We start from the raw sequence: 115,343 nt of genomic DNA on the forward strand, positions 1-115,343 counted from the left end.
TGCTTTATCAACCTGTCCAGCATGAGCTTTAGTAGCTATAGATAGGCTCAGTTCGACTTGTGATTGCATGGCTGGTCCTCTCGCTTTGCCATATACGCAAGATTATTAAGCAAGATCAAGGATAGACACCCAAATATACTCTCGCTGTAATAAGAGCAGGCACTACGTATAGGAGCTTCTCATTTTAGGTAATGCCAAGAGAGATGCCGTACTTTGAGGCAAACTCATCCTTAATTTCATCAGGCGATACCTGCAGGGCAGCTGCAAGCTCAAAGAGACAACGAGAGCTTGCCAATTTAAAAATACGCTGATGGTAGATGGAGGGCCGCTTATTTTGCGACCGTGCTTGAGAAATGCGTGACCTGAAAGTCTTTGCAATGCGTAGCACATCTTCACATGAGCCTTCACGAATTGCCTGCTTATAATACGACTCTTCAAGCGAGGCATTCTTTTGTTCACAGACAGTGAGCTTGACATTGGGATATTCTTCAATCAACGAGCGAGCGTCCTCTTGAGAAATAACAGACCTCAAACGACCTTCTTGTGCCAAAGGAAACGTAATCTGAGTGTTGTGTTTTTTACTCAAGGGGACAAGACAATACGAATCGGATTGCTGATGCGAGACATCGATTACTTGACAAACTCCTTGACCGGGATGAACGACAAAGTCACCAACGCTATACATAACTTAACCCCCTTCGGATTAAGATAATTATAGCAAAATTTGTAAAAATAGGCACATTAACTGCACAAATATTAATTACTGAATAAAAATATGAAGCATTCTTATTTACAAAATATAAAAAATGTGCGCAAAAATATTCTTTTTTGAGAGATGTAGGAGCTTATTTGTCTGGAACTCAATCGCAGGTGCTAAACAGTTTTAGTCTGATGCGCCCTGCGCTTCGGTTTGAGCGGCTTGGGCGGCAGGCACGTTTGCGTTGGGCTGATTTACAGGCTTGTTGGCAAGGTATAGGGCAACAAGAATGCCAAAAATAATAAGCCCAACAAGTCCTATGGTGCCGGTCTTTTTATACGTACTTACTGGTACCGGTCTTTCCGAACAACGGGACATGACATACCCCCTTACAAGGCAAAATGCTGCAGAGGCACAAGCAGTAAAACACTTCTATATACATCATAGACATTTGCAGCCAGCATTAAAACAACAGCTTAGAACGTATAGAGCGCCTCAGTTTTTGGGCATAAAGGTGTAACAAAGCTTATATTTATCGGAGATGATTGCTATGTCTTTAGCGCCCACAACCAATAGTATGGAGCTTATCCGTCAGAGGCATGCGGTTCGTTCGTATACCGCCCAGCCTCTGCCACAAAGCATAGTTCAAGCACTGCAGTATGAGGTAGATCAGGTAAATGCAGAGTCTGGTCTATCCTTCAAGCTTATGGTCAATGAACCTACTGCCTTTGCTGGTTTCTTGGCCCATTATGGTAAGTTTTCCGGTGTGTCTAACTACCTTGTCATTGCAGGACCTCAAGACAAACATCTTGATGAGCTCTGTGGTTACTATGGCGAGAAGGTCGAGCTTAAAGCAGTAGAGCTAGGCCTTAATTCATGCTGGGTGGCGCTGACGTTCTCTAAAGCAAAAGTAAAACAACTAGTAGCTTCTGGGCATAGACTTTTGTGCGTCATAGCACTGGGTTTTGGCACTACTCAGGGCGTACAGCATGCCTTTAAGTCAGCAGCATCGCGTTTTGTGGGACTTCCCTCTACTGCGGCTTCCTCTAATAAGAAGGAGCGTACGTGGTTTGAGGCTGGTTGTGAAGCTGCAAAATACGCACCAACCGTGCTTAATCAGCAGGCCTATTGCATTACTCAAACGTCAGAAACTACCGCCCGGATAGAAAACAAAGGCGGCCCTAGTTCTGGCATTGATTTAGGAATTGTGCGCTATCATTTTGAGCTGGGTGCAGCACATGGAGCAGGTCAAACCACTTTTGTGTGGGACAATCCACTTCCTCGGCTGATAATAAAATAAAAAAGATAGAGTTTCCAGAAGCTAACTTTGATACTATACATATTTACCACGGCTAACTTTTTATAACATATGCCCGTACGCGCAGATGTTTGCTGCGTTTGTCGGTGACAAAAATAAAGTAGCCATATCTATAGGTCTCATGTTAGACGATTGGAGAATCATGCCGCCAAGTTCACTTGGGAGCTCAAGGCAGCTTATGCGTAAGATCTGCGTAGCTGCTGCGAGCTTTTTGTTTGCTCTTATACTTTGTGCCCTTCCTTCAACTGGGGCATATGCTGCCGTACCAAGTACGGTTGTTCAAAAGCAAGACACGCAACAGCCAGCGTTGCCAGAAGGGATGGCAACCTATGTTGTAACGCTTAAAGATGCTTCGCCAGATATTGCTGCTGGTCAAACACCCGATCAATATATTGCGTCCTTGCAACAGCATGCGCAAACTACACAAGCAGACCTCATAGCGTTTCTCGATAGTAAACAAGCTACTCAAGAGGTACACTCCTATAAATCGTTTTATATTATCAACAGCCTCAGTGTGGTAACTACCGCCGATGTAGCAGAGCAGCTGCGTGCTCGTCAGGATGTTGCGCAGGTTGTTGTGAGCGGAGAAGTGCATACGCAAAAGCCGGTAGAGGGCAAGACCGCAAAGCCGAGTTTGCGTTCTGATTTCTCGCTTTTTGATATGTTCAGTGCCAAGGCATACGTTCCTTGGAACCTTAAAACCATCATGGCAGATAAGGCGCAGGCAGAAGGTATGAATGGTGCCGGTGTTGTCGTTGGAATTATTGACTCCGGCGTAGATGCAACACATCCTGCTATCAAGAATGCATGGCGTGGTAACACTCCGGGTATGGAAGCTACCAGCTGGTTTGATGCGAACAATCCCTCTGATCGCACATCGCTTCCAACCGATGCTACGGGTCATGGCACCCATGTTGCAGGTACCATTTTAGGAACTGATCCCCAGAACAAGTCGCTGTTAGGCGTAGCTCCAAAAGCCCAGTGGATTGCCGCCAAGGTTTTTGACTCAGAAGGTGAAACCTCACTTGACAGGCTTATTGCAGCCGGTGAGTGGATGATGGCACCCACAGACGAGAAGGGCATTGCGCACCCAGAACTCCGTCCTCAGGTTATCAACAGCTCCTGGGGTGGCAAGTCAGAAAATGAGTTCTATAGGGACATCCTTAAAAAGTGGCGCGCCGTTGGTATTTTGCCGGTTTTCTCGGCAGGTAACGTAAGCAGTTCAAATGCCGGTGGTGAGGGTTCTATTGGAACGCCTGCAAGCTACCCCGAGGCCTTTGCAGTTGGCGCGCTTCGTAAAGACGACAAGATTGCTAAGTTCTCTTTGCGCGGGCCTTCCGACTATGAAGGGGACATCAAGCCTGATATCAGTGCTCCGGGCGTTAACATTTTGTCGTCTGTTCCCAACAATCTGTACGCCTTGCGCTCTGGTACCTCTATGGCAAGCCCCCATGTTGCTGGCGTTGCTGCTTTGGTATATCAAGCAAATCCTCAGCTGACGCCAGACCAGGTAGAGCAAATCATCACATCTACCGCAACACCCTTGTCCGATGAGGAAAATGTATCTAAGCCTAACCATGCGTACGGCTATGGCAAGATCAATGCGTACAATGCCGTTAAAGCAGCTCAAAAAGCTAAGGAGAGCGGTTCGGCAGACGTAAACAACAACGGTCTTGCTACGCTTAGCGGTAAAATCTTGGCTCCCGGTCAGGACGAGGGAGCAGCCACCATCAAGCATTCTACGCTCAAGACCATGTTTAACTCTGCCAACTTTGACGTGCAGGCACAGGTGTCTGACGACAATGGCGTTAAGAGTGTGGTGTTGTATCTTGCCAAGGACGGCTCTGACAATTATACCGAGCACCCCATGACCCTCATAAAGGGCAGCAAGAAGGATGGCGTGTATTCGGCAACGCTCAAGCCCTCTGATCTTGCGGCTACGGGTGGTAGCGTAACCTACTATATTGCCGCGGTAGATGTAACCGATAAGACCAGCAAAACTACTACAGCTACCTGTGCCGTTAAAGATGGTATTGGAATTGGTTACAAGAATGACTTTGAGGAAGAAGTAGACGGCTTTGAGTTTGGTGGTAAGACACCTATGTGGGAGTGGGGCACGCCACACTCCGGTCCTAACTCTGCAGCTTCTGGCTCCAAACTGGTAGCAACTAAGCTCGATGGTACCTATAAAGGTCTTAAAGACACCCTGCTCATCACTCCTGTTATTGACTTGAGTAAGGAATCTCGCTCTGCGGTGCTGCGGTTTAAGCATTGGTATGAGCTTGGTGTTGGAGATAATGCCTTTAACGACACCGCTGAGGTGTGGGTAGGCGAGCTCCAAAATGAGGGTACGGATAGCGAGAAGTACAGCTATAAAAACGTACAGCTTTACAAGTACTCTTCTCATAATGAGTGGAAAGACGAGTATATAGACCTTTCTGCCTATAAGGGTAAGAAGGTAGTTGTGATGTTTGCTCTTCGTCATGGTGGCGGCTTTAGTGAGCGCACAGAAGCCGGTTGGTACATTGACGACCTGGCTATTGAAGAGGCATCAAATGAAATGCCCGCAACGCCTTCTGGTAATGTGGACCTTAGGGTGAGGAATAACTACCGCGTATCCTATGAGTTTGATCCTTTGGACAATCCTAAGATTACGCAGTACAACCTCTATCGTTCCACCTCTCCAACAGGTGATTTTGTAAAGGTTAGCTCTATTGATAAGCGCACTGCAGGCAGCTATACGGCCAGGCTTGTTGATGAGCCCACGCCACAAGAAGGCACGTACTACTACTGTGCTACTGCACAAATTGGTGAGCGCGAAAGCGCAAAGTCTGAGGTTAAATCTGTAACGTTTACCCAGGGCACTAAAGTTTTGAGCTACAACTTTGAGAAGGACGACGACGGATGGACATCTCCCGCGGATGCCAAGGGCACTGCTTGGACACGCGGTACGGTGGACAGCCCCAATCCCTTCCCAGATTCCAAGGTTGGTTCCATGCCTTCTCCCGATCAGGCAAAGGGTAAAAATCCCGATAGTCCTACGGTGTGGGGAACAGAGCTCAACACCTTCCGTAAGGCAAATGCAACCTACACGCTTGTCTCGCCAACCATGGACTTGTCCAAACTGACGAGTGCGCGCGTGTATATGCAAATGTGGTACAACACTACGGGTCGCAAGGGCGCTGATGAGTGGAGCGTCTATGATGATGACCGCGGCAAGATCTTAATCAGTGCCGATAACGGCAAGACGTGGGAAGAGCTCTTTAACCTTGACGATAAAACGGTTGAAGAGAAGAACATCAATGGTCGTAATCGACTCAAGAACTACTGGTTCCTCGATGGTTTTGATATTCCTCAGAAGTATCTGACCAACAGCTTTAAGATGAAGTTTGAGCTGTCTACAGGCTCTGAAGTGGACGGCGCAACCGCTGGCGGTTGGTATATTGATGATGTTTCTATCTTTGATACCGCGCCAAAGAATGAGATTGTTCCTCATGCAGCTGGCGCACAACAGGATGCGGGTGATGACGCATCCACTGCTTTGGCAGTTCCTGAGACCGCTCATGAAAGTCACACCGCTTTGGCCCTTAGTTCAACTTCCGGGACCTTTGCTCCCACGCAAAAGCCTCTTATTCCTGTAGAGGGCACTGTTACGCTCAAGGAATTGGGTACCAAGGTGTCCAGTGAGCCTGGCAGCGGCAACTATAGCCTACAAGCTCCTGCTGGAACCTATACGGCAGTGGTAGAGGCAGAAGGTTATAGCACCAAGGAAGTTCCTGTTACGCTTACAGAAAAAACAACGACGGTACAAGATGTCATATTGTCTGATATCAAGTTGGGTTCTGTGAGCCTTACGGTAACCGATGGTTCCAACAAGTCCATTCCTGAAGCACAGGTCAAGTTGTATCGTGACAATGTTGGAGACCCATCGTATGCAACCTCTGCAGCTTTTCCTGCGACGATAGAAAAGGTATATCCCGGCAGCTATACCATGGTGGTTTCTGCTCGTGGTTATCAGAGCGTTACACAAACTATTACTGTGGCAGAAGATCAAAAGCTGCAGCTTGAGCCTATCAAACTGGCTCAGTTTGATACCTCTGGAGATAACGGCAAGACCAGCACCCTGTCACACGATGATGGCAGTGCAGAGTCCTATCTCACCGACGTAAAGGACGGCAGGAGCCTTGGCGTGCTTGTCTCTAACGATAAGCCCGTGGAGATCAAATCTGTTCTTATGTATCTTGCGCCTCAAGATGGTGCTGCGCCGTCAACGCAAAAGTTCAAGGTGAGCATTTACGATAAGAATCAGCCCGACGGCTATCCTGGTAAGGTTTTGTTTGGACCGTATGAGGTAGAGGTACAGCCAAAGCAGGGTTGGAATGAGGTTGTGTTACCGGAATCGGTGCAGGTAAATGGCGATTTTGTCATTGCTTACACCCAAGTAGGGGATGAGAAGCAAGGGCCTCGCATGTGTGTTGATGAGAGCACGGCCGGTCTTGGCCATTCTTATCGCATGGTAAATGGTGCGTGGAATGATCCAGATGATAAGGGTTCGTATATGATGCGCGCAGTGGTGGCGCCGGTGGTAGCTTTGCCGCTGCCAGATGATCCGTCTACACCGGATGACCCCTCTACACCCGACACGCCCGACACTCCGGATAATCCTGACAATCCGAGCAACCCATCCACGCCGGATACGCCCGACAATCCCTCTACGCCGGATGTACCTTCTACACCCGACACTCCATCCACTCCTGACACCCCTCAGGATCCGGGCACCAGCCAGCCTTCTGGAAAGACGGCTGCTAATCAAACAGCTCAGTCTCGTGCTGGCAGCATGAAGACAAAGTCTTCCTCAGTGTTGCCAAACACTGCAGACAGCTCTTCCAAACAGGCATCACTTGTTGTAATGAGTGCAGCACTGCTAGCACTTGGAAGCGCTTATTTGCTACATAAAAAGCTGTATGAGCAGGAGTAATGCCAATACAGTACTGAGTTAGTAGGAAGCTCTCGAGGAGGTTGAACTTCTCGAGAGCTTTCGTTTTTAGATAGGCTCGATGATCCGGACAATATCGATAAGCTAGATGACTTCGTTTCGTAAAACCTCAACGACGCTAGTAGCGCGTGTCTTGCGCAGTGCATATACCACACTGAGGATCAGAACCACAATGACACAAACCGACGCATCCAAAAGTAAAGAAACTGGCACTTTGAAGGTTGCAAAATTGCTGCTCAGTGCTGACATATGGACTTCTGCAATTACTGACTTCCAAAAAATCCAACAGGCACCAAGAGAAATCACTGCTCCTATCGCCAGTCCACGCAAGGCATAGCTGAGACACTCACACACTATCATGCGTTTAAACTGTTTCTCGTCCATACCAATAGAATGGAGCACTGCAAATTCACGCGTGCGCAGCAGTATGGAGTTGCACAAGGTGTTAAACACGTTTGCAATGGCGATAAGAACCATGATGGCAGTAAAGAGAACAAGAAAGAGGAGCAAAGTTTGGGTGACGAGCTGGGCATTACGACGGTTGGTGCTCAGATCGGCAAGCTCATACGCATTGCTTTTAAGGCCAGCATCACGCAGGGCATCACGGAGTTTTTCTGCTGCCTCAGCGGAGTTTTGTGCCGTGTAAAACAGGTGCATCATAGTGTTGTCATTGGCGGGCATGAGCTTTTTGCCAAGCTCTGGTGCGAGATACATCACCAGGTCGCTGCCGGACCCTTGCGGTAGGTAAGGAGCTTCGGTTTTAATGTTTTGTACCTTTGCAATGCTGGTTAGCTTGGTGACGGAGATCTCGTTGCTCAACGTGTCAAGTGTCACATAGCTGGGTTGATCAGTGGTCTTAGAGGTATGGGAACTTGTGTTCACGCCAGAGCCGGTATTGGTATCAGAACCGTTTGCGCTTGCTTGTTGTTCATCAGGATAGATGGGCGTAACCATGCGACCAGCGGAATCGAGCAACAAAGGAAGGCTGCGTTCACGTGACCAGCTATAGAGCTCCATAGTAGTAGGTGAGTCAAACGGTTCAATCATCTGCTGATTCTCGTCTATAAACGCGACAAGGGAGTTCTGTACCAGTGCGCCATTTGTTTTGTCTACCTTATATTTTTCTGCAAGCTTGTTCCAGCTTGCTTGACTCGGAACACGTATCGAAAGAGGAGCTACAAACACATTGCTCTGTTTGTCGTAGTTTGTGTAGCCCTGTGGCGTTGATCTAAAGTTTTCAGGAGAATCGCTGAGGTATGAGCGCATACTCTGTGTGAGTGAACTGCCATCTATTGCAGCTGATGCTTGAAAATCAATTTCGCTTTCCTGGCGGGTCAGTCCTGCAATGCCACTCTCAACACGCTCAACAATCTTGGCGGATTCCAGCGCAGTATAGTCCTTGCTGGAATACAGAGAAAGACTCAGATCTGCATCAGAATAGCTATTTTGTACATTGATGAGGGGCACTATAGTCCGAATAAAATTACCGGTAATAACGATAAGTGCCACGCTTATTGCTAGAGAGACCACAATGGTAGTTCCACGAGAGCTTTTGCGTGAGAGATTGCGTGAACTCAGCATGCCTGCAACACCAGCAAAATGCGCATACCATCCGTGTGCCTTTGAGCTCAGCTTGCGGACGCGCCGCTTGCTCATCTTGATGTCGGCTGTTTGGCGAATAGCGCTTATGGGAGATTGCCTGCTGGCCCGTGCTGCAGGAACAGCGGCTCCAATGAGAAGTACCAGCAGTTCAAAGATAGCGGCGAGGGCTAAAGCAAAACCATTTACATGTAAGCTGACCGTTTGGTTAGTACCGTAATTGAGCAATGCCGTAAAGCCTTGCTTAGTAAGCTGTAAGGTAAGAGCAACGCCGCAAATTCCAAACACAATACCAAGAGGAATGCCAATGATGCCAATCAGCAGAGACTCCAAGTAAACGCAACGCCACATCTGTTTTTTGGAAGCGCCCAATGAGGACAATAAACCAAATTGACGGGTGCGCTCTGCAACGGAAATAGCAAAGAAGTTATAGATCAATACGATTGATGCGATACTAATAAGTACGGCAAGGAACAGGCCAAAGTTCCACAGGGCATCCCAGTTTGAGGATTGCCCGCGCAAACCCTGGTACTTCATTAAGTTGGTATGAAAAATCGTTCGTGTGACGTCGTTAGGATCCTCTAAGGAAGTGGAGGACTCGTTGTTAGATGCACCATTAGTATTGGTACCGGTGCTTGGGCCAAGAATGTTTTGCACAAAGTCTGTTACTTCATCCTGTGTTGAGAAGTCCGTCATCTCAAACCAGACCATGCCTTTACCCTGAGTGGCATAATTGGCAGACTGAGAAGAGGCAAGGGCTACCAGTATGTTATCTCCGGCAACCAATGAGTCCCCATAAAACGCGGTTGAGGTTTCGTAAAAGCCACTTACGGTGTAACTTTGGGTTTGTGTGCTATTGGTGTCGCTGTCGGAGTCGTCGTTGGCATGACTGCTATCAGCGCCTGTGCTGTTAGTTGGTTTGACATAGATGGTGCTACCAACGCCGATCTTCTCGTCAGACCACAGGTTGGGATCTGTAAATTTGACATCCTTATAGCGTTCGGGGAGGACTACTTCATTGGTTTGCGAGGGATAGGAGCCTTCTGTAATGGTAGGCGTAATGGTCAAGCCGCGCGCAGCATCCGCTGTTCCTTTGAGCTGTTGTGGGAGGGTGCGGATTTGAAACGTACCATTGTCAGATCTGGTATAGGTATCACCAGAAAGGCGCGTGCTACTGAGCACCGTGGAGCTTGCTGCAGTTTTGGTGTGTTGGCTTGCCACCAGCTCATCAACTTTTTTGGGATCCACATTTTGTGACATAGCACTCCATGATCCCTCATAAGCAATGGTGCGCTTGAGCATGGCTGCATGGAGGCTCGTTACTGTGGTAAATACTCCACAGATAAGTGCGGTGGACAATACCACGCCCACAATAGAAACAGCGGTGCGAGTTTTATTAGCGCTGAGTGAGCGCTTGGTAAAATTAAACAAAATGGAGTTCTTCATGGCTGTCACCGCCTATAAAGAACGCGAGGAACTATGACGCTCATCAGAAACAATGCGTCCATCTTCTATGGCAATAACGCGCGATGCCATGAGCGCCACATCCTCGTCGTGTGTAATTATGACTAAGGTCTGATTCAGATTTTTGTTACTCGAACGAAGGAGCTGCATAATCTCGGCAGAGTTTTTACTGTCCAAATTGCCCGTAGGCTCATCGGCTAAAACAATAGCTGGCTCATTCATCAGGGCGCGCCCAATTGCCACGCGCTGCTGCTGTCCGCCAGAAAGTTGATTGGGCAGGTAGTTCTCATAGCCGTTGAGGTTGAGTGCATACAACAGCGTCTTGAGTCGCTCATCGTTTACCTTACGACCGTCTAAACGCATGGGCAAGGTCATGTTTTCCGTGGCGGTAAGCACCGGAATCAGATTATAAAACTGATACACCAGGCCCACTTCACGACGGCGGAAAATAGCGAGCTGTTCATCATTGCGTGCATAGACATCTTCACCATTAAGGCGCACTGTGCCTGAAGTGGGACGATCAACACCGCCCAAAAGGTGCATCAGAGTTGATTTTCCTGAGCCTGAGCTGCCGATAATAGCAACAAACTCGCCGCGTTCAATCTCAAAGCTCACATCGTTTAAGGCGGTGGTCTGTGCTTGGCCACTGCCGTATACCTTACTTAAATGTTCAACCGTAAGAAAGCTCATCGTTCCTCCCTTAACAGATGGATGGTTAGGTTCCATCCTGCCAAACCAGTCTGTCAATTGCGTGACAAGCAGATGACAGTTTTGTCATTGTGAGCGTGTGCTTGGTTGGATGCGTAGTTTTATCTGGCGGTTTCAGCGGCTCCAGCGACTCTAGCGGCGTAGGCTTGCTCAGTTACCGTATGTTCTTAGCTGCGCGACCTTGTTTAGACAACGGCTTTATAAAACGCAATCTCAAAGCAGGCACCCGTAACCTGCCCGTTAGCATCCTTGTTATTAAAGGCACGGATGCGCCCATCTTGCGCAAAAATTATTGCCTGTGTTAAGGAAAGGCCAATGCCTACCCCTGCCGGGTTAACGGCAGAGCTCGTCTCATCCACAGGAGTTGTGCCCCGATAAAAGCGCTCAAAAATATGGGGGAGTTCTTGTTCATCAAAGCCACTACCAGTATCGGTAATACTAATGCGACAGGCCAAAGTATCTTCCGTGGCAGTTACGGTAATGCTGCCACCTGCAGGGGTGTGCTCAAGACAATTTTTAAAGATGTTTTGCAGCGCCTCGCTAGACCAGGCGGGATCGCCCTTAAAGCTGATGTCTTTATCGATAGACTGCACAACGGTAATATCGGCCAAATCTAGTGCTACTTCTAAGGGGCGTAGAGCGTTGCGTACTAAGCCGCGTACCTCGACATCCTTTTGCTCCAAGTGAATGGTTCCGGCGTCAATGCGCGCTAGGCGCAAGAGGGTTTCTATGAGCCAACACATGCGGTCAATCAGGCGCTCACCATGACGCAAACGACGTGCAATCTCGGGGTCTGACGTGTGCTTGCGGATAAGTTCCAGTTCAAGACCTAGACTGGTCATGGGCGTGCGCAGTTGATGACTAATGTCTGCTAATGAGTCTGCCAAAGATTGGCGCTCGGCTTCTAGCTGGGTATTTAAGCGCACGAGCTTGCCAAAGGTTTTATCAATTTGGCTACCCAACAAAGCTAGCTGCCCTTCACGCATATCTGCAAAGGAGAGCGGCTTGTCCGTGTGCAAAGCATCATCAATGCGCTGGGTTAGCTTGGCGATCTGTTTGGTATGCCACAGCATACAGCCCAAGTGCACGCAGCTCAGAAGCAGTGCCATGATGCCTACGATAAGCGCGCTCTTCTCGCCAGCTAACAGAGCAGCAACAAGTGTACACAGCAATCCCACAGCCAACAGACAGCCAAGCTCTATGCGCAAATGTTTGTTATGCAGCATTAGTTCCATGCTTCAGCCGCCTTATAGCCACGCCCGCGCACCGTTAGAATAATGCGAGGCTCTACTGGGTCGTCTTCCAACTTTTGGCGCAAGCGCTTTATATATACAGAAATGGTGTTGTCTCCTACGTAGGCACCCGCATCATCCCAAAGCGCTTCTCGCAAGGCATCGCGTGTTATGAGGGTTCCGGGATGCGCAGCAAGTACAAGCAGTAGGCGATACTCAATAGCGGAAAGATCAATTTCTGCACCGGCCTTGCTTACACGGGCTCGGGCTGTATCAATGATCACGTCACCCGTTTTAAGTAAGGATTCTGCTGCGGGGCGCTGTCGGCGCAAAATTGCAGCAATACGCGCCAGAAGCTCGCGAGACCTAAACGGCTTGGCAATGTAGTCATCGGCTCCCATGGACAGTCCCGTTACGGTGTTAAATTCATCACCTGATGCCGTCAAAAAGACCACGGGCAGATTGGGCTGAGCAGCTTTGATGGCTGAGCAGGCGGCAAAACCGTTGCCTTGCGTCAGACTAATATCCATAAGAACAATATCAAATGCCGCAGCCGTGGGTTTCTCGTGAGCAGTCGTAAGCTGCATCCTATTGCCACGCTGTATCTCACTACCAGGCTGTGCGCCGGTGGCGTAGGCAATGGCCGCGTCTTGCGTGTCACAGCACACTACCTGTGCGCCCTCGCTTATCAAGAGTTCAGAAAGCGTACGCACAATATCTCGGTCATCTTCTACCAACAAAATTCGGGCTTTCATGATGTGTCCTTATCTCTTTTCCTTATGCATACTTTATCTGAATTTGGAAATAAGCTTGTAGACGGATCCATGTACAAGCTGGTATAGAGCGTTTATATCCAAAGTATTAAGTAAATCCCACTTAACTTTAGGAAATTATCGAAAAAATAACTCACTCTATGCAGAATTTTCTTTTTTGGAACTGCTGTGCATGGAGTATTATTGAAGGGCATGGGCGTACCTTTAAGAAGGAAGGGTCGGCCATGTGCTTTATGAATGCTTTATTGATGCCGCTTGCATACGAGTGGTTCGCTATGTTCTAAGGAGAGGAAATGGCGAGAAAATTCAAATCCATGGACGGCAATGAGGCCGCCGCATGGGTGTCGTACGCTTTTACGGAAGTCGCAGGTATTTATCCCATTACGCCTTCTAGCCCCATGGCAGATCATGTAGATCAGTGGTCGGCGCGCGGGCTTAAAAACATCTTTGGAACCCCTGTCAATGTTGTAGAGATGGAGTCCGAGGGCGGTGCTGCTGGTACGATTCACGGATCTTTGGGTGCTGGTGCTCTTACCACCACCTATACCGCTTCCCAGGGCTTGCTCCTTATGATTCCTAATATGTACAAGATTGCTGCAGAGGGTCTTCCTGCGGTATTTCATGTGAGCGCCCGTACCATAGCTACGCATGCTCTTAATATCTTTGGTGATCATTCCGATGTTATGGCTGCTCGCCAAACCGGTTTTGCCATGCTTGCAGAAGGCAACGTGCAAGAAGTTATGGATCTTTCTCCTGTTGCACACCTTTCTGCCATCTCTGGCAAGGTGCCTTTTGTAAACTTCTTTGACGGTTTCCGCACGTCTCATGAGATCCAAAAGGTTGCTACCTGGGATTTTGATGATTTAGCAACCATGCTTGACCGTGATGCTGTCCAGGAATTCCGTGATCATGCTCTCAATCCAGAGCATCCAGCAGCTCGTGGTTCTCATGAAAATGGTGATATCTTCTTCCAGCATCGTGAGGCCTGCAACACTACCTATACTGAGCTTCCTGCCATTGTTCAGGGCTATATGGACAAGATCAATGGGAAGCTTGGCACCAGCTATCACCTGTTTGATTACTATGGCGCTGCCGATGCAGATCGCGTTGTCGTGTGTATGGGTTCTTTCTGTGACACTCTGGAAGAGGTTATCGACTACCTCAATGCTCATGGCGAGAAGGTCGGTCTGGTAAAGGTACGTCTATATCGTCCTTGGTCGGTCAAAGATTTTGTTGCCGCGCTTCCTGCAAGCGTTAAAAAGGTTGCGGTTTTGGATCGTACCAAAGAGCCTGGTTCCATTGGTGAGCCTCTGTATCAGGATGTAGTCTCTGCCTTGTATGAGGCTGGCAAGACTGAACTTGTTGTTGTGGGTGGCCGCTATGGTTTGGGTTCCAAGGATGAGCCCCCTGCGGCAGCCTTCTCCGTCTATGAAGAGCTTAAAAAAGACGCACCTCAGCGTGAGTTTACGATTGGCATTGTGGATGACGTTACCAACCTGTCCCTGCCCATGGATCCTGATGCTCCTAATACGGCCGCACAGGGTACTATTGAGTGCAAGTTCTGGGGTCTTGGTGGCGACGGTACCGTTGGCGCAAACAAGAACTCCATCAAGATCATTGGTGACCATACCGACAAGTACGTACAGGCCTACTTCCAGTATGACTCCAAAAAGACGGGTGGCGTAACCATTTCTCACCTGCGCTTTGGTGATGCACCTATTCGCTCTCCGTACTATGTAACCAAGGCAGACTTTGTTGCTTGTCATAACCCCAGCTACGTCATTAAGGGCTTCAAGATGGTCCGTGACGTTAAGCCTGGCGGCGCCTTCCTGCTTAACTGCCAGTGGAGTGATGAGGAGTTTAACAAGCACTTCCCAGCAAATGCTAAGCGCTATGTTGCCAAGAACAACATTTCTATCTACCTCATTGATGCAACTGATCTTGCTGCCAAGGTTGGCATGGGCAAGCGCACCAACACCGTATTGCAATCCGCATTCTTTGCGCTGGCAAACATTTTGCCTGCTGCCGATGCTTTGCAGTACATGAAGGATGCTGCCGAGAAGAGCTATGCTAAGAAGGGCCAGGCTATCGTCGAAGCTAACTGGAAGGCTATTGATGCTGGCGCTACCGCATTCCACAAGTTTGATGTTCCTGCGGATTGGGCAGACGCAAGTGATGAGCCCAGCCACCTGAGCCTTAAGGGCCGTGAGGCCATTGTAAAGCAGGTAAAGGAACTGCTTACCCCCATCAACCTTATGGATGGCGATTCCTTGCCCGTATCTGCCTTTGCTCACAACGCAGATGGTCAGTGGGAGCTTGGTGCGTCCCAGTACGAGAAGCGCGGCACTGCCGTATTGGTTCCTCATTGGGATGAAACCAAGTGCATCCAGTGCAACCAGTGCGCTTATGTGTGCCCTCACGCAACCATTCGTCCCTTTGCCATGACTGAGCAAGAGGCTGCAGCTGCTCCTGAAGCTACCCGTATGGTTGATCTCAAGATGCCTAAGAATACCGGCTATAAGTTTGGTATCACGGTCAGTCCTTTGGACTGCATGGGTTGCCACAACTGTGCAAACATCTGCCCTGCAGGAGCTCTGAGCATGGTTGCCCAGGAAGATGAGCTTGAACAGCAGCCCGTTTGGGATTACATCTATAGTGAGGTAAAGCAAAAGGACGAGCTGTTCTCCTCAAAGAACGTAAAGTCCTCTCAGTTCCACAAGCCTCTGCTTGAGTTCTCTGGCTCCTGTGCTGGCTGCGCAGAAACCAGCTATGCTCGTTTGGTAACGCAGTTGTTTGGCGATCGTATGTACATCTCCAACGCTACTGGCTGCTCTTCTATTTGGGGTAATCCTGCAGCTACATCGCCCTTTACGGTTACCGCTTGCGGTCATGGTCCTGCATGGAATAACTCTTTGTTTGAAGACAATGCAGAGCATGGCATGGGCTTTGAGCTTGGCTATGAGTCCCAGCAAAATCGTCTGGTTGCGGCAACACAGGCGTTGCTTGAGTCCGGTACGGTATCTGATGAGTTTGTAGAGGCTGCTACTGCTTGGATAGAGAACCGCAATGACAACGGTCGTTCACAGGATGTATCTGCGGCCTACATTGCTGCTCTTGAGGATAATGGTTCTGAGGCAGCTCAGGCAATTCTGGCAGACAAGTCCTTCCTCTCCAAGAAGTCCTTCTGGATCTTTGGTGGCGACGGCTGGGCCTACGACATTGGCTTTGGCGGCTTAGACCATGTTTTGGCATCTGGTCGTAACGTTAACGTCTTTGTCTTTGATACTGAGGTTTACTCCAACACCGGTGGCCAGGCTTCCAAGGCATCTAACTTTGGCCAGGTGGCACAGTTTGCTGCCGCCGGTAAGGACGTAAAGAAGAAGTCTCTTACAGAGATTGCCATGAGCTATGGCTATGTATACGTTGCTCAGGTAGCAATGGGTGCAAATCAGTCTCAGACGCTCAAGGCAATTGCCGAGGCAGAGGCATACGATGGTCCTTCTCTGATTGTTGGTTACAGCCCCTGCGAGATGCACTCCATCAAGAAGGGTGGCATGCAGCACGCACAGGAAGAGATGAAGAAGGCAGTCGAGTGCGGCTACTGGAACCTCTTCCGCTTTAACCCAGAGGCCGAGAAGGGCAAGAAGTTTAGCTTGGACTCCAAGGCTCCTAAGGAAGGCTACCGTGACTTCCTCATGAATGAGGCTCGTTATGCTCGCCTTACTACCGAGTTCCCCGAGCGTGCAGAAGAGCTCTTTGCTCGCAACGAGCAGGCAGCTATGGAGCGCTATGAGCACTTGCTCAAACTTAAGGAACTGTATGCCGAGCTGTAAGGTGTCTAAGTTCTAGTCTGCACATATAGGTGTTTCTTAAGAGCCGGAGGACAGATGTCTTCCGGCTTTTTTGCAAAAGGGGAACATCAGTAACGCGCAATGTCTTATATAACAATGTTCCTTTTTGCTATACTTATGCTATAGCTCTTAATGAATGGGGGTTGAGCAGCATGAAGACCTGGACCCTAAGAATATCCCTTGCCCTCCTTGGCTTGCTCGCCATAGTGGGAATCATTTTTTCATTTGGAGCGGTTCAAGAACTAACGTTCTTGAAAGAGGGATCTGTTAATGGGTTTAAGATTGATGACTCATATAGCGATCATAAAAGCGGTTTAGGCGATCCTTCCTTCCATACAGAAGATACCAGTAGCCGTTGGCAGCTGGTTGATACAAAGCAAAACATTACCAACGGAACGTTTGAGGCAACAGAAGACCCCAATATATTTCTGCTCAAAGATACAGAGGGAAATGAGTATGGTGTTGCGCACCTAGCCTATGCCTCAGGTAAAGGAGATCAGGGCTGTTTGTATCTCAAAAATAAGTCTGGTACAGCACTGTTCGATAAAGTAAGTAAGCATTCCAAGTTTTATGAAATCCGTGGTAAAGACGTCGTAACAGTGTATTCATAGTGTTTTGAACCATACCTTCTGACATAACCACTCGCTTTGCGGGTGGCTATGTCGTTTAAGATGCCTTTGTATCATATTTTTTGCCAGGTTTGGTGAGCAGTTCATAGAGTGAGAAAATAGAACTATCGATCATATACCTTCATAAGGAGTTTTGTATGAATCAGTTGGTTTCTCGCCGTGAAGCGCTTGGTTTGTTTGGTGCTGGCTGCCTCTTAACACTATCGGCGTGTTCCTCCACGTCTAAAAATAAAGACTCAGCTCCAAAAACCGAACAAGCTGCTAGCACGGTAACGGTACGCGTTGCCGCGCTTAAAGGCCCTACTGCTATTGGCCTTTTGCCCATGATGAAAGACACCTCCGGTATTCCTACAGCGGATAGTGCCACCACGCCACAAAAAGCTGAAGGCATTACCTATTCCTATACCATTTCTGGTGCGCCCGATCAGGTACTACCTCTTGTTATCAAAGGGGATACCGATATTGCTTTGGTACCCTCCAATGTTGCGTCGGTGCTTTATAACAAGACTAAGGGTGCTGTACAGGTTATAGACATCAATACCTTAGGTGTGCTGTCCATTGTTAGTGCCGACACATCCATCTCTACATTTGCAGACTTAGCAGGTCGTACCGTATACCTTGCTGGTCAGGGTGCAAGTCCTGAGTATACCTTCCGCTACCTGCTCAACCAAGCTGGTCTTGCCGATAAGGTTACGCTTGAGTTTAAGAGTGAGCATACCGAGTGCGTAGCACTTCTTTCGTCTGATCCCCAAGCTGTGGCCATTCTTCCTCAGCCTTTTACCACTGCCGCTATGGCAAAAAATACCAGTCTCAAGGCTCCCATCGCACTGGCTGATGTTTGGAGTGAATATGCAAAGGATACGGGCAGCCAATTTGTTACGGGTGTAACGGTGGTCCGTAAGGAATTTGCCCAGCAATATCCCGATGCTATCACAGATTTTCTCGCTCGCCATACACGTTCGGTTGATGCCGTCAACAATGATCCTGCTTCTGCTGCAGCCCTAGTGGTGGAGGCCGGCATTGTTGCTAACGAGAAGATTGCCGAGGCTGCAATTCCAAACTGCAACATCGTGAGTGTGACGGGAGAAGCCATGAAGAAGGCACTTTCTGGCTATCTGAGTGTGCTTAATGAGTTTGATCCCACTTCCGTGGGCGGCAAACTTCCCGATGATGATTTTTATTACAGTGTTTAGAACGGCATCATGAGGAATTTGAAACTATTCACTATATCTGACAGTGCCTGTAACAAGGTGCTATCACGTATTGGCGCCATTATGCTGTGGCTTATAGTTTGGTTGCTCATTGCGCTGGCAGTTGATAATGATTTGATTTTAGTAAGTCCCTTTGTTGCCCTTGCACGTTTAGGGCGCATCGTTTGTTCTGCCGCCTTTGCAAGCGCCGTGGGCTTCTCGTTTGTGCGCATTGTGCTTGGTTTTAGCGTTGGGTTTGCTGCTGCATTTGCTCTAGGCATTGGAGCTGCGCACTCACGGCTTCTTAAAACCGTGCTTGAACCTGCTGTCTTAGCGCTTAAAAGCACACCCATTGTGTGCATCATTGTGTTGTTGCTTATGTGGGTGGGATCCAAAGGCGTTTCTGCCCTTGCCGTGTTTCTTGTTGTATTTCCTGCAATCTACCTTGCAACACTACAGGGCATGGAAAGTTCTTCGGATGATCTGCAGCGCCTGTTGGAAGTATTTGGCGTTGCTTCTGCTCGCCAGTTTTTAGCCGATGGCTACCAACAAGTGCTCCCATACCTGATTGCTGCCAGTAAACATGCCTGTGGCATGGCTTGGAAAGCCGGAGTGGCGGCAGAGCTAATTGGCACACCCACAGGCTCTATGGGGTATTTCATATACCAGGCAAAAGTTTTGTTTGAAGTAGGCGATGTATTTGCTTGGACCATTGCCGTGGTAGCTTTATCGTGGTTAGGCGAGAAGTGCTTTGTGTGGTTGCTTGCGCAATCTGGCGGCTGGGCTCTAAAACTGTCTTTGCTAGGGCTTACGCCGTCTCGTGCCACTGCTGGGCAGCCTACTGCTGGTGGTCGGTTTGTTGTTAAGACAAGCGCCACTGGTAATCGACCTACTGCTGGGGGAGTAGAGCTTGTGCGTTTGTGTGATGCCGTACTGGGATACGACTGCAGCTATGCAACAGATGCTTTTAATTTTGTCCTACACCAAGCTGAATGCCTTGTGATCTGTGATCCTTCTGGTGCAGGAAAAACCACGTTCATTAATAGCATTGCAGGACTTCTTCCTGTTTTAGAAGGCCAAAGACATGTTGCTCCTTGGCTAAGGTTCTCTCTCATGAGCCAGCAAACCTTATTGGTAGAAGCACTGTCTGCCGTGCAAAATGTTCAGTTGGTATGCGGAGCATATGTATCAGAGCACAAGATTCGTACCGTGTTGGGCGAGCTACTGATGCATGATGAGTCTGAAGCTGTGTTAGATAAGCCTGTTTGTCAGTTATCTGGCGGTCAGCGCCGTCGTGTGGAGCTTGTCCGTGCGCTGTTGCATGATTCAAATGTGGTGCTGCTGGATGAGCCATTTTCATCATTGGATTATAAGACGCATGAACACGCAGCACAGTTTGTGAAGGACTATTTAAAGGGCCGTGCTTTGTTGGTGGCTTCTCATGCTTCAAATGAAGCGCGGCTGCTTGATGCAACCGCGCTGGAACTATTTTGTAAGAATAGCTCTGATTTGTAAGGGTGGCTCTGATCGAGCATTACAAGTTTGAACTATACCGTAAGGTGGCAGTAATCCCGTAAGGCAGCATTAAACAGCACTGTCAACAGCACTGTCCGCAAGTGCTTCCTGTAATGCGGGACTGAGCGTTCCCTGAGATAAGATGGTTACCTGGTGCATAGCTCGACTGATGGCAGTGTACAGGCGGCGGCGAGATAGATCTGAGTTGTCATACTCCGTTGCCTGAGCATCGGGGATGATGACCTCGTCAAATTCTAAGCCTTTAGCCAGCGCAAGATCAATAAGAATAACGCCCTCTTTAGGAAGTGGCTCATTATCGCGTACGCGCACCACGGTATCACCGAGCTGCTTGGCCAGCCAAAAGACGCGATCCTTGTGGGCACAAAGTACTGCTGTTAGACCTTCACGTTCATGGGCTTGCGCTACTGCTTGGCGTATGCACGCCAGATATTCATCGGTATTCTCGATAGCCATAACTTGGGGTTTAACACCGGGACGATGAATGGAGCGTAGGGTACGTCGTTCGCTGGGATCCAACAAGTGGCCAAAGAGTTGCGTAATCTCTGGAGAAGAACGGTAGCTGGTGGTGAGCTTGATGGCCTCGATAGCACCATGGCTTTGCACAAAGATGTCTTTGATCTCCTCAAAGCTAGCAGTGCCCTCAAAGATTGCCTGATGTTTGTCACCAAGCAGCATAAAATGAGCGCGTTTAAAGTAACGCGAAAGCACAATGAGCTGCGTGGCGGTGTAGTCCTGCACCTCATCAATAAGAACAAAGCGAGCATCACGAGCGTTTATGCCAGTAATGAGCATCTTAAGGTAGAGCCACTCCGCTGCAGTCAGGTGATCTGTTTTGAGCATACGCATACCAATGCGATCAAAGCGCAGCCAGTTTACCTTCTCGATCTCTTCGTGGGCATCCGAGAAACGCAGGTCAACATAGCGTTTGGCATAGGCTTGCGTTTCCTCGTCATTGACGGGATTGAGGGATTCTCCAAACAGCTCTACCTGCTCTTCGAGACTAAGAGAAAGCATTTCCTCTTGAAGGTCTTCGTTTTTAGCAAGCTGGCCTAGGCGGCGATTCAGCCGCTCATGCAGCTCATCCTTGGTAAGGGCAATGAGCTTAGGACTGGGTGGGAACTGAGAAAACTTTGCAAGGGCTGAGGCGATTTGTTGGGACTTAAGGAGCACCGTGTCATGCATGCGGATTTCTTTGAAGTCTTCATCTTGGAAGCTCAGACCAGATAGGGCTGCTTGTAGAGCAACAAGACTTTCTGGAGAATCATCAGCACCGGAATTGCGCTCGGATAAGCCAAGCTGGGACATGAAGCTCTTCCAAGTAAAGACCTGTGGATTAGACTCGCCAAGGGAGGGGAGTACTTGGTCAATGTAAGACTCAAAGACACTGTTGGGTGTAAAGAGATACACCTGGTCAGGGCGTAGTGTTTCTCGCTCTTGATAGAACAAATAGGCAATGCGCTGCAACAAAACGGAGGTCTTGCCAGAGCCTGCAATACCATCAACGAGCAGAGCTGGGACATCGGCATGCCGAACAATTTGGTTTTGTTCACGCTGAATGGTTGCGGTGATTGCTTGGAGCTTCTCGGAGTGATGCCGCTTGAGGGTATTGAGCAGCATGGAGTCTTGGATGGCAACCGTGGTATCAAAGTAGTTATGCAGCGTGTTACGAAAGATGTCATACTGCCGACGCAGCTCCAGCGTAACCCTGCGCTCTTTCCCGTCCACCAGATAGGACGTTTTACCCATTTGCTGGTTGTAGTAGGTTTCCGCCACGGGGGAGCGCCAGTCCACAATGAGAGGGCGACGTGCATTATCGGTCACTCCTGCAGCGCCAATGTAGATGTCACGCGCAGGTTGGTTGGGGCGCATCTGCAGACGTACCATGGCAAAGTAGGGGCGCTGGAGCGCAAGAAGGATACGCCGTAGTTTGTCTACCGAGAAATCATGGTATTGGTTATAGGCATCAATGACCGCATTAAGCGTTTCTATTGCTGCCAAGGTTTCCATGGTTTCATCCGCGCCACCAAAGTCTATGCGGATCTCATCCGAAAGGTCTCGCAGGTCTTGAGCAGCACCTTTGTGAGCGGTTTCTAGCTCTGAGTTAAGGGCATCGCGCAGCTCGACCAGCGTGTTATAGGTTTGCGTTAGGTGCTCTTGCTCGGCAACAAATATGGGATCTTGTTGCGTGAGCTGATCAGCGGCATGAGCGGTGTTGGAGGCATCAGCGGTATGAGCGGCATGAGCGGCGTCGGCGTGTGGACTGCCCTCGCTGGGATCAAATGTATCTTGAGACATATAACCTTTTTCTATTAGTCTTCTTCTACGGCGTTGGCAATAAAGCGCTTGAGTTCATCCAAACCTTGTCCCGTTTCCGAAGAGGTAATGACCATAGCCATACGGTCCAAGCCAAACTGTTTGGCAAGGGCGTTTGCCTGGGCATTTTGTTTATTCTTACTCAGTTTGTCTGCCTTGGTGAGGGCAACAATAAAGGGAATTTGATTTGCTGTTAAGAAATGCAACATCTGTACATCCAGCTTTTGAGCATCGTGGCGAATATCCACCAAAGCAATAACCAGGTTAAAGCTGCGATTATCGCTAAAGTAACCATCGATAAGATCTGCCCAGCGCTGACGTTCACCCTTGTTGACCTTTGCAAAACCGTAGCCGGGAAGGTCTACAAAACGAATCCCATCCGCCTCAAAAAAGTTGATAGTTGCGGTCTTGCCAGGCTGAGAAGAAACTCGAGCCAGTGCTTTGCGACTAAACAGCTTATTGAGCAGCGAAGATTTGCCTACATTGGAGCGGCCAGCAAACGCAATCTCTGGAGTTGTGGACTCTGGAAGCTGCGCGGCAGTGCCAAAAGAGGCTTCGTAGCGCGCATTTTGGTAGTTGATAGCCATGAGGTCCTCTCAAAAGCAAACATACTAGGAGATAGATAATTCTACCAGCCAAAATATTAGCGGGACTGAACATCCTCAAAAAAGCCCACACGATAGTTGGTAAAGATGGTTGAGCCTTCCTGTTGTGTGGCATCCAAGTCTACATCTGCCCAAATGCCAAAATCATGATCGCCTTCGGGATCACTAAAGATTTGGTGAACATGCCAAACATGTGCGCTTTTCTCGTCAGATTCATCAATGGAGAGATAAGCGGTGCTGCGTGCGTCTGCGTCCAGCAGGATTTCTGTGTGCACCTCAAAATACGCATCAAGTGCCTGTTGCCACACCAGTTGGCGCCAGCCCCAATCGGAGTCAAGATCGCCGAGTTTATCGGTACGACCAAAGGCGGCAAGGCGCACGCGCGCAAACAGGGAGTTGCGCACCAAAAGGGTAGTGCCATGACGATCAACCACAACGGCATCGGGGGCATGAGGAGCGGCATACTGTGCCCCCTGGTCCTGTGAGCTATCCTGAGACCATTCATCAATAAGGCTGGAGTCCGTGGTGCGCACCACAATAGAAAGCCAGCTAATGATGTCGGCCAGACGCTCATCTATGAAGTGCTCGGGAATGGTGTGTGCGAGCGTACGATACGCATCGGATAGATAGCGCAAAAGCGTTCCCTCGGAGCGGGAAAGCTTGTAACAGCTGCTATAGGTTTTAAAGTCAGAAGCGGACTCAACCATTTGGCGCAGTATGCTCTTGGGGGCTAGGGCATAGTCTGCTGCCCAGGGCACCTGCTCACAATAGCTGGCAAAAGCCTGTGTAAGCAGCTCTTCTAGAGGTTTGGGATAGGTGATTTCCTGTACCTGTTGCATGCGCTCGTCATATTCCACACCTTGTGCTTTGAGCGTTGCCAGTGCTTTGCTGCGCAGCTCTTTTTCTTGAGCGCGCAAAATCTGGCTGGGATTGTCCAGCGTTGCCTCCACCATGGAAATAAGGTCGAGGGCATAGTTGGTATCTTGGGGATCGAGCAACTCAAGGGCAGCCAACATAAAGGGCGAGAGAGGCTGGGTAAGCAGGAAGTTTTGTGGCAGATCGGTCTCAAGGGCGTAGTTGGCAGGACCAAGGGGTGTGTCTGCAGGAACGTCTCGAGAGATCACTTGTGTGTCTAACAGTGTTGCCAGCACCTCATCTATATGCTGAGAAAGCTCCGCTTTTTGAGCATCTGTCTGCGCAGATTCATCCACGAGCGCATGAAGGCGACTCCACGCATCAGCGCCTTGTTCCACCCCTGCAAGCACTATGGAGTTGGTAATTTTGAGGTGTGGGCGAAGAGGCTCTGGTGTAGCTGCAATGAGCCGTTCAAAGGTTTTGTTGTTCCAGCTGACAAAGTCGTGCGGTGGTGTTTTAGGTTTAATCTTGCGGATCTTCTTGGGATCTCCAGCTGCCTTAAGAAGCGCACGTGCACGCTCAATGTCATATTCATTTGCCTGAGCAATAACGCGACCCTCTGTATCAAAGCCAGACCGCCCTGCACGTCCAGCAATCTGATGGAATTCTCGTGCGTTAAGCCGTCGCATACGATGGCCATCAAATTTGGTGAGTTGTGTGAGCAGCACGGTGTGTATGGGCACGTTAATCCCCACGCCCAAGGTATCGGTTCCGCAAATAACGGGGATAAGTCCTTGCTGTGCAAGCCGTTCTACCAGTAGGCGATAGCGTGGCAGCATGCCTGCATGGTGTACTCCAACGCCGGTAAGTAAGAGCCGTTTAAGGGTTTTGCCAAAGGCCGTGTTAAAACGAGCACCTTTAAGCGCGTCTTTAATCTGATCACGCTGTTCTTTGGTGGATACGCCATAACTGGCTAAGGCTTGGGCACTTTTAACTGCAGCTTCTTGCGAGAAATGCACAATGTAGAGTGGGGCATCCCCGTCGCGCAGCGCGAGCTCTACCGTGGCCTCCAGGGGTGTCTCGACAAACTCATACGATAAGGGCACGGGACGCGGTGCCGTAAGTACCAGATCAACGGCACGACCTGTATGTTTCTCCAGAGCTTGTGTGATGGCATTCACGTCACCCAAGGTGGCGCTCATCAGTAAGAATTGTGTATGCGGTAGCGTGAGCAGTGGAACCTGCCAGGCCCAACCACGATCAGAGTCGCCATAGTAGTGGAACTCATCCATAACCACGCAGCCTATGTCTGCTTGCATACCAAAGCGTAGAGCATCCTGTGCAAGGATTTCTGCGGTACAACAAATAATGGGTGCCTGTGCGTTTATGACCACATCACCGGTAATCATGCCCACATTGTCTTTGCCAAGCACGTCACACAGGGCAAAGAACTTCTCGGAAACCAACGCCTTAATAGGGGCAGTGTAATAGGCGCGACGATCGGTGCACACCGCAAGAAAGCATAGACCCAACGCCACCAGAGATTTTCCTGAGCCGGTAGGCGTGCCCAAGATTACATGGTTGCCTGCCGCAAGATCGAGAAGCGCTTCTAGCTGGTGATCCCAGGGTTCAATAGCTTGGTCTGCAACCCAGTCAAGGTACAGATCCAGCGCTTCATCTGCGGGGATATTTGCATAGCTCTCATCATCGGGCCAAGGAATGCGCTCACCTAGTGTTACTTGGGCGGGGCAGTCGGTCATAGTAAGCCTTTCTTGCTTGAAGGTGTCGGTTTAATCCTACTCCACCACCCAGACATATAAGGCCACAAGCGCATATACTTATACAGGCGTACTGTTCTGCAGACGTACTATAGACGTATTGTTGTGCTGTACCTTGTTTAGCTAAGCTCAAAGGAGCATTCATGGATAAAATTGCAAGTTTTACGGTTAATCACTTGGTCTTAGAACCAGGACTGTATGTATCGCGTAAGGATCAAGATAGTACAACCGGGTCGGTTATTACCACCTTTGATCTGCGCATGACCGCTCCTAATAGGGAGCCTGTTATGAATACGGCAGAGCTGCATACCATTGAGCATCTAGGTGCTACGTTTTTGCGTAATGATGAGCAGTGGTCTAGCAAAGTGGTGTACTTTGGACCAATGGGGTGCCGTACTGGTTGTTACTTGGTGGTGTTTGGTGACTATAGCTCGCGCGAGGTACTTGATCTGGTAATACGTATGTTTGAGTTTATACGAGACTTTACCGGAGACATTCCTGGCGCGGCGCCTGAAGAATGTGGCAACTACCTTGATCAAAACCTTGGGATGGCTCGGTGGCTTGCACGGCGGTATTTGGATAACACACTGTATGTCATTGACGATAAACACCTTGTCTACCAGGACTAGTCCAGGACTAGTAAGAGCAACCGTACAATGCTGTATACGCAACAGGAGCACGGGTTTCTCGTCCGTGTTATGTGCGGTATTTTGCGGTATAGTAGTCCGGTTCGAGTAAGCAACCGTGAGGATGTATATGGTCATTCCAGATTTACAGCTGTACTATCGCCCTACCTGTCCGTTTTGCGTTAAGGTTCTGCGCTTTATGGAGCGTCACAACATCACTATAGGCTTGCATAATGTGAGTGAAAGCCCTGATGACCTTGCCTTTCTTGTGACAAAAGGTGGCAAGCAGCAAGTGCCCTGTTTGTTCATAGATGGGGCGGCTCTGTACGAGTCTGATGCCATTATTGAATATCTTGATCGTGTTTTTGCGTAGCAACTACGATTGATAAGCGGCTTTCGGGTCGCTTTTTTTGTGCTACTTGGTATAGTCTGACTAAGGATGAAAGGCGTGCATCGTGAGTAATCAATCAACTGGTCAGTCATGGCATGTGGCTTCTAAAAAACCTGCTACAACGGCAAACAAAGCACTTGAACAACTGGTGCAAACAGCTCAAGAAGCGCTTGTTTCTGGCAAAGCGGTACCAGAGGCCTTGGATGCGCTACAAGCAAACGCTGCATTGCTTGATGCAGTAAGCTGCGTGGATTTGTTGGAACGTGCGGCATGTTTAGGCAATCTGGCCATACTGCAACGTTTGTGGAGCATGCTGGCACCGTTTGCCTATTCATCATGGGCGCTTGCTTTGGCATTGCGCTGCGGACATGAGGATTGTGCGCGCTGGCTGCTTATGCAGGGCGTGGATCTTTTGGCCGATCCTAACCCGCAGGTGCGTCGTGATATTGCCATGTCCGTGCACGATGGTGTGTATACGCGCTTTGATCTGGTCCGTTCTAGTCCTACGCTGTTTTTAAACCTGATGGATCAGACGGTTGCGACCGAGATCTTTGAGGACTTTAGTGCTCATGAGGCCTTGACGGGCGCCGCCTACACGTTTCCCACCAATCTACAAACCACCTGTGACGTTGTGTACACCTTAGCCTCTGAGGGGCTGTTTGATGCAACGGTTTTTGATGACGTCTACCGAGCCTGTGTGGTGCGTGCGTGGCATAGCATTAGGCACGCCTCCGAGCGCGATGACGTTACAGCAGATATATGTTTTGATTTGGCGCGCAAACTGCTTGTTTTGTATAACAGCCATGAGATGGGTTCTCCTGTTATAAAGCAGGTCATGGGTGCGCTGGTGGTGCCGCGTGCGGATAGCCGTGTGGTGCGCTTTGTGTGTCAACAGATGCCCTCTGTTTTTCTAGGGCGCCTCACTGCACTTACGTGGCTGCAGGCAGATATTGATCTTGTGGTAGAGATGGTTGGCTACCTACGTCCCAGCAAGCGCATTGACGCCAATACCACACTTTTGTGTGTGCTCGCAAAAAATGGCAAAATTGCCCAGCTCAAACAGGTTGGCAATTGGCCTGACGCCTTTGATGAGAAAAGCTTTGATAAAGCCATAGATGCCGCATCCCAAGCGGGCTATGCAGAGGCAGCAACGTGGCTTCTCAGCCGCAAGCACCAGCTTTTCTCGCCCGTTGTGTCGGATGATTTTCTCGATGAGTTCTTGTTGTAGTACGTTTGTGGGCTACAGCCTGTAAAAGGAGGTAGACGTGGATTCGCAAGAGTCTGCTTTGGCGCAGCGCATTATGCAGCTTACGCAAGGCATGCTGGTGGCAAACAACCATTTTCTGGCGGGTTCTTTGGGGCTCTTGCAGCTGGAGCTACGTGAGCAAAAGCAGAGCTTTTCTACGAATGGCTCAGTATTGTTTGTAGATACTCACCGTGTCATTACTACCTATTTGGAGGAGCAGCAACCTCCTTTGCACGATTACGTTCATGTTTTGGCACACTGTTTGTTTTTGCATCCCTTTGTGGGCAGTCATGTGCACAGCGCTGCATGGAGTTTGGCGTGTGACATCATTGCAGAGATGATCGTGGCAGATATTGTGGGTGCACGTCCCGGAGAGCGTGGCGATAAGATCGAGGCTGTTCTTGAGGCTCTCTATGATGATTTTGCTGGAAAGTTAACTGCTGAGCGCCTCTATCACAGCTTTAGTACGGGCGGCTATGCCAATATGCGCTCCATATGGCAGCCCTTGTTCTTTGTAGATGACCATGAGGCATGGTTTGCTTCTCATGCGCAGTCGCTGCCACAGCAACAATCGGGTTCTCGTAGTGAGTCCAGCAATCAAGGCCCTGGTGGCACAAAAGCTGGTCAACAGGATTTTAGTGCTCTACCACAGGACTCAGGCACCTCTGACTCAAAAAGCCAAAGCTCAGAAGCTGCAAAAGACGGTTCTGACTCGTATAGGGATTCGGGTGAGGAGCTGGATAGGGAGCTGGATGAGCCTGCTAATCTTGAGCAAGCATCCCAGCTTGACCAGGCACGTGAGCAAGAGAATGCTGCACTGTCCGAGCCGGACCATACCCAGCAGCAAAGCGCCACGATCAAAGAAAAAGAGGCCCAGCTTTCGCTTACGCCAGAGCAAATGAAGCGTGCAGAGGAGAGTTGGTCAAAAGCTGCGCGTTCTATGCGCGTGGACTTGGAGACGCTTTCGCGTGAACGCGGCTCTAAGCTGCGCGGACTTATGCACCAGCTTACTGTAAGTCAACATGAAGAGATAGACTACCGGGAGTTTTTGCGGCAGTTTGCAACCTATCAAGAGGATATGCGCTTATCGGAAGATGAGTTTGACTACATTTTTTACACCTACGGGCTGTCACTCTATAAGGATATGCCGCTGATAGAGCCGCTGGAGTACAGCAATAAAAACCGTATTCGGGACTTTGTCATTGTGCTGGATACCTCCAGTTCGGTCACAGGCAAAATCGTGCAGCAATTTGTGGACACCACCTATGACGTGCTGTGCAGTACAGAGTCTTTCTTTGAGAAGATAAACGTACACATCATCCAGTGCGATCTACAGGTGCGCAGCGATACCAAAATCACGAGCGTGCAGGAAATGAACCAGTGGCGACAAAAAATTGATCTGCATGGCTTTAGTGGTACCGATTTTAGGCCGGCATTTCGCTATATTCAGGAGTTGCGTCAAAAAGGTGAATTTGATGATCTTGCGGGCGTCATTTATTTTACCGATGGCTGGGGCATATATCCAGAAACTATGCCACCATTTAAGGCAGCTTTCATCTTTTATGATGAAGACCATCGTCCTGATTTGGTTCCCGCATGGGCCATTCAGCTCACTATAAATTCTGGTCAGTTTGAGTCTCTGTCCGTTTATTAAGCTCACACAAGGAGCCGTGTATGAACATCAGCGAAGCAACATCCCAGGTAGAAGGTGCAATTAAAGCATACTTGTCCAAAGATGAGTTTGGTGCGTATCGCATTCCGTTTATGATGCAGCGTCCGCTTATTCTTATGGGACCTCCAGGTATTGGTAAAACGGCTGTTGTTGCTCAGATTGCTCAGCGCATGCACATCAATTTTGTGAGTTATTCCATCACGCACCATACGCGTCAGTCTGCGTTAGGCTTGCCCTATATTGATACATCCGAATTTGCCGGCCAGCAGTATCGCGTTTCTCGCTATACCATGAGCGAGATCATTGCGGCGGTTCATGATGCCATTCAAAAAACGGGCATTTCCGAGGGCATCCTCTTTTTGGATGAGATTAACTGTGCAAGTGAAACGCTCATGCCGGCGATGTTGCAATTTTTGCAGTATAAGACTTTTGGCCAGCATCAGCTTCCAGCGGGTTGGGTTATTGTGTGTGCTGGTAATCCGCCCGAGTATAATCGCGCGGCGCGTGAGTTTGACCCCGCTATGATGGACCGTATGAAGCGTATAGACATTGAGGCAAACCTAGATGTTTGGCAAAAGTATGCGGTTACTTCTGGCGTTCATCCAGCTATTACTACCTTCCTATCCAATAAACCCGAGGCGTTTTACAAGGTTCGTGCCGCAGCAACAGGTGCACGCATTGTTACGGCTCGTGGTTGGGAAGACCTCTCACGCATGATCTATGCCTACGATGCCGAGAAAATCAAGGTTGACCTCAATCTTATTTCTCAGTACATCCAAGACGGGCGCATTGCAGAAGACTTCTCCTTGTACCTTGATCTGTTTCGCAAGTATGAAGATGACTACAAGGTGGCTGATATCTTAGATGGTTCGGTAGACAGCAGCATTGTGTCTCGTGCTGCGGACGCACCGTTTGATGAGCGCATTGCCGTAGTCAACTTGCTCATAAGCGTCATTCTTAACGAAGTGCATGCGCAGCAGATATACGAGCAGTCCTGTCGAGCACTTAAAAACCAGCTTGTGGCTTTAGCACCTACGGCCACCAGCAGCTCTGACATGCCCGTGCTTACCAAGATAGACGAGTGTGCTTCTCAGGCTACAACCAAGCTGGTGGATGCACAAAATGAAGGCAAGGTATCTTCCGAGCAGCTATCCAAGCTCACGAGTAGCGCCTCGCTTTGGGAGCAAATTCGCATGCAAGCACATCGTGCGGCGATGGAGCCTGCCGTCCAAAGCGCTTCTGTTCAAGATGCTAACGCCATGGTTTTCTCGGCAGCAAAGGAAGCATTCAATGATGCCTGTCGCGTGATGGCACAAGACGTCCATACCATTACAACGCATGTGAACAATGGACTGGCATTTTTGGAGGCTTCTTTTGGGAGTGCTCAAGAAATGCTGGTTTTGGTGAGTCGTCTGTCCTGTGACCATGTCTTTATGGCCTTTGTTTGCGCACATCCCATTGAGGCATTTGTACAACAAAGCAAAGCCCTCATGTTCCATGAACGTGGTCTGGATCTGTTAGAAGAGGCTCAAGCGCTTGTTCAAGATCAGGAGATTATTCTGTAGCGACATGTTTTAAAGCCGTAGATTATATTGGTTATATACTAGGTGCTATCTATCATATAAAAACCTTTGTAGAAAGGACAAGATAATGGCTTGTACAACTATTTTGGTAGGTAAGAAGGCCTCACTTGATGGCTCTACCATCATTGCACGCAATGAGGATTCTGGTTCCACTGAGTTTAACCCCAAAAAGTTTAAGGTGATTCAGCCATCAGATCAGCCTACTACGTATACCAGCGTTTTGAGCCACGTATCCATTCCTCTGCCCAACAATCCCATGCGGTACACCTCGGTACCAGAGGCTGTGGATGGCCATGGCATCTGGGCTGCTGCCGGTGTAAACGAGAAGAACATTGGCATGACAGCAACAGAGACCATCACCTCTAATGAGCGCGTTTTGGGTGCCGATCCTTTGGTTGAGTATCGTCCTGCCAAGGGCAAGCCTGGTGATGCGGACTGTCAGCCTGAAGTTGTGGGCGGCATTGGTGAGGAAGACATGGTTACCCTGGTGCTTCCTTACATTAATTCTGCTCGTGAGGGCGTGACGCGCCTGGGTGCTTTGCTGGAGCAGTACGGTACCTATGAGATGAACGGCATTGCTTTTTCTGATACCGATGAGATTTGGTGGCTTGAAACCATTGGTGGCCATCACTGGATTGCTCGTCGTGTCCCGGATGAGATGTATGTAACAATGCCCAACCAGCTGGGCATTGACGCCTTTGATTTGGACGACGCAGAGGGTGAGCAGCGCATTTGTATGGCAAGCGCCGATCTTCGTGAGTTTATCAAAAAGTATCGTCTGGATAAGTTGGATGGTACCAATGAGCTGAGCCTTGGTTGGATTGATGTAGATCCTGAGGCGGGCCATACCGTCTTTAATCCTCGTCTTGCGTTTGGCAGCAAGTCCGATGCGGATCACGTATACAACACGCCTCGCGCTTGGAATATGCACCGCGTGCTTAACCCTCATATGGAGTGGGATCAGAAGGGTACGGGTTGGCTGCCTGAGGAGGATGACATTCCTTGGTGCCTTGAGCCCGAGAACCCCATTAGCATTGAGGACGTCAAGTATGTGCTGTCCCTGCACTACCAGGGAACACCCTACGATCCCTACAGCCACTATGGTGATGACTCACAGCGTGGTAAGTATCGCCCCATTGGCATTAACCGCAACGGAGAGCTTTTGGTTATCCAGTTGCGCCCCTACATGCCTCAGGCAATTCAGGCGGTCGAATGGCTGGCCTATGGCTCCAACGTGTTTAACGTTTTGGTACCGTTGTATGCCAATACTAACGAGAACCCCGAGTATCTTTCTAACACTACAGCACGCGTAACCAGTGAGAGCTTCTACTGGGCCAACCGTCTGGTGGCTGCTTTGGCAGATGCCCACTATCGTGAGTGCGCATCCCATATTGAGCGTTACCAGGAAGCCTTTGGTGCTGCTGCTCGTGCTTCGCTCAATCGCTGTGATGACGCAATTATCGAGAAGGACCTTTCCTATGAAGCTGCTGCTTCTGAGCTTGCTCTTGCCAACCAAAAACTGGTAGACGAACTCAAAGTACAGACCGACGACTTGCTGGACAAGGTTTTGTTTGACGCAAGTCTTGGAATGCGCAATGGGTATTCTCGCTCTGATGCCTAGCGATAAGGAATAGTGTGCGCTATCCGCATCCGCTTGGACCCTCTCAAACAATCGGTGTAGTAGCTCCTTCCTTTGGAGCTACTACTGAGCCGTATATATCTGCTACAGCCTCTGCATACAAGCAGTTTGCGCAGCGTGGATACGCGGTACATGAGTGGAGCTGTGTTCGTGCTAGTGATGGCATAGGCATTTCTTCTACACCTTTGCGATGTGCACAAGAACTCATGGATGCCTATTGCGGCTCTGAGGATGATGTCCTGATTTCTGCAGGGGGCGGCGAGCTTATGAATGAGGTTATCTCTCATCTTGATTTTGAGAGACTTAACGTCGCCCAGCCTAAGTGGTTTATGGGGTATTCGGATAACACCAACTTTGGGTTTTTGCTCCCAACGCTTTGTGATATTGCTAGTCTGTATGCTCCCTGTGTTTCAAGTTTTGGGATGCAGCCTTGGCATGGTGCTCTAGAAGATGCGTGGGAGGTGTTTACCACAGCTCAGGCAGGTAAAACCCTTCGGGTTCATTCATATGAGTGCTGGGAGCTTGACTCACACAAGGATGAACAGCATCCGCTTGTACCGTATAACACGACTGAGCCATCAGATATTCTCGGCTTTGTACAGGGGGTTCCTGAACCTACGATAGCTGCTCAAGGTCGCTTGTTGGGTGGGTGTTTGGATATCCTTATCAATCTGTGTGGTACGCGTTTTGACAGTGTCGCTCGCTTTAATGAGCGTTATGCTTCCGATGGCGTGATATGGTTTTTGGAAGCCTGTGATCTTGGCCCTCTCCAAGTGCGCCGGGCGCTTTGGCAACTGGCAGAGGCGGGATGGTTTGCTTGTGCACGGGCGCTTGTGTTTGGTCGTCCCTTGCGTAAGTTTGACCAGGCATTTGGGCTTACACAGGAACAAGCGGTTCTTGGTGCCTGTGCTGAGTTGGGCATTACGGTTCCCGTTATTCTTAATGCAGATATTGGGCACCTCCCTCCTATGATGCCTTTGGTTTGCGGGAGCGTCGGGGATCTTAGGTTTGAAGATACTTCTTTACACGTCACGATGACGTTGATATAAGCAGCTTGTGAGGTTTGTTATATGAGTAAGGTTCTTGTGGCAATGAGCGGTGGCGTGGATTCTTCCGTTGCTGCCCAGTTATTGCTTGAACAAGGACATGAGTGTATTGGTGCCACTATGATGTTGGCGCGCAATAGCACCTGCTGTCGTTTGGAAGATGCTATTGATGCAAAGTCCGTGTGTATAAAATTAGGAATTCCTCATCTTACCTTTGATCTCACTCGCGAGTTTGACCAAGAAGTCATTAGGCGTTTTGTAGAGGGATATGCTGCCGGTGCTACTCCCAATCCTTGTATTCAATGTAATCGCTGGCTTAAGTTTGGTTTGTTTTGGCAGCGTGCCCAGGCATTGGGCTGTGAATACATTGCAACGGGCCATTACGCACGTGCACAACGAGACGAACAAGGTATCATGCAGCTGTATACTGCTGCAGACACGCTTAAAGACCAAAGCTATGTGCTGTATCCTTCGGTGCCTGAGGTGCTGGAACATTTGCTTTTGCCTTTGGGAGATATCGCATCAAAAGATGAGGTACGCGCTATTGCCCAGCGCTGTGGATTTGACAATGCCCACAAGCACGATAGCCAAGACATATGTTTTGTGCCCGATGGAGATTACGCCGCCTTTCTCGAGCGCCAAGATGGATTTGATTCGAGTGAGGGTGACATTGTCGATATGAACGGTAAGGTGCTTGGTCGTCATAAGGGTATTGGTCACTACACCATTGGTCAGCGCAAGGGCCTTAACGTTTCTCTGGGGAAGCGCATGTATGTAGTGGATATTGATCCTGTATCCAATACGGTTGTGATGGGGGACACCAGCGCCTTAATGAGTCAAGATTTTGATGCAATTCAAGCGCTCTGGCCTTCCGGTGTTGCCCAGGATGTTATTCATGCGGATGCAGTGGTGTCCTATCATGGCTATCGGCATCCCGCTACCATTACAAGAACGGGACAAGAAAGTTTTCATGTGCACACAGATGAGCCAATCCGTGCTATTGCGCCTGGTCAATCTGCTGTGATTTACGATGGCGACCGCGTTGTTTGCGGCGGCATTATCATAAAGGGGAACCATGTACGCGCTTAAAACAGAAGCTGCTTTTGATTCAGCACACTTCCTCACAGACTATTACGGCAAATGCGAAAATCTCCATGGACATCGCTGGCGTGTTGTTGTGTATATCCAGCAAGAAAGTCTGCAACAAGAAGGAACGATGAAAGATATGGTTGTGGACTTTGGTGTGTTTAAAAAGGAGGTTCGTGCTTTAGCGGACAGCCTTGACCATACATTCTTGATTGAAGAGGGTTCCCTTAAGCAAAAGACCCTCGATTGTTTGGTAGACGAGGGCTTCTCGCTTACCCTGCTGCCTTTCCGTACCACGGCAGAAAATCTTGCACGCTACTTTGCTCAACAGCTCCAGCAAAAGGGCTTGCCCGTCTCGCAGGTGGATATGTATGAAACTCCTCTTAATTGTGCGAGCTATTACAGCGCATAGCCATATTGCTATGAAACTGTAGTAAGGTAGGACTACTACTCAGGTAAAGGAGGCATCAATGGCGCACAAAGCACTGCAAGGCGTAAATCTTGACGGCTGGCTTATGCTTGAGTCATGGGTAACCCCCGAGCTCTTTGCAAAGACCTCAACCCTTGATCCTATTGCTTTGGCAAACAAACTGGGTAGTGAGGCGTATGCCAAGCTCATGCATGACCATGAAGAGAGCTTTATTACAGAGTTTGACTTTAAGCAGATGGCAGCTCGTGGCTACAATGCGGTGCGCTTGCCCGTGCCTTGGTATGTGTTTGGCAAAGATGGTCCGCTGCCCGGGTTTCATACAGGCTCCATTGCGTATGTCGATAAAGCCTTTGAGTGGGCAGAACAGTCGGGCATCAAGATTTTGATCAATATTGTTTTGGCGCCAGGTGCCGATAAAACCGGCAATGCGCTCAGGATGAAAACAGACTTTACCCCTGCTCGTCGTAAGGCCCTATTGGAAATTGTGGGTATGCTTGCTGCACGTTATGTGGGACGCAGCTCATTTTTGGGCATTGAGCCCTTGGATGAGGTTGTTACCATGTGTCGTCGGGGTCTTAACGTGGAGCCGGGCATGCCTTTATCGCACTTGCGCAATCTGTATCGTGATGCCTATGCGGAAATCCGTAGATGTGCTGGTAACGGTCCTGTTATTGTCTTTTCCGATGCTGGTCGTCATGGTAACTGGAAGCATTTTATGGCATCGAGCCGTTATGAGAATGTGTGGCTGGATACGCATCTGTATCGTCCAACCTCGCTGCCACTCTCAACAGCGGGGGCAAATGCCCAACAGCTCTTGAGCGCCAGCAGAGAAGCGCTTGCTCAAGCACGTACCAGCGGGCTGCCCGTTATGGTGGGCGAGTGGTCTGCTGCGCTTTCTGTACCAGGAAAAACTACCACGCTTGAAGGACGCATTGCGCAAGAGCGCCTCTTTGTTGCACAGCAAATGAGCTTGCTGTCCGTTTGTCCTGCGTGGTTTTTCCAAACGTGGAAGACTTCGAATAGGCTGCCTGGCTGGGACGCGCGTGTTGCACTATCAAACTTTGAGCGTGATATGCTTCGCTAGGATTCTGTAGTATGTCAAAACACGCAGGTCAAACAACAGAGCAGCATACGCAAACGATAGGTTCTGCACATACAGGTATCCTGTCCATTGTGGGCACGCCCATTGGCAATTTGTCAGATACATCACCGCGGGTCATGCAAACCCTAAAGGATGCCGATGTGGTGTTGTGTGAGGATACGCGCGTTACTGCTAAGCTTATGAACCACTTTGACATTCATGTGCCGTTGGAGCGCTGCGATGATAACGTTATTGCTTCTCGTACGCCGGTGGTGCTCGAGCGTTTGCATGCGGGGCAACGCATTGCTTTTGTTTCTGATGCAGGCATGCCCGGCGTATCTGATCCAGGTCAGTATTTGGTGGATGCTGCCTTGGACGCGCAGCTGCGCGTTGAGGTTATCCCTGGTCCTTCTGCGGTCATTTGTGCATTGGTGGCTTCAGGCTTTGCCATGGATCACTTCTTCTTTGAGGGTTTTCTTCCTCGCAAAGCATCGGAGCAGCGTAAGCGTCTTGCTTGCTTATCAACCATTCCTGCTGCATTGGTATTGTATGAATCTCCACATCGTGTAGTGGCCACGCTTGCATGTATTGCACAAGTATTTCCTCAGCGGCAGGTGGCGTTGGTGCGCGAGCTTACCAAGGTGCATGAGGAGGTAGTGCGCGCGTCTGCTCCTCAACTTGCGCACATGATTGCACAAAGGCAGACCTTGCGCGGGGAGTGCGTTATTGTCATTGCGCAGCCCTCAGAGCAAGAGCTTTCTTTGGCGCAGGTAGATGCTGCCAAGGCTCTAGCCCATCCCGCTACGATACAGGAGGCTATCGAGCAAGGCGTGCAGGAGGGCGAGTCAAAATCAGCGCTTGCAAAGCGTATTTCAAAACAATTTGAACTCTCACGTTCTGAAGTATACGACCGTATCGTGCAGTACAATCAGAACTTGCAATAAGCATGTTGTATCATCCATGCCAAGTCCGTCATTAGGAGATTTACGTTATGGCAGATAAAAAGCCTTTTTACATCACAACACCCATCTATTATGTAAACGCAGCGCCCCATCTGGGAACCGCGTACTGTACCATCTTGGCAGATGTTCAGGCACGGTATCGCCGGGCAATGGGCTATGACGTTAAGTTTTTAACGGGCATGGATGAGCATGGTCAGAAGGTGGCAGAGGCCGCAGCTAACCATGGTATGTCCCCCCAAGAGTGGTGTGACAGACAGGTTCCTTTATTTAAGGATTTGTGGACACAGCTTGAGGTTTCTAATGATGACTTTATCCGTACCACGGATAAGCGTCAGTTTAAGGCGGTCCAGCATCTTTGGAACAAGATGCAGGAATCCGGATACCTCTATAAGGGCAGTTATGACGGCTGGTACTGTGTTCCAGAAGAGACCTATTTTACGGAAAATCAGGTCCGTAAGTCCGATGAAGAGCACCAAACAATAGGCGAGCATCTCTGCCCCGATTGCGGTCGTCCTTTGGAGCGCGTGCAGGAAGAGTCCTATTTCTTCAAGCTTTCCGCATTTCAGGAGCCACTGCTCAAATTGTTTGAAGAGCACCCCGATTTTATACAGCCTTCGTTTCGTATGAACGAGGTTCGCAGTTTTGTAGAAGGCGGCTTGCAGGATCTTTCCGTTTCTCGTACGAGTTTTGATTGGGGCATTCCTGTTCCCTTTGATACCAAACATGTTACCTACGTTTGGTTTGATGCCCTTCTCAACTACATGACTGCAGTTGGCTATGGCGCGGATACGCAAGAAGCACGGGCTCAGCTTGCCCATTTTTGGCCTGCTCAATACCACATTGTGGGTAAGGATATCATTCGCTTTCACTGCGTTATTTGGCCGGCTATGCTTATGGCAATCGGTGCTCCGTTGCCCGATCATGTTTTTGCGCATGGCTTCCTTACGGTGCGTAATCCCCAAACCGGGGCTGCCGAGAAAATGTCTAAGAGTCGTGGCAATGCCATTGCTCCTTCTGATGTTATGGACCTGTTGGGCATTGAGGGGTATCGCTATTACTTTATGACCGATGTCTCCCATGGCGAGGACAGTGCTATTAGCTTTGAGCGTATGGAACAGGTCTACAACGCGGATCTAGCAAATAGCTGGGGCAACTTGGTTTCTCGCGCTTTTAACATGAGCGCAAAGTATTTTGATGGCGCTACGCCCGAGCTTAATGGCTGGCTGGATCATACGGGCACGCTCCGCCAAACAGCTACTGGTTTGGTTGAGCAGTATTGTGCTTGTATGGAGCAGCTGGATTATGTTGGTGCTAAAAATGCGGTCATGAAACTTGTCCATGCAGCCAATCATTTTATTGAAGAGAGCGCTCCTTGGAACGTTGCCAAGGATGAATCTCGGGCAGAAGAGCTCCGTAATATTATTGCAGACCTTTTGGAAAGTATTCGTATCAGTGCCTTGTTGTTCATGCCATTTATGCCTAGGACCTCTGCAGAGGTTTTGCGTCGCATGAGCCTTGAAGAGCAGATTGTGTGTGACAATCTTGTTCAGGCATGTGCGTGGGGTGGCCTTGTAGGCGAGGTAGTTATAACTAAAGGCGACGCTCTCTTTCCTAGGATTGCTGCTAAAAAGGAGTAGCTTGTGTATTCGCCGTATGCAACGCCGCGTGCAACACGGGCTGTTTTGGAGGCATTTGGCCTTGCTACCAAAAAGCGTCTTGGGCAGAACTTTTTAGTAAATGACCAGGTTATTGGTCATATCTGTGACTTAGCTGAACTAGATGGTAGCTCAAGCATTGTGTTGGAGGTTGGTCCTGGAATCGGTACCCTTACAGCAGCACTCTTACCTCGCTGTAAGGCGCTGTGTGCCATAGAGGCAGACCCCGAGCTTTCACAGGTGTATGCCTCTACCTTGGCACTCTATACTAAGCGCTTTGCTTTGGTACAGGCTGATGCTCTTAAGGTAACGCCAGCTATGATTGCGCAGGCCTTGTCGTCTTTAGAGGGCGTTGTGCAAAATACGCTGCCTACTATCTTTGTGGCAAATTTGCCTTATCAAATTGCTGCAACCGTACTGCTTAAGTTCTTCCAGCAGATCCCCCAGCTTTCGCGTGCGGTGGTCATGGTTCAAGCAGAAGTAGCGGACCGCATAACTGCTGTTCCTGGTACTAAAGCGTATGGTGCTTATACTGCAAAGCTGTCATTGTATGGCACCACTACGGGCAGATTCGAGGTTGGACCTGGCAATTTCTTCCCACCACCTCATGTTAACTCTGCTGTTGTGCGCATAGACCGGGCGATGGCCGCGCATCCAAAAACCCAGGTACCGCTTACACAGCATGAGCTACAGCAGGTGGCACAGGTTATTGATGCTGCTTTTGCACAGCGTCGTAAAACCTTGCGTAACTCACTGGCCTCATCGGGATTTGCAAAAGAAGCTATCGATAAGGCTTGTGAAGCTTGTGGCACCAACGCGGGTTCTCGCGCAGAAACACTGTCTACCACTGATTTTATTTCGCTTGCATTTGCGCTGGCACACAGCAAGCCTCGCGCGTAAGGGAGATGTATGACAACACAGAGTCAAGAGCTATGGGCTTCTCAGCAAGAGGCCCTGTATGCTGCTATACAAAAGCAAGGAGTACTGGCCGCTCTTGGTATCAAGGATGGTACGCTCTTTTTTGATAAGAAACATCGTCCAGCTCCCGCTGCACAGCCTTTGGCGCCGGTAGCAGATACACATGGGCACCTGACAAGCTTTGAGCAGACCACTGCTGCGGCAGCCCTTGCTCGTGCTGCTTTGGCAGGCGTGCGTATGCTGGTGGTGCCACTGGATCAGATAGATGAAATCCCACGGCTCTTTACAACGGTGGTAGACTGCATCGCTTGGCTTGATGCACAGGTAGAAGAGGCGCATGAGCTTTTGGAGCTGTGTGCGCATGAGGGGCTGACTGCCCCCGAGATAGCTGGGTATGAAACTGTGCCGCCACTGCTGGATAGTGTCTATATAGTCGCAGGGGCGCATCCGTATTCCGCACAGGTATATATGGATGAGCCAGCTCAAGCACGCGCTAAGCTTGAGGAGTTTCTCGCCAGTCCACGCTGCGTAGGAGTGGGGGAGATTGGCATTGATTTCGGGCTGTATAATACCTTGCCTGCTCAGGTTCAAAAGCAGGCGCTGCTCGATCAGCTGCGAATAGCGCAAGAGCATCAACTGTGCGTAGAGCTGCATATACGTGATGCAAATGAACCAAACAATGCACAGGCTCATGAACTGGTGCTGGAAGTATTAGAGGAAGTGGGTGTGCCTAAACAGGGTATTGAACTGCATTGTTACACGGATGGGCCAAAGGTGTTGCAGCCCTTTATCGACAAGGGCGTCTATGCAGCATTTGGAGGTGCCTGTACGTTTAAGCGCTCAGATGATATTCGTGAAGCTTTGGCACTGATGCCTCTGGATCGTGTATTATCCGAGACGGACTGTCCGTATATGGCGCCTGTTCCTCTGCGTGGTAAAGAATGCGAGCCGTCTATGATTATGCATACGGTGGACTGTATCGCACGGGTTAAGCAGGACACAGCGCAGCTGCCGCGCGAGCAAATATATAAGTCTTTGTGGGATAACGCTCATAGATTTTTTGCGTTGTAACAAAAGTGGGACTATCGTAGGCAGTCAAGGCTGAGCTACCGTAAGTAGCAAAGCTTACTGAGCTTAGCAAAAGAATAAGAGCAAACTATACAACCAATGAGGACGACGATTCATGACCTATTTTGTTAAACCACATCGCCGCTTTATGCTTACGCTGTGCATACTCTCATTTGCATTGCTTCAGGTACTTGGTATTGCTGTTGTGATTGTATATTCCATAGCTAGATATATCCTCACTCGCACTGAACCTAGTACCACTGCCATTATGTTGGTGGTTATTGGTTCGTCAGCGCTAGCAGGTATTTTCCTTCTCTCTTTGCTGGGGAGCAAGCGCGCTATTGCGTTTCATAAAGAAGATGTGCGGTATGCACTTGGTAAAAGCAAGTACCTCATCGTGCTGGCGTTTCTTCAGTTGATCATTTCTATTGTCGGGATAGTCACAGAAAAGCAAGCAATCATAAGTACGTGGCCGATTGCCATGCTGCAGACTTTTGTACTGTGCGTGTTTGTAGGCATTTCTGAGGAAGCAATCTACCGCGGTATCGTGCTGGGAGGATTATTAGCGCGCTTTGGTAAAACGCGCAAAGGGTTTTATGGAGCTCTTTTTGTTGCGGCACTCATCTTTGGTGTTATGCATATTACGCCTGGTACAGAGCTTACGAGTATTACCATTGCGCAGCTTGTGCTCAAAGTTTTGCAAACAGGTATCCTGGGGTTGTTCTTCTCGGCCTTGGTCGTTAAGCGCGTAAACTTCTGGGGTGCTGCATTCATTCACTTTTTGTGGGACTTCATTTTGTTGTCCAGCGAAGCGCTGGTGCAGCAGTCTATCGAAATAAACTATGTCTCCAGCGGAGAAGACGGCATGGCAGTTGTCTTCTATTATGTCGTGATTATTGCGCTGCAGATTCCGCTTGTTGTAAGCGCGCTGCGTACCTTTAAGCAGACGGCAACACCGTATTGTGGCTGGCTTTCTGACATTGTGGTGCTAAACGAGCAGGGCAATGAAGTTGTGGTAACCAACCCAGAGCTTGTGGCTGCATGCAATACTGGTGAGCAAGCAGCACAAGCAGTGCTTGCCCGGCTAGATCCAGCACAACCACAGCCTGCGGGTGTTGCACGCTTTGTCAGCAGTGCTGCAACAACGCCTTCTCATAACGGATCGGTCCCTACGCCGCCGGCAGGTTTTTATGATCTTTCAAAGCTAGAGGATTCTGCACCTGTTGCACCCACTGCGCCTGTTACCCCTGCTGCGCCCAATGCACCTGCTGCCCCTGTTTCATCCGACCTGCCTCACAGCGCAGCTTCTGGTTCTGCCATCCAACAGCCAGATGACCGTCCGCCTAGACCTGCAGGCATGTAAGACCCCACAAGCATAAAAGTAGCTATAGTAGAAATACGACTCCTTTGCTTATGACAGGGGAGTCGTATGTCATTATTATCAGCACAAATGCCAGCGCCATCAGTGGTGCCAGAGTCCTTGGCAGTGCCAGCATCACAGCAACCATCGCTTTTCTCGTCATTACTCAGCACCACAAGTGAAATACTGTGGCCAACACGCTGTATTAGTTGTAATGCTCCAGGGGAGCTTTTGTGTGCACACTGCCGAGAAGCGCTTGCATGGATAAACCAACGTTGGGCATGTGTGGATTGTGGAGCGCCCTTTGGCTGGCTTACCTGCTCCTCTTGTGACCATAGTTGGGAAGCACTGGACGGGGTGGTGTGTGCCACTTCATTTGTGGGAACCTGTGCGCGTATGGTCGTTGCACTTAAAGATGAACATGAGACACGGCTGGCGCCCATACTGGCGGCAGCTATGGCAACTGCACTGGATGAAGCGCAGGGTTGGCAGCATATTAATTTAGCTGTCTTCGATGCCCTTATGTTTGTGCCGGCTACGCACAAAGCTTTTGTGCGTCGTGGCTTTGATCACATGGAGCTTGTCGCCTCCGCATTGAGTGCATTTATCGATATTCCGCTGGTAGACGTATTGGTCCGTCGTCAGGCGCACGATCAAAGAAAGCTCAACAAAACTCAGCGCGCGGCAAATCTTGCAGGTACCATAGAACTTATCGATGATGTGCGTGCAGCAAATGTATTGCTGGTAGACGATGTAGTAACCACGGGTGCGAGTATGTGTGCTTGTGCTCAGGCGCTTAAGACTTCAGGAGTAAATCAGGTTATTGGATGCGGCTTTTCACGAGTGTGGTAGCTGCTGGTATAATGTGCTGGTCTTTCATCAGGCTGTGGTTGCGGGTGTCAAGGAGATGCCCTAGTCCAAGGCAGACGAGGTCAAAAGGATCCACGTAAGTTTGGGTGTGCGCACGCAAGCGAGCATGGCTCGTCCTAGAAGTAAGTCGTACCGTCCGTACTATATGAGAGGCATACCGTCTCGCGGGCGAGAGAGTTAGTAGTAAGCATGTTGCGGCATGTACGCAAACGCTCCAGTATGCGAGTGTGGGGTCAAATACCAGGTCAGCTGGTGAAAGGCATCTGATTAAACGAATAGGTAAAAGGATTTTGCAATGTCTACAAAGCCGCGTCTCCTCTTTGCTGTACCGCTTATTGCTGCTTGCATAACCGGCTTAGCTGGTTGTTCTATTCCGCTTGTGGGTGAGCTTACACAAACATCGGTAAACGATGCATACCAGACGCAGGTTAATGCCTTGACTCCGCGCGTATCGGATGCCTCTTTAGTGACTGAGCATACGCTCACCGTTGGTTTAACGGCTGCATCTACGGTAGCTCCCTATGCAAGCTCTTCACAGAATAACTCCTATCAGGGCATTGATATTGATCTTGCGTCTATGATTGCGGAACAGCTGGGTTTGCAGGTTAAGTTTGTAGCGGTAGGCAGTACGGATGAGCTTGGTCAGACCTGCGACATTGTTATGAACGTGCCTGCGGACACCACTTCTTCTGACTTTAGCGTGGTGGGTACGTATACGGCTGCTGCAACAGGGTTTTTTACCAAGGGCGAGGCAACTACAACCAAGGCAACGGATATTTCCGGGAAAAAAGTTGGTGTACAAAGCGGGTCGGCTACCAAGACCGTGCTTGAGGGGTCTTCTCTTAAGGTGATAGAGCAGGAGTATCAAAACTTAGATGAGGCATTTAAAGGTCTGGAAAACGGCGAGGTAGACTATGTTTTGTGTGATGTCCGTCCCGGTGCTGCACTAGCACATAGCTATTCTGATATAAGCTTTGTGGCTACGCTTGATGACCCGTCTTTTATGGGCATTGCGGTACTTGATTCTAACTCTGAGCTCAAGGGTGCCTTGGATACCGCATGCAAAACGCTTGCCGATAAGGGCTTGCAAAAGTTGGCAGTGACGCGCTGGATTGGTGATATGCCTTCACTTTCTGATCAAACCAAATTGAGCGACGTTCTTCTCAATGTCAATAAGACAACTACCAGCGCAAATACGGATACATCATCCACACAGACCACTACTAATTCCTCTGCAGATGATGGTTCAACCGCCGGTTCCAATGCGGCAGTCCTGTAGCTTTTGTGAGAGCAGCACAGAGTGGTTGTTGGGATTGTCCGTAGGCGTATTTATGCCAAAACGGATGAAACATCAACACAGGTTTAGGGTACGTCTTAACTAAGAAGATGCTTACATCCGAGTAAGCATTTTTTACAAACAGGGAGGCACGTTATGGTTGATATCAAGGTATCTGGGCGTAAAACCACGGTTACCGATGCTTTGCATACAGCAGTGGTAGAAAAAATTGGCGATGCCCTTAAGGTTTTTGATATTTCTCCAATGTCTTGTGACGTTGTTTTGCGTGTAGATAAAAATCCTTCTAATCCCACTGCTCAGACGGTTGAGGTTACGGTTTTTGTTCGTGATAATGTAGTACGTGTAGTGGCTTCGTCTACAGATATGTACTCTGCTATTGATGAGGCTGCTAATAAGGTTTCTCGTCAGCTTCGTAAGTACAAGACACGTGTTATTGATCGTCGTCAGCGTGCTGCTGCTCCTGAGTTTGAGTCCAATGTTTCTGATTTGTCAGAGCTGTTGGAGCCAGAGGATGACGAGTTAGTTCGCGAGAAGGTCGTGGATTTGACGCCTATGACAGAAGAAGAGGCGCTGGTCCAAACCGATCTTATCGGTCACGATTTCTATGTTTTTGAGAACGCAACTACCGGCCTTATTAATGTGGTGTATCGCCGTCATAACGGTGGATACGGCATCATTAAGCCTAAGATTGAGGATGTAAATGAGTAATTCTTCCGAGGTAACATCTGGCTCTATCATGGACTTGGCGGGCGATGATATCAAACGTTTTCAAGCGCACAGAACCTGTCACATCATTGTAGATTCATGTGCGGACTTTGATCCTGATGTAGTAAGCCAGCTGGGTGTTGAGGTTATTGAGTTTCCCTATGTCATAGACGGTGTTGAGCACTTTGATGGTAGCTGGAAATCCATGTCGGCTCACGATTTTTATGACCGCATGCGTAAGGGTGCTCGTGCAACTACCTCTGCTATAACACCCGGGCATTACTTGGAAGTGTTTACTAAGGCAGCTCAAAATGGTCTGCCCACCTTGTATCTTGGTTTTACTGGTGGCCTGTCGTCCAGCATCGATGCTGCGCGGCAGGCTGCCGCTCTGCTTAAAGAGAGCTATCCAGATTTTGAGCTGTACGTGCTGGACAACCTGTGTCCCTCTCTTGCGGCCGAGCTTTTGGCCATTGAAGTAGTGCGCCTTGCTGGCAATGGTCTTTCTGCGCGTGAGTTGTATGAGTGGGCTTGTGACGCTCGCTATTTTATTCAAGGCTATTTTACCTTGGATAGCTTTAGTGCTCTGGCTGCTGGTGGTCGTATTCCTCCTGCCGCAGCTCAGGTTGGTGGTAAGCTGGATATCAAACCTGAGCTATCCTACGATCTCAATGGCTCTCTTGTCTTGCGAGGCATGTGCCGCGGCCGTAAAAAGGCCTTGCGTGCCATTATTAAGGACTTTAAGGAAAACTATTCACACGATCCTTCGCTTCCCATTGCCATTGCTACCGCGGATTCCGAGAAGGATGGGGGCTGGATAGAAAAAGAAATTCGCAAAGAGCCTGGTTGCGAGGATGTAGTCATTATTCGTAGTCAAATTAGCCCGGTCATTGGTTCTCATGTGGGTCCGGGAATGGTTGCACTGGCTTTCTGGGGCGGAGATCGTCGAGAAAAGATTTCTCTTACCGATCGTATTGCTCGCAAGATTAAGAATTCAAAGTAATGGTAAAGCGCAGGTATAATGGCACATTCAAAGATTGAGCACGTTGCTTTTATTGGTACTGGAACAATGGGCGCGCCCATTGCAGGCCATATGTTGGATGCGGGATATACACTCACGGTCTATAACCGCAGTAAGGATCGAGCGCAAGCTTTGATCGACCGTGGTGCTACTTGGGCATCTTCTGTTGCACAAGCCGTACAGCAGGCGGATGTGGTCTTTACCATGCTTGGCTACCCTGCAGATGTAGAAGAGGTATATCTGGCAAGTGACGGCTTGCTCAAACTTGCTAAGCAAGGGGCATGGTTGGTGGATCTTACCACCTCTGCTCCAAGCCTTGCGCGTGATATTCATGATGCGGCAGAGGTGCTGGGCATGCATGCATTTGATTGTCCTGTTACCGGAGGACAGGCTGGTGCACAAGCCGGAACGCTGAGCGCTATTGCCGGTATTTCTGAACAAGATGCTTCACCTGTTGTAGACCTGCTCAAAACCTTTACGAGTAAGATTTTCTACTTTGGTGCTGCGGGTAAGGGTCAGGCAGCAAAGCTGTGCAACCAGGTATCCCTTGCTTCATGTATGGTAGGCATGGCAGATGCTATGGCTTTGGCTCAGCAAAGCGGTCTTGACGTGCAGCAGGTATTACAGATGATTGGCAGCGGCATGGGTGCTTCTCGTGCTCTTGTGGAGCTTGGTCCTCAAGCAGCGCAGGGTGATTATCGCCCCGGTTTCTTTACGGAGCACATGCGTAAAGATATTTCTCTTGCCTTGGCAGAAGCTCAGGATATGGATCTTGCCCTACCAGGCGCGGAAACTGCGTATACACTCTATGATCTTCTCTGCCAGATCCATGGTGATCGTTTGGGTACTCAGGCGCTTACTTTGCTGTATGCAGAAGAAGCGGATGCCGTAGCCGCTGGTCTTGATTGGTCTGTCTTAGACATGGATGACAAAGACACTACTGCTGACACATGCGATTGCGGTCATACGCATGCTCACAACAATACCCATGAATGCGGCTGTGGCCATACGCATGCTCACGACGAGCATTGCCATCACCACCATCATTAGGAGTTTAGAGCGTGGGAGATTCTTTGCAACAAGCCGCAGGAAGCAACCTCAGTTTTGGAGTTGCCATTGTTGCGCTGGTGCTTTTTGTTTTTGGCACTGTTTTAGGCGAGCACCTTGCTGAGTCATGGGGCTACAAACTGGTGACTCGTCGTGACTACCTTTTAGCAAACATAGCCTGGTTTATGGCTGGCGTTGTGTTGTCTAGTCTTGTGTGGGTAACAGGGTGGACTACCTTAGCCGCCTTTAGCTTTGGTATGATTGCCGGAGGGATGGCTGGTTTTAAAATTGCATTTGGTGAGTCTGTTGGTCCTTGGAAGTTTGTAGACCAGCTCTTCAACACCAATAAGCGCCACGTAGCTGCAGCACAAGATCATCAATCAGTTGCTCGCAGAGAAGCGCGGCGTAAGTGGAAAGAAGGCAAAGGTCCTGAACCAGAACTGATGAGTGTGCAGCAGCCCGCTCATTCCGATTCCAAGACGTCCAAAGAATCCAAGAAAGGATAGTCCTTTTTGTGAATGATATAAGTCAAAGCTCTATGGCCGTGTTTATCGATTACGAGAACTTGGCACTCGGTACAGGTAAACGTAAGCGTAATGGTCATCAAGAGCCCGGTCCCGCCCCTGAAGTTAAGCGGATTTTTGAGCGCTTGGTAGATAAGGGCAGGATTGTAGTAAAGCGTGCCTACTGTGATTGGCAGCGCTTTGATACGGCAATAACGCCTTTGCATGAGTTGGGCATAGAGCTCATTGAGATCCCTGATCGTGCATTTACCGGCAAAAATTCTGCAGATATTCGCTTGGCTGTGGATGCTGTAGAGATGTGCTTGAATCGTGAGCACATTGATACTTTTGCCATTTTGTCGGGTGACTCAGACTTTTCTCCCTTGGTATCTAAGCTTAAGGAGTTTGGTAAACAAGTCATTGGTGTGGGCATGAAGGCATCCACCAGTTCCTTGCTGGCAGAAAACTGCGATGAGTTTATGTACTACGAGGACATTATGAGCGCAGGGCGTATTCCTGACTTCACCGCTAAAGTTCCTGCCGAGAAACACGAGTGCTATCAGCTGCTGTTTGAAACCATTGATGCCGTGCAGTCGGAGAGTGACTCTGCCATCTTTGCATCGCAGCTTAAAAGCACCATGCGCCGTAAGCGTCCACAGTTCTCAGAGCGCAGTTTTGGGTACCGTAGTTTTACCAAGCTTCTCAATGAAGCAAGCTCTTACGGTTTTATTAAAATTCATACTGATCAAAAGAGTGGAACAGCTGTTGTAGACGGTTTTTGCGAGTAGGATGTCCTGCTCGTTGTGATACGAGATATAAGTGCGTAAGGGGATGTAGTATGTCTCATAGTTCTTCCGAGCAGATTGAGCAGCTTGTTGATGCACTTTCTGGTTCTGTGCGTCGTGAGCGTCAAGAAGCGGCTCATACCTTGGCTACGATCACCAGGCAGGACAGTTCTGCCATGGCAAAACACGTAGATGCCCTGGTAAAGGCCTTACGTGTTCCCGAGGCACAGACCCGTTGGGAAGTGTTGGACGCGCTGTCCATCTTGTGTGCCGAGAACCCCGATAAGGTAGCCAGTGCCTTTGCGGGAGCCGAGGACTCATTGTTTGACGAAGCATCTTCCACGGTGCGCCTGTCTGCATTTCGCATGCTCACCCGCGTAGGATCAACATCGAGCGCACGCTCTAAGAAAGCATGGCCTTTGTTGGATGAGGCCATCCAATGCTTCCATGGTGATGCCGAATATCGTGATATGCTGGCCTGCCTGCTTGAGTTTGCACAGGGAGATATTGCTGCCGATGTACGCGATGCCCTGGTTCAGCGTGTAGCATTTGACGCAGAGTCTGCTCATGGCTACATCCAGTCTTTCTCGCAAAATATCATTGATGCCACAAAACAAAAGGCTGCAAAGACGGGTAAAACTACCAAATCAAAAACTCAGTCAGCTGCTAAAGGCTCAAAGCGCGCTAAGGTTGCGTCAAAGAAAAAGGCAGCTGAGCTTAAGCTTAACGAGGAATAAATAGAGGTTGTTCTCGCTCTATGAATGTTCATTGATGCTACACAACACGACATGGCGGTCGTGTTAGCCTTATTACCCGAGTAACGTTTGTATGCACTATTTCTAATGAAAGGTACGTGTATGACAGAGCCCGAAAAGACGGATTCTACAGAGAAGGATCCTATTGAGCAGGATTCTGCAAAGAATGATTCCATGAAGAAGGATCCTGTTAAGAAGGATTCTACAAAGAAAGATTCCGCTAAAAAGAATTCCTCCAAGAAGAGTTCTTCCTTTGCAAAGAAGTCTGTTTCTTTGCCGGTTTACATTTTTGTAGTCGTACTTGCCTTGGTTTTGGGTGGCGTAATTGGTCATTTTGCCCTTGGTTCCGCTGGTTCTGCTACTGGCAAGACCACGCTGAGCGAGAAGGACTTGGATTCCGTAGTAGGTACCATGACCTATAAGGGTAAGACAGAGAAGATCACTGCTCGTCAGGCAATTGAGGCAACAAGCTCCCTTAACGCTGCCAAGAATGACAAGGGTGAGTATAACGCTCCTTCTGCAGACAGCGTACTTGCCGTTGCTCGCAATAAGATCCTTGCAGATGCGGTAGAAAAAGAGGGCATCCAGGTATCTGATGATGACATCAAGGCCTTTGCAGAGTCCACGCTCAAGACCAGCGACTTCAAGGCTTTGGCTTCTAAGTATTCTATGACCGAGGATCAAGTCAAGGAGCTTGTTAAGAAGTCCGCTTCAGTAAAGAAGTTGCGCGACAAGATTGTGGAGGCTGATAAGCTTACCGCCCCCACCGCACCGACCGCTCCTTCGGATGGCAACAATGATACCGCCACTGCAGAGTATGGTAAGTACATCATTGATCTGCTGGGTGACGAGTGGGATGCCGATAAGGGTGACTGGGCTAAGACGGACGGTGCATACTACGCCGTTCTTAAGGATGAGAAGTTCAGTGCAGATTCTGCAACCTACACGCAGGCACAGGCTGCGTATCGTGTTGCATACCAGAAGTACTCCGCTGAGTTCTCCAATGTCAACGCTAAGTGGACTAAGTATGTAAACGAGCGCCTTTCTCAGGCCTCTATCCAGATCAACTCTCTGACTTCCTAAGTGTGATTTTTACAGCGAATGCTTAATACATACGCTACAGTACAGAGACGGGGGCTTTGGTTCCCGTCTCTTTTTATCGAGAAGCTCAAGGAGGATGGTATGCGTGCACTTATCAGTAGCTGTCTGTTGGGCGCGCGTTGCCGTTATGATGGGGGAGCTAAGCGCTGTGAGCCTGTCGTAGACTTTGCTAGTAAGACAACTACGCTTGCTATTTGTCCAGAGCTTGCCGCTCAACTGCCTGTGCCTCGTCCGCCAGCAGAGCAACGAGGGTCGTGCGTGGTATTTAAAGATGGTACGGACGTAACGAATGAGTTTGTAAAAGGCGCACAGCAAGAACTTATGCGCGTAAAGGATTTTGACCTTTGCATTGCTATCCTTAAAGCAAAAAGTCCCTCTTGCGGAGTAAATAGGGTCTTTGACGGGAGTTTTACGGGCAATTTGGCCTCAGGTGATGGAATATTTACTCAACTACTAAAACAGGAGGGGATTTGCGTGGTTACAGAAGAAGTACTGCAAGACGTTAAGCCCTCGGTCGAGCATCCCGTGGCTATTATTTTGGGTACAGGCCTAGGTCATCTGGCAAGTTTAGTAACGCCTGTCCGCCGCATTGATTATTACGATATTGATGGCTTTCCTACGGCGGCAGAACCAGTAAGCGGTCACAAGTTTGAGGCAACTGTTGGTACGGTAGATGGTGTACCCGTTGTGGTCTATCCTGGCAGAATCCATCTCTATCAGGGATACTCTGCGGCTGAGGTTGTGTCACTGGTGCGTCATGCCCATCATTTGGGCTGCAAAGACATTATCTTTGCGTGCGCTACTGGCGTGGTTTCCGGCAACGCTCGTCCTGGTTTGGGCGTTTTGACAGACCATATCAACTTTACCGGAGCAAATCCTCTGGCTGATAAGGATATGCTGCGCGATCTTGATACGCCCTTTGTAGGCATGCAGGATGCCTATTCTCCTTATTTGCGCTCACTAGCCAAGGGGGTTGCAAAGGATATGGGCATTACGCTACAAGAGGGTGTCTATGCGGGCACGCTTGGCCCAAGCTTTGAAACCGCTGCTGAAGTCAATGTGTTGCGCAGCTTTGGTGTGAGCTATGTGGGTATGTCCACCGTGTGTGAGGTCATCATGGCACATGCGCTGGGTATGAACGTGCTTGGCCTGACTCTGGCTACCAATGATGCGGGTGATCCCACGGTTGATCACGAGACTATTCGTATTCAGGCCGAGAAGCATGCGGATGATTTTGAACGTTTGGTTCGTGGTGTACTTCACTTATTGTAGTTTGTGATAAGGCCTTGCATGAAAAGCGATTTATACGTATAGTTATCAGTCGCACGCCAGCTTAGCTCAGTTGGTAGAGCACCGCTCTCGTAAAGCGGGGGTCACCAGTTCAAGTCTGGTAGCTGGCTCCATATTTGCACAGGTAGATGGCTTATCGCTGTCTACCTTTTTTGTTTTACAGTTAAGCGAACAGTTAATTACTAGTTAAACTATCCAGCACTACTAGCACTGTGATCATCTCTATTTGGGTATAACGGCAGTAACGTACAACCAAAACGCTCAGCACCTCACATGCGTTCGCGTTTAAGATTGGAGATATCATGGCAAGCTCTGATTTGCAGCTTTATATCAAAAATGGCTGTCCTTTCTGTCACAAAGTCATAGCCTTCATGGAGGACAACAATATCGTATTGCCGCTGCATAACATTTCTGAGTCTGATAAAGATCGTGACTTTTTGGTAGAGCACGGCGGTAAGCGCCAAGTTCCCTGTCTGTTTATTGATGGCAATGCTCTGTATGAGTCCGGCGACATCATCGCTTATCTGGCCAAGACCTATGACGTATCTGCTGCCACAGAGTCTACCGAGAAAACAGTGGAGCCTGCAGATACTATGCCAGAAGGCGCTAGCTGCACTATTGGTGGTGGCTGCAGCTTCTAAGGCGTAAGCTGCCTCCCCATATTCGGATATTCAGTTGCTTGTTTAACGTGCTATCTGCATGGAATGTTCTAGTCATGGAGATAGCACGTAATTCTTCTTAATCGTATATAAATTGAACTACTTTGAACTTTTTACTGCACAGTAGTGCTATTCTAATTCCTAAGTTGAACTTATGTACACAGAGATTGAACTTTTGAGAGAAAAGTCTGTTTATCTGTGGGATAAATTGAACTTGTGCTTGTTGTATTCGTACCTGCATCCGTATAAGCATATCGGCAACTTTGGAGTGACATGCAAACAACTTTTGCAACGCGTCTTAAACAGGCCATGGGGAACAAATCACTCAAGCAAGTGGATCTGATTCGCATCGCTACAGCTAAGGGCGTTAAACTTGGAAAAAGTCAGCTCTCTCAGTATGTGAGTGGCAAAACAATTCCCCGTCAAGAGATTCTTGATTTTTTGGCACGTGAACTTGAGGTAAGTTCAAGTTGGCTTGAACAGGGCATTCCTATGGGTATCAGTTCATTTAACTTTACTGCTGCTGAGGAAGCAAAAATCAGTACGGGTGTACCTACAGCAAGCAAGGATGTTCATTCTCAAGGTATGTTGCAGCATTCAAGTTTGTCCAAGGCATCAACGGAGGCACCAATCATGCGCGAATATAAGAAGTCCAGTAAGCTCGATTCCGTCTTGTATGATGTCCGCGGTCCTGTAGTGGATGAGGCAAACCGCATGGAGGATCAGGGTATTCACGTTTTGAAGCTCAACATTGGTAATCCTGCACCATTTGGTTTTCGTGCGCCTGATGAAGTTGTAGCAGATATGCGTGACCAGCTTACGGATACCGAAGGCTATTCTGCAAGCCGCGGTCTTTTCTCGGCACGTAAAGCAATTATGCAGTATGACCAGATCAAGCATATTCCCAATGTGCAAATGGAAGATATTTATACGGGTAATGGTGTTTCTGAGCTTATCAACCTGACCATGTCTGCGCTCTTAGATACGGGTGATGAAATTCTCATTCCGAGCCCCGATTATCCTTTGTGGACGGCCTGCGCCACTCTTGCAGGCGGTACGGTTGTACATTATTTGTGCGATGAGAAAGCGGAATGGTATCCGGACTTGGATGATATCCGTTCTAAGATTACGTCTAACACCAAGGCTCTTGTCATTATCAACCCCAACAACCCTACGGGTGCCTTGTATCCACGTGAGTTGCTGGAAGAAATTGTAGAGATTGCCCGTGAGCATCAACTCATTCTCTTGTCAGACGAGATTTACGACCGCTTGGTTATGGATGGGGAAGAGCATGTCTCTATTGCCTCTCTTGCTCCGGATTTGTTCTGCATTACCTACAATGGTCTTTCTAAGTCCCACATGGTGGCTGGATACCGCATTGGTTGGATGACGCTTTCCGGCAATAAACGAGCCGCGCGCGATCTTATGTTGGGCATTAACATGCTGTCTAACATGCGTTTGTGTTCTAATGTTCCCGCACAGTCCATTGTTCAGACCGCTTTGGGTGGACACCAGAGTGTTAAGGATTATCTTATTCCTGGTGGGCGCGTATATGATCAGCGTGAATATGTATACAACGCCCTCAAGGACATGCCTGGCGTTAGTATAGTTAAGCCCAAAGCTGCTTTCTATGCCTTCCCCAAGCTTGATCCAAAACGCTTTAACATTACTGACGATGAGCGCTTTGCTCTTGATTTGCTGAGCGACAAAAAAGTTCTTATCGTGCATGGTAAAGGCTTTAATTGGGAGACTCCTGGATATTTCCGTATTGTTTATTTGCCTCGTTTACAAACTCTGGAAGATGCTATGGGTAAACTTGCTGATTTCCTGAGCTACTATAGTCAGTAAGAGTGGAATTTTGTTGTGAGACGTGCAAATGGGAGCAGGTAGCTGTTCCATGTATGCATAACCAAGAGCATAAGCGTTTGTTCAAAGTACGTATAACCCTATCGGTGGTCAGACATTTGATGGCCGCCGATAGGGTTATTTGCTCTCTGTAATAAGCCTTTTTGTTGTGCGGTACTATAAGAAGTAGCAAAAAGTGAAGTCTGCTCTTGTGGCGGAGTGCATCTTCCCGTACACTTGCACAACAGCTCTTTTTGCTTGTAGCCGTCCAACTCTTGGAGAGATAGCATATGATTGATTTTGGGCAGTTTATTGGCATGCTCCAGACCAATCCCTTTTTAGCAATAGTTATGTTTTTGGTGCTGGGCACCATTTTTGTGAATGGCGCAACCGACGCCGCAAATGCAATCGCTGAACCTGTTGGTACCCGTGCAATCAACGTGGACTCTGCGATTATCATGAGTGTCGTATGTAACTTCATTGGCCTTATCGGTATGACGTTTATTTCTACTGCGGTCGCAAATACCATAAGCGGTATGGTGGATTTTGGCGGTGATACCCATGCTGCATTGATTGCGCTGGCCGCCGCAACGGTAGGCATTGTAACCTGGGCATCTATTGCATGGGTGTTTGGGATTCCCACCTCCGAAAGTCATGCGCTCATTGCCGGCTTGACCGGTGCTGCTTTGGCGGTTCATGGTGGGTTTGGTGGCGTTAATGCGCACGAGTGGATTAAGGTTATTTACGGCCTTGTGTTTTCTACATTGCTCGGCTTTTTTGCGGGCTGGGCGCTCTCCAAGATCATTCCGCTTTTGTGTCGTAATGCAAACCGCATACAAGCAAACGAGTGGTTTCGTAAGATGCAGGTAGTTGGTGCTGCTGGTATGGCAACCATGCATGGTGCTCAGGATGGACAAAAGTTTATGTCTACCGCCATGCTCGCTGTGTTGTTCTCGGAGGGCATGAGCCCTGATGGCGCAACGTTTCCGCTCTGGCTGATGGTGTTGTGCGCTGCCATTATGGCAATTGGCACCGCAATTGGCGGCAAGCGCATTATTAAAAAAGTTGGTATGGATATGGTAAAGCTTGAGCAGTACCAGGGGTTTGCAGCGTCTTTGAGCGCTACCTGTGCCTTGCTTTTGGCCACGCTTACGGGCTTGCCCGTTTCTACCACCCATACTTCGTCCGCTGCTATGATGGGGGCGGGCGCAGCAAAAAATCCCCGTTCAGTTAACTGGAGTGTAGCAAAGGAAATGGCCTTTGCATGGCTCTTCACCTTTCCTGGATGTGGTTTTATCGGTTTTGCCCTTGCTAAGGTATTCCTCATATTGTTCTAAGGAGAACACATGCCTCGCATGAAGAAAGAAGATCAGTTTTATACCATGCTCAAGGACCTTGCTCAGACCTTGTCTGATGCCGCCGATGAGTACGTAACCATCTTTGAGGATTACCCTGCGTCGGAGTCTCATATCCCTCAGATGAAGGTATATGAAAATCAGTGCGATCAGAAGGTCTCTCATATTCTCAAGGAGCTCTACTCTTCCTTTATCACGCCTTTTGAGCGAGAAGATATCTCTGCTTTAGCGTTTGCTATGGACGATATTATCGATAATATGAATGCTGCAGCTATGCTTTTTGATCTGTTTAGCATTAGTGATATGCGCAAAGAGGCACCCCAAATGGCTCGTCTTACCAAGCGTGCGGTGGATGAGGTTAAAACCATGATCGATCACCTGCCCAATTACAAGACTGACAGGTTGGTAATGGAGATGTCCATTGCTATTGGTAGTGTTGAGGATGAGGGCGACGTCATTTATCAAAATGCCATGCGTCGTTTGTTTACTGATGAAGAGGCAGGTAGATATACCCTTGCATGGGTGAGGATGTTTGAGATCATGGAAAAATGTATGGATGCCTGTGATCATACCGCCGGTGTTGTTCGCTCTGTTGTTATGAAGAGCGCCTAGCATACGTTTCATGCTCTGTTGTGCGTTTGATGCTCTATACAAAAAAGCCCGGTTGCTTATAGCGAGCAATCGGGCTTTCTTATGAGTTCTATTCTCTTGAATGTTCTCTTGAGAAGTTTGGTGCGAGATACAACGGTAGATCTTAGGCAGCCAAACTCTCCTTGGCCAAACGAACATCGTCGTAGCGTGCAAGACCCATGAGCTGTGCGCTTTTTGATTCGACAAATTCAGGGTGACGATGCTCATAGATAGAAAGCACGATAGTCCAAGCAGGAATAAAGGCAACATAGAGAGCAAAGAGAACGCTGGTAGCAGGAGCACCAACAAAGGCAAGAATACCAATGACAGAGGTTGACCAAGGAACCAAAGCGGGAATGACTGCGCTACTGTTCTCAATATCCAAAGCAAGTGCTTTGTTAGAACCCTCACACCCGTCGCACAGCTGAGCGGTAAGCATGATGCAAACCACCTGGTCACATGCGATGATAGAGGTAATGATTGCGGTTAACAAAACACCAATAAAGGGTGTGGTGTGCTCAGCAATCTTTTGAACCATGCCACGAAGATTATCCAAAAGACCAGTACCGTTAAAGATGCCAGAGTAGGTGGAAGCAACACCTACAAGGCAGACTAAGTGAAACATGCTCATGATGCCGCCACCATTAACCATAGAGGCAATGGCATGATCGGTGGTTTTAAAGCCAAAGAGCAGCAGACTAGGAATGTCCAGAATGCTCATACGCTGCACAAGTACACAGATAACAAGAGCACTCATGAGACTTACGATCATGGTCTTCTTTACGTTTACATGCAGGAATGAAAAGACAAGCACAATAGCAATGGGGATCAATGCAAGAGGAGTCAAGGTAAAGACAGAACTAAATTTCTGACCAAAATCAGGAGCCATAGATGCACCAGTACCGCTCATGCCCAAAAGGGTAAAGACAAGGCAAGTCAAAATAAGAGGAACAAGTGCGGTACGCATCATACGGCCAATATTATCTTGGACATTGGTGCGGGTAAGATTGCCAACCAAGGCTGCTGAAGAACTCATAGGAGAGCAGCGATCACCAAAGAAGCAACCACTTAAGATAGCTCCGCCCAACATAGCAGGGTTAGCACCCATAACCTGACCAATAGTAAAGCAAGCAACACCGGCAGTTGCTGCAGTGCCAAAAGAGCTGCCGCACAAAAAGCTCATGCCGCAGCAAATCAAAAATGCTGCAACAAGAATGGTAGAAGGCCTCACCAATACAGCAGACCAACTTGTGATGTAGGGAATGGTTCCCGCTGCACGCCATGCTGCCGTGAGCATGCCAATGATGGCAAACAAGATGAGTACGTGTGAAACGGTTTTTACTCCAGACAAGGACATATGCAGTATTTCTTTTGCAGAATGTCCGCGCCAGAGACCATATCCTACAAATAAGGCTAAGCCAATGAGAAGTGAGGTAAGAAGGGGGGTTCCAATAATGATTCCTGAAATAAGAACTGACGCAAATGCGATAAGAACTATGGTTTCTACCATAAGACTGTTGCAACTCCCGAATGCTCGTTTCTTGCCGAATTATTCTTGCACCTGATAAGATACGAGCGAATATATAGTGAGTCCAACTGTTAATATTGATATGAGTTACAAAAAGTACTTGTAATCAGTAATCAATGGGCAATGAGCGTGCAGAACGGTACAAAACAATACGTAAACGGTGCTGTATTGTCTCTGAACGGTTTGTGAAAAGGCGGCATCTATGAATTTCCAAAGTATGGACTATTTCGTGGCTATCGCAGAAGAGCAGAGTTTTACAAGGGCTGCAAAGCGTCTGCATATCACCCAGCAAACGCTTTCTGCCCATATTGCGGCGCTAGAAAAAGAGTTGCGCGTAAAACTTGTTAATCGCAGAGTTCCGCTTTCGCTTACGGCTTCGGGTCAGGAGTTTTTGAACTATGCGCGTCGCTTTAGAAACCAAGAGCGTGATTTGCGCCATGTTTTTGATGACATCGCAGGCGATAAACGAGGCCTGTTAGGTGTGGGCATTGCCTCTACTCGCGGCCACATCATTATGCCCGATGCTATCACGCGTTACCGCAGCAAGTATCCAGACATTCGTGTGCGTATATACGAAGGCGAGAATACCGAGCTTATCGAGCTTCTCAAAGAGGGTCGCATAGATATGGCAGTCAGCACGTTAAGCTCTGCGCAGTCTCAACTGATTGTGCGTGATCTGTATGAAGAAAACATTGCGCTGGTGGTATCCAATCAGCTGCTCCAGTCATTGTATGGAGATGATGCCCAGGCTAAGGTAGCGGAGGTAAAGCGCAGCGGTAGTCTCAAGCCGCTCAAGGAGTTGCCTTATTTGTTGCTAGGCGAGAAGGACGTCCCCGGCAAGATTGCTCGTCTTGAATTTGAGCTTGCTGGCTTTAGGCCTAACGTTGCCGTGTATTCAACCAACTCAGAAACACTGTTTGCACTTGCTCAGCGTGGGGTGGGCGCAGCATTTTGTCCCAAGGAAATGGTTAAGGTAAAGTTGCAGTCCAATCCCAATCCAGATTTGCGTACCATTGAGCTGTCTGATCGGGCGCGCTTCAAGGTATCAGCGGCATGGCTTAAAACGGACCACGTGTGGAGCGTTATCGAAAGCTTTTATACCACGCTCGTGGAACTCACAAACGATCGTCGAAAGAAAGATCTTTAGGGGTATACTTCATCCTCAATCAGCATGGAAGGTGTGTTGGCATCCGCTTATACATTTGTGGCCATGCTGTGAGATGCACTAGAGGTGCAGGAGAGGGGTCATCATGGCTCAAAAAGTTCAGGGTACCGAGGATTTATATGGCGGCTACATGCGTGCTTGGCAATATATGCAGGCGATTGCGCATGAGCTCTTTGATACATATGGATTTGACCTGATAGAAACCCCAGCGCTTGAGCAGCTGGACACCTTTGTCCATGGCATTGGTGAGTCCACAGATGTGGTTCGTAAGGAAATGTTCCGCGTTGTATCGGGTGCTTTGTTAGAAAGACTGCTGGGGGAGGGCAGCGAGAACAGCCTTAAGCCACGTCAACGTCTTGCTTTACGTCCCGAGGGAACCGCTGGTATTGTACGTGCCGTTGTGGAGAACAACATGGTGCCCCAAGGTTCCTCGCCAGTAAAACTGTGGTATGCCGAGCCAATGTTTCGCGGTGAGCGTACGCAAAAGGGTCGTCTGCGTCAATTTCATCAGGTTGGTCTTGAGTGGTTGGGTGCTCCGGATCCTGCAGCAGATGCCGAGTGCATCATTATGCTCATGGAATTTTATTACCGCTTAGGCTTTGATATGTCCAAGCTGCGCTTGTCAATCAATTCGATGGGTGATTTGTCTTGTCGTCCCGCCTATCGCGAGAAGGTCAAGCAGTTTATTTATGATCACAAAGATGAAATGTGTGAAGACTGCCTTGAGCGTGCACAGATCAATCCGCTCCGGAGTTTTGACTGTAAGAACGAGCACTGCCATACGATTATGCAGTCTGCTCCGTTGGTGACAGATAATCTTTGTGAGGACTGTGCAGCGCATTATGCACAGGTAAAAGCATATTTAGATGCTGCTGGTATCGCGTATGTGGAAGATCCTACGCTGGTACGCGGTTTAGATTATTACACCCGCACGGTCTTTGAGGTAGAAGTGCTGGATGCGGGTGTTGGCGCTATTGGTGGCGGCGGTCGTTACGATGGCTTGGTGGAACTTGAGGGCGGTAAGCCCACGCCTGGCGTTGGTTTTGCTGTTGGCTTTGAGCGCATCGTGCTTGCATTGGCAGCCCAGGGTGTTGACCTGCAGGGAGATGAGCCCAGCTGTGTCTATGTTGCTTGTGCAGCTCCCGAGCAGCGCCCTGCCGTCTTTGAAGCAACCCTTGCTCTGCGTGATGCCGGCTTGCGCGTAGAGGCAGACTACCAGGGTCGCTCGCTTAAGAGCCAATTCAAACAGGCCGATAAGCTCAACGCTTCTGTATGTGTGATCATTGGTGCAGATGAGCTTGCGCATAACAGCTATACCCTGCGCAATATGAACACACATGAACAAATAAGCATTGCAAAAGATGCGCTTATCGATGAAGTTATTGAACTTATATACGGTGCTGAGTTTGAAGATGATGCAGAACTTTAGCCAGCGCTCTACCTGCTAATTTGCGCAGTGCTTAGACCGGGGCGCGTGCTTAGGCCTAAGCATATATTACAAAAAGCTGCTGTCTCTTCTCGATACAATTACTAGGGATGTCACTATGGTGGCATCCCTGAATTGAGTACTATCCCTTACACCGTAAAATCAGTTACATTTTGTCCCGTTACCAGAGGTGGACCAGTCCCTCGATGGCATACCAGGCTAACAAAATTGTGAGAATGACATTAACAACAGTTTCAGCCTTTGTGAGTGTTTTTCTTTCCTGTTTAAGCTGCACTATAGCAACGATAGTTGCCATTGTTGCTGCTATACATTGGAATAAATACATATTGGTGTGGAAATAAAAGGTACAGGCTGCATAGGCAATGATGCTTACAATAAAGAGCAGATTAAAAACCTTGATTGCAACTTTTTTAATGTTGGCATCCATAAGTAAGCATCCTCCTCAGTTTTTGATTACAGGAAGCTGTTTTTGTGCTCAAGCTTTTGCAGGTCGCCTACGCACTGCTCTACATACTACTTTGTGACTTAGATTTTATTACATAGTCATATTTTTTGACCATACCCGCTCAAAGCTTTGTAATGCTACGGGTTATCGTCGTCTAACTGTTTCAAGCCTTGCTATGATGTACAGCAAAGAACTCATGGATCTAAAGGGGAGGAGAGATACATGAGTAATACCATGCGTGGAGTGTATACCAATCTAACGGAAATTCGCCGCAAGGTATTTAGGGAAGTTGCGGCTATTGCTTACGGCAACACAGATGATGAAGCGACGAGTTTGGAAGAGTTGCCTTACAAGATTATTCCCGGTGAGATTGCTACATACCGAGAAAGCGTATTTTTGGAGCGCGCTATTGTCGCCGAGCGTATTCGTTTGGCGTTGGGTCTACCTTTGCAAGGCATTGATAAGCCTGCGCCACTGACAGATGGTATTGAAGCTGCATTGAAGCCAGAGACGTACTATGAACCTCCTCTTATTAACATTATTAAGTTTGCATGTAATGCCTGTGCGGACAACGTTTATCGAGTAACCGATGGTTGTCAGGGCTGTTTGGCGCATCCATGTCGTGAAATTTGCCCCAAAGGTGCCATTAGCTTTGTGGACAAAAAGGCCTATATCGATCAGGAAAAGTGCATCAAGTGCGGGCGTTGTTTTGAGGTGTGCCCCTACCATGCCATTGCTCACCATGAGCGTCCTTGTAGTGCAGCATGTGGCATGCACGCCATTTCTTCTGACAAGAACGGTCATGCAGATATTGACTATGACAAGTGTGTGTCGTGTGGTCAGTGTTTAGTTAACTGTCCATTTGGTGCCATTGCCGATAAAAGCCAGATCTTTCAAGTTATACAGGCTATGCACTGTGGCGAGGAAGTCATCGCTGCAGTAGCTCCTTCCTTTGTCGGTCAGTTTGGTGGTAAAGGCAATGTAGGAAAGTTGCGTGAAGCCTTTAAACAACTGGGCTTTAGCGGTGTAGAAGAAGTTGCTTTGGGTGCAGATTTGTGCTCTGTAGAAGAGGCACATATGTTTTTGGAAGAGGTGCCCGAAAAGCAATCCTTTATGGCTACCTCGTGCTGCCCTGCTTGGTCTGTTATGGCAAAAAAGGAATTTCCAAAGTATGCCAGCAATGTAAGTATGGCGCTTACGCCTATGACGCTTACTGCGCGCATGATTCGCCGCGAACATCCTGATGCAAAGATTGTTTTTGTTGGGCCTTGTTCCGCAAAAAAGCTTGAGGCTATGAGAAAATCCGTGCGCTCAGAGGTTGATTTTGTTCTAACCTTTGAAGAGGTAGCGGGCATGATGGAAGCAAAACATATTGATTATGCCAGCTTGGAAGATGACAACAACTCAGACTTTAACGTAGCTTCTCACAATGGCCGTGCATTTGCTATTTCCGGAGGTGTAGCAGCAGCGGTTAAAAACGTTATCCAGTCTGAGCATCCAGAGATGGAGGTTGCCGTACAAACGGCGGATGGTTTAGAAGAATGCCGCTCGCTTATGAAGGCGGCCACTAAGGGCAAGTATGATGGGTATCTGCTTGAGGGTATGGCTTGTCCCGGTGGTTGTGTTGCGGGAGCGGGTACCATTAACGCCATTAAGAAGTCTGCTGCCTTGGTAAGCGCCTATTCGCGCAAGTCTCCGCACAAGATTGCTTCTGAATCCGGGTTGGAACAATATTTGCCAGAGCTTGAACGCGACAATGACTACATTGTGATGGGTCAAACTGAGGTTGCAGAATCCGATGAGGCAACGCGTCCTGTGCAGTAATGGTTACGTACGCATAACGATACATGCACAAAAAGAAATTGAAAGTTCGTAGAAGCAGCTGTCCTTAATAAAGGGCAGCTGCAAAAGAAATCGTGATAAAGCAGGCATTACATAGTCCATAACTTTTTATTAGAAATGGCAAACAGAGGAATGGTGCGCATCCAATCTTGTTTTCGGTAGTTGGATAGGCTAAATCGCAAGGCTAAAACTTCTGGGTTTTTATCGACAAATGAACGAAGACATTTTGATCGCAAATTTTCTTCCGCCTTCACTTCGATGGCGCAAATCATATTTGCGTCTTGAACGAGAAAGTCAATTTCACCGCGGGAATTCTCTGCAGACCAATAATAGGGTGTAAGACCGCATTCACTGATAAGCTGTTGGCACACGTATTGCTCGGTAAGAGCACCTTTAAACTCCGTAAAGACACGATTACCATCGATAATGGTGTATCTATCGAGGCCAGACATGGCGCTCAACAAGCCAACATCTGATAAGAATAATTTAAAAGCAGTGTTATCCATATAGGGACGTAAGGGTAAACCCGGCTTGGATATACGTTGTACGGCAGTGGCAATGCCAGCCTGTGTTAACCAGGTAATACCAGATTGATAGTTTTTAGCACGGCTTCCTTTTGCAACATGACCAAAAACAAATTTCTTGTTCTCTCTACCTAGATGAGCAGGTATAGAATGCCACGCGGCAAGAGCATATTCTGTTTGCATTCCACTCAAATGTTTGGAAATATCAAATTCATAACCCCGTAGTATGTCTCCTTGCACAATACGGGCATCTTCAGGCAATCCTCGATTTAAAAAAGCATTAACAGCTTCAGGCATACCTCCAACGTAATAGTACAGACGTAAAAGCGGTATTAATTTGCTGGAAAATGAGTTAATCATGGCAACATCGGCAGTATCGATAAGCTTACACAAGTTTGCGTGCTGTGTTGCTACAAGAAATTCTCGAAAGCTTAAAGGATATAAATCCAGGGTCGTAACCTTGCCAACAGGATAACCTGTACCCTTATGAAGGGTAATCCCTAAAAGAGAACCTGCGGCTGCTATTGCATATTCGGGTTCGTCTTCGCAGAAATACTTAAGCGAAGTGAGTGCTTTGGGGCATTCTTGTATCTCATCTAAGATGATAAGCGTTTCATTTTTTATGATTGGTTGGTTTGTCTCAAACTGAATGGCAGAAATAATTCTTGATACATCATATCCCTGTTCAAATTGCTCTCTCATCGCGGCGTTAACATCAAGATTGATATATGCAATGTTTTTAAAATTGAGTCTACCAAACTCTTTAAGGAGCCAGGTTTTTCCCACTTGGCGTGCACCATTTAAAATAAGAGGCTTTCGATGAGGACTATTCTTCCAATCCAGCAGTTGAGTCATAAGAAATCTATCCATAGTGTGCCTGACCTCCTCATCTCTTGTATTGATGCTGTGCGTTCTCTCTTTGTGGTGCTAGGCATACAGTCGTAAATACATCCTTATTTTTGCATATATTTACAAAAATAAGGACTTAAGAATGTAGAAAATAACATTTTTAAGGACATAAAAATGTCAAATTGCTTTTAATTTAAACATTGTGACAGCGTTTATGCATAGCGGCTGCAAAGTGTGAGATAGATACAAGAAAGCTGCCCTCGTGTATATAACAAGAGGACAGCTTTTGTGTGAGAAGTGCGCTACCGTGTAATAATGTTAGTCGCATACGTGCGAAAGTCGAAGTGCGCTATTCCTTCTCACCTTTAACCGAAGCATAAAATTTGGCAGAATCAAATACATCCTTAATGGTATTTCCGCCAACAAAGGGGATAGCAAGAAATTCATCTACCGTAGGTACAAGGTCACTGCAATCAATATAGTGGTTCTTCTCATTGCGTTTACTGGTGTCTTGAGCCCTCCATGCCTGGAAGTTTGCATCGGTAAGGTAATACATCGCGCTGCCAACCTTCATGTAAATGGAGTGTTTGGTATGGAGGTAATCTACCAGTGCATCGTAATCCAAATCCAGAGTCTCACTAGCCCTCTTTCCCATGGTTGGTCCTTTCCTAGTAGGGACAAGTTCCATTACCCAAATCTTACCGCTCTATGCGCGTATCTTTCACGGCTGTAAGACCTTCTCGGGAAACGGAATGTTAGTTAGGTAGAAGGTAGCGCAAGCGTAGAGGTTTCATTTCTTTTTTGTTCTAGGTATGAAGGCCTTTGTATGCTGCTACCATAGGAAAAATGTGCGCAACTCACGCTGTCTACGCCGGTTGCGTCGTCTGAAGGTATAGGTCACCCGGACCGACACGGGGTGATCCAGACGAAAGGAACACTATGCATTCTATGCACACGCACGACTGTGGTCAGCTTCGCAGCTCCGATATTGGAACTACGGTAACCCTTACTGGTTGGGTGTGGCGTCGTCGTGATCACGGCGGGCTTATCTTTATTGACCTGCGCGATCGTGCAGGTGTAACCCAGATTTCTTTTGACCCTGATCACTCTGGTGGTTCGGCATTTCATCAGGCCGAGAAGGTCCGTTCTGAATGGCCCATCAAGGTGGTTGGTATTGTCCGCAGTCGTCCAGAGGGTATGAATAACCCCAAGCTTCAAACGGGCGATATTGAGGTACTGGTATCAGAAATTGAGGTACTCAACACGTCAAAGACGCCTCCGTTCCCCATTGAGGATCGTCTGGACAGCTCTGAGGATGTGCGTTTGCGCTATCGCTATTTGGATCTGCGCCGCCCTCACATGATGAGCAATTTGCAACTGCGCTCTGATTTTACTTTTGCGTTGCGTCAAGCCTTCCATGACCAAGACTTTATGGAAGTAGAAACTCCGGCACTCTTTAAGTCTACGCCCGAAGGCGCTCGCGACTTCTTGGTTCCCAGCCGCGTGCAGCCTGGCCATTTTTATGCGCTGCCACAGTCGCCTCAGCTGCTTAAGCAGATGCTTATGGTTGCCGGTGTTGAGCGCTACTACCAAGTGGCAAAGTGTTTCCGTGACGAGGATTTGCGTGCGGATCGTCAACCTGAGTTTAGCCAGGTGGACATAGAGATGAGCTTTGTGTCTGAGGACGACGTGATGTCGTCTTTGGAAGAGATCTTGTCCAGTGCCTTTGCCAAGGTGGGCGTAGATATGCCCGTGCCTTTGCGTCGTATTTCTTATTGGGATGCCATGGATACCTATGGTGTCGATAAGCCCGACACACGCTTTGACATGACCTTGCATGATGTGAGTGACATATTTTCTCAGTCTCAATTTAAGTTGTTTGGTAGCGCCGCTACCACCGATGGTCAATACGTCAAGGCTCTTAATGCCAAGGGCGCTGGCAAGTGGCCTCGTGCTCAGATTGATAAGCTCGCAGATGCTGCCGCTGGTTTTGGTGCCAAGGGTCTTGCTTACATAGCATTTCGCGAGGATGGTTCTGTTACCAGCCCCATTGTAAAGTTCTTCTCCGAGGAAGAGATGACAAATCTACGTGAGGCTATGGAAGTGGAGCCAGGAGATTTGGTCATGTTTGCTGTGGGTAGTCGTCTTGATACGGATACCATTTTGGGCGGCATGCGTACACACATGGCTAACGCTTTGGACATCAAGCGAGAAGGTCATGACTTCTTGTGGGTTGTTGACTTCCCCCTGTTCCACTGGGATGAGGACCGCAAAGCCTATGCGGCAGAACATCAGCCCTTTACTCAGCCACTTGAGGATCAAATTGAGCTTTTGGATAGCGATCCTTTAGCCATTGGTTCTCATACCTACGACTTTGTCATGGATGGATACGAGGCTGGCGGCGGTGGCATGCGTATTCATGACGCTGCTCTTCAGATGCGTATTCTAGAGAAGCTTGGGTTTGATGAGCACAGCGTGCGTGAGCAATTTGGCTTCCTCATGGAAGCCCTGGAGTTTGGTGCTCCTCCTATGGGTGGTTTTGCCTTGGGCTTGGATCGCGTTTGTATGCTGTTAGCTGGTTGTGATTCCATTCGTGATGTTATGGCATTCCCTAAGACGAGTTCCGGCTCTGATCTTATGAGCGCTGCCCCGAGTGAAGTCTCCACGCAACAGCTTAAGGAAGTATCTTTGCGTATACGCTAGCCTTAAACGACCTTGCAGATGATCTCAGCGACTTTGCGGGCACGTCTGGATATAAGCTTTGAACCTGAGCTTTGAACAGAGGCTTTGGGCATTAGTTTGATACCGAGAAAATCCTGTGGTTCAGTGTGAGCTACAGGATTTTTCTTTCTCTTTTATGTTGTTCTCGCTGTGCTATGAAGCAGGGGTATCAGTAGGGCTACAAGGTAGGCGCATCAGTAAAGTACTGAGGGAACCGTTCCATAACAACATCAAGTTTTTGTACTGAGCTGTTAATTTCTGATTGGATAGCTTGGTTAATACCAATACTGTCATTAATTCCCAGATATAAATACTTATACAGCTGCTGACAATAGTGTGTATTGGGCTCTATAAGCTTGGTAAGAAGCAGGATATAACGCAGACGCTCTAGGGGCACCGTCGCCTGATAGAGCAATTCCCACAGATAGCCTTTGTGGGCCGCAGTATAAAGCAACTCCCAAAACTCACTGGTAACTTGAGTGTATAAATAAATATCTGCAGAGCTCTCTACTAGCTGTTTTTGTACTTGAATATTTTTGTTTAGTTTTTGTAAGAACTCATCAGATACATTGCCTACCAGCTGAGAAATAATTATTGGTTCAATAACAGAGCGCAAAAAAATGCCTTGTCGTAGAGCATCAATACTAATAAGGGAGACATGGGTGGCACTTTGGGGTGCCACATCAACCAGACGGCGATCGCGCAACAAGCCAATTGCTTCATGAACAGGCGTGCGAGATACAGCGAGCTTATCGGCAATAAGGCGTTCTCGTATCCATGCGCCAGGAGTCATGTGCAGCATGAGAATGTTGTATTCCAATACACGGTAGGCGTATGCGGAACCGGTCTCACTCTCTATACGAGGAAGCACTACCAGAGAATCGGTAATGGACTCAGGTTTTTGATTGCCTCCAATGGTTGTTGCGCTCATAGCACACCTAGCTTCTTTGCTGTTTCAGTCTGTTGTCATAGCGCAAATATATCAATTACGTATAAATCTGAGCGATATAGTGGAGCGTTTTTCGATTATTGGAGGTAGAAGACTCGTAAGCGTTGCTTTTTAGTTAATGGTTAGGAGTGTGTATACAAGAGCATCGTTTGTACACACACGTTCAATGACTTCTTCTCGTGGTGTTAGGGCAATATGGTTCTTGTTGAGTCTCGTAACATTACAGGAGAAAGCGGGGGTGTAATTTAACGACAACCCACTCTTACCTACCGCTCTGCGCAAAAATTATTACATAAAAATAGTTAACCACGGTTGCCATTAGTGTTTAATCAGGTTAACATTGTCTCTCAGTCCAAGTTAACACTATCAATGTTACTGTGGATTAGGAGTAGGTATATCTGTTTGGAGCAGGAAATGAGTAGCAATTTTACTGATGGTACGCGTACCTCTGTTTCTGCTACACCACAAATGCCCTTATCGCTCATTCATGATGGTGGGATTGTGCATGTTGCCCGTATCAAAGGCTCACCGTCTATGCGTCAGCATCTTTCAGAGCTCGGCTTTGTAGAGGGAGCTGAGATTAAGGTTTTATCCCGCATCAATGGCGATGTAGTTGTAGGCATCAAGGGATCCACCTTTGGACTTGACCGCAAAATGGCATCTCACATTTATGTAAATTAGCTTTTACCTTATAGATAGCTTTTAATTTGTGTATTAGTGACGCGATGGAAGGAAGGAATATGCCAACACTTCGCGATGTTAACGTTGGTGAAGCTTGCACAGTAGTCAAGCTTACAGGCACTGGTGCAATTAAGCGCCGTATTATGGACATGGGCCTTACTAAGGGTACAAGGGTTCTTGTTCATAAGGTCGCACCACTTGGTGACCCAATTGAGGTAACCGTACGTGGGTATGAGTTGACTCTGCGCAAAGATGAGGCTCAGGTAATTGAAGTGACCGATATTGTCGATACGGTCGATGTTGTAGATACAGCCGATGATGTTGTTACAGAAGCGTAGGTAGGGAATTATGGCAGATATGATCAATATTGCACTTGCTGGTAACCCTAACTGCGGTAAAACCACGCTGTTCAATGAGCTAACTGGATCAAATGGCTACGTGGGTAACTGGCCTGGCGTTACGGTTGAGAAAAAAGAGGCTACCTGGAAGAAGGACAAGAACGTTCTGTTTACCGACCTTCCCGGCATCTACTCGATGAGTCCTTACTCTCCTGAAGAGGTAGTCTCGCGTGACTTTGTCATTAACGAGAAGCCCGATGCTGTTATTAACCTGATCGATGTAACCAACATCGAGCGCAGCCTGTATTTGGCAACGCAGATGCTCGAGACCGGCCGTCCTGTTGTTGTCGGCCTTAACATGTGCGACCTTCTCAAAGAGCGTGGCGATGTAATTAACGCCGCACTGCTCTCCGAGCGTTTGGGTGTGGATGTTCTTGAGATCTCTGCTCTGCGCAACACCAACGTTACCGAGCTGGTAAACGCCGCAATTGATGCTGGCAAGCAGCATAAGGTTAGCCAGGGTATTAAGCTGTTTACTCCTGAGGTTGAGTCTGCATTGCAGGCCATTGCTTCTGAGATCAAGGACAAGGTTGAGCCCCACACTCTGCGTTGGTATTCCATCAAGCTGTTTGAGCGTGACGTAGAGGCAATTAAGCCCCTTAACCTGTCTGAAGAATCTCTTGCTAAGATCGAGACGCTTATTACCCCTGTGGAAGAGGCGCGCGATGATGACTCTGAGTCCATCATTACCTCAGATCGCTATGAGTGGATTTCTTCCATCATGGAGGAGTGCGTAACCAAGGCTCCTGCTCGGCTTACTATCTCTCAAAAGATCGACAAGGTCGTTACCTCTCGTTTGCTGGGTATTCCCATCTTTATTGCAGTCATGTCCTTCATGTACTGGTTTGCGCTGGTAGCTGTAGGTACTCCTGCCAGTGACTGGGTTAACGATAATCTGTTTAGTGACGGTTTCTTTATCTCTGCTTCTGGTTCCAATGCCTACACAGAGGCCAAGGAAGCTTGGGATGGCGAGCACTATGGCGATAAGGTCGAGGGCTATATTGCCGCTGCCGAAGAGGCTGGTGTTGACACCGAGGGTGTTGCAGATGCAGTTTCCGAGGGTGACACTGAGGCCGTTACTACGTTTGCTGCCGCTGCTAAAGAGACAGGCGTTGTTGCCAAGGATGTTCCCATCCATGATGAGGATGGCAACCTTGTAGATGTTGATGACGAGCCTGTAACTAAGGTTGATGCAGAAGGTATGCCTGCCGATAAGAGCGTTCAGCTCCAAACTATCGAAAAGATTGACGCAGATGACTTTGTGGCAGCTGCTGAAGGCGCTGCAAATGAGCCTGCTGCCGAGGATTACGAGGGCTTTGTTCCTTCCATTCCTACTGCTATCGAGGGCTGGCTTACCAATGCTGGCGCATCTCCTATGATGGTCTCTTTGGTTACAGAGGGTATTGTCGGTGGCGTTGGTGCTGTTTTGGGCTTCATTCCTCAGATGTTTGTCCTGTTTGTTTTGCTGTGCTTCCTTGAGGACTGCGGCTACATGAGTCGTGTTGCCTTTGTTATGGACCGTGTGTTTCGTCGCTTTGGTCTGTCTGGTAAGTCCTTCATTCCTATGCTGGTTTCTTCTGGTTGTGGCGTTCCTGGCGTTCTGGCAACTAAGACCATTGAGAACGAGAATGACCGTCGTATGACCGCAATGCTTACTACCATGATTCCTTGTGGTGCTAAGCAGCCCATCATTGCACTGGTTATGGGCGTTTTGCTGGGTGGCTCTAAGGCCTGGTGGATTGCTCCTATGTTCTACTTCTTGGGTCTTTTGTCCATCATTATCTCTGCAATCATGCTAAAGAAGACCAAGCCCTTCTCAGGCGATCCTGCCCCATTTGTAATGGAGCTTCCTGATTATCACCTTCCAGCACTGAAGTCTTGGTGGCTGCATGTTTGGGAGCGCGTAAGCGCATATGTTAAGAAGGCTGGTACCATCATCTTCTTGGCTGCTGTAGGCATTTGGGTTCTGTCTCGTTTTGGTTGGGCTACCTGGGATGGCGGCAGCGGTGCCTTTGGTTTCCTTGAGAGCCTTGACGGTGCTCCTGAGGAGTACATGGATTACTCCCTGCTGGCTGCTGTTGGTAACTGGGTTAGTACTATCTTCATTCCTCTGGGTAACAATTCTTGGCAGGCTGCCTCTGCATCCATCTCTGCACTTATCGCTAAGGAGAACCTGGTTTCTACCTTTGGTGCCCTGTATGGTTTGGGTGATGCTGGCGAGAACTCGGTATCTATGTGGAACGGCTTTGCCAACATGTTTACCTTTGGCGGTACGTTAAATCTGGGTGCTATGTTGGCGTTTGTAGCGTTCAACATGCTTAATGCACCTTGTTTTGCTGCTATGGGTACCATCCGCAAGCAAATGGATGATCCTAAGTGGTTCTGGTTTGCCATTGGCTATGAGTGCGGCTTTGGTTGGGTAGTTGGTATGATTATCTACCAGCTGTACGAACTGGCCACCACTGGGCATTTTGGTGTATGGACTGTTATCGCGATTGTTGCCTTGGCTGGCATGTTGTTCCAGCTGTTCCGTCCTATGCCAAAGCACGAGCATACTGACGACAAGATCGTAGAGAAGCTTGCGTAATCTACTACCTCTGGCCAGCCTTGTTCTAACGACGAGGGTGTGTGCAAGCGCCTGGTCAAACTGAATATTCCTCGCATCATGGCATTACTGTTATGGTGCGAGGTTTTTGTATAGGTGAAGACCGTGTTTTGAGTTGTTTGCGTCGGGTCCTTTTTTGTGGGTGGAGATGGACTATACTATACGAACATATGTACGAAAATAAGAGAACATATTCGCATGACTATCTTAAATCCGACGAGGAGCGTATATCTCGAGCGGTGAGTATTGCGCGAGAAATCTTGGCCAAAATTGCTGCTGGAGAGATTAGTGCGTTTAGCAAGAGGGAGTATTGCGATAAGCCCCTTATACGTACGGGCAGGCAGTTGTTACAGGATAAGGAGCGGGACAAACCGCGGCCAACACCTCAGCGTATTTTAGAGATGCGTGGTTTAGCCAAACGAGCTGGATGGCATAACTATCATTATGGGGGCTCTCAACTGTTTTATGAACAGGCATCCTTTATGGCAGATTTTGAGGATGATTGTGACTACACCAGTCATTTTTCCTGCTATTACCCTACGTATGAAGATATGAGTAACTTGGATGCGCGCGCATATTTTAGCTGGCGTACCAAATTGAAAAACCATACCATTACGCATGCTCCACTCTCTTTTTTGTTTGTGTATGCCTATGAGCTGCTGTGTAAAGTAGGCGTGGCATCTGCTCAGCAAGCTATGACTATGCTTGGCGTTTTGCGCGACAGCTTTTGCAAAGATGGAGCCAACAGAGTTCTTGATGCCTATCTGCAGGCCTGGATGTTGGATTTTGCCGTATGGCATGACTTGCCCCTAGAGTATGCCCATGCTTCTTTTATGCACTTCAACGCAGTATACGAGTTACGAGAGCTGGAACAAAAGCTTGTACAGGCGCAACTTACTTCCTCACAGGCCTCACAGATTAATGAGGGGCAGTTGTTTGAGTTGTTGTGTAGTGTGAGTTCATATCATTTAGAAAAATCAAAACTCTATACTGTCTATCCCGCATTGGTACAACAAGCGTGTGCACGTGTGTTTATTAAGATGGTTAATCACTGCAAAACGCGCAGGAAAACGGGGTATATTGACGGTCTGTTTGGGCCAGCTGTGTGTGAACCCTACACTATGTTTTCCGGTGCCATTTTTTATACACCGCAGGCACATGCAGATCAAGTACGAGCAACTCCTTGGCATGTGGTGTATAGCTGCCATGATGGGCGCTGGACTATTTCCAAGCCTTGCAAGGCCAAGAAGAAAAGTGGTGAACTTGGTAATCTCTTGTATGAAATAGATGTAGCCTTGCGCCAGACCCTACAAGAGGTAACAGCACTTAAGCCGCGTGAGATTCCAAAGTATCAACGCTCGTATGTTACCGAGGCGGTTCAGCAGGTAGTGGAAGAGAAAAACCGTATTGAGGCTGCTCAGGTAAGTATTAATCTAGACTCTTTAGCTGCTATTCGTAGTGATGCCGCTCAAATATGTGAGGTATTGTTAGTAGAGGAAGAACGCGCGCTTGAGTCTGAGTGTGAGCTCGCGTTTGCAGCTCAGGCTTCAGAAGAGACTCGGCAGATGAGCTTATTGGTGGATGAAGCAGGTATGCCCTTAGAATCCAAAATAAATAATGCAGCAAACATAAGGCTTCTCGGCAATTACCAAAAGCAGTTGCTGCAAGCTGTCTTAGAAGGCAAACCTCTTCCAAAAGCAGACGTGGGTAGCATGCTTTCAGTTGAGGTTGACCACATCAATGAGCTGCTCTATGATCTGGTGGATGATACCGTTTTAGAGTTTGATGGGCAGCGGGTAAGCTTGGTAGAGGACTATCGCAAAGACGTAGAGGAGTTTTTACGTGCCAACTAATTCAGTTCGTGTGCCTAAGCGCATTGCCGGTGTTCTCATCAATTCCCTTAAGGGTGGCGTAGTGCCGCGCGTGGGGCTGCCCTACATTACGGTTGGGCGTAAGGATGAGATTGCCGCGCTGCTTCGTGATTTGTCTATGGTGGCAGATGGTGGTGTATCGTGCAGGTTTGTTGTTGGTCGCTACGGAAGTGGCAAGAGTTTTTTGCTGCAAACCATGCGCAATCATGCAATGGGAAACAATTTTGTAGTTGCGGATGCAGATCTTTCGCCCGAGCGTCGTCTTCAGGGAACGCGTGGTCAGGGTCTTGCTACCTACCGTGAGCTCATTTCAAACTTATCTACCAAAACGCGCCCAGAAGGTGGTGCACTGACGCTTATTTTGGATCGTTGGGTTACGACGGCTCAGTCCAAGGTGATTGCTGCGGGTGTATTGCCCGAAGACGCCCGTTTTGTAGATGAGGTCCAAAAGGAAATATATGCCTCATTGGCTGATTTGCAAGAGCTGGTACATGGTTTTGATTTTGCCAAGCTTTTATCATCATATTTTCGTGCGTATATGGAGGGTAATGATGAGCTTAAAGCACATGTTATCCGTTGGTTCCGCGGTGAGTATCGTACTAAGTCTGAAGCGCGCGCCGAGCTTGGTGTAACAGCAATTATTACGGATGATGATTGGTATGACTATCTCAAGTTGTTTGCACGCTTCTTGCGTGGTGCCGGCTATGAAGGTTTGCTCATCCTCATAGATGAGCTGGTTAATCTGTATAAGATTCCTCATGCTGTCTCGAGGCAATACAACTATGAGAAGCTCTTAACCATATATAACGATGCTCTTCAGGGCCGTGCTCAGTACCTTGGCATTATTATGGGTGGAACACCACAGACAGTAGAGGATAGGCGTCGTGGTTTGTATTCGTATGAAGCGCTGCGCTCACGCTTGACGCAAGGGCGTTTTGGTCGTGAGGGAATGTCTGACCTGTTGGCTCCTGTAATTCGTTTAACAGCACTCACGCCTGAGGAACTTCTGGTTCTTATCGAGAAACTCGCGGGTATTCATGCGGGATTATTTGAATATGACCGTCGTCTTAATGAGGCTCAGTTAGCAAGGTTTTTAGAGGTAGAACTATCCCGTGTAGGTGCACAAACACACATCACGCCTCGTGAAGTAATTCGCGATTTTATCGAGTTGCTGGACATCATGTTTCAAGACCCTACTGTGACGATAGAGTCTCTTTTGGCAGATGGATCTTTTGGACAGCATGGTTTTCTGGAAGCTACAACAAGTGGTGATTCTGGCAGTTCTGATTCTGGCGGCTCTTATGGCACTTCAGATGAGGCATCGGGATTTGCCGAGTTCACCATTTAGGGTGTTTTTTGCATAACATTTTGCCTACAAAACTGTAAAAAAGATATATTATTCTAACTTTTAGCAATATACTAGAGCGAGAGGTTTACTTAAGGTAACTTTTGTAACAGTATAGGGGCAAAGCATGGACGTGCAAAAAACAGTACAAACAGATCAAAAAGATTTTATTTGCGTATCTGATGTATGTAAAAGCTACGGTCAGGCAGATGCCAAAGTAAGTGTTCTTACTGGTATTACCACCACCATACACCAAGGTGAAATGTGCGTTTTATTTGGGCCATCTGGCTCAGGCAAATCCACCTTCCTTAACTTGCTTGGCGGTTTGGAATCGGCTGACGCTGGTTCTATTGTGGTGGATGAGCAAGACATTACCCAACTGTCTGCTAAACAGCTGGTGGAGTATCGTCGCAAAGAATTAGGATTCATCTTCCAGTTTTATAACCTCATACCAGACTTAACCATTCGCGAGAATATCGAGGTAGGTGCCTACGTTTCCAAGGCTTCCTTACCCATAGATGAGCTATTGCACAATTTGGGGCTTTGGGAACATCGAAATAAGTTTCCCAACCAGGTATCTGGTGGCCAACAACAACGCTGTTCCATCGGTCGTGCGCTGGTAAAAAATCCTCGTCTTTTGCTGTGTGACGAACCTACGGGTGCATTGGACTATACAACCTCCAAGGAAATCTTGCAGCTTATGGAACAGGTAAATCGTCAATATAGCTGCACTATGGTCATAGTTACTCATAACGATGCTATTAGGCATATGTCACATCACGTTTTGCGTCTGCATGATGGCCATTTGGTAGAGGATTACCTACAAACACAGCTGGTGCCTGCTAAGAATTTGGAATGGTAGGTAGGTATGTCACCGCTTATTAAACGACTTCCGCGTGATTTTGTTCACAATTTAGGTAAGTACCTAGGATTGTTTTTCTTGCTCACCATTACCATTGCTATGGTGTCGAGCTTTCTGACGGGTGCAAGTTCCATCCAAAAACTCATTGCACAAAATAGAGCCGTAAGCAATCTTGAAGATTTTTATATCACTACGCAGTTTAAGATTCCTCAAGACGTCATTACAAAGATTCAAAATCAGGGGTCTAACTGCAAGGTGTATGAGAACTTCTACACTGATGTTCAATTTACGGCCCCGGGAGCACATAAACAAACTACGGCGCGCCTGTTCAAAAACCGTACTGACTTTAATAAGGTTAGTTATGTAGAGGGTAGGGCCCCACAACAAGATACAGAGATTGCTCTTTCGCGTACCTACTGCAATAACAACAATTTGCAGATTGGGGACAAAGTTTCTTTGGATGGGCATACGTTTACGATTACGGGTTTTGTAAGCCTGCCTGATTATCAAGTATTAGAAAAGAAAAATACCGATTTGCTCTTTGACGGAGTGACCTTTACCTTAGCCCAGGTTACCAATGAGGCATATGATCAACTGGCAAAGACGTCTGTATATAGATACTCAGTCGTGTTGGATGACAAGACCATGAGCTTGAGTGATCGCGTGACGTATGAACGTGACGTGGCTCAATTGCTTACCAACAATCAGGTGTCTTTAACTGAGGTAATAGATAAAGAAGACAACAGTGCCTATAACTATGCCGATAAGGACCTTGTAGGAGACAAAAAAGGCTGGATAGTTGCAGGTGCAATCTTGTTGGTGGTAGTTTCATTTGTCTTTGTGGTACTTACCAAGGCTACTATTCTGTCTGAAAGTGCTGCTATTGGCACCCTTCTTGCTTCAGGTTATCGCAAGCATGAGCTTATTGCGCACTACATGGTCTTGCCAACGCTTACGGGGCTGCTGGCGGCAGCGGTGGGCAATGGTATTTGCTACAGCGGTTTTGCTGAGTTTATGGCATCAAACTACTATCGGTCATATGATATCGTGTCCTTTACGCCGATTTTCTCGATAGAGATTTTTGTCTTTATGTCTGTTATACCAGTGCTTTTACTAATGAGCGTTAATTTTATTGGTATTGCCGCCAGCCTGAAGGCAACGCCATTAGAGTTTTTGCGCCAAGAAACGCGCCACCATACGCGCAGGAGCAAGCTGGTATTTCCGGACCGTTGGAAGTTTTTACGCCGTTTTCGTGCACGTGTTTTGGCAAGAAATGCGCCGCAGTTTCTTATTTTGTTTTTGGGAATTGTGTTTTCAAATATCTTACTGCTTATGTGTCTGTGTATAGTGCCTTTGGTGGAAGAGTATGCTACACAGATGACCAAGATGGTACCTGCGCAGCATATATATACGCTTAAGGCGCCGTTGGAGATTGATGTTACACCTGCTCAGGCAGATGCCGCCTCCGCTCTTAGCATGTTGCACAAATACGAGCATCCAGAAGATGAGTTAAGCGCTGCTCGATACTACGATTTGCTCATGCGAGCATCCGCGTTAGAGTCCGATTCATATACTGCGGCTGGCCATCCCGTAAACATGTATTCCAATGCAGCTAAGACTATCGAGAAGTCCGAAAAGTTTGCTGTAACAACGCTTGAAATACCACGTGCAATTTCTGGCAAAGGCGAGGAAGTGAGCGTATACGGAATTGATCTTAACTCTGATTACTGGAAGTATGATGTGTCGGGTGGCAAGATTGTTATTGGTCGCGGATTAGCACAAAAATGTGGTCTTGTTCGAGGGGAGCAGTATACCTTTACGGATCGATATACCTCAGATACCTATGTGATTGCGCCTGATGTTATTGCAGGTAGTCAGACAGATATGAATGTGTATATGAGCCGTACTACATGGTGTGAAATCTTTGGTAAGCCAGCTGATTACTTTAATGGATATGCTTCTAACAAACCACTGCTGTTGGACGAAACCTATCTTGTAGCGCAAACAACGCCTGACCAAATGGCTTCTGCAGGCGAGCAAATGAGCCTTTCTATGGGCGGCGTGCTTTCTATGCTTATGTGGGTTGCCATCCCCGTTTCTGTATTGCTTATTTTCTTGCTTACTAAAACAAGCATCGAGCAGTCTGCACGCTCTATCTCCTATATGAAGGTTTTTGGATATACCGAGAAGGAAATTCGCTCGTTATATTTGCATCCTATAACGCTTGCGGTTCTTGTATCTGAAGTGTTGTCCATTCCAATAATCATTGCACTTGTGAATGAGCTTATGCGTCAAATGATGGCTGATTATGCGGGTAATTTCCCGCTTAATTACCGCCCAGAACTGCTTACTCAGGTATTGGCAATTGGCATTGCAACGTATGTAGTGGCAGCTTGTATTCATATGTGGAATATCCACAAGATCAGTCTAGCTGAGGCACTTAAAGTGTACGAGTAGTATACTACGAACAAGTGTACTGTTTTGTTCGTAAGGAGTTGCGCATGCCAGATGTATTTGAGCAATACGCTCCATTTGTGCGTGACTTTATCTACGAGCATGAGTGGGAATCCTTGCGGGCGATTCAACTTGCTGCTGCAGATGCCATTTTCAATACTACGAGCAACGTATTGCTTACCTCTTCTACCGCTTCGGGTAAAACCGAGGCAGCATTTTTTCCAATCCTTACTGAGCTGTGGGAGAATCCTCCTACCTCAGTGGGTGCTTTGTATATTGGTCCGCTTAAGGCGCTTATAAATGATCAATTTTATAGACTTGAAGATTTATGTGCTCAGGCGGATATTCCAGTTTGGCATTGGCATGGGGATGTAAGCGCTTCTCATAAAACAAAGCTGCTTAACCATCCCTGTGGTGTTTTGCAAATTACACCAGAGTCTCTTGAGGCACTACTTTTGCGGCGGCACGCAGAAATTCCAGCACTCTTTCATGATTTGCGTTATGTAGTTATAGATGAAGTTCATTCACTGTTGCGCGGGGATCGTGGCATGCAAACACTTTGCTTGATTGAGCGCCTTTCTCGCTTAGCAGATGTGAATCCACGAAGAATTGGACTGTCTGCCACCATTGGTGACCCTCAGTCTATGGCTGCTGTTCTTGCGGCAGATACAGGGCGCGCAACCGTTATCCCCCGTGTGGTTGGACCTCGCCAAACCTGGCGTCTTTGTATGGAGCATTTTTATACTTCTGGTCCTCAGGCAACAGAGTTGCACAAAGAGGCAGGTCAGGATCAAGATAGTAGTTCGCAAGCAGAACTATCATCAGAAAAAACAAATGGTGCGCCAGCGCTTGCCGATCCTGGCCTTGGTTATATTTACGAGCATACCCGTGGCAAAAAGTGTCTTGTCTTTTCTAATTCTCGGGAAGAGTGTGAGGCCGTTACGAGTACCTTGCGTTCATATTGCGAGTATAACCACGAGCCAGATAGGTTTTTAATTCATCATGGCAATTTGTCCTCCAGTCTCCGCGAAAGTGCGGAAGATCGTATGCGTGATGATGACGTAGCTCTTACTACTTGTGCTACCGCTACTCTTGAGCTTGGTATTGATATTGGTCGCCTAGAACGGGCATTTCAAATAGATACGCCCTTTACGGTTTCCAGCTTTTTGCAGCGTATGGGCCGTACGGGCAGGCGTGGTTTGCCACCACAGATGTGGTTTGTCATGCGAGAAGATCAGCCAGAACCGCGCAGCTTAGTGCCTGCAACAATACCTTGGAAATTGCTACAGGGCATTGCCTTGGTGCAGTTATACATAGAAGAGCGTTGGGTGGAACCTGTACGAGAAGGTCGCTTGCCTTATAGTTTGCTCTATCATCAAACCATGGCAATATTGGCATCTTCTGGTGATCTAACACCGGCTCAATTAGCTGGTCGGGTACTTAGTCTTTCTCCCTTTAAAACAGTGAGCACAGATGATTACAAACTGCTGTTACATCACCTTTTGCAGACGGAGCATATTCAGAAAACAGAAGAGGGTACCATACTGCTCGGGCTGGCAGGGGAGCGCGTTACCAATACCTTCCGCTTTTACGGCGTGTTTGTAGAAAACGAAGAATACACCGTTCGCTGCGAAAGTCAGGAGCTGGGCACGGTCGTGCAGCCACCTCCTGTAGGGGAAAAGCTGGCTATTGCTGGGCATGTTTGGCTGGTAGAAGAGCTAGACTACAAGCGCAAACTTGTGTATGTAACCCTAGTTAAAGCTAAGGTACCAGCTTATTTTGGTAACGTTGCAGGAGATGTTCACACACGTATTTTGGAGCGTATGAAGCAGGTGCTCCAAGAGCAAACAGACTATGCCTATATGCTTCCTCAAGCACGGGCGCGTCTTTTACAGGCGCGGGATGTGGCACAGGCAGCTCTTATTAGCGATAAGCCTCTGATCAATCTAGGTGGTGATACTTGGGTATTATTTCCCTGGTTAGGCACCTATGCGTTTTTGGCTCTTGAGCGCATTATAAAGCGAAAGCTTCCAGCACGCTTGGGGCTTAAAGGTATAGATGTATACCGTCCCTATTACTTTCAATTTAGAATGAATGCAACTCCAGAAGAGTTTTTTGAGACTCTATCTGAAGTTGCATTGGCAGATCTTGATCCTATGGAATTACTCTTTGATTCAGAGCTTCCCTTATTTGATAAGTACGATGAATACCTTCCCCGTGAACTCGTACGCAAAAGCTTTGCCCATGGCGTGCTTGACATACAGACTGCGCGTGCACGCATTATGCAGTGGATACAAAGCGAGTTGGGGGCGCACAAAAACTGAGCTCTGGTGCCGGACGCTTCCTACCGCTTCTTTTGCTCCTCGGCTTCACGGCGCTCATCTGCACCACGGCGATTATCGCCCTCAATTTCTTGAATGGGAGCAATGTCTTGAGTGGTTTCCAGAGCGCCAAGATAGGTGCCATCCTGGTCACGTACGGCAAAATAGCGGATGTAGAGGAATTTGCCGTGCAGATGAATCCAAAACTCGTACGAGTCACGAGCACCGCTCTTAAAGTCATCAAATACTTGATGTACCATCGCTTGACTGCGCGGTGGGTGGCAATCATATACGTCTCTACCTAGGCAACTCATGGGACGCGGGAATGCGCGAGTGTCTCCATGGCTAAAATAGCTGGTCTTATCGTCTGCATCGACAAAGGTAATATCCAAAGGAATGGTGTTGAGAACAGCGTCAAGCTGTGCGGCGGTAAACTCTCCGGTAGAAAGCTTAATCTTCTCAACAGATGTGGTATGAGTAGCATCAGAATCTGCGGATGTAGCACGCTTCTTTTCCATACTACGTACGGCGGCATCGGCAAGGTCCATCGCAGTGGCACGCCATGTTGGAGGCTGCTCGATAAATGCCCAGCCGTACTCTTTTTCCTCGCTGGCAATTTGAGTCCAGTCGCGTGCATTGAGCGTTTCTAAAGATAGAGGTATTAGTACATTTTCTTCCTTGCTTACCATGGACTCCATGCCATCTACCGCTTCGGTCAAAGGAGTTACCACGCGCACAATAAAGGCCTTGGCAGGAACAAGCAGTGCACGCTCAGAACTGTGACGAGCGGCAGCAAGAGCTTCTCGGACCTCATCGTCCTTTGCCCACATAACCTTGGAAGGACTAGAAATATCATTTTTTTCTAGGTGCGGGAAGAGTAGCTCTTCCTTGCGCTTATAGTGGATGGACACGGGGGCAAGAAATTCAATGTCATCTACTATTTTCTGCGCAAGCTGCGGGTCACGCAGCTCTTCATCCATGGCGTTTGCTTGCGCAATGTCTGCACGCACCCGGGCGATGCGCTCAAGAATTTTTTTATTTTCCTCGCGCATGGTATGCACAGGGTGGCCGGGCTTTTCTTCGGGAGATCCAGAGAGAGGAACACAGCTTACCGCACCCTCAAACAACGTGGCATGTACATCGCAAAGCTTCTGCACACGCTCAATGGGTGTGCCAGCGGCAATGAGTTCTTGTTCTGCTTCGGCAATTTCAGAGCCGCTTACCTGAGCAAAGGCTGCGGCAAAGTCCTTTTGTACACTCTCAAGAGACTCGCCCTTATCGAGACGATCAAGGTAAGAGTGGAGCAGCGCCTTGCGCTCGGAAGCAGACGCAGGCTCATCTGTGCTGGCAGATGCTTCTTGAGTTGGTGTCTCAACAAAAGCCTCAGCGCTATCCTCGACGGACTTAGCGGCAGCTTTCGTGGCTGACGGCGTGGAAGAGGCACCGTATACAGTACCGTCTTCACCAAGTACCGTAAAACCAGCCTCGACAAAGGCAGCTATGATATCAGAGAGCGCAAGCTCTTTATACTCACAGCCGCGAGGTATGGTCATGAAACGACCCACAGACTGCAAGCGTCCGGGCTTGGTAATTTCATCAAAGCCGATGTCTGCCATGAGACCTTTGACCTCGGGGTATTTTTTGCATATATCATAAACGGATGAACTAAGAGCAATAGTCTTATCCATGTGCGCTCCTTTGCGATCGTATGGACAGTTGTTTGGTAGGGCTTACTTTAGGGATAGTATTTCCGCCAAACATTGCGTGTACGCAACGTTTTTCCTTTCTCACAAAGTTTCTGTATATCCTACCAAAGTGGGGGTATTTAAAAACTAGTGTACTAAAAAGCCGTACAGCCGTATAGGAAGGAATTAATATGGAGGATACAAGCGCTCCTGCACCAGATGTAGTGGGCCAACCAGAAGGCCCTATAAAAAATATTGCAATTGCGCATCCGCTGGTGCTTAAGGATCAAGTCGATTATGCGCCAGCTCAGATAGTGAGCAAGACGCTTGTGCAAAATGATCAGGTAAGCATCACGCTCTTCTCGTTTGATGCGGGCCAGCAGATTGCTTCTCACATAGCTGGTGGTGATGCATTTGCTACGGTACTAGAGGGGCAGGGCAGCATCACTATTGACGATGCGCAGTACTTTGTGAGTGAAGGCCAATCGCTGATAATGCCTTTGGGTCACCCCCATGCTGTTTGTGCGGTTACTAACTTTAAGATGCTTTTAGTTGTTGTGTATCCATCCAAATGATGTATTACCATCAAAATGTTGTATTCCAAAGATATCAGCAGATAAAAGGCCTAGGTATGCAAAGCTAAATAAAGAGTTTTCAAATTTTTCGAATTTGTGCTGTACAAAAGTTAGTCATAGTGTACTATACGGATAGTCAAAAGTTAACTAACGGTGATATTTTATGCGGGTTCCTAATGAACAGGTAAAACGCAGTTCACCGATTAAAGAGGCGATTATAATATGAGCGAAATTATTGATGTTCTTGCACGTGAGGTACTTGATTCTCGCGGCAATCCTACCGTTGAGGTAGAGGTCCTTTTGGAGGACGGCTCTTTTGGCAGGGCAATGGTTCCTTCCGGTGCATCTACGGGTGAGTTTGAGGCTGTAGAGCTGCGCGATGGCGATAAGGACCGCTATCTTGGTAAGGGCGTCTTGAATGCTGTAAGCCATGTAAACAATGAACTTCATGATGTTATTGTTGGCATGGATGCAACTGATCAGCGTGCAGTAGATGCAGCACTTATGGCTGCAGATGGCACAGATAACAAGGGTAAGTATGGCGCAAATGCAATCCTTGGTTGTTCTTTGGCAGTTGCTCGCGCTGCAGCTCAGTCTGCCGACCTTCCGCTCTATGCTTATTTGGGGGGTACCAACGGTCACACCCTGCCCATTCCTATGATGAACGTACTTAATGGTGGTGTTCACGCCGATAATAACGTGGACTTCCAGGAGTTCATGATCATGCCTGTTGGCGCTCCCAACTTCCGCGAAGCGCTTCGTTGGTGTGCTGAGGTATATCACACGCTTAAGGACGTTCTTAAGGAGTCCGGTCTTTCTACTGGTGTTGGCGATGAGGGTGGTTTTGCTCCCAACTTGGTCAACAATGCCGAGCCCTTAGAGTACCTTATGAAGGCGGTCCAGCGTGCTGGCTTTACCCCTGGTAAGGACTTCATGTTTGCTATGGATCCTGCTACCAGTGAGGTATATGACAAGGAGCGCGGTGTCTACGTGCTTGCAGGTGAAGGTCGCGAGCTTACCAGTTCTCAGTTGGTAGATTACTGGGAGGAGCTTGTTAACAAGTATCCCATCATCTCCATTGAGGATGGTCTTGCAGAAGAAGACTGGAATGGCTGGATTGAGCTGACCCAGCGTTTGGGCAGGCGTGTACAGCTTGTTGGTGATGACTTGTTTGTAACCAACACCAAGCGCCTTGAGAAGGGCATTGAGGTTGGAGCTGCAAACGCCATCCTGATTAAAGTCAACCAAATCGGTACGCTTACCGAGACGCTCGATGCTATCGAGACAGCAAAGCGTGCTGGTTATACAGCGGTTGTATCTCATCGTTCGGGCGAGACTGAGGATACTACCATTGCAGATTTGGCAGTCGCTACCAATGCAGGCCAAATCAAGACTGGTGCACCTTGTCGCTCTGATCGTGTGGCTAAATACAATCAACTTCTGCGCATTGAGGACGCGCTTGAAGCCTCTGCAGAATTTGGTGGTAGCAAGGCATTTTATAACCTGCGTTAATTTGAGTTCATTCGTTTACCTCTGTCGAATCAAGATTAACTCCTCTCCTAAACGTCTTGAGTTCGACCACTTTAGCGCCGGTGGTGTTCCTCCTTCCTTCACCACCGGCGCTCTTTTTGTATCAAGTCAGAGTACGGTTTGTATGTAGTATTTGGGTTGGAGGTTTGCTTGAGCGGTGCCAGTATTTTGGATGTCCGTGGTGACTCAGAATATGTATCTTCACTTGAGCCCTATGGACCCCTGCTATGCCATGCGTTTATTTCAACCTTTGTTCGCTGTGCTTCTGGTGTTATTGCAGGTGTAAAGCCTGCTGCATTGTTTAACTTTAGGCCTCAGGCTGCATGCTGTATGTGGCAGGGTCCCCGTCTGCGCGCAAAAACCTGTGAACTTTTCCGTGGCTTTACCAAGGAGATTTCTGCCTATGGCGTAAGATGCATGACGGCTGGTAGTTGTCGTGATCGTATAGCACTGGTGGCGTATCGTCCAGAACTGGTTGATGCGATTCTTCAGGAGTCTGATATACGCGCATTTTTGCATGATGCAGGCTATCCCACTACGTCATCTACGGAGCTTATGCGCGCGTTTAGATTGCGTTTGGCTCAGTATTATCAAGCAAAAGCCCAGGCAAAATCTGCCAGCCAGCCCTTAGAGTTTGTGGCTGATGGCGGCTCTGCACCAGCTATCCCCGTTGAATTTCCCCATGAAATGGGCGTGGTATTTGGATATCCGCTTGAAGACGTGCTTGGGTTTATCCACAAGCAGCCCTGCAGTTGTAGGGGTGCTTGGTGTGCCTACGGAAATGTTGAGCGAGCACGTCAACGCTTTGCGCAGCTTGCCTGCTTGGAAGGAGCGTGCCTCAATCGTTTTAGATCAGGCACAAGCCTTATGGAACTTCTCGTAAGCTCAGGTGGGTAGCCACGGGCTTTGGAAGCTAAGTATCTAGGTGTTAGACGGCAAAAAGGAGCCGACTACATAAAGAAGGAGGAAGTTATGAGTAAGGTAGCAGTTGTATTTTGGAGCCAGACTGGCAATACCGAGGCCATGGCCCAGGCTATAGCTCAGGGTGCTGACACTGACATCATTGATTACAGTGATTTCTCTGGCGCAAAGGTTGCTGACTACGATGCTTTTGCTTTTGGTTGCCCTGCAATGGGTGACGAGGAGCTTGATCCCGACTTTGAGGAGCTTTGGGATGAGTGCGTTGGTGAGTTTGGCGAGAAGCCCGTGGTGCTGTTTGGTTCGTATGACTGGGGCACGGGCGAGTGGATGGACAGCTGGAAGGAGCGCGCTGAATCTGCTGGCGTAAACGTCATTGATGCCATTATCGCCAACCTTGAGCCTGAGGACGATGTGTTGGATGCACTTCGTTCTGCTGGCGAGAAGCTCGCTGAGTAGTCAGGTATATCTTCACAGCTGTTAGTAAGCTGTGTTTGATTGAGTATGACAAGCCGCTGTCTTACGATGGCGGCTTTTTCTTTTTTGTGAGTGTGGCTTACTCTGGTTGTGAGGAAGCATTACAGCATTTGTTAGGATTGCTGGCTCTGATCAGCACGTTTTATACTGGCGAGAATCCTTGTGCGCCAATCAGAGTTCTTTGCGCTGGTATAGGCCAGCATCTCTGAAGCCTTGTGCTCGATAGTATGCGCGGGTGCCCACAGAGCTGATCACATTGAGGCTGGTATAACCCGCGTTTGCAGCAATCGTACTTGCCTGAATAAGCAATTTTTGACCAAGCCCTTGATGCTGCGCCGAGGCCCCTTCTGTACCCAATGACAGCGCTTGCCCATACACATGCAGCTCTCGAACCATGGCTTGACCTGGTTGGACTACCAGCTCATCAGCGCGCACGTCACAGGTACCGGCCAACAATTGGTCCCAATGGGGTAGTGAGAGCCTACAAAAACCAGCAATCTTGTTGGTGGTTGTTACCCATTGCAAGAAGTGCTCCTCACTCACCGCCGTGTCATAGCTATGGTCTTGCAGGGTGAGTTCTTTTGCCTGTACCTGTTGTTGATTAATTTCTCTAAATCGAATTTCCTGTACCTGGCAAGCCTGCTCTTGTGCAGCAAGGCGCTGTTCGACCATTTGCCGCAGGTTGGTGTGCTTGTTGCCTACCAAAATATCAGTGGAACTAATATCGCGAATCATGCGAGAAATGCGTACATACGCAGGAGCTGCCATCACGTCATGTACCAGTACGTCCACCAATTCCTCTTGAGAGTAGGGGTGCCAGCTACCAGCTTGGTATGCTTTAACCAGCTGTGTCCCCTCTACCAGTGCACAAGGGTAGAGCTTGATCTCATCTGGAAGGTAACCAGGATCAGTTACAAACGTTGTAAAATCGTTCTTGTCCGCCTCAGGTGTGGCGCCTAAAAGATTGATCATCAGATGGGAATGAATTTTAAACCCATACAGGCGTATAAGTGAAAAAGCACGCTTTATTTGCGCGGTGGTCATCTGACGTAGGTTAGCGTCAAGAATTTCTTGGCGTGTGCTTTGGATGCCAATTTGGATTTTAGTACAGCCAAGCTGCCTAAACATTGTGAGTGTTCTTGCTGTAATGGTATCCGGACGTGTTTCTATAACAAGACCCACTACGCGACAAGCAGCTGTCTCATTTTTTTGCTGCTGGTAAAGAAGCTCTTCAAGGGTGGCACTCATGTGCGACCATGCCTCTTGATGGGGGGTACTTGTGTCGTATAGCTTGTGAAATGCCTGGTTATAGCTGGCTGTTCCTGCATCAACAGCAGCCTGTTGGTTGGCAACAAAGCTGCGGAGGGCTTCTTCTGCGTTGTGCATTCCGTAAGAGCGGTACCAGTCCAAGCGCTTCTCGATAGCCTGTGGCGAGGCGGGCCAGTCATTGAGTGCACGAAAGAGCTCATGCACAAACCAGTATTGATAGCTTGTAGGGTAGTCACTCCAGGTGCCGCCCAGAACAATGAGCTCGACCTTATCGATAGAATGGCCCATTTGATGCAAGGCACGCAGGCGAGCGGCAACCTGTATATAGGGATCAAAAAAGGCCTGTTCCGCGCGCTGACAGGCGGGCTCATTGGCAATATAGCTTTTGGGCATGCGCAAATCGCAGGGGCAGTACAGACAATTGCTCGAGCAGCTATGGGGGCGCGTAATAACCGTAATAGTTGCTACTCCAGAGGCTGTGCGCCGCGGCTTCATGCGCACCGAGCGTACAAAGCGCGCTTCCAACTGAGGCGTGACCTCCCACGATTGCCAGAGCTTAACGTCCTGATTTTTGACTTGTAAAAAGTAGGGCAGGATGGCCCGCTTGGGAATTTGCTTGTTGCGAGGAGTGCTGTGAGCGCGCAGCAGTGCCTCGAGCTGGTGGACATCAAGAGTGGTATCGGGATGGGCGCGCAGCTGCTGTAATATGTCTACTATGAGTTCATTCATACTCGCATTATACGCAGCCAGCCTCATGTGCGCGTACCGCAGCAGCAACAGGAGAGTAAAATTCACGTATGAATACTTCTTGGGACACGTCAAACACAAGGCCAGCGATCTCTTTGCAAGCTGCTCGTCAGCTCAACCAGATTACGTCTGAGTTTTATAAACAGCAGGCATTGAGTTTTTCTGCCACACGACAGCTGCCTTGGCAAGGATGGCAGTCCTGTTTGGATGCTATGCCCGCGCTCATGGCTGTCGAGAAACTCCTTGTGCTTGATATGGGCTGTGGCAATCTACGCTTTGCTCGCTTTTTAACAGGGCAAACACTGGTGCATCCTGGGGCATATTATGCGGTGGATAATTGTGAACCGTTGGTTCATAGTACAGAGGTTAACGCTCAATGTAGTTTTATTAAGCTGGATATAATTACCAGCCTTCTGGATGGTACCTTGGCAGCCCAATTAGAGGTGCCGCTTTGTGATGTAGTGGTAGCCTTTGGCTTTATGCATCATGTGCCGGGTAGGCAAAATCGCTCACAGCTCCTGCAGCTTTTGGTAGAGAAGACCAAGCCAAAAGGATATCTTTGCGTTTCATTTTGGCAATTTATGAACAGCGTAAAACTTGCTGGAAAAGCACGGCAGACCACCGAGCAAGCCTTGCAGCAGTTGCAGCTTGATCCCAGTGTATTAGAGGAAAATGACTACCTCATAGGCTGGCAAAATCAAGGACACACTTGGCGCTATTGTCATCACACTACACAAAACGAACTCAAAGATCTTGTCGCCTCTCTTGGTACTCAAGTTCGTATCTGTGCGCAATTTAGCGCCGATGGTAAGGAAAACAACCTCAACCGCTATTTGGTATTACAGCGTCTATAGTGCGCAAGTATAGTTTGACACAGGGATAAGGTTGGACGCGCAGCTAAGAATCCCTTTTTTATTAATTTGTCAAGTCAAAAACGGTAAAGTAATAAATGTATGCTCATTTATTCATAGCTACGTATAATCAAATCATAAGTTAGCAGGTATTAACTTAGGTGCTCGGTAAGGTAGATCAGGGATAGGAGTTTGTTTAAAAAGAAAGAGGGGTGAACAATGCCAGAGAAAGCTGCTTCAGGTGGAGAAATGAAGAAAGAGCTTACGTTGTTTAACTTCTTCACCATTGGTTTTGGTGCTATTATCGGCACTGGCTGGGTTCTTCTTGTAGGCGATTGGATGGTACTTGGCGGAGGTCCATTCCCCGCTATGATTGCATTTGCAATCGGTGCCTTGTTCTTGGTCCCCATTGGCATGTGTTTTGGGGAGCTTACGGCTGCCATTCCCATTTCGGGTGGCATTATTGAGTACGTAGAACGTACATTTGGGCGCAAACTTGGTTTTCTTACGGGTTGGATGTTGCTTTTAGGCAATGCTCCCTTGTGTCCTTGGGAAGCAATTGCCATATCAAAACTTCTTGCAGATCGCTTCTCACAGTTTGAGGCCCTTTCATGGCTTACATCGGTAAAGCTCTACTCAATAATGGGTGCTGATGTTTATTTGTGGCCAACCGTTATTTCACTTTGTTTTGCAGTCCTTGTTATCTATTTAAATTTCCACGGCGCAAGTGCTGCAGCAAAACTCTCATCATTTCTTACGAAAGCCTTACTTACCGGCATGATTTTGGCGATGGTCATATCGTTTGCAACAGGCTCTCCTTCTAATGCTGGCCCTATCTTCTCCCAGGTATCTGGTGCTGCAGGTGGCAAGGCAACCGAAGCAACCAGTTTGTTGGGCGGCATTATGGCCGTGCTTGTTATGACGCCGTTTTTCTATGCAGGCTTTGATACTATTCCTCAGCAGGCAGAAGAGGCCTCTGAGGGGCTAGACTGGAAGAAATTTGGTTTGGTTCCCGCAATTGCTTTGCTTGCATCTGGCGTATTTTATCTTATCTGCATTTATGCCTTTGGTAGCATCATTGATTGGCATGAGTTTGTTAAGGCATCGGTACCTGCTCTTGCGGTACTGCAAAAGATCAATATTTTCTTCTATATCGCAATGCTCATCATTGCAACACTTGGACCTCTTGGCCCCATGAACGCATTTTTTGGTGCTTCCACCCGTCTGATGCTTGCTCTTGGCCGTAAGGAAATGCTTCCTGCATCCTTTGCGGAACTTGATCCTGCATCTGGAACTCCAAAGAAAGCAAATATTGTACTTGCGGTGCTTACCCTCATTGGACCCTTCCTTGGTGGCAATATGCTGCTCCCGCTTACAGCCGTTGCATCTCTTGGCTTTATCTTTGCGTGCACCATGGCTGGATTTGCCTGCCTCAAGCTGCGCAAGACTGAGCCTGGTCTCAACCGTCCCTATAAGGTAAACGGTGGTAAGGCTGGAATCTTGGCGGCCATAGCAGCAGGCTTGATCATCATTCTTTTGATGGTTGTTCCTATGAGCCCAGCAGCGCTCAAGCCAGTTGAGTGGATTATCACCATTGTGTGGATTGTTGTTGGCTTTGCAATTTTCTTCATCTTTGGCAAACCGAGTGCTACGAAAGACCCCTCGTCACAGGCTGCAAGTCCAACCAATGTTGCGCAGTAAGCGCAGGTCTTTTGTGAGCTCTCTTTGGTTCGCATAGCGTTATGAGCACCACCTTGTTCTACCTGTTTTACCGGCACGTATGTTTCGTCAGTTACACAGAAAGGATTTGGAGGAAACATCATGGCTAAGTACGCAATTGTAGGAGGAATGCTCGTTGACGGTACTGGCGCTGCGCCAATTAACGACGCGCTTGTTCTCATTGACGACGACAAGATTACGTATGCTGGCAAGTCTACTGAGGTTCCCGCTGGTTATGAGGTCATTGACGCTACAGGTAAAACTGTCATGCCTGGTCTTATCGACACGCACCTACACTTCTCGGGCAATTTGACCGATAACGACAATGACTGGGTTATCGAGAGCGTTGCTCAGAAGCAGGCATGCGCCGTTAAGCAGGCCTATGACGCTTTGAGCCACGGCCTTACTACGGTAGGCGAGATTGGTCGTAACGGTATTGCTATTCGTGACCTCGTTAATATGGGCGTTATGAATGGTCCTCGTATCTTTGCAACCGGTCTTGGTTTCTGCCGCGTAGCCGGCCATGGCGATTCACACCACCTGCCTCTGCAGATCTCCAAGGATTCTCACCCTTGGGGCTTCCAGGCTGATGGCCCATGGGAGCTGCGCAAGGCTATTCGTATGCGCCTGCGTGAGAACCCCGATGCAATCAAGATTTGGGCAACCGGCGGCGGCATTTGGCGCTGGGACTCCGACCGTCTGCAGCTGTTCTGCACCGAGGAAATCAAGGCTATTGCCGACGAGTGCCGCATGGTAGGAATTCCTCTGTGGGCGCACTCTTATAACAACTTTGATGCAGCGTATGACTGCGTACGTTTTGGCTGCACCCAGCTTATTCATGGCTTTGAGCTTGACGATAGGACTATGAACCTGATGGCCGAGAATGGCACTTACTTTACGCCTACCATTGGCTTTTTGCCCACCTGGTACTCCACCTATCCACCTGAGTGGACGCCCGAGCTGGATAAGTTCCCCGGTGAGACGGTTGTCGAGAAGGGCCTTGAGCGCACCTACGCTAACCTGCGTCGTGCTCACGAACTCAACGTGCCTCTTACTATTGGTTCTGACTCCTTCTCCTTTGTTACCCCGTATGGCTACATTACGATCGAAGAGATGTACGCCTTTGTCGAGAAGGCTGGCATTTCCATTCTTGACACCATCAAGGCAGCCACGCTTAATGGCGCTAAGATGTTGGGTCACGAGGATGAGTTTGGTTCTCTCGAGGCTGGTAAGTCTGCTGACGTTCTTGTGGTTAAGGGCGATGTCGCAGCGGATATTCACAACCTCACGCCTGATAACATGGACGTTATCATGAAAGAGGGCAATATTGTTGTTACAGGCGCCCTCTAAGGCTGCCGCCTAGGGTTATTGCGGACCTCGGTGTCTTTATGGTTCCAACCGAGGTACGGTTGTCTTTGTTTGTTGCTATGCGCACCGTCTGGTGCGCATAGCGCCCATCTGCTGGGTGCCTTGATCGTGTTTAAGGAATGGGGAGTTCACATGGCCGATCCAAAGAATGTCAAAATTGCGCTTATTACCGGCTACCTTGGCGCGGGCAAGACTACCGTATTAAATCGTATTCTTGCCAACACTGAGGGCATTAAAGCTGCGGTTATCGTCAACGATATTGGTGAGATAAACGTAGATGCCAGCCTTATTAAAGAGGGTGGCTTTGCCAATGGTGACGAGGTTATCCCTCTGACTAACGGCTGCTTGTGCTGTACCTTATCGAATGATCTTAATTTGCAGCTTGGTGATATAGCTGATTCAGGCGATTTTGATTACATCTTTATCGAAGCATCTGGCATTTGTGAACCCATCCCCATTACCTATACCATTACGGCGTTTTGCAATCAGAGTCAGAAATCTGATAGGCATGCTCATCTTGAGCTTGATAACATTGTGGCCGTGGTTGACTGTGCGCGCATGTATGACGAGTTTAATGGCGGCAAGGCGCTGCTTTCTGATGAGCTCGAAGAAGACGATCTAGAGAATTTGCTTATCCAGCAGATCGAGTTTTGCACGACACTTATTCTCAACAAGAGTGATCTGGTAACACCAGAGCAGATGAATGAGCTCAAAGCCATTATCCGCGGTTTGCAGCGTGATGCCACTATTGTTGAGGCAGTAAGGGGAGAAGTCCCCATGAGCGAGCTTGTGAGTACCGATCGCTTTGATTTTGATAAGGCGTATCGCTCTGCCGTTTGGATGGATGCCATGGAGCATCCCGAGGAGCATGACGATCCCGAGGTGTTGGAATATGAAATTTCCACCTTTGTGTATGATCGCCGCCAGCCCTTTGATATTGATCGCTTCAATGATTTTGTGAGCAGTTGGCCAGAAAGCATTATTCGTGTAAAGGGTAAAGCTTGGCTGAGCTGCGATTATGACATGAGCTATGTATTTGAGCAGGCCGGAAAGCAGGTTCAGCTATACGAGAATGGTCTGTTCTATGATTCCTTCCCAGAAGAGGAAAAACAGCAGATGCTGCTTGAGCATCCTGAACTGCTGGAAGACTGGGATTCCGAGTACGGTGACCGCGTAATCAAACTCTGCTTTATCGGCCGTCATATGGATAAGGAAGAGATTATAAGAGAGCTTGACGCTTGCCTTACCGCTTATCCTTCTGAAGGGTGAGAAACCCGTACATTTGTCAGTACCTTATCGAGAAGATAACGCAGCTCTCTTGCCTCATCTGATGTGAAATCAAAGCAGTCAGCCATGGCAAGAGGGATGCTTTGTGCCTGCTTTTTGAGATCATGGCCGGCTTGAGTTAGCTCAACCGTGAGCACACGTTGATCTTGCTGGTCATGATCGCGCACAAGCAAGCCCTTTGCTTCCATCTTACGCAGCAGGGGAGTAAGGGTACCAGAGTCCAAGTAGAGGCGCTCGCCAAGAGATTTTGCGGTGGTCTTTTTGAGCTCCCATAGCACCATCATGACAAGATACTGTGTGTACGTCAGTCCCAGCGGCTCTAAAAAAGGGGTATAGCGACGCACCACTTCTTTTGCACTAGCATATAAAGAAAAACACAGCTGATTATCTAGCTTAAGCATCTGATCTGCAGCGTTGTTATTCATATCAGGCATTAGAGTTGAGCCTTTACCGCAGCTTTAACCTCATCCATGGCAACGGTGGGCTCAAAACGAGCAACCAGCTTACCTTCACGGTCAATCAAAAACTTGGTGAAGTTCCACATGATATAGGCTTTATCGCCAAACTTCTTATTGTTGACAGATGCAAACTTCTCAAGACCCTTAGCTTTAAGACCATGGCCAAAGCCCTGGAAGGGCATTTGAGTTGCGAGTGAGACAAACAGAGGGTCTGCGTCCTCTCCATTAACGTCAATCTTCTTGAACTGGGGAAACTCAGTGCCAAACTTCATGGTACAAAATGCATGGATCTCATCATCGGATTCAGGAGCTTGGCCGGCAAATTGATTGCAGGGGAAGTCGAGAATTTCAAAGCCCTGATCACGAAACTCAGCGTACATTGCCTCAAGATCCTCATACTGAGGGGTAAAGCCACAGCCAGTTGCCGTGTTTACCACAAGTAAGACCTTGCCTTCATACTCAGAAAGGGAGGTAGTGCTGCCATCAGGATTGGTAACGGTAAAATCATAAACAGACATAAAGAGTTCCTTCCTTTAGGGCGTACCACTATGGTAAGCGCCTTTTCTGCTTAGCTCTATTTTAGTTGTGTACAACTTAATTGTGTACAATTATTTTAGAATATAGAGGAATTACATTTTTATAAAGGCCTGCACGATAAAACATGATATTGCCTATAGGCGTTTGAATAGAGATACTACAATCTAGTTACTATAGATTCTCTGTATTGATATGTAGGGGTAGTAGTATGAAAACCTATACAGAAGAGCTTGAGGTTGATGTTCCAGCAGCTATTGCTTGGGAGTCACTTACAAGAATGAATGTCTGGCTTAAGCGTTTAAGCACCAATAAAGATGTGACTTATGCTAACGATCAGATGCCTTTTTGTGTGAGTGGTAGAACCTACGTAGTCACCACTAAAGAGGGTCTTGAGATGAACTCTGTTTTAACTGAGGTTAATCCACAGGAGCTTACCGTACGCATCAAAGCCGAACATAAGCCCCTTGTCTCGTGCTTGAGCTGTAAAGTTGTGCCCCTTTCTGATTCTCGTGTAAAGCTCATTCGTACCCAATCTTATCCTGGGGTGTTTGGAGCAATATTCACTTTGTTTTATAATCGGCGTGAGTCTACAGAAACCAGTGAGTACCTTGAAGTTTGGGCAGCAGATGCAAGAGAGCTTCTGTCAAAGCAGCGTGTAAGCTAAATACTCCAATAAGGGTCCATAGATTTTTATGTGCCCTCTTAAAAGCATACACAAGTAATTAACTGTCATCTATTTAGTATGGTGCAGGGTAGTTTCCAATGCGGTAGCGTCATGTTCCTACATAAGTAAGGCTTTGCTTGAGATAAAGAGTTAGGTATTGTCGAAATTTAAACTTGTCTAGCAAGTCCTTTAGTTTATTTACAGCTTATTTAAATATTTGAATAGATGGAGAAATACCCGGTACGTATTTTTATTTACCAATAAAAATATACGTTCACATGAATGTGGATTAATTGTTATCTTTTACGTAGTAATATAGTAAGTGTTCTTAATTATAGGAAGCCGTATGGCCATAAAGGTCTTAGTGACCAAGGAAAGGTGCCGCTTATGAGTAAGATTGTCGTTATTGGTGCAAATCATGCAGGTACTGCAGCAAGCAATACCATTCTTGACCTTTATAAGGGCAACGAGCTGACTATTATCGACCAAAATTCCAACATCAGCTTCCTAGGCTGTGGCATGGCACTTTGGATTGGCAAGCAGATTTCTGGCTCTGATGGCCTGTTTTATCAAACCAAAGAGGGCTTTGAGTCAAAGGGTGCCCAGGTGTTTATGGAGACCCGTGTTGACTCTATTGATTACGATGCCAAGAAGGTTCATGCCATTAGGAAAGATGGTAGTGAGATCGAGGAAAGCTATGACAAGCTTATCCTAGCTACGGGTTCTCTGCCTATTATTCCTCCCTTTGAGGGGCGAGATCTTGAGAATATCCAGCAGGTTAAGCTCTTCCAAGATGCTCAGGCTGTTATTGACAAACTAAAAGATCCCTCCATTCGCAAAGTTACTGTCTTGGGTGCTGGCTATATTGGCGTTGAGCTGGCAGAGGCTTTTGAGCGCAATGGTCGTGAGGTTGATCTTATCGACATGGCTCCTACCTGCTTAACCGGCAACTTTGACCGCGAGTTTTCTGATCTTATGGCAGATGAGCTTGAGCGTGGCGGCGTAAAGCTGCACTTTGGTGAGGCTGTGTTGCGCTTTGAGGGTAAGAATGGCAAGGTGTCTCGTGTTGTTACCGATAAGGGCGGTTACGATGCAGACATGGTGGTTATCTGCACTGGCTTTAAGCCTAACACGGAGCTTTTTGCTAACCAAGGCTTTGAAATGCTCAAGAACGGCGCGCTGGTGGTTGACCATCATCAGAAGACCAGCAAAGATGATGTGTACGCTATTGGTGACTGCTCTGCTACCTTCTTTAATGCCAAGGACGGTGAGGAGAGTTATATTGCTCTTGCTACTAATGCCGTTCGTTCTGGTATTGTTGCAGGTCACAATGTGTGTGGTACTGCTCTTGAATCCATTGGTGTTCAGGGTTCTTCTGGTATAAACATCTATGACCTTAAGATGGTTTCTACCGGTCTTACTGAGGAACATGCAAAGGCTGCTGGTTTTGATGCTAAGGTGAGCGATTTTACTGCTGCTCAGAAGGCGCTCTTTATGGAGACCGACAACCCTGAGGTAAAGATTCGCATTGTATACGATGCAACCACTCGTAAAGTTTTAGGTGCTCAGATGGCCTCTACCTATGATATGACTGCCGGCATCCATATGTATTCTTTGGCCATTCAGGAAGGCATTACCATTGATCGACTTGCTTTGCTCGATGTCTTTTTCCTTCCTCATTTCAACCAGCCTTACAACTTCTATACCATGGCAGCCTACAGCGCCGTACTTAATGGCTAATGATCATAATGGCTCATGATCACATGAGCCTAGAGCTTATATAAGCTACAGAAAACAGCATAGGTAAGATGCAAAAACGCAGCTCTTTTGTGGGCTGCGTTTTTTAGCTCTACTAATGAGAAGATCCGTCTGAAAGTACACCATACGTATCAACAATCGTAAATCCAATTTTGAGATAGATACTTGCTGCAAGAGGATTATCAAAGTAAAGAACTAGTTTTTTGAGTCCAGCTTCTTTACAGGCTTGGCAGAGCTGTTTGACTGTGTGGGTGGCAAGGCCACGATTACGATATGCTTTTAGCGTCGCTACTCCAATGATCATGGCTCCATAGGGAGATACTGCAGAGATAGAAGCAGTAGATACAAAGCGGTTGTCCATCTTTGTGGCAAGGGCAATACAGCCGTGAGCAAGAGAAGCACATTTTTTAGTTACGAATATCAAGGTGCTGCTGCAAGAGTTTTAAAAGCTCAGGATTACCGCTGATATATTTAATGCCTACTTGCTGTTTGCTCACGATGATTTCTAAAATCTCACTGTTTGTGAGTCCCTTGTATCCCAAAGCCCAATTGTCCAAGCAATAAACGCTACTTCTGAGAAGGGTGTAGTTGTAGGGGGTGTCGAAAGAGGTTCTTGGTAGGCATAAAGAGGTGCTGAAAATTATATTATGACAAATATAAAGAAACGATAGAATTATCACGAAGACAGGTTTATGGAACGAGGCTCCTTATGGATGATTTATTTGAAGAGGTACACGTCACACTTTACAAGGATGATGTAGAGTGCGAAAAAGTATTCAAAGGCAAGTTAGTTGGTAGATGTCAACAACATGTTGAGGGCTTCGAAATAGTATATCGCCTCTACGAAACGCCACGTCAAAAACTGGCCTGTGTAGTTCGAAAAAATCCTGCTTGGAGTGCATCTGCCTCATTTAAGGATGAAACATGGGGAGAAATGGCCCAGGATTCAAATTGGTGGAAACCACAATATCAGCTACATATCGCTGATAACTATGAGGAATTAGAGCAACTCATAGGACAAGATGTTGTTCATGTACTACAAAAGAGTTCGGCTCCGAAAAAGGTCGAATATCTCGACATTTAAAAAGCTTAAGTACGAGTTGCGGGCTAACATACCATTATCAACAAAGATGCCCACCAAATCCTAGAGCGACTCGTTCTCAGTGCATCTTTGGTAGGCTTCAATTTGCTTGGCTAAAGACGAGCTTTGCTTTTTATTCGCCGTAGATACACGTACGTAGACAGCAACCTGTAGTCAATTCTTAAACGTTTCTTTAGAGGAAGTTTTTCAAAGTCACCCATTTATAACTCCTGCGGTACCTAATGTGTTAAATCGTGTGTATACGTCACTCACCTGGAAGCTAATAGCAGGCAAAAAGGCAGGTAAAATCCAAGATGAACGTTTGTAGCGCCAAGCGATATAACCGTGGTGACTACAAAACTTTTGATGTATGTGCGTCGATTTTGAAAAGGCCCTATGACACATTTGACAGTGCTTTGGATGTTCATATTCTTGTTGCTTCATCCATGCTTTGTGACGGCAGCTATCTGAGCAAAACTTAGCAAGATCTGAGTGTCCACCTAGAGAAGCCTCACGCATTGGCACACATGAGTCACCAGTTCATGTTTACTTTCAAGGCGATGTGTTGCACAAAAGCTTCTCACCTCATCGTGTGTAAGCCTACAGAAATTAGTTATAGCCTTATAATCCCAACCACAAGCTCTTAGGTTTTGATATGTAACTCATTAATGGGTGATATGACAGGTCACCTCATAGCTTTGACGCGTGATATACGGACTTTGAGTAAGTTGTATGAACGCCGCCGATAGGCGCTCATACACATCCTGTTTGATGACTTTTGCTTTGATGAGACGTGTGCAGATAAGCTCAGCTTCACTGAACTGAATTTGCAAGTCTACATCAAAAGGCTCTGTTGGCATATTCATGTACTGTCCTTTCAATAGATCTCTCTACTTGGGACAGCCACTTGACTGGAAAACTTAACCTCATAAGAGTTTCTTTAGCCCTTTTGAATATTCATACGCCACAGATTTGTCTTACAAGAAAAAAGCGGATGCACCAGACCTCATAAGATCTAGCACACCCGCACGCCCTCATATGCTATGAGAGCTTCTCGTTTACTCGTCTTTGTACCTTATGATAGAGCGCACCAAGTCTTTGATTGCGCTCCTCACCGTTTCCAAACTCGCCATGGATGATTACAGCCTCAGCCAGTGCTTGAATGTTTGTGCTTGGCCCAGAAGGAGTACTTGAGGCTTGTACAGGTGCTGGAGTGGTGCCTCCTAGATATGGAGCTAGTACTTCACTTGGTGGATAGTAGCGACCAGGACATCCTGTTGAGACGATGTCTTTGTGGCCGACCATAGCCAGATTCCCATAGCGTGCTCGGATATTCTTGACAAGCTCAGCTACCGTACGTTTATCGCTTGAAGAGCAGCTCGGATTACATTTAATGCCGATGGATTCGAGGGTAGCTACCCAGTCTCCTGCATGCCACACGGCCGTCTTCTACTACGTAGTGTGCAGAGTTTCGTCCTCGCTCTGACACAAACCATGAAAGGACTCCATCAAAGCTTGGTGCCTTTTCTGGATCGTCCCAGTGGTGAATGACAATGCGTTTAATGCTGTGTCCTTGGCGTCCGCGTGTGAAGCATTTAGCGCCAAATCGCACGATGTATTCGTAGCTCATGGTTTTCTCCAATCAAGTGAGTCGAGATGTATGCTGACGTGCTCAATGAGTCCTTATTCACCCTGCTTAGGCATGACATCTGCTTCATCTGTTGAGGGTGTTTCAATCGGTGTTCTATTCTTGTGGGAAATTGAGGTAAGAGCATCGGATAGCCCCTCTGGAATCTTAAGTCCGAGCGCCGTGGCATTTTCTAAAAGCGAGATACCCTCATTTGAGAGGTAAAAACAGATGGTGGCAAAACGAAGTGCATCACCTTGACCGAGCACATAGACATCCAAAAGATTTGCTGCTCCCACCAAAACAAAGATGGTGAACTTGCGAGCAATGCCCTTAAAACCCTCTTTGGAAGAAAGCCTGTGGTTGATAAAAGCTGCTGCCACACCTGTCACGTAGTCGATAATCACAAAGGCTAAAAGGCAGTAGAAAAAGCCTGTGTATTCACCTAAATACCAACCGAACACACCTCCTGATACTGCTGCGAGTGCCTGTACATTTGCCCAGGTAGTTTTTGCGTCCATGAGTTTTCTCCTTAAAAAATAAGCACCTTAAGATGCGGTGCTTGAACTTTCAGTATTTTTCTGCGCGGCTTACCGCTTCATCAATAAGCGTGCAACCCGTCTTGGTTTTGAGGTAGCTTAGATTACTTGCAAGTAGAACTCTCTTTGAGGGTAGTTACATCAGCTGTACCAGCTATCGTAAGCTCAGCAGTTTCTGCCATGAGTTTTTTCTCGCTCGGCAATAAACTCATATGCAGACGCACTGTCAGGAAAGCTGCTCTTACTTTCATTCGAGATTTCAGGTTTACCAAACTTGGGCTGAAGGTTAGGCGATAATAACGATAGAAGGTATGACCTATTACTATCTCCCTACCTTTAAATAAACCTTTTTAGCTTTGCAGATGTACTGGTAAATACTTCTGTCAGTACATCTGCATTTTCCTTTGCGGGTAATCCCGCAATCAAATCATGAATAGCAGTTGGTTGGGTAGAGATGTGTTTGATACGGATTCAGGGCAAAATATCTCTCAGCAAGTTAATATAAAGAAGCTATAAAGAAGCAGCTTAGCATGGGAGACAAGATGGGCTTAGTGAAGAAGAATGCTAATAAAGGTGGGTACGCCGTTACGTTACTGATCTTATTAGTTTACACCTATATTTTCTTTTGTTCAGGAGCTCTATATTCTGAAACGAGCCTATTCAACAAGCCTCTAATCCTCTTTCAATGATTCATCAATACTAATTATCTCATACTGCTTTTTACGTTGGCATTGCTTGTGGGAAACCTATACTTTTCAGTATTGATTGCTCAGAGTGGTTTTTTAAGATTAATAAAATGGCTGTTGAATGTCATAGTCACTTTTGTTTTTATCATTAGCTCTGGTTTGTTGCTGTTCTCAACTGAAAACTTATATGAAATTCCTCTTAGTGGAGATGTGGGTCACATAAGAATTATTTGCTCTGATTTTTATTTTGTAGGAGATCATAAAGGAGATATTTATCTTTTGTCCCGTCTATATTGGCCTAGGGCAACACTCTGGTTATCACTGGGACGGTCAAGACGATATTCGCTATGACAATCCCAGTGAGATTTGGACTGCAACTTTTCAAGATGGTGTTGTACAGATTCAAACGAATGGAGTTTTTGACATTGGTCTTAACCAGCGTCAGCTTGAAATAAAAGTTCCTTAGCTATAGAGCAGTTTTGTAGCAAAGGAACGCGCTAAAATATATGCTTCATCCTTATTGGGCAAACGTTTAGCCTTTGAAATTAGTTTGTAAATCTCTTCTGTAGCGTAAGGAATTGGTTGTTTTTCCATCATATACCAGAACGCATCTTGAACGTTTTGTCTGCTTCCGCCAAAACGTTTAATAAAAAACTCAAAACGCCTAGCCTTTGGACTAATGCTTCTCATATCATTTAGTGCCTGCGAAAAGGACTTCTTGCCTTTCCAATATGCATGCACAAGTAGATATGCATCGACATCTGCCTGTAGGTCATCATTTCCAAAACCATAATTTTTACTTCCAAGGTATGAGTTACAAAAAGTATCTAAATCCATACCTCCTTCCTGATTCAGATAATCGCCCCAGAATTGCAAAGTATCAAATGCCCAACCGCCAAAATCGCCAAGCCCCATCTCGTTCTGAGGAATGTCACTTCCCCAAGTTAAATAGCCAAGAGATGTTGCAGCAAAGTGTGGGACATCTTCTGGACGGAGGCTACTCACAATATCTCCAGCTGATTTACAAGCGATTGCAACATTTTCCCTTTCTGCAACAGCAGAGTCTTCTTCTGTTTCAGGTGTGTAAACCATCCAAGCAAGGCTCGTATAACTTTTATCCCAGTATGTCGGTTTTCTTAGGGTCTCAAGAATATTTCTGCCAATAATATAGTCAGGCTGTTGATTATTCGAAAGAGTTACGTATTTGTCTTTTACCTACTCAGCCCATAATGCAAACCGATCTTTATTTTCTTGAATACTTGATGTGGAGCTGCAGGCTGGATAGGCACCTGAGTATGCTACACGATCTAAGTCCCATTTACTGCCATAGCCACTAATCTCATGGAATTGATCAAACACCCAGTCTTTAGGAATGGGAAAGCCCAGGTTTCCAGAAAAGCCCGTGCTCATATCTGATACAAATGCTGCCTCTGCAAATCCTGCATTAATTACCCTTGTACAAATATTTCTTGAAGCATAGATTCCAACACTATATCCGTTTCCTAAATTATCAGACACCGCTTTAAAATATGGAATAATGTTTGAACTTACCTCAGGATCGGTTGCGTCATAATCTACTGCAAAATAGATGATCGTTGGAGGAACACCAAGTCGCTTAGCAGCTGCAAGTGCTTTTTTAGCATGCTGAGTACCGTTTTGGGAAGAAAAATGCTCCAATCGCGTTGAGTATTCTTGCAAGATTGGAAAATACTTTAAACCGTGGGTAATAATGCGTTCAAGTTCTCCTGTTCTAAGTGCCTTGAAATAATCACTTTCATTCTTAGAATCTTGCTCGGGCTCGCTAAGGTACCTACCAACGATTTTATAACCATCAGCACGCAGTCGATTTGCTAGCTCATCTGTAATTTCAAATCGTGTGTCACACGCGATGCAGGGTCTATCGGGATTCCCTTTAGACGTTAATAAGCTCATCCACGTGTTTTTATCTACCACATGAGATACGGGAAGTACATAATCCACTTGGAATTTATGAACTGCACGATATGTGCCCTCGGTCCAGGTATTGGATGATGGTGCGTCATAACCATTACAGACTAACGCAGCATTTGCCAACCAAACCCACTCGCTCGTACCTGAAGAAATTGTTTTTAAATTAGATCTAGTTCCGTTTCCAAAATATCCCGTTGCTTGAGATGGCGTGTATCCTTCAATTTTTTGAAGCACTTGAATCATTGCTGTATTCATTTCACGGCCATATAAACCGTCGGTAGGTACGATGTCTGTATATCCACGATAAGACCTATTGATGGTTTGTTGAATCGAGCGGATGGGTTCTTTGCCACCATATACGCTGAGTAGCTTGAATTGTTTCATTGAGAGAAGCGTCATCATGATATCGAGATCAATCATCCATTCACCACCGATACCCATGTCCTTTTTCATGGTTCTAATGGAACTTTTCATACCCTCAGTAAAGTCTTGAGTGACCTTCTTACCATAAACGGCAGGATAGCCCTTACACCAAAGAGCACCCTGAACAATCGAGTAAATGTTTGATGTAGGGGCTTGTGCAAGAACGGTGTCGTTAATGCCATTTGGGTACTTTGCTTTAAAGCGAGATTGTGTTCCAGGACCAAAATTATTTGCGGTAGAAGTAATTCCGAGTTCAATTTGAAGCGCACGAATAAGACCGTAAATGGTGTCCCAACCAGTGCTTCCACTCTCTTTTACTGAGCCAAAATTTGAATTATTTCCATAGGTTTTATTGAGCCATTGTTGAGTTCTTAATACCATCGGATCTGCCATAACAAACTCCTTCACGTCTGAGTTTTATAAAATGAAATGCATCTCTTACTGATGTAAGAGATGCATTAAAAAACATGTTGAATTGGTTTACCTACCAAACCGTAACACGTTTACTATACGTAGTTCCTTGACCACCGCCTTTGTAGGTAACTGTTCTTCCTGTTCCAGGTTTACCTAAACAGATGTCTTCGGTACAACCAGATGAGCCAATTTTCCAATTGTTAAAATTGCCGTATTTAATACCTCTCGTACTACCGCCAGGTGACGATAGTGAAGCTGACATACCGTCTGAGTAGCTGCTTCCTTCACGGATAGTCACTCTAACCCAGACCCAGATACCGTTGTTATAGGTACCCGAGGCGATTTTTAAACCCCTCAAGTATCCTCACGAACACTCAAGTTTTTTGAATTTTTGGAAAGGAGCAGGTCAGAGTGAATTTTTCTGAGTTATTTGACCTGCTTTATGGATTTCTGTGGAGCGGTACGAAAAAGGAATACCTGTTGGAACTTGTTGCTGAGCTTACTGATGAGCCTAAGATTCAGGCTCAATTTAATGGCAACAAAAAGCTAAAAAAGCTGTGGGAGCAAATTACTACCGATGCTGGCGTAGGTGTGACGGATAAAGATGCAGAAAACTGGCTTGCTCGAGGGTTTTCAGCAGAGGTAAGTTCCTTGATTATTAGAAATTTAAACTCTGCACCATTTGTTTTGTCTATCGAAACTCTTTCTGATGGAGCCAAGCAAGAGATGATAGAAGAATTTTCAAAAAGAGGTGTTGTCTTTTCAAAACAGAATCTTGGTAAACAAGTCAAGAACTATCTGCTGAAGTACATTAAGAAGAATGCTGGCATTCCAGTAACCGAAACATCAACCGATGACTATCTAGCGGATACTAGGGAACTATCTAGCCAGCTAAAGCGTATTCACGGCTCTTACTTACTGTGTGAAGCCAATAATACATGTTCTAACCCTGGATGCGCTAAGAAACTCATTGCTGTTTCTGGCTCTAACGTTGCGCCTTTGTACGAAGTGGCGGAGATTAATCCAAAACTAAAAAATGCAGAAGCCGTTACAAATCTAGTTGCCCTATGTCCCGATTGTTTTGCACAATTCGTGATGAGTGGCACTCCGAAATTGGCAAAAGAAATAAAGAAGGTTAAAGAAGCGCAGTCTATTGAATTGGCTCTAGAGGCTGCGATTAACGATATCAACCTAGGAGGTCAAATATCTGCTGCGGTTCGTAAGCTTTCAGACGCAGATCTAACGGCGGATGCCTCACAGGTATTTACGGCTGTTTCTGTTGATCGGAAATTTAATGAGAGCCTATATGAGGAAGAGAAGGACCAAATAAGAAATTCCGTCATTAAAAGCTACATAAAAGTTCATGCAGAGCTTACTGTTCTGTGTCAATCTGGTGAATGTGACTGGGATGTACTGAGGTCAAAAATGCACGGTCTTTACGTTCAGCTGAAGTTGAAAACTGAGAACCAGTCCAAAATTTTCAACACCATATGCAGCACCATCCAAAAAGCTGGTAAATGTCGACAGAGCATCAGTATCATCCTGACATCCTTCTTTATACAGATGTGCGACATTTTTGATGAGCAAACTAAAGCATCATCGTCTACAGTCGATCCAAAGAAGGTGATGTAGTGTGATTTTGCCAAACAAACTCTTCTCGTATGAAAAAAGCACGCTAGCCCTTTTACCTGTTGTGCTAAATGCACTCGGAAGTGAACCAGTGAACCCAAGCGCACTTCAGAATATGCTTCCCCTCAGCAGTTCTCAATTTTTGGATACTCTTACGTGCCTTTTTGCCCTGAATGCAATTGATATTGATGACGAAAATAGGATTTATTTATGCTTGTAGAACTACATTCACCCGCTTTTAGGTCTAACGGCACTGAACGTGGAATTATTAAATTTCATGCAGGATTGAATGTCATCTTAGGCCAATCTAATGGTGCAAACTCTATCGGTAAATCAACAGCACTTCTAGCCATCGATTTCTTATTTGGCGGCTCTACATACAACTCCGAACAAATAATCAAAAATGTAGGACACCACACCATTTACGGTTGTTTCGAGTTTAACGGTTGTCAAACCTATGTCGGAAGAAGCACCGACAAAGATAACTTATATCTATATTGCAATTCCCAGTATGATGCGACTGGTCAAACCATTTCTAAAGACGATTTTGTGGAGTGGCTACAGACTCAGTATGGCATGAATTTGCCTGAGCTGGGTTTTAGAGACTCTCTATCTGCTGCTTTTAGAATCTACGGTAAAAAGAACTGTGACGACAAAGACCCTTTACTGCATCGAGTGGGAACAGGTCAAGAAAATAGTCTGAAGGCATTTGCAAAAATATTTGACGTATACAGTGTAATTGCACCATTTTCTGAGAAGAAAAAAGAATCAGCTGATGCACTGACTACGTTTAATAAAGCTCAGGGTATGCAGTTTATTCGGTCTCGCATCAAGTCTACAGCTCAGCGAGAAAAGTACTTGAAAGATAAAGAAATTTTAAGTAGAAGATTTCAAGAGCTCCAAGCCGGTGACTATTCTTCACCATCACGTGAAGTACTCGATGAGGAGGATAGGCGCAGTGCGTTGGAGGCGAAAATCATTAGCATTAATTCCCAACATGTAGATTTAAAGCGTAATCTTCAGCTTGTAGAATTATCTATGAGCTATGGTTTGCTGCCTTCTGCAGCCGACCTTGATGCTTTAGCCAGATTCTTTCCAACTGTAAATCTAAAGGCAATATATGAAGTAGAGTCTTTTCATCGCAAGCTTGCAGGAGTTTTGTCTGAAAACTTTAAAGCCGAGATGAGCGGCTTAACTGATAAGATTCAGGAATTGGAAGATGAGCTTTTTAGGCTAAAGAGCGAGCTTGAAATAATTGAACCAAATGCTACTTACAGTCAAGGATTCTTACGCGAATATTCATCGGTACAGAAAAATTTAGAGATTATCACTCAGGAAATAGATACGTGGGATAAGCATGAGAACCTCGTTCTTGAAAAGAATGCAGCTGCAGATGCGCTAAATAGAGCTTTTGCAGAAGCAGTAAAAAATGCAGTTGCACAGTTGAATGCTGAGTTGGAGCGACTATCGGCAAGAGTTTCAGGCGCTGACAGAAATGCGCCGTACTTAGCAGTGGAAAGTGCTACTAAGTATGATTTTTATACTCCAGATGATGATGGAACAGGTACTAACTATAAAGGATTAATTCTCTATGACCTAGCCCTATTAAACCTAACAGTGCTACCTGCTATTGCACACGACTCATTTCTTTTAAAGGACATAGAAGATCCATCTATAGAGCAGATTCTTGCCTTGTATCAACAAAGCCCAAAGCAAATCTTTCTGGCCTTTGATAAAGCAGGCAGCTATACATCAGAAGCGAAAACGATACTGCAAAGCAATGCTGTTCTAGAACTCTCCCGTGGTGGCAACGAGCTGTATGGACGTAGTTGGAATGTAAAAGGTTAGGTAGTTGGAATGGAAAAATTTATTCTGCAGTGCATAAAAAATAACTTAGGAAATAAAAAGCCAGAAGATATTTTCAATGCTTCGTATTTAATCCAATATCTTGACAGAAAAATGGGTTCAGTTCATAAATCGTCTAAATCTAGAAGCTCTTTTGGAAATATCTATGCCATTTATGTATTGACCGAAGACTATCTTAATTGTACAACGAACTACAGCCGGTACAAAGGTATGGCTTTCACTGATGCTTTAGATAGAACTAGATCTCTACCATTTGGCGCAAAGATTCAAAACCATCCTTTAAATAATCGCTGCAATGACGAATTTAGAAAATTTTTTAATAAAGATACGCAAGAAATTCCAATTATTTGTGATTTAAATACTAAAAGATACTGGATTAATGAGAAGCTATTAGTAATTAACCTTGAAGGGGAGAATATAAAAATTGTTAAGCACGACGCATGACGGCGCAATGTGACGTTTTGTTACGCGCTGTGTGGCTCAGAGAATGCTTTTAGGCTCGTGCGATATCAAACACGCTAACACTCGTACTACACTTGTAAGCCACACGTAACACACACGTAATCCACTCGTACTACACAAGCCCGAGATAACAAAAAAGGTTGATACCAAAAATAGTATCAACCTGTGCGTTAAACTGGTGGCGGGGAAGGGAATCGAACCCCTGACACGAGGATTTTCAGTCCTCTGCTCTACCAACTGAGCTACCCAGCCAAGTACTGCGTAAATCACAGCTCAATAAATATAGCAAACTCAGACAGAACGTCAAGTCATATTTCGCTTTGTTTGCAAAACTTATGTATGCACGTATCAAGCAAATGTGCGCTGTCCTGTAGACAGAGCTGCATAACCACAGTTACTCCGTTCTCTCTGAGCTGCTTTTTGAGTGAGAGTTGACGGTTTTCTCGCCCTTATCTTGCCCTGCAAGGAGCTGTTTGGTTGGCCATACCTTCTCGACCAATTTAGCGGGTACTGCAACTGCTGCCGCCCGACGTTTCCGGTCCTTGTACTCTTGCATCTCTTCAAGGGAAGGGGGTGTGGGAGAGTTCAAAAGCTCTTCGTAGTTTGCAGAAGGCATACTAAACTGCTGGAGCGATTGGCTCACACTCTTGTTAAGCGGTGCTAAGGAGTCGCTCACTACCTGGCCAACGAGAGCCTTAATGAGTTCAAAAATGACTTCCTTATCGGGATCCTCCAGCGCACTAACGGCTTCCCAAATCTTGCGGATACTCTCGGTTCCAATAGCTGTCAACTCGTTGGTGGTGACAGCTCCAGAGGCTTCAACGCAGCCAAATAACATGTCAGCAAAGTGCTTGCGTTCATCCTTGGTGCGCTTCTCGACAACCGCATTAAACAGGGAGCACACATGCTGTGCTGCGACAGAAGGCGCTTGACTGCGTACAAAGCGCGGACCAAGTATCTGCCAGGTAAAGGCGTCGTGCTGCATGATGTCTGCGTCAGATGTCTGCGCGTGTATGACCTGAGGGGTAGCAGCATGGTGCATAAGACCACTTACAAGGCAGTATTCTGGCGTCAAAAGCACGGTTTTATCGACAAGGGCAGCGAGTTTGGAGAAGGGAACCACATCTTCCAAAAAGCCAGGGGAGTCATTGCACCAGAGCTTTGTTATGCGCTTTTGGATGGCGGGATCTGCTAAAGCTGCGGCATAAGCAGCAAGGTTTCCACCCTTGGAGTGACCTCCCACCTGCAGATTTCCGGATACGTTTGCAGAGACGTGCGATAGATACTCCAGCGCGTCGGTCTGAGCTGCTACGGTTTGGAAGCTAATGTTGAGGTCTTCTCGCCAGCCATGAATGGTGCCGTCGGTGCCGCGGAAAGAGAGGTAATAGCTTCCATCAGGCAATGCAAAGGTAAGCGCTCCAAATTGCTCCTGAGCTTGGGGGTTGTCTTTTTCCTGGTAAAAGCCGGCGCGTACGCTTTTAAAGCGCTTTGAGGCTGCGGCTTTTTGGAGCAAAAAAGAGGTATGTGCAGAGACAAACCCGCTCGCTTCATAAATCTGCACCTTAGTGCGGCTTTTAAAGTACGTGGCGCTTACGGCTTCCAGCGTGTCTTGGTCACGGGGAGCGCCTGTAGGCACGCAACCCGCAAGATCCAAATAGGAGAGCTGCGCTAAGATGAGATTATCAACTTCATTAAATGCAGAGCCTGCAAAGCTTACGTCACCAAACCAGTCGAGATAATCAAGCACGTTTGCCATAGCTTAGCCCCTCAGCCAGAAGATTTTTCCCGTGGTTGGATCAAACTCCACCTGCTTGCCACGTTGTTCAAAATAGTCTCGTATGCGACGCTGAGCGTAGGTAAGGTCGTACTCTCCCTGGGCATTGCGCGGGCGGTCTGGGTCAAGTCCCTCCACCTTAATCTCTATGCTGCAGGTTTGTTTGCCGCAGGCATCGTGCAGGTGAATTTGAGGTGCAGCATTTGGGTTATCTTCAGACGCGTCATCTGCAAACTGGTGGTTGAGCTCAACGACGTCGCCAATTTTAATTACGTCCATGCGCACTCGCTTTCTGCCGGGGGTATCTTTTTTGTTTGTGTCTGCTTTGTTGTATACCCATATTTGTATATATCACGAGACTTTTAGCGATGAGATACTACAGGGTATAAACTAGAAGACTACTATATCCTGCAACAAGGAGTACGTTATGAGCGTATCCACCAACGTATCCAGGCGCGGCTTTCTTGCTCTTACGTCCGCGAGTGCCTTAGCGGCACTTTCTGCCTGTGCTAAAGCTAAAAGTAAGCCTTCTCAGCAAACGTCTGCAGATACGCGTGACCTGAACAAATACGCAGATCTAGCCATCAAAATGGATGCTTGGAACTATGACGAGACAAACGATGTGTGGTGGCAAAATGGTTTGCAATACTGTCTAACGCCTGCCACCAAAACCTATGAACGCTTGGCAATCTATGTTCCTGGCCCCTTCTTTAAAGGCGAGAAAAACGGCAAGACATATACCTGTACGCTTGATACAGAAGCTCAGGTGGGCAACTTTAAAGCATCTGAAGCGCCGGTAGTGATGCCCCTTAACCCCGTAAGTTTTACGGGGCAAAGTGCTCCTACGGCCTACTCCTTTGATGGGCTGGCTCCCTATCTGTCTGCTGGTTTTATTTATGTGTATGCAGGATTTCGTGGACGCAACAATGGCTATGACTCCGATGCCAATGCAACCTTTGTTGGAGGAGCACCCTGGAGTGTAGTTGATCTTAAGGCGGCAATCCGCTATTTGCGCTACAACGCAGAAAGTCTTCCTGGCAATCTTGAGAAAATCGTACCCTTTGGCGCTGGTTCTTCTGGTGCTATGGCTTGTATCTTGGGCGCTACGGGCAATTCCAATCTGTACGATGATTATCTGGAGACCTTAGGTGCGGCAAGCTATGATGCCAAGGGTAACAACCTTTCTGATGGTGTATATGCAGTGCGCGCATGGTCACCTACCTTGGTTTCGCTTGGTTGCGACGGCGCATATGAGTGGTATTGCGGACAGTATTCTCAGGAGAATACGCGTGCAGAAGGCACGTGGACTGCTGCCCTGTCTGGAGATTTGTCTCGTGCGTTTGCCGAGAACCTCAACTCACTGGGGCTTACCAATGAGGGTAATGCGCTCACTCTTGAGAACACTGCCGGTGGCATCTATGCAGATGGTAGCTATTATCGCTATCTTTTGGGTTTGGTAGAGGATGCGGCTTCTGCCTTTTTAAGCACAGCTACCTTTCCCTATACACCCAGCAACACAGCTTTGAGATTGGGTGGTTTCCCCGGAGATGGCAATCTTAAGACAGATGAAGCAAACGTCATTGCCAAGGCTGCTGCCGGCGATGATGATTCTAAGGTTGCCTCTGTTACCTATAGCACGCGTAACGACTATATCAAGGCATTAAATACTAGCTATACCTGGATTAGGTTTAATGAGCTTACCAGCAAAGCAACCATTACTGATCTTGGTGCCTTTATTTCACACGTTCGTGCTGCTTCCGAGGATGTTTGCGCCTACGATGGTATTACTCATGTTACGGCCTTTAACCAGCTCTTTGGCAATGCGGATAGCGATGCTTTGCACTTTGATGGTATGGTGCTGTCTAAACTTACAGAAAATCAGAACAGCTATGAGCAGCTTACGGGATGGGACGCTGAAATTATAGAAACCTGGAAGTCCAATCTCGAACAGACAGATGCTCTTAAAAATACTACGGTACAGCGTATGCAAATGAGTGACCCACTGTATTATTTATCGGGCAATTACGAGGGCTTTGGTAAGGCAAAAGTTGCTCCGTATTGGGCAATCCAAACCGGACTGTTCCAAAATAATGTGAGCTTTACCTCTGAAGCAAATTTGGCCGCTGCGCTTAAGGCATATGATGGTGTTAAGCAGGTAACCCTAACGCCTGTGTGGGGCGAAGGACTTTCCATGAACGAATTAGGCTCAGATCCGATTGAGAGCTTTATAGCTTGGGTCAATGCTGACTTTGAAAAATAGGAAGAGTGTATGATAATGGCGCATCACGAAACCAAGTATTCTGAAGCACTGGCAGGCTTTCAGGCCCAAAAAAATTCTCGTCGTAGTCTTGATTTTGTCATGTGGCTTATGGCAATCATCGTGTCTTTATCGCTTATTTTTCTGAGCGCTTGCTCACCACAGACGAATAGCAAGCATGCTTCGGATACTCCTGCTCAAACAACAGAGCAGTCTCAAGATGCAGCTACAACAAAGGACAGCTTATATACACCTGCTGCAGATGATGTGTATGCCAAAGGAACACATCATGCGACCATTGAGGTAGCTAACTATGGCAGCATTGAGCTGGAGCTTAATGCGGATGTTGCGCCTATTACGGTATCAAATTTTTGTCATCTGGCTAAGGATGACTTTTATAATGACTTGACATTCCATCGCGTTATCAAGGGCTTTATGATTCAAGGTGGAGACCCCAATGGTAATGGTACAGGCGGCGCTTCCCAAAATATCAAGGGTGAGTTTTCTGCTAATGGCGTGGTCAATCCTCTTGAGCATAAGCGTGGCGTGATTTCTATGGCACGTTCCAGCGCTGCAGATTCTGCCAGCTCGCAGTTCTTTATTATGCAAAAAGATACCGCTTCTTTGGATGGCCAGTATGCAGCATTTGGCCAGGTAACCAAGGGTATGGACGTGGTAGACGCTATCTGTGACAAGGTTGCGGTACAAGACAACAATGGTACGGTTGCTTCTGCAGATCAGCCGGTCATTACAAAAATTACCATTACCGACTAAGTATCAATCCATCGAGAAGCAAGTGCGTGCTTGAGCTGTTGTACAGCTGCTGTGCGGTAGCTCTTGTTTGCGATATGTTCAAGCCAGCTGGTGTGTTGTGCATACCAGTGTAGTGTATCGAGCAGTTTTTCCTGTACGTTGCTGCCTGCTTGCCAGCCAAGCTCCTGGGCTGCTTTGGATGCATTGCTGGCATAGCGCAGATCATGATGCTGTCTATCGCCTACATGGCAAATAAGGCTTTGGGAGATAGCGGGGTCGTGCATGTAGACAGCAAGCTCATCTACCAGGGCGGTTACCAGAGCAAGATTGGTGATCTCAACGCCAGAGCTCAGATTGTAAACCTGAGCTGTACTACCATGGTAGGCTGCAGCAAGTATTCCCTTTACATGGTCTGCTACATACATCCATTCACGCGTTTGTAAACCGGTGCCATACACGGGGATATGCTGATGATTCATGGCTTTGCTCAGCACTACGGGGATAAGCTTCTCGGGAAATTGATGAGAGCCAAAGGCATTACAGCAGCGTACTATCACTGCATCCAAACCCTGAGCAAGCTGAGCTTGAATGACCTTCTCGGCCGCCAGCTTGCTTTGTGAGTAAGGGCTGGTTGGCGCACCTGCATAGGTTTCAAAAACGGGCGCATGATCGGCGGGAATAGCTCCGTACACCTCATCCGTAGAGACGTGAAGCATGCGACAAAAGCCTTCTGATTGAGCAAGCTCACGCACGCAGGTGGCAATGCTGTGGGTGCCGTCAACATTCGTGCGCTTAAAGGGGTAGGGGTGAGCAAAGGATCGGTCAACGTGGCTTTCTGCAGCCAGGTGAAAAACAATGCGGGGCTTAAACCGTGTAAAAAGTGCACGAACAGCGTCCGTATCGCAGACATCTACCTGGGCAAAGTAGAGGAGCTGTGCCGTATAAGGATCAGTTGCTATGTCCAGTAGATTTTCTGGATTGCCCGCATAGCTCAGAGCATCAAGAACCACCACGCGCGCAGGCTGCTGTGCTGTTAGCAAGGCTCGTGTCAGGTGAGAGCCAATAAAACCAGCGCCACCTGTGACAAAGTATGTTGCTAAAGCTTGTTGAGCCATAGGTTTTGAAGGATCCTTACGCTGTAAAAGATGTGCAGTATTTGCACCATACCGCACAGTTGGTAACTTGTACAATAAGCATACTGTGACTTTCTAAGCTTAATCAAATGAAGGGTACATCCATGGTGAATACTTCTACACCTCAAACCGAGCACGCCATCATTAGTGTCCTTGGCGCTGATAGACCAGGTATTGTAGCAGCGGTTTCGGCGGTATTGGCTGAGAGCAAGGTCAATATTCTGGATATTTCTCAAACCATTTTGCAAGGTACGTTTACCATGACTATGCTGGTAGACCTGCAAAATGCAGAGCGTGATTTTGCCTGCATCCAAGATACGCTGGCAGAACTTTCGGACAGCTTGGGCGTCCAGATCTCCATGCAGCGCAAAGACGTTTTTACGTATATGTATCGTTTGTAAAGAAACCGTCTACAGAAAAATTGACTGTATGAGCATGCCGACAAACCCAAAAACCGCGTCAAATCCGTCAAGCCCTTATAGCCTGATGGTCTTCTCGGACATGGATGGCACCTTTGTGTCTGACGAGAAAACCATACCATCGGACAACTTACAAAGCTTAACTGCCCTGTACGAAGCCGGTGGTTGCTTTGTTCCGTGCACGGGTAGACCAACGGCCGGATTGCCAAAACTGTTGTTGGAACATCCCTGCACTCGTTACGCCATATGCAATAATGGCGCGCAGATACTAGAGGTGCATCCCAGCGCTACCGGCTTACACATAACGCTTTTACATGAGGTAAACCTGGGACATGAGCGGGCGCACAAGCTTGTAGACATGCTGGAGTCATTTGATGTCATATTGGATATCTTTACGGATTCACATGCGGTGGAGGCACAGTTTGATAGTCCCCATCTGCATGAATTTATTCCTGATCCGCATACACTTGCCTTTGCAAAACAGCTGCGTCGTAGTGTAGCTGTTGCTAACTATCATGAGTTGGTGGATGCCAGCGATACGGTAGCACGCATAAGCGTAGTTTTTCGTGACCCTCACACTGCTCAGTTGTTGCGCAAGCTCATAGCACAAGATCCCTGTTTGGTGTGTGTGAGCTCGGCAGATTGGAACATAGAAATCTCTGACGCAAGCTGTACCAAGGGTGCGGCTCTTAGCTGGCTGTGTGAGCACCTATCTCAAGAGGTGGATCGTACCGTTGCGTTTGGCGATTCTTTTAATGATGTATCCATGCTTCAAGCGGCTGGTACTGGCATTGCCATGGCTAATTCCATGGGTGGCATAGCTTCTTATGCCACCACTCAGCTTACGTGGACCAACAATGAAGCTGGCGTAGGCAAGTGCCTGAGCCAGCTTATTGAACGGTATTCTCGCTAGGTATTCTTGTTAGTTATTCTCGTTAGCTTCATAGCTGGAGGAAGTATCGTCCTCTTCTTCCTCATCTTCGTCCTCATCCAGCACCAGGGGGGCAAAGCTTGCTGTGTCGCCACCCACCAACTCGTTGGTAGCGTGAGCAAAGTTTTCAGAGCGCTCGTCCTCTACGGCTGCAGAGAAAATATCATCATCGTCATTGACCGTTGTGCTTGCTACACTCTTTTGAGCTGCAATAACGGGAATAGCTGTTCGTATGCGCTTAGTATCCGTTGGATTAAAGGGCTTGCGAATCAGCTTGTTGCACTGCTTGACCTTAGAGAACAAAGGAACGTACTCAAACAGCACGTCGGAACCCTCGAGGCCATACCACCGGGCAGGAGATCCGCATACGCGACGAATAAGATACTTAAGCGTAATAACATGCTGGTCAAAGCCGGAAATGTCGGTTTCTGGGGAGAGCATTTTGCGCAGCAGGCAAAAACGGAAGTCGCCCACCTTGGAATGCTCGCGATAAATTGAGTATTTATGCTCTTGCGCCGCAAGCTGACCAGAGCTCATAAGATCCTCAACAATTTGATACAGATAGGTATTGATGCGCTGGTTAACCTTAAAACCAAGGCGAATCTGCACCTTAAAGAGAAAGTCCGTATTAAAACTGTTGACCACAAACTCATGTGTGTAGGGCTCATCGGTTACCTGCACGTTAAGGAAGTAGTATGCCTTTGCACGCTTGGGGCGCTTATCCAAAATAGAGTACAAGATGTCACGATCCAGCTTGTCAAAGGATGAGTCATTGGTCAAAAAGACCAAGTTGTCTGCGGTCATGGGGTAGTCATCATCATGGATAAGGTCATAAATTTGGTCTAGGTAGCTTGCAACAGGCAGGTAGACGGATTGGGTACGCTCTACGGTAGTGCCGCGACGCCATACGTACATGACTACAAAGAGCGAGAAGCCCAATAAAACCGTTACATAACCACCATGGAAGAACTTCGTGAGGCTGGAGAAGAAGAACATAAGCTCAATGGCACCAAAGACGCAGACAAAGGCCACTGCAAACGGCATTTGATGTAGGTTCCTGCCAATATAGGTAAACAGCAAGATGGTGGTCATAAGCATGGTAACCGTGATTGCCAAGCCGTAAGCAGCTTCCATATGGCTAGAGCTTTGGAAGAGCAACACAACGCCAATGCAGCCCGCCCACATAATGTTGTTAACCAGCGGAATATAAATCTGACCCTTGGTTTCTGAAGGATAGCTAATCTTTAAATGAGGCATAAGATTCAGGCGAATGGCCTCAGAAACAATGGAGTATGAGCCGGTAATAAGTGCCTGAGAAGCAATGATTGCAGCAAAGGTGGAAAGGATAACGGCAAAGGCACGCAGCTCTTCTGGCAACATTT

The 115,343-nt window shown here is 47.6% G+C and carries 95 protein-coding genes and 2 tRNA genes (2 of these 97 cut by a window edge); 67 read left to right on the forward strand and 30 right to left on the reverse strand.

Features of this window, described 5'->3' with window-relative positions:
• The 3 genes from HMPREF1091_RS02560 to HMPREF1091_RS02570 form a co-directional block, all read right to left on the reverse strand.
• On the reverse strand, positions 1-69 hold the start of the coding sequence (locus HMPREF1091_RS02560; RefSeq protein ID WP_002563272.1) for an HD domain-containing protein. 360 nt of this gene lie to the left of the window's left edge; only the first 69 of its 429 coding nucleotides appear in the window; the start codon lies at positions 67-69; its stop codon lies off the left edge, out of view.
• 115 nt (positions 70-184) lie between these two features.
• On the reverse strand, positions 185-685 hold the full coding sequence (locus HMPREF1091_RS02565) for a CarD family transcriptional regulator (RefSeq protein ID WP_002563273.1): 501 nt from the start codon (positions 683-685) through the stop codon (positions 185-187).
• A gap of 198 nt (positions 686-883) precedes the next feature.
• Entirely contained in the window at positions 884-1,075 is a 192-nt protein-coding gene (locus HMPREF1091_RS02570; protein WP_002563274.1) for a hypothetical protein, read from the reverse strand.
• A gap of 172 nt (positions 1,076-1,247) precedes the next feature.
• Here HMPREF1091_RS02570 and HMPREF1091_RS02575 point away from each other — a divergent pair, with 172 nt between their 5' ends.
• Both HMPREF1091_RS02575 and HMPREF1091_RS02580 read left to right on the forward strand, forming a co-directional pair.
• The gene (locus tag HMPREF1091_RS02575; RefSeq protein WP_002563275.1) at positions 1,248-1,997 is read left to right on the forward strand and encodes a nitroreductase family protein; all 750 of its coding nucleotides are present in this window, start codon (positions 1,248-1,250) and stop codon (positions 1,995-1,997) included.
• Positions 1,998-2,157: 160 nt separating this feature from the next.
• Positions 2,158-6,993 carry a S8 family serine peptidase gene (locus HMPREF1091_RS02580; protein WP_196792748.1) on the forward strand — a complete coding sequence of 1,612 codons (4,836 nt, stop codon included), beginning with the start codon at positions 2,158-2,160 and terminating at the stop codon, positions 6,991-6,993.
• A 102-nt stretch (positions 6,994-7,095) separates the two neighbouring features.
• Here the strand turns inward: HMPREF1091_RS02580 and HMPREF1091_RS02585 are convergent, their stop codons facing one another.
• The 4 genes from HMPREF1091_RS02585 to HMPREF1091_RS02600 form a co-directional block, all read right to left on the reverse strand.
• Entirely contained in the window at positions 7,096-10,056 is a 2,961-nt protein-coding gene (locus tag HMPREF1091_RS02585) for an ABC transporter permease (protein ID WP_002563277.1), read from the reverse strand.
• Between the two features lie 12 nt (positions 10,057-10,068).
• On the reverse strand, positions 10,069-10,764 hold the full coding sequence (locus HMPREF1091_RS02590; RefSeq protein ID WP_002563278.1) for an ABC transporter ATP-binding protein: 696 nt from the start codon (positions 10,762-10,764) through the stop codon (positions 10,069-10,071).
• 203 nt (positions 10,765-10,967) lie between these two features.
• Positions 10,968-12,017, reverse strand: a complete 1,050-nt coding sequence (locus tag HMPREF1091_RS02595; protein ID WP_002563279.1) for a sensor histidine kinase — start codon at positions 12,015-12,017, stop codon at positions 10,968-10,970.
• On the reverse strand, positions 12,008-12,769 hold the full coding sequence (locus tag HMPREF1091_RS02600; RefSeq protein ID WP_002563280.1) for a response regulator transcription factor: 762 nt from the start codon (positions 12,767-12,769) through the stop codon (positions 12,008-12,010). The genes HMPREF1091_RS02595 and HMPREF1091_RS02600 overlap by 10 nt, the downstream gene beginning before the upstream one ends.
• A 311-nt stretch (positions 12,770-13,080) precedes the next feature.
• Between HMPREF1091_RS02600 and nifJ the strand changes: the two genes are divergently transcribed.
• The 4 genes from nifJ (at position 13,081) to HMPREF1091_RS07985 (ending at position 19,972) form a co-directional block, all read left to right on the forward strand.
• The gene (gene nifJ / locus HMPREF1091_RS02605) at positions 13,081-16,620 is read left to right on the forward strand and encodes a pyruvate:ferredoxin (flavodoxin) oxidoreductase (RefSeq protein ID WP_002563281.1); all 3,540 of its coding nucleotides are present in this window, start codon (positions 13,081-13,083) and stop codon (positions 16,618-16,620) included.
• Between the two features lie 170 nt (positions 16,621-16,790).
• Positions 16,791-17,249 carry a hypothetical protein gene (locus HMPREF1091_RS02610; RefSeq protein WP_002563282.1) on the forward strand — a complete coding sequence of 153 codons (459 nt, stop codon included), beginning with the start codon at positions 16,791-16,793 and terminating at the stop codon, positions 17,247-17,249.
• Between the two features lie 155 nt (positions 17,250-17,404).
• Positions 17,405-18,460, forward strand: a complete 1,056-nt coding sequence (locus HMPREF1091_RS02615; RefSeq protein ID WP_002563283.1) for an ABC transporter substrate-binding protein — start codon at positions 17,405-17,407, stop codon at positions 18,458-18,460.
• Positions 18,461-18,478: 18 nt separating this feature from the next.
• A complete protein-coding gene (locus HMPREF1091_RS07985) occupies positions 18,479-19,972 on the forward strand; it encodes an ATP-binding cassette domain-containing protein (protein ID WP_196792749.1) in 1,494 nt (497 codons plus the stop codon).
• 69 nt (positions 19,973-20,041) lie between these two features.
• On the opposite strand, the gene HMPREF1091_RS02625 is transcribed toward HMPREF1091_RS07985, so the two are convergent.
• The 3 genes from HMPREF1091_RS02625 to HMPREF1091_RS02635 are packed head-to-tail and all read right to left on the reverse strand — an operon-like array spanning position 20,042 to position 25,526.
• Positions 20,042-22,288 carry a HelD family protein gene (locus HMPREF1091_RS02625; RefSeq protein WP_002563285.1) on the reverse strand — a complete coding sequence of 749 codons (2,247 nt, stop codon included), beginning with the start codon at positions 22,286-22,288 and terminating at the stop codon, positions 20,042-20,044.
• A gap of 14 nt (positions 22,289-22,302) precedes the next feature.
• A complete protein-coding gene (gene yihA, locus HMPREF1091_RS02630) occupies positions 22,303-22,893 on the reverse strand; it encodes a ribosome biogenesis GTP-binding protein YihA/YsxC (RefSeq protein WP_002563286.1) in 591 nt (196 codons plus the stop codon).
• Positions 22,894-22,949: 56 nt separating this feature from the next.
• Complete coding sequence (locus HMPREF1091_RS02635) at positions 22,950-25,526, reverse strand: DEAD/DEAH box helicase (protein ID WP_002563287.1); 2,577 nt, start codon at positions 25,524-25,526, stop codon at positions 22,950-22,952.
• Positions 25,527-25,687: 161 nt separating this feature from the next.
• Between HMPREF1091_RS02635 and HMPREF1091_RS02640 the strand changes: the two genes are divergently transcribed.
• The 30 genes from HMPREF1091_RS02640 to HMPREF1091_RS02790 all read left to right on the forward strand — a co-directional run bounded on the left by HMPREF1091_RS02640 (position 25,688) and on the right by HMPREF1091_RS02790 (position 56,149).
• The gene (locus HMPREF1091_RS02640) at positions 25,688-26,173 is read left to right on the forward strand and encodes an S-ribosylhomocysteine lyase (RefSeq protein WP_002563288.1); all 486 of its coding nucleotides are present in this window, start codon (positions 25,688-25,690) and stop codon (positions 26,171-26,173) included.
• A gap of 127 nt (positions 26,174-26,300) precedes the next feature.
• A complete protein-coding gene (locus tag HMPREF1091_RS02645; RefSeq protein WP_002563290.1) occupies positions 26,301-26,543 on the forward strand; it encodes a glutaredoxin family protein in 243 nt (80 codons plus the stop codon).
• An 82-nt stretch (positions 26,544-26,625) separates the two neighbouring features.
• Positions 26,626-27,789: a hypothetical protein gene (locus HMPREF1091_RS08400; protein ID WP_002563291.1), complete on the forward strand. Its 1,164-nt coding sequence runs from the start codon at positions 26,626-26,628 to the stop codon at positions 27,787-27,789.
• A 37-nt stretch (positions 27,790-27,826) separates the two neighbouring features.
• A complete protein-coding gene (locus tag HMPREF1091_RS07990) occupies positions 27,827-29,461 on the forward strand; it encodes a vWA domain-containing protein (protein WP_002563292.1) in 1,635 nt (544 codons plus the stop codon).
• A 20-nt stretch (positions 29,462-29,481) separates the two neighbouring features.
• Positions 29,482-31,044 (forward strand): ATP-binding protein, encoded by a 1,563-nt coding sequence (locus tag HMPREF1091_RS02660; RefSeq protein ID WP_002563293.1) that lies wholly within the window; start codon positions 29,482-29,484, stop codon positions 31,042-31,044.
• An 85-nt stretch (positions 31,045-31,129) separates the two neighbouring features.
• On the forward strand, positions 31,130-32,683 hold the full coding sequence (locus HMPREF1091_RS02665; protein WP_002563294.1) for a C69 family dipeptidase: 1,554 nt from the start codon (positions 31,130-31,132) through the stop codon (positions 32,681-32,683).
• Positions 32,684-32,697: 14 nt separating this feature from the next.
• Positions 32,698-33,750 carry an LD-carboxypeptidase gene (locus HMPREF1091_RS02670; protein WP_002563295.1) on the forward strand — a complete coding sequence of 351 codons (1,053 nt, stop codon included), beginning with the start codon at positions 32,698-32,700 and terminating at the stop codon, positions 33,748-33,750.
• Positions 33,751-33,771: 21 nt separating this feature from the next.
• Positions 33,772-34,836 (forward strand): tRNA 2-thiouridine(34) synthase MnmA, encoded by a 1,065-nt coding sequence (gene mnmA, locus HMPREF1091_RS02675; RefSeq protein ID WP_002563296.1) that lies wholly within the window; start codon positions 33,772-33,774, stop codon positions 34,834-34,836.
• Positions 34,823-35,245, forward strand: coding sequence for a 6-pyruvoyl trahydropterin synthase family protein (locus HMPREF1091_RS02680; protein ID WP_002563297.1), 423 nt, complete (start codon positions 34,823-34,825; stop codon positions 35,243-35,245). The genes mnmA and HMPREF1091_RS02680 overlap by 14 nt, the downstream gene beginning before the upstream one ends.
• A gap of 58 nt (positions 35,246-35,303) precedes the next feature.
• Positions 35,304-36,347 (forward strand): glycoside hydrolase family 5 protein, encoded by a 1,044-nt coding sequence (locus HMPREF1091_RS02685; protein WP_002563298.1) that lies wholly within the window; start codon positions 35,304-35,306, stop codon positions 36,345-36,347.
• 11 nt (positions 36,348-36,358) lie between these two features.
• Positions 36,359-37,288, forward strand: a complete 930-nt coding sequence (gene rsmI / locus HMPREF1091_RS02690) for a 16S rRNA (cytidine(1402)-2'-O)-methyltransferase (RefSeq protein ID WP_002563299.1) — start codon at positions 36,359-36,361, stop codon at positions 37,286-37,288.
• A 47-nt stretch (positions 37,289-37,335) separates the two neighbouring features.
• Positions 37,336-38,943, forward strand: coding sequence for a methionine--tRNA ligase (metG, locus tag HMPREF1091_RS02695; RefSeq protein ID WP_002563300.1), 1,608 nt, complete (start codon positions 37,336-37,338; stop codon positions 38,941-38,943).
• A gap of 3 nt (positions 38,944-38,946) precedes the next feature.
• Positions 38,947-39,861 carry a 16S rRNA (adenine(1518)-N(6)/adenine(1519)-N(6))-dimethyltransferase RsmA gene (gene rsmA / locus HMPREF1091_RS02700; protein ID WP_002563301.1) on the forward strand — a complete coding sequence of 305 codons (915 nt, stop codon included), beginning with the start codon at positions 38,947-38,949 and terminating at the stop codon, positions 39,859-39,861.
• Positions 39,862-39,870: 9 nt separating this feature from the next.
• A complete protein-coding gene (locus tag HMPREF1091_RS02705) occupies positions 39,871-40,950 on the forward strand; it encodes a TatD family hydrolase (RefSeq protein WP_002563302.1) in 1,080 nt (359 codons plus the stop codon).
• A gap of 112 nt (positions 40,951-41,062) precedes the next feature.
• Positions 41,063-42,310: a CPBP family intramembrane glutamic endopeptidase gene (locus tag HMPREF1091_RS02710; protein WP_002563303.1), complete on the forward strand. Its 1,248-nt coding sequence runs from the start codon at positions 41,063-41,065 to the stop codon at positions 42,308-42,310.
• Between the two features lie 66 nt (positions 42,311-42,376).
• A complete protein-coding gene (locus HMPREF1091_RS02715; RefSeq protein ID WP_002563304.1) occupies positions 42,377-43,159 on the forward strand; it encodes a ComF family protein in 783 nt (260 codons plus the stop codon).
• Positions 43,160-43,472: 313 nt separating this feature from the next.
• Complete coding sequence (locus HMPREF1091_RS02720; protein WP_002563305.1) at positions 43,473-44,456, forward strand: substrate-binding periplasmic protein; 984 nt, start codon at positions 43,473-43,475, stop codon at positions 44,454-44,456.
• Between the two features lie 153 nt (positions 44,457-44,609).
• Positions 44,610-45,182 (forward strand): ribosome hibernation-promoting factor, HPF/YfiA family, encoded by a 573-nt coding sequence (hpf, locus tag HMPREF1091_RS02725; RefSeq protein ID WP_002563306.1) that lies wholly within the window; start codon positions 44,610-44,612, stop codon positions 45,180-45,182.
• Positions 45,175-46,179 (forward strand): DegV family protein, encoded by a 1,005-nt coding sequence (locus HMPREF1091_RS02730; RefSeq protein ID WP_002563307.1) that lies wholly within the window; start codon positions 45,175-45,177, stop codon positions 46,177-46,179. The genes hpf and HMPREF1091_RS02730 overlap by 8 nt, the downstream gene beginning before the upstream one ends.
• An 18-nt stretch (positions 46,180-46,197) precedes the next feature.
• Positions 46,198-47,247: an NAD(P)-dependent oxidoreductase gene (locus HMPREF1091_RS02735; protein WP_002563308.1), complete on the forward strand. Its 1,050-nt coding sequence runs from the start codon at positions 46,198-46,200 to the stop codon at positions 47,245-47,247.
• 11 nt (positions 47,248-47,258) lie between these two features.
• Positions 47,259-47,750: a hypothetical protein gene (locus HMPREF1091_RS02740; RefSeq protein ID WP_002563309.1), complete on the forward strand. Its 492-nt coding sequence runs from the start codon at positions 47,259-47,261 to the stop codon at positions 47,748-47,750.
• Between the two features lie 8 nt (positions 47,751-47,758).
• The gene (locus tag HMPREF1091_RS02745) at positions 47,759-48,535 is read left to right on the forward strand and encodes an NYN domain-containing protein (protein WP_002563310.1); all 777 of its coding nucleotides are present in this window, start codon (positions 47,759-47,761) and stop codon (positions 48,533-48,535) included.
• A 50-nt stretch (positions 48,536-48,585) separates the two neighbouring features.
• Positions 48,586-49,269 (forward strand): hypothetical protein, encoded by a 684-nt coding sequence (locus tag HMPREF1091_RS02750; protein ID WP_002563311.1) that lies wholly within the window; start codon positions 48,586-48,588, stop codon positions 49,267-49,269.
• Positions 49,270-49,389: 120 nt separating this feature from the next.
• Positions 49,390-50,370 carry a SurA N-terminal domain-containing protein gene (locus HMPREF1091_RS02755; protein ID WP_002563312.1) on the forward strand — a complete coding sequence of 327 codons (981 nt, stop codon included), beginning with the start codon at positions 49,390-49,392 and terminating at the stop codon, positions 50,368-50,370.
• A gap of 99 nt (positions 50,371-50,469) precedes the next feature.
• On the forward strand, positions 50,470-51,660 hold the full coding sequence (locus HMPREF1091_RS02760; RefSeq protein WP_002563313.1) for a purine-nucleoside phosphorylase: 1,191 nt from the start codon (positions 50,470-50,472) through the stop codon (positions 51,658-51,660).
• 55 nt (positions 51,661-51,715) lie between these two features.
• Positions 51,716-51,791: transfer RNA gene (locus HMPREF1091_RS02765), tRNA-Thr, on the forward strand.
• Positions 51,792-51,980: 189 nt separating this feature from the next.
• On the forward strand, positions 51,981-52,319 hold the full coding sequence (locus HMPREF1091_RS02770) for a glutaredoxin family protein (RefSeq protein ID WP_002563314.1): 339 nt from the start codon (positions 51,981-51,983) through the stop codon (positions 52,317-52,319).
• Positions 52,320-52,610: 291 nt separating this feature from the next.
• A complete protein-coding gene (locus tag HMPREF1091_RS02780; protein WP_002563315.1) occupies positions 52,611-54,185 on the forward strand; it encodes an aminotransferase class I/II-fold pyridoxal phosphate-dependent enzyme in 1,575 nt (524 codons plus the stop codon).
• Positions 54,186-54,472: 287 nt separating this feature from the next.
• Entirely contained in the window at positions 54,473-55,519 is a 1,047-nt protein-coding gene (locus tag HMPREF1091_RS02785; protein ID WP_002563316.1) for an inorganic phosphate transporter, read from the forward strand.
• A 9-nt stretch (positions 55,520-55,528) separates the two neighbouring features.
• Complete coding sequence (locus HMPREF1091_RS02790) at positions 55,529-56,149, forward strand: DUF47 domain-containing protein (RefSeq protein WP_002563317.1); 621 nt, start codon at positions 55,529-55,531, stop codon at positions 56,147-56,149.
• A 142-nt stretch (positions 56,150-56,291) separates the two neighbouring features.
• Here the strand turns inward: HMPREF1091_RS02790 and HMPREF1091_RS02795 are convergent, their stop codons facing one another.
• Positions 56,292-57,677 carry a Na+/H+ antiporter NhaC family protein gene (locus tag HMPREF1091_RS02795; protein WP_002563318.1) on the reverse strand — a complete coding sequence of 462 codons (1,386 nt, stop codon included), beginning with the start codon at positions 57,675-57,677 and terminating at the stop codon, positions 56,292-56,294.
• A gap of 220 nt (positions 57,678-57,897) precedes the next feature.
• Here HMPREF1091_RS02795 and HMPREF1091_RS02800 point away from each other — a divergent pair, with 220 nt between their 5' ends.
• Positions 57,898-58,842 carry a LysR family transcriptional regulator gene (locus HMPREF1091_RS02800; RefSeq protein WP_002563319.1) on the forward strand — a complete coding sequence of 315 codons (945 nt, stop codon included), beginning with the start codon at positions 57,898-57,900 and terminating at the stop codon, positions 58,840-58,842.
• Positions 58,843-58,945: 103 nt separating this feature from the next.
• Complete coding sequence (gene hisS / locus HMPREF1091_RS02805) at positions 58,946-60,289, forward strand: histidine--tRNA ligase (protein ID WP_002563320.1); 1,344 nt, start codon at positions 58,946-58,948, stop codon at positions 60,287-60,289.
• Positions 60,290-60,467: 178 nt separating this feature from the next.
• Here the strand turns inward: hisS and HMPREF1091_RS02810 are convergent, their stop codons facing one another.
• Positions 60,468-60,734, reverse strand: coding sequence for a hypothetical protein (locus HMPREF1091_RS02810; RefSeq protein ID WP_002563321.1), 267 nt, complete (start codon positions 60,732-60,734; stop codon positions 60,468-60,470).
• Between the two features lie 240 nt (positions 60,735-60,974).
• Here HMPREF1091_RS02810 and HMPREF1091_RS02815 point away from each other — a divergent pair, with 240 nt between their 5' ends.
• Positions 60,975-62,576 (forward strand): 4Fe-4S dicluster domain-containing protein, encoded by a 1,602-nt coding sequence (locus tag HMPREF1091_RS02815; protein WP_002563322.1) that lies wholly within the window; start codon positions 60,975-60,977, stop codon positions 62,574-62,576.
• Between the two features lie 107 nt (positions 62,577-62,683).
• Here HMPREF1091_RS02815 and HMPREF1091_RS02820 read toward each other — a convergent pair whose 3' ends face one another.
• Both HMPREF1091_RS02820 and HMPREF1091_RS02825 read right to left on the reverse strand, forming a co-directional pair.
• The gene (locus HMPREF1091_RS02820) at positions 62,684-63,988 is read right to left on the reverse strand and encodes an ATP-binding protein (protein WP_002563323.1); all 1,305 of its coding nucleotides are present in this window, start codon (positions 63,986-63,988) and stop codon (positions 62,684-62,686) included.
• Positions 63,989-64,316: 328 nt separating this feature from the next.
• A complete protein-coding gene (locus HMPREF1091_RS02825; RefSeq protein WP_002563324.1) occupies positions 64,317-64,622 on the reverse strand; it encodes a hypothetical protein in 306 nt (101 codons plus the stop codon).
• Positions 64,623-64,906: 284 nt separating this feature from the next.
• Between HMPREF1091_RS02825 and aspS the strand changes: the two genes are divergently transcribed.
• Positions 64,907-66,670 carry an aspartate--tRNA ligase gene (gene aspS / locus HMPREF1091_RS02830; RefSeq protein ID WP_002563325.1) on the forward strand — a complete coding sequence of 588 codons (1,764 nt, stop codon included), beginning with the start codon at positions 64,907-64,909 and terminating at the stop codon, positions 66,668-66,670.
• 196 nt (positions 66,671-66,866) lie between these two features.
• On the opposite strand, the gene HMPREF1091_RS02835 is transcribed toward aspS, so the two are convergent.
• The gene (locus tag HMPREF1091_RS02835; protein ID WP_002563326.1) at positions 66,867-67,619 is read right to left on the reverse strand and encodes a GntR family transcriptional regulator; all 753 of its coding nucleotides are present in this window, start codon (positions 67,617-67,619) and stop codon (positions 66,867-66,869) included.
• Positions 67,620-68,051: 432 nt separating this feature from the next.
• On the opposite strand from HMPREF1091_RS02835, the gene HMPREF1091_RS02840 reads away from it, so the two are divergent.
• The 8 genes from HMPREF1091_RS02840 to HMPREF1091_RS02875 all read left to right on the forward strand — a co-directional run bounded on the left by HMPREF1091_RS02840 (position 68,052) and on the right by HMPREF1091_RS02875 (position 80,177).
• Entirely contained in the window at positions 68,052-68,318 is a 267-nt protein-coding gene (locus HMPREF1091_RS02840) for a FeoA family protein (protein ID WP_002563327.1), read from the forward strand.
• Between the two features lie 59 nt (positions 68,319-68,377).
• Positions 68,378-68,656, forward strand: a complete 279-nt coding sequence (locus HMPREF1091_RS02845; protein WP_002563328.1) for a FeoA family protein — start codon at positions 68,378-68,380, stop codon at positions 68,654-68,656.
• 10 nt (positions 68,657-68,666) lie between these two features.
• Positions 68,667-71,303, forward strand: a complete 2,637-nt coding sequence (gene feoB, locus HMPREF1091_RS02850) for a ferrous iron transporter B (protein ID WP_002563329.1) — start codon at positions 68,667-68,669, stop codon at positions 71,301-71,303.
• Positions 71,304-71,581: 278 nt separating this feature from the next.
• A complete protein-coding gene (locus HMPREF1091_RS02855; protein ID WP_162261129.1) occupies positions 71,582-73,174 on the forward strand; it encodes a TerB N-terminal domain-containing protein in 1,593 nt (530 codons plus the stop codon).
• Positions 73,164-74,540 carry an ATP-binding protein gene (locus HMPREF1091_RS02860; RefSeq protein WP_002563331.1) on the forward strand — a complete coding sequence of 459 codons (1,377 nt, stop codon included), beginning with the start codon at positions 73,164-73,166 and terminating at the stop codon, positions 74,538-74,540. Before HMPREF1091_RS02855 ends, HMPREF1091_RS02860 begins: the two co-directional genes overlap by 11 nt.
• A 124-nt stretch (positions 74,541-74,664) precedes the next feature.
• Positions 74,665-75,399, forward strand: coding sequence for an ABC transporter ATP-binding protein (locus HMPREF1091_RS02865; protein ID WP_002563332.1), 735 nt, complete (start codon positions 74,665-74,667; stop codon positions 75,397-75,399).
• Between the two features lie 6 nt (positions 75,400-75,405).
• Positions 75,406-77,856, forward strand: coding sequence for an ABC transporter permease (locus HMPREF1091_RS02870; RefSeq protein WP_002563333.1), 2,451 nt, complete (start codon positions 75,406-75,408; stop codon positions 77,854-77,856).
• Positions 77,857-77,900: 44 nt separating this feature from the next.
• Entirely contained in the window at positions 77,901-80,177 is a 2,277-nt protein-coding gene (locus tag HMPREF1091_RS02875) for a DEAD/DEAH box helicase (RefSeq protein ID WP_002563334.1), read from the forward strand.
• Between the two features lie 20 nt (positions 80,178-80,197).
• On the opposite strand, the gene HMPREF1091_RS02880 is transcribed toward HMPREF1091_RS02875, so the two are convergent.
• Positions 80,198-81,862: a DUF438 domain-containing protein gene (locus HMPREF1091_RS02880; RefSeq protein ID WP_002563335.1), complete on the reverse strand. Its 1,665-nt coding sequence runs from the start codon at positions 81,860-81,862 to the stop codon at positions 80,198-80,200.
• A 188-nt stretch (positions 81,863-82,050) separates the two neighbouring features.
• Between HMPREF1091_RS02880 and HMPREF1091_RS02885 the strand changes: the two genes are divergently transcribed.
• The 4 genes from HMPREF1091_RS02885 (at position 82,051) to HMPREF1091_RS02900 (ending at position 85,341) form a co-directional block, all read left to right on the forward strand.
• On the forward strand, positions 82,051-82,434 hold the full coding sequence (locus HMPREF1091_RS02885; protein WP_002563336.1) for a cupin domain-containing protein: 384 nt from the start codon (positions 82,051-82,053) through the stop codon (positions 82,432-82,434).
• A gap of 222 nt (positions 82,435-82,656) precedes the next feature.
• Entirely contained in the window at positions 82,657-83,946 is a 1,290-nt protein-coding gene (gene eno / locus HMPREF1091_RS02890) for a phosphopyruvate hydratase (RefSeq protein WP_002563337.1), read from the forward strand.
• 168 nt (positions 83,947-84,114) lie between these two features.
• Positions 84,115-84,861 carry a DUF3793 family protein gene (locus tag HMPREF1091_RS07995; protein ID WP_002563338.1) on the forward strand — a complete coding sequence of 249 codons (747 nt, stop codon included), beginning with the start codon at positions 84,115-84,117 and terminating at the stop codon, positions 84,859-84,861.
• Between the two features lie 75 nt (positions 84,862-84,936).
• Positions 84,937-85,341, forward strand: coding sequence for a flavodoxin domain-containing protein (locus tag HMPREF1091_RS02900; RefSeq protein ID WP_002563339.1), 405 nt, complete (start codon positions 84,937-84,939; stop codon positions 85,339-85,341).
• A gap of 189 nt (positions 85,342-85,530) precedes the next feature.
• Here HMPREF1091_RS02900 and HMPREF1091_RS02905 read toward each other — a convergent pair whose 3' ends face one another.
• Complete coding sequence (locus HMPREF1091_RS02905) at positions 85,531-87,357, reverse strand: elongator complex protein 3 (RefSeq protein ID WP_035424898.1); 1,827 nt, start codon at positions 87,355-87,357, stop codon at positions 85,531-85,533.
• A gap of 68 nt (positions 87,358-87,425) precedes the next feature.
• Here HMPREF1091_RS02905 and HMPREF1091_RS02910 point away from each other — a divergent pair, with 68 nt between their 5' ends.
• The 4 genes from HMPREF1091_RS02910 (at position 87,426) to HMPREF1091_RS02925 (ending at position 92,582) form a co-directional block, all read left to right on the forward strand.
• The gene (locus HMPREF1091_RS02910) at positions 87,426-88,229 is read left to right on the forward strand and encodes a class I SAM-dependent methyltransferase (RefSeq protein WP_002563341.1); all 804 of its coding nucleotides are present in this window, start codon (positions 87,426-87,428) and stop codon (positions 88,227-88,229) included.
• Between the two features lie 216 nt (positions 88,230-88,445).
• Positions 88,446-89,927, forward strand: coding sequence for an APC family permease (locus HMPREF1091_RS02915; RefSeq protein ID WP_002563342.1), 1,482 nt, complete (start codon positions 88,446-88,448; stop codon positions 89,925-89,927).
• A 120-nt stretch (positions 89,928-90,047) separates the two neighbouring features.
• On the forward strand, positions 90,048-91,295 hold the full coding sequence (locus HMPREF1091_RS02920; RefSeq protein ID WP_002563343.1) for a metal-dependent hydrolase family protein: 1,248 nt from the start codon (positions 90,048-90,050) through the stop codon (positions 91,293-91,295).
• 150 nt (positions 91,296-91,445) lie between these two features.
• A complete protein-coding gene (locus HMPREF1091_RS02925) occupies positions 91,446-92,582 on the forward strand; it encodes a CobW family GTP-binding protein (protein WP_002563344.1) in 1,137 nt (378 codons plus the stop codon).
• Here HMPREF1091_RS02925 and HMPREF1091_RS02930 read toward each other — a convergent pair.
• Positions 92,564-93,034, reverse strand: a complete 471-nt coding sequence (locus HMPREF1091_RS02930; RefSeq protein WP_002563345.1) for a MarR family winged helix-turn-helix transcriptional regulator — start codon at positions 93,032-93,034, stop codon at positions 92,564-92,566. The two genes, HMPREF1091_RS02925 and HMPREF1091_RS02930, sit on opposite strands and share 19 nt — an antisense overlap.
• Positions 93,034-93,576, reverse strand: coding sequence for a glutathione peroxidase (locus HMPREF1091_RS02935; RefSeq protein ID WP_002563346.1), 543 nt, complete (start codon positions 93,574-93,576; stop codon positions 93,034-93,036). The genes HMPREF1091_RS02930 and HMPREF1091_RS02935 overlap by 1 nt, the downstream gene beginning before the upstream one ends.
• A 227-nt stretch (positions 93,577-93,803) precedes the next feature.
• Between HMPREF1091_RS02935 and HMPREF1091_RS02940 the strand changes: the two genes are divergently transcribed.
• Positions 93,804-94,259, forward strand: a complete 456-nt coding sequence (locus HMPREF1091_RS02940; RefSeq protein WP_002563347.1) for a hypothetical protein — start codon at positions 93,804-93,806, stop codon at positions 94,257-94,259.
• Between the two features lie 387 nt (positions 94,260-94,646).
• On the forward strand, positions 94,647-95,999 hold the full coding sequence (gene nox / locus HMPREF1091_RS02945) for a H2O-forming NADH oxidase (protein ID WP_002563348.1): 1,353 nt from the start codon (positions 94,647-94,649) through the stop codon (positions 95,997-95,999).
• Between the two features lie 112 nt (positions 96,000-96,111).
• Here nox and HMPREF1091_RS02950 read toward each other — a convergent pair whose 3' ends face one another.
• Positions 96,112-96,441 (reverse strand): GNAT family N-acetyltransferase, encoded by a 330-nt coding sequence (locus HMPREF1091_RS02950; protein ID WP_051058325.1) that lies wholly within the window; start codon positions 96,439-96,441, stop codon positions 96,112-96,114.
• A gap of 285 nt (positions 96,442-96,726) precedes the next feature.
• Here HMPREF1091_RS02950 and HMPREF1091_RS02955 point away from each other — a divergent pair, with 285 nt between their 5' ends.
• A complete protein-coding gene (locus tag HMPREF1091_RS02955; RefSeq protein ID WP_002563350.1) occupies positions 96,727-97,101 on the forward strand; it encodes an EXLDI protein in 375 nt (124 codons plus the stop codon).
• A 662-nt stretch (positions 97,102-97,763) separates the two neighbouring features.
• Here the strand turns inward: HMPREF1091_RS02955 and HMPREF1091_RS02960 are convergent.
• The 5 genes from HMPREF1091_RS02960 to HMPREF1091_RS02975 all read right to left on the reverse strand — a co-directional run bounded on the left by HMPREF1091_RS02960 (position 97,764) and on the right by HMPREF1091_RS02975 (position 102,716).
• The gene (locus HMPREF1091_RS02960) at positions 97,764-97,964 is read right to left on the reverse strand and encodes a hypothetical protein (RefSeq protein ID WP_002563351.1); all 201 of its coding nucleotides are present in this window, start codon (positions 97,962-97,964) and stop codon (positions 97,764-97,766) included.
• A 175-nt stretch (positions 97,965-98,139) separates the two neighbouring features.
• Positions 98,140-98,538 (reverse strand): hypothetical protein, encoded by a 399-nt coding sequence (locus HMPREF1091_RS02965; RefSeq protein WP_002563352.1) that lies wholly within the window; start codon positions 98,536-98,538, stop codon positions 98,140-98,142.
• A 243-nt stretch (positions 98,539-98,781) separates the two neighbouring features.
• Positions 98,782-99,246 carry a phage holin family protein gene (locus tag HMPREF1091_RS02970; protein WP_002563354.1) on the reverse strand — a complete coding sequence of 155 codons (465 nt, stop codon included), beginning with the start codon at positions 99,244-99,246 and terminating at the stop codon, positions 98,782-98,784.
• Positions 99,247-100,412: 1,166 nt separating this feature from the next.
• Positions 100,413-101,042, reverse strand: coding sequence for a hypothetical protein (locus HMPREF1091_RS08220; RefSeq protein WP_002563355.1), 630 nt, complete (start codon positions 101,040-101,042; stop codon positions 100,413-100,415).
• Positions 101,043-101,165: 123 nt separating this feature from the next.
• A complete protein-coding gene (locus tag HMPREF1091_RS02975) occupies positions 101,166-102,716 on the reverse strand; it encodes a glycoside hydrolase domain-containing protein (RefSeq protein WP_002563356.1) in 1,551 nt (516 codons plus the stop codon).
• A 432-nt stretch (positions 102,717-103,148) separates the two neighbouring features.
• Here HMPREF1091_RS02975 and HMPREF1091_RS02980 point away from each other — a divergent pair, with 432 nt between their 5' ends.
• From HMPREF1091_RS02980 to HMPREF1091_RS02995, 4 genes are read left to right on the forward strand one after another with little or no spacing between them, the layout of a single operon-like run.
• On the forward strand, positions 103,149-104,369 hold the full coding sequence (locus tag HMPREF1091_RS02980; protein ID WP_002563357.1) for an ABC-three component system protein: 1,221 nt from the start codon (positions 103,149-103,151) through the stop codon (positions 104,367-104,369).
• A gap of 1 nt (position 104,370) precedes the next feature.
• Positions 104,371-104,586 (forward strand): ABC-three component system middle component 7, encoded by a 216-nt coding sequence (locus HMPREF1091_RS08560; RefSeq protein WP_002563358.1) that lies wholly within the window; start codon positions 104,371-104,373, stop codon positions 104,584-104,586.
• Positions 104,577-106,214 (forward strand): DUF2326 domain-containing protein, encoded by a 1,638-nt coding sequence (locus tag HMPREF1091_RS02990; RefSeq protein ID WP_002563359.1) that lies wholly within the window; start codon positions 104,577-104,579, stop codon positions 106,212-106,214. The genes HMPREF1091_RS08560 and HMPREF1091_RS02990 overlap by 10 nt, the downstream gene beginning before the upstream one ends.
• A gap of 9 nt (positions 106,215-106,223) precedes the next feature.
• Positions 106,224-106,676, forward strand: a complete 453-nt coding sequence (locus HMPREF1091_RS02995) for a hypothetical protein (protein WP_002563360.1) — start codon at positions 106,224-106,226, stop codon at positions 106,674-106,676.
• 194 nt (positions 106,677-106,870) lie between these two features.
• Here the strand turns inward: HMPREF1091_RS02995 and HMPREF1091_RS03000 are convergent.
• From HMPREF1091_RS03000 to HMPREF1091_RS03010, 3 genes are all read right to left on the reverse strand, one after another.
• Positions 106,871-106,946: transfer RNA gene (locus tag HMPREF1091_RS03000), tRNA-Phe, on the reverse strand.
• Positions 106,947-107,088: 142 nt separating this feature from the next.
• Positions 107,089-108,450: an Mbeg1-like protein gene (locus tag HMPREF1091_RS03005; RefSeq protein ID WP_002563361.1), complete on the reverse strand. Its 1,362-nt coding sequence runs from the start codon at positions 108,448-108,450 to the stop codon at positions 107,089-107,091.
• A gap of 3 nt (positions 108,451-108,453) precedes the next feature.
• On the reverse strand, positions 108,454-108,747 hold the full coding sequence (locus tag HMPREF1091_RS03010) for an RDAC family protein (protein WP_002563362.1): 294 nt from the start codon (positions 108,745-108,747) through the stop codon (positions 108,454-108,456).
• 148 nt (positions 108,748-108,895) lie between these two features.
• Here HMPREF1091_RS03010 and HMPREF1091_RS03015 point away from each other — a divergent pair, with 148 nt between their 5' ends.
• Together HMPREF1091_RS03015 and HMPREF1091_RS03020 are read left to right on the forward strand one after the other, a co-directional pair.
• Entirely contained in the window at positions 108,896-110,728 is a 1,833-nt protein-coding gene (locus HMPREF1091_RS03015) for a subtype A tannase (protein ID WP_002563363.1), read from the forward strand.
• Between the two features lie 15 nt (positions 110,729-110,743).
• The gene (locus HMPREF1091_RS03020) at positions 110,744-111,499 is read left to right on the forward strand and encodes a peptidylprolyl isomerase (protein ID WP_021736272.1); all 756 of its coding nucleotides are present in this window, start codon (positions 110,744-110,746) and stop codon (positions 111,497-111,499) included.
• Here the strand turns inward: HMPREF1091_RS03020 and HMPREF1091_RS03025 are convergent.
• Positions 111,496-112,593 (reverse strand): dTDP-glucose 4,6-dehydratase, encoded by a 1,098-nt coding sequence (locus HMPREF1091_RS03025; protein WP_002563365.1) that lies wholly within the window; start codon positions 112,591-112,593, stop codon positions 111,496-111,498. The two genes, HMPREF1091_RS03020 and HMPREF1091_RS03025, sit on opposite strands and share 4 nt — an antisense overlap.
• 122 nt (positions 112,594-112,715) lie before the next feature.
• On the opposite strand from HMPREF1091_RS03025, the gene HMPREF1091_RS03030 reads away from it, so the two are divergent.
• Entirely contained in the window at positions 112,716-113,012 is a 297-nt protein-coding gene (locus HMPREF1091_RS03030; protein ID WP_002563366.1) for an ACT domain-containing protein, read from the forward strand.
• Positions 113,013-113,040: 28 nt separating this feature from the next.
• Positions 113,041-113,943 carry a Cof-type HAD-IIB family hydrolase gene (locus HMPREF1091_RS03035; RefSeq protein ID WP_159428354.1) on the forward strand — a complete coding sequence of 301 codons (903 nt, stop codon included), beginning with the start codon at positions 113,041-113,043 and terminating at the stop codon, positions 113,941-113,943.
• A gap of 9 nt (positions 113,944-113,952) precedes the next feature.
• Here the strand turns inward: HMPREF1091_RS03035 and HMPREF1091_RS03040 are convergent, their stop codons facing one another.
• A protein-coding gene (locus tag HMPREF1091_RS03040; RefSeq protein ID WP_002563368.1) for a KUP/HAK/KT family potassium transporter crosses the window boundary here: on the reverse strand, positions 113,953-115,343 show its 3' portion. The gene runs 898 nt beyond the window's last position; the window shows 1,391 of its 2,289 coding nt (coding positions 899-2,289); the start codon falls outside the window, past its right edge; it ends in the stop codon at positions 113,953-113,955.

It is taken from the genome of Atopobium minutum 10063974 (assembly GCF_000364325.1).
Taxonomy (GTDB): domain Bacteria; phylum Actinomycetota; class Coriobacteriia; order Coriobacteriales; family Atopobiaceae; genus Atopobium; species Atopobium minutum.

What these genes read in the sequence shown, in the direction of transcription:
- HMPREF1091_RS02565 (WP_002563273.1), bottom strand. Translation starts at nt 685, where the DNA reads ATGTATAGCGTTGGTGACTTTGTCGTTCATCCCGGTCAAGGAGTTTGT.
- HMPREF1091_RS02570 (WP_002563274.1), bottom strand. Translation starts at nt 1,075, where the DNA reads ATGTCCCGTTGTTCGGAAAGACCGGTACCAGTAAGTACGTATAAAAAG.
- HMPREF1091_RS02575 (WP_002563275.1), top strand. Translation starts at nt 1,248, where the DNA reads ATGTCTTTAGCGCCCACAACCAATAGTATGGAGCTTATCCGTCAGAGG.
- HMPREF1091_RS02580 (WP_196792748.1), top strand. Translation starts at nt 2,158, where the DNA reads ATGCCGCCAAGTTCACTTGGGAGCTCAAGGCAGCTTATGCGTAAGATC.
- HMPREF1091_RS02585 (WP_002563277.1), bottom strand. Translation starts at nt 10,056, where the DNA reads ATGAAGAACTCCATTTTGTTTAATTTTACCAAGCGCTCACTCAGCGCT.
- HMPREF1091_RS02590 (WP_002563278.1), bottom strand. Translation starts at nt 10,764, where the DNA reads ATGAGCTTTCTTACGGTTGAACATTTAAGTAAGGTATACGGCAGTGGC.
- HMPREF1091_RS02595 (WP_002563279.1), bottom strand. Translation starts at nt 12,017, where the DNA reads ATGGAACTAATGCTGCATAACAAACATTTGCGCATAGAGCTTGGCTGT.
- HMPREF1091_RS02600 (WP_002563280.1), bottom strand. Translation starts at nt 12,769, where the DNA reads ATGAAAGCCCGAATTTTGTTGGTAGAAGATGACCGAGATATTGTGCGT.
- nifJ (WP_002563281.1), top strand. Translation starts at nt 13,081, where the DNA reads ATGGCGAGAAAATTCAAATCCATGGACGGCAATGAGGCCGCCGCATGG.
- HMPREF1091_RS02610 (WP_002563282.1), top strand. Translation starts at nt 16,791, where the DNA reads ATGAAGACCTGGACCCTAAGAATATCCCTTGCCCTCCTTGGCTTGCTC.
- HMPREF1091_RS02615 (WP_002563283.1), top strand. Translation starts at nt 17,405, where the DNA reads ATGAATCAGTTGGTTTCTCGCCGTGAAGCGCTTGGTTTGTTTGGTGCT.
- HMPREF1091_RS02625 (WP_002563285.1), bottom strand. Translation starts at nt 22,288, where the DNA reads ATGTCTCAAGATACATTTGATCCCAGCGAGGGCAGTCCACACGCCGAC.
- yihA (WP_002563286.1), bottom strand. Translation starts at nt 22,893, where the DNA reads ATGGCTATCAACTACCAAAATGCGCGCTACGAAGCCTCTTTTGGCACT.
- HMPREF1091_RS02635 (WP_002563287.1), bottom strand. Translation starts at nt 25,526, where the DNA reads ATGACCGACTGCCCCGCCCAAGTAACACTAGGTGAGCGCATTCCTTGG.
- HMPREF1091_RS02640 (WP_002563288.1), top strand. Translation starts at nt 25,688, where the DNA reads ATGGATAAAATTGCAAGTTTTACGGTTAATCACTTGGTCTTAGAACCA.
- HMPREF1091_RS02645 (WP_002563290.1), top strand. Translation starts at nt 26,301, where the DNA reads ATGGTCATTCCAGATTTACAGCTGTACTATCGCCCTACCTGTCCGTTT.
- HMPREF1091_RS02660 (WP_002563293.1), top strand. Translation starts at nt 29,482, where the DNA reads ATGAACATCAGCGAAGCAACATCCCAGGTAGAAGGTGCAATTAAAGCA.
- HMPREF1091_RS02665 (WP_002563294.1), top strand. Translation starts at nt 31,130, where the DNA reads ATGGCTTGTACAACTATTTTGGTAGGTAAGAAGGCCTCACTTGATGGC.
- mnmA (WP_002563296.1), top strand. Translation starts at nt 33,772, where the DNA reads ATGAGTAAGGTTCTTGTGGCAATGAGCGGTGGCGTGGATTCTTCCGTT.
- HMPREF1091_RS02680 (WP_002563297.1), top strand. Translation starts at nt 34,823, where the DNA reads ATGTACGCGCTTAAAACAGAAGCTGCTTTTGATTCAGCACACTTCCTC.
- HMPREF1091_RS02685 (WP_002563298.1), top strand. Translation starts at nt 35,304, where the DNA reads ATGGCGCACAAAGCACTGCAAGGCGTAAATCTTGACGGCTGGCTTATG.
- rsmI (WP_002563299.1), top strand. Translation starts at nt 36,359, where the DNA reads ATGTCAAAACACGCAGGTCAAACAACAGAGCAGCATACGCAAACGATA.
- metG (WP_002563300.1), top strand. Translation starts at nt 37,336, where the DNA reads ATGGCAGATAAAAAGCCTTTTTACATCACAACACCCATCTATTATGTA.
- HMPREF1091_RS02705 (WP_002563302.1), top strand. Translation starts at nt 39,871, where the DNA reads ATGACAACACAGAGTCAAGAGCTATGGGCTTCTCAGCAAGAGGCCCTG.
- HMPREF1091_RS02710 (WP_002563303.1), top strand. Translation starts at nt 41,063, where the DNA reads ATGACCTATTTTGTTAAACCACATCGCCGCTTTATGCTTACGCTGTGC.
- HMPREF1091_RS02715 (WP_002563304.1), top strand. Translation starts at nt 42,377, where the DNA reads ATGTCATTATTATCAGCACAAATGCCAGCGCCATCAGTGGTGCCAGAG.
- HMPREF1091_RS02720 (WP_002563305.1), top strand. Translation starts at nt 43,473, where the DNA reads ATGTCTACAAAGCCGCGTCTCCTCTTTGCTGTACCGCTTATTGCTGCT.
- hpf (WP_002563306.1), top strand. Translation starts at nt 44,610, where the DNA reads ATGGTTGATATCAAGGTATCTGGGCGTAAAACCACGGTTACCGATGCT.
- HMPREF1091_RS02730 (WP_002563307.1), top strand. Translation starts at nt 45,175, where the DNA reads ATGAGTAATTCTTCCGAGGTAACATCTGGCTCTATCATGGACTTGGCG.
- HMPREF1091_RS02735 (WP_002563308.1), top strand. Translation starts at nt 46,198, where the DNA reads ATGGCACATTCAAAGATTGAGCACGTTGCTTTTATTGGTACTGGAACA.
- HMPREF1091_RS02750 (WP_002563311.1), top strand. Translation starts at nt 48,586, where the DNA reads ATGTCTCATAGTTCTTCCGAGCAGATTGAGCAGCTTGTTGATGCACTT.
- HMPREF1091_RS02755 (WP_002563312.1), top strand. Translation starts at nt 49,390, where the DNA reads ATGACAGAGCCCGAAAAGACGGATTCTACAGAGAAGGATCCTATTGAG.
- HMPREF1091_RS02760 (WP_002563313.1), top strand. Translation starts at nt 50,470, where the DNA reads ATGCGTGCACTTATCAGTAGCTGTCTGTTGGGCGCGCGTTGCCGTTAT.
- HMPREF1091_RS02770 (WP_002563314.1), top strand. Translation starts at nt 51,981, where the DNA reads ATGGCAAGCTCTGATTTGCAGCTTTATATCAAAAATGGCTGTCCTTTC.
- HMPREF1091_RS02780 (WP_002563315.1), top strand. Translation starts at nt 52,611, where the DNA reads ATGCAAACAACTTTTGCAACGCGTCTTAAACAGGCCATGGGGAACAAA.
- HMPREF1091_RS02785 (WP_002563316.1), top strand. Translation starts at nt 54,473, where the DNA reads ATGATTGATTTTGGGCAGTTTATTGGCATGCTCCAGACCAATCCCTTT.
- HMPREF1091_RS02790 (WP_002563317.1), top strand. Translation starts at nt 55,529, where the DNA reads ATGCCTCGCATGAAGAAAGAAGATCAGTTTTATACCATGCTCAAGGAC.
- HMPREF1091_RS02795 (WP_002563318.1), bottom strand. Translation starts at nt 57,677, where the DNA reads ATGGTAGAAACCATAGTTCTTATCGCATTTGCGTCAGTTCTTATTTCA.
- HMPREF1091_RS02800 (WP_002563319.1), top strand. Translation starts at nt 57,898, where the DNA reads ATGAATTTCCAAAGTATGGACTATTTCGTGGCTATCGCAGAAGAGCAG.
- hisS (WP_002563320.1), top strand. Translation starts at nt 58,946, where the DNA reads ATGGCTCAAAAAGTTCAGGGTACCGAGGATTTATATGGCGGCTACATG.
- HMPREF1091_RS02810 (WP_002563321.1), bottom strand. Translation starts at nt 60,734, where the DNA reads ATGGATGCCAACATTAAAAAAGTTGCAATCAAGGTTTTTAATCTGCTC.
- HMPREF1091_RS02815 (WP_002563322.1), top strand. Translation starts at nt 60,975, where the DNA reads ATGAGTAATACCATGCGTGGAGTGTATACCAATCTAACGGAAATTCGC.
- HMPREF1091_RS02820 (WP_002563323.1), bottom strand. Translation starts at nt 63,988, where the DNA reads ATGGATAGATTTCTTATGACTCAACTGCTGGATTGGAAGAATAGTCCT.
- HMPREF1091_RS02825 (WP_002563324.1), bottom strand. Translation starts at nt 64,622, where the DNA reads ATGGGAAAGAGGGCTAGTGAGACTCTGGATTTGGATTACGATGCACTG.
- aspS (WP_002563325.1), top strand. Translation starts at nt 64,907, where the DNA reads ATGCATTCTATGCACACGCACGACTGTGGTCAGCTTCGCAGCTCCGAT.
- HMPREF1091_RS02835 (WP_002563326.1), bottom strand. Translation starts at nt 67,619, where the DNA reads ATGAGCGCAACAACCATTGGAGGCAATCAAAAACCTGAGTCCATTACC.
- HMPREF1091_RS02840 (WP_002563327.1), top strand. Translation starts at nt 68,052, where the DNA reads ATGAGTAGCAATTTTACTGATGGTACGCGTACCTCTGTTTCTGCTACA.
- HMPREF1091_RS02845 (WP_002563328.1), top strand. Translation starts at nt 68,378, where the DNA reads ATGCCAACACTTCGCGATGTTAACGTTGGTGAAGCTTGCACAGTAGTC.
- feoB (WP_002563329.1), top strand. Translation starts at nt 68,667, where the DNA reads ATGGCAGATATGATCAATATTGCACTTGCTGGTAACCCTAACTGCGGT.
- HMPREF1091_RS02865 (WP_002563332.1), top strand. Translation starts at nt 74,665, where the DNA reads ATGGACGTGCAAAAAACAGTACAAACAGATCAAAAAGATTTTATTTGC.
- HMPREF1091_RS02870 (WP_002563333.1), top strand. Translation starts at nt 75,406, where the DNA reads ATGTCACCGCTTATTAAACGACTTCCGCGTGATTTTGTTCACAATTTA.
- HMPREF1091_RS02875 (WP_002563334.1), top strand. Translation starts at nt 77,901, where the DNA reads ATGCCAGATGTATTTGAGCAATACGCTCCATTTGTGCGTGACTTTATC.
- HMPREF1091_RS02880 (WP_002563335.1), bottom strand. Translation starts at nt 81,862, where the DNA reads ATGGATAAGACTATTGCTCTTAGTTCATCCGTTTATGATATATGCAAA.
- HMPREF1091_RS02885 (WP_002563336.1), top strand. Translation starts at nt 82,051, where the DNA reads ATGGAGGATACAAGCGCTCCTGCACCAGATGTAGTGGGCCAACCAGAA.
- eno (WP_002563337.1), top strand. Translation starts at nt 82,657, where the DNA reads ATGAGCGAAATTATTGATGTTCTTGCACGTGAGGTACTTGATTCTCGC.
- HMPREF1091_RS02900 (WP_002563339.1), top strand. Translation starts at nt 84,937, where the DNA reads ATGAGTAAGGTAGCAGTTGTATTTTGGAGCCAGACTGGCAATACCGAG.
- HMPREF1091_RS02905 (WP_035424898.1), bottom strand. Translation starts at nt 87,357, where the DNA reads ATGAATGAACTCATAGTAGACATATTACAGCAGCTGCGCGCCCATCCC.
- HMPREF1091_RS02910 (WP_002563341.1), top strand. Translation starts at nt 87,426, where the DNA reads ATGAATACTTCTTGGGACACGTCAAACACAAGGCCAGCGATCTCTTTG.
- HMPREF1091_RS02915 (WP_002563342.1), top strand. Translation starts at nt 88,446, where the DNA reads ATGCCAGAGAAAGCTGCTTCAGGTGGAGAAATGAAGAAAGAGCTTACG.
- HMPREF1091_RS02920 (WP_002563343.1), top strand. Translation starts at nt 90,048, where the DNA reads ATGGCTAAGTACGCAATTGTAGGAGGAATGCTCGTTGACGGTACTGGC.
- HMPREF1091_RS02925 (WP_002563344.1), top strand. Translation starts at nt 91,446, where the DNA reads ATGGCCGATCCAAAGAATGTCAAAATTGCGCTTATTACCGGCTACCTT.
- HMPREF1091_RS02930 (WP_002563345.1), bottom strand. Translation starts at nt 93,034, where the DNA reads ATGCCTGATATGAATAACAACGCTGCAGATCAGATGCTTAAGCTAGAT.
- HMPREF1091_RS02935 (WP_002563346.1), bottom strand. Translation starts at nt 93,576, where the DNA reads ATGTCTGTTTATGATTTTACCGTTACCAATCCTGATGGCAGCACTACC.
- HMPREF1091_RS02940 (WP_002563347.1), top strand. Translation starts at nt 93,804, where the DNA reads ATGAAAACCTATACAGAAGAGCTTGAGGTTGATGTTCCAGCAGCTATT.
- nox (WP_002563348.1), top strand. Translation starts at nt 94,647, where the DNA reads ATGAGTAAGATTGTCGTTATTGGTGCAAATCATGCAGGTACTGCAGCA.
- HMPREF1091_RS02955 (WP_002563350.1), top strand. Translation starts at nt 96,727, where the DNA reads ATGGATGATTTATTTGAAGAGGTACACGTCACACTTTACAAGGATGAT.
- HMPREF1091_RS02960 (WP_002563351.1), bottom strand. Translation starts at nt 97,964, where the DNA reads ATGAATATGCCAACAGAGCCTTTTGATGTAGACTTGCAAATTCAGTTC.
- HMPREF1091_RS02970 (WP_002563354.1), bottom strand. Translation starts at nt 99,246, where the DNA reads ATGGACGCAAAAACTACCTGGGCAAATGTACAGGCACTCGCAGCAGTA.
- HMPREF1091_RS08220 (WP_002563355.1), bottom strand. Translation starts at nt 101,042, where the DNA reads ATGGTTTACACACCTGAAACAGAAGAAGACTCTGCTGTTGCAGAAAGG.
- HMPREF1091_RS02975 (WP_002563356.1), bottom strand. Translation starts at nt 102,716, where the DNA reads ATGGCAGATCCGATGGTATTAAGAACTCAACAATGGCTCAATAAAACC.
- HMPREF1091_RS02990 (WP_002563359.1), top strand. Translation starts at nt 104,577, where the DNA reads ATGCTTGTAGAACTACATTCACCCGCTTTTAGGTCTAACGGCACTGAA.
- HMPREF1091_RS02995 (WP_002563360.1), top strand. Translation starts at nt 106,224, where the DNA reads ATGGAAAAATTTATTCTGCAGTGCATAAAAAATAACTTAGGAAATAAA.
- HMPREF1091_RS03005 (WP_002563361.1), bottom strand. Translation starts at nt 108,450, where the DNA reads ATGGCAAACGTGCTTGATTATCTCGACTGGTTTGGTGACGTAAGCTTT.
- HMPREF1091_RS03010 (WP_002563362.1), bottom strand. Translation starts at nt 108,747, where the DNA reads ATGGACGTAATTAAAATTGGCGACGTCGTTGAGCTCAACCACCAGTTT.
- HMPREF1091_RS03015 (WP_002563363.1), top strand. Translation starts at nt 108,896, where the DNA reads ATGAGCGTATCCACCAACGTATCCAGGCGCGGCTTTCTTGCTCTTACG.
- HMPREF1091_RS03020 (WP_021736272.1), top strand. Translation starts at nt 110,744, where the DNA reads ATGGCGCATCACGAAACCAAGTATTCTGAAGCACTGGCAGGCTTTCAG.
- HMPREF1091_RS03025 (WP_002563365.1), bottom strand. Translation starts at nt 112,593, where the DNA reads ATGGCTCAACAAGCTTTAGCAACATACTTTGTCACAGGTGGCGCTGGT.
- HMPREF1091_RS03030 (WP_002563366.1), top strand. Translation starts at nt 112,716, where the DNA reads ATGGTGAATACTTCTACACCTCAAACCGAGCACGCCATCATTAGTGTC.
- HMPREF1091_RS03035 (WP_159428354.1), top strand. Translation starts at nt 113,041, where the DNA reads ATGAGCATGCCGACAAACCCAAAAACCGCGTCAAATCCGTCAAGCCCT.